Raw genomic sequence first — 115,343 nt, 5'->3', positions numbered from 1 at the left:
TAACAAGGCAATGCACTTAATTAAAGTATAGTTAAGCTAAAAAAACATAAACAAAGCACTTGATTGTCTAAATTAGGCAACAAGTGTTTTTTACTATTAAACAAAAACACTATTCACGACAAAGGCATGGGGCCATTATTTGAAGCATCAATTAGAAGAAGCTAATTTAGCAGGATTCTTAACACTGGATGAAAGAAGATATTATAACTGCTGAAATGGATGAAAATTAAAGAGCAATGATGAAACCTGCACTACTTCTAATTAAATCTTAATTCGAATCTAAGAATTAATAGATCAAATCTATTAGTCCTTTTTTATAATCTTATACATATTCATTTGAATAATTATTTTATCATATATAAATCAGGTATTTACTGGTAAAATATTATTAGATTCCAAGATTGAAGATTTAAAAATGAGTCTTCTGAATTATAATTAAATATATACATAGATGGAGGTTTCTGTATTGCTTTTAAAAGATATAAGTATACAAAATTATAGGAAGTTTAAAAATGAATCATTTTCAATGGCTGACGAAGTTACTTTGCTTGCGGGTGCTAATAATAGTGGTAAAACCTCTATGATTAATTTAATTGGTTCGGTATTGCAGAATGGTAAAACGGCATTTCTTATTTCGGACATACCAGTTAAGCTTTCTAAGGAATGGGTTGATAAAGTATATGAAACATTTTACAGCTGCTTTGAAGAGAACCAAGATATAGTGCCAACAGTGGAAAAAATCACGAACAAACTATTTGATATGGATTCTCCTACTCCTAGCAAGGAGTTACTAATACCTGTGACATCAATACGGATTAAAATCGATTATAACGAAAAAGACGATATTAGAAATTTTGCCGATTTTATTATGGATTTAAATCCTGATAATAGAAGTGTTTATTTTGAGTATTCATTTGAGCCAACTATAATTTCCTTTGGACAAGCTTTAGAAGATAATTTCAAAAAATTGAAAAATAGATACACTAAGACTAAGTCTTCAGATGATACAACAATGAAGATTGAGCAATTTAAAGAGATGATATTGTCTACATATGAAGCAAGTATCCTTGAGAAATGTTATTTTTGCGACAGCGACTTTACAGATACAAATAAAGTAGAAATTGAAGTTACTACATTTAGGAAGCTCTTTAATTATAAATATATTAATGCGGGTAGATCTCTCGATGACCAAAACAATGGTAACTACAGAAGTTTAAGTAAAAATATGGTGGAGCTTGCTAAGCATAATGAAAAATTAGGTCCTTTATTAGAAGATTTGCCTGATCAAATACTTAGTCCCATACGAGATGCGCAAATTATAGATACTGTCAGGGATGCTTCTATTAAAGGTCTTAGCGAGGCAGTGAAAACTATTGCTAAAGCAAATGGTGGGAATACAGCTAGTATGATCCTTGATATAGATATCAATGAGGATACGATAACATCCCTTCTTAATCAAATAACCAACACGAAATATAATTATGAAGGATATTATCTTAACGAAGCTTCCCAAGGGCTTGGGTATAGCAATATGATATATATACTTTTACAACTAGAATCATATAAACGTAAAATTAATCCCTTATTAGTAAACCTATTCGTGATAGAGGAACCTGAATCGCATATGCATCCCCAAATGCAAAGGATTTTCGGGAAATATTTAAAAGAATATTATCTTGAGAAAAAGATTCAGGGGTTAATAAGCACTCATTCTGGAGAAATGGTACGCCTCACCGAAATGAAAAATCTAAGAGTTTCACGACCAAAAAATCAGTTGGAAAGTAAAATTTATGATTTCTCTTCTTTTAAAGATAGTTTAAGTGGCGATACCACTCTTGATAATTTTTATGATTGGTTTTATGAAATTGGATTTTCTGATATTGTTTTTGCGGATAGAGTCATTCTTTACGAGGGCGATACGGAACGATTGCTCATAAGGAAGTTATTAACCTTAAATAAGTATAATGAACTTAATCAAAAATATATAGCGTATGTTCAGGTTGGCGGTGCTTACGCACACAAATACAGTAAGGTAATTGAATTTTTGAAAATAAAAACACTTATTTTAACTGATTTAGATTACAAAAAAAGTGCAGCTACTGAACAAGCTGTAAAAGATTCTAAAACTACAAATGCAACGATTAACAGCTACTACTGTAAGTCAAAAAAAGAAAAGGAAAATCCAACAGTCCGAAAGCTATATGACTGGAAAGAAAATAAAGAAAATGAATTGTTCGAAGGATTAGCTCTAGTTAGCTTTCAAGGCAAACCAGAAAAGTATGCGCGTACTTTAGAGGAGGCTATGCTTTCTATATATTATGGTTTTGATGCTCTAGAGAAAAAAGATAGAAATGTTTGGATTGAACTCAGAAAGAAAGATAAATTAAAATTTACTATTCCAAATCCTGTTAAATCAAAAGAAGGTAATTCAGAGACTGATATCCTAGATGATTCAGAGTATGATAATGTAATTGATGATCTGGAGTTTGATAATGTAATTGATGATTCAGAGATCGATACACCAATTGAAAATAATGCTAAAACTGATGAAAAATATAACATTAGAGATATTGTAAGACATACCGGAAATTCAAAGACTGATTTTATGTATTCAGTTATTCTAAATGGTTTGATTGAAAAAATGCTTCCTAACTATATAGAGGAGGGATTAAATTGGCTTCAGAAATAATGGATAATATCTTTCTCGTTAATGCGCCTGCAGGCAGTGGGAAAACTACGAAAATTAAATCTATGATCGTAAATCATAAATTAGAATCTCCGGATAATAACATACTTTGTATTACTTATACAAAAAGAGCTGCTGAAGAGTTAAAAAAAGGTCTAAATTTAGAGGGTATTCATATAAGTACAATTCATTCATTTCTCCACCAATTCTTAAAAATATATTTTCGTAAGAGTGAATTAAAAGAATTGTACTTAGAATTGTTCGGTGATCTTATTAGGGATAATATTGTAAATATAGAACAGAAAGAAAATATAGATGCTAGAAACCAGAGGTATATTGATAAATATGGGAGTTTATCTTTTGATGTAGTAAAAGCAAATATAGGTGCCATTTATTATAATGAGTCTTCTAACGATTATTTATACAAAGGAGGTTTATCTCATGATAGTTTAATATTGTTTTCAGAAAAGCTTTTTGAAAAGTTTCCAAAGATTAAGAAAAGGTTAACACAAAAGTATCAAAGGATTTTTATAGATGAGTACCAAGACTCATCTTCAAGTGTACTAAGAATGTTTTATAATGCAGTTATTGATACTACTTCAAGCCTTTATTTTCTTGGTGATAAGATGCAACAAATATATACGAATTATGATGGCTCGTTTGAAGATGAATTAAAAACCCTGAATACAAGTATAAAACTCGATATTAATTATCGATCAATACCGGATATCGTTTCTCTTCTGAATAATATCTATAATGACAAAGAAAATGAACAAAATCCATCTCCCAAAAATAATGTGCTAAAACCTGACCATCCCCCGAGAGTAATATTATCTAATAATATTCAAGCTAGATTAGAGTCAGAACATTCAATTTATCCGGATGCTTTGTTACTATTTTTATTAAACCAACAAAGATTCGATTCAATAGGGGCGGGAGAATTATATAGACAAACTAAAAGAATGGATAAATATTCACACGGAAAACAAATCACTGCTGTTGACGTCTTATCCGATAATACTAACGAAAATTCAGATCCTCTTTTCAAGTTGCTTTTTGTAGTGGATAAAGTTCTGTGTAATTATAAGAATTCTAATTTGGGGATTATAATTAAATATATCAAAATGAATCGTAAAATATTTGATATAAATAAGTGCACAATAACTAGTCATGAGGATATAGTTAGCTTAAACATGATATTGAATCAAATATCTGATGCCTTTCAAAAAGAAAGCTCAATAAACGATTTTTTGTTAACTCTAAGCAACATAAGCATTTTCAAAACTAATTATTTAGATAGTATAGATGAAGAATATACAAGAGTATTATCAGTTGAATTAAAGGAATTTAAGGCATTATCGAATTATTTGAGTGACCCAAAAGTATCAACACAGCATGGTGTAAAAGGAGAAAGCCATAATTCTGTATATTTTATAGCTGAAGATTCTCTTTCAAAACCTATAGTTCATATGCATAATTTTTTCAAACTATGGACTAATACGGAATTAACTTTAGATTCGTTAGAGTCCTATTATTACGATTATAATAAATGGATTGAAGATACAGTTAGTCATTTAGGTTGTAAACCTTCAGATTTAAAGAAAGATTCCCATAGTACTAATGCAATGTATCTAAAAAGTAGGGTTGAGGAATTATGCAAACATTTTAAAGAGAATCCTATTTTTAAAAGTTTATGTGAAGAGCCTTATAATGAATACCTTATTAAACCTAATGTTACAAACATTAGAAAATGTTTCAAGGGTAGTACAGTATATGGTGTTCTGTCTGCGTTTAGACTTTTTTATGTGGGGTGTTCAAGAGCAAGAAGCAATTTGACTATTTTGATTGATAAGTCTAAGGTTGAAGAATTTTATGAAAATATAATTGCTAAGTTAAAGAGAACTGGTTTTAGTGTTGAAGTTGAAAGTAATGCTAAGATGTATGTAATAGATTCGCTTAAGCCGACCAAGGCTATTCAAAAAATCCCAATCGTATGATTGGGATTTTTTTGCCTATGCAGCTTAGAAAGAGAATTGTTCGTTTGCTCTAAATCTTTCTAAGGGAAAACCTAATCACTTTCGGTGTACAATTGAACAGGGGAAAAATTACAGTATGTAATGGGGAGCATCTGCCGATAAAAGAATTAAACTTTGCTGATTATAGGCATATAACTTCATATAGTATTACCATTGATAATTTAACAAGTTTGCAGCTAGGATTGATAAACTAACAGCTATTGGGATTGATCTAGGGGATACACCATCATGGAATATCTCAATTGATAGCTGAGGGTTTATGCTGATTATTTGTATGTTTCTTCACTTTTTGGAGCAACGAATAAAGGCATTAAGATCAAATGATTTAGAACTTATTGATGAACTAGACCATTTGAGTTTGTATATTGAGCATAACCTCTACACTAAAACTGCTGAATTGGGAAATGGTAAGATAGAACTTTGGCATGGGTATAGAGAGGAGTTAGATAATTACTTTTCAATGTTAGTATTTCCTCGTTGAAACGCCTAAGAAACCTTAACAAGGAATTCCTAGAAGATACAAGGAATTATAGAAATACTCGATAAACAGAGAAAAAGTGGATTTATCAGAGTTGCCATTGATCTACTTGATTTAAACGGTAATACACGAGTAGAGGTTAATAGTAAGATGAATACCTTGATGAAAAGACAAAAAGAAGTAAAAAGGGACATGCCTTTAAGTTTGTTTGGAGAAATCATAATTCCTTTCATTTATAATCAGGATGGCAATAGTAGATTTGTGAAGAAAAAGCAAAAGATTATGTACTTGCAACAATGTTATAACCAAATGATAACCCTAGGTTAGCTATAGCTATGTATTTAGATTACAACTCTAAGAGTAAATTATATAACGTGTATTTCAAATTTACTAAAGCTGAAATACCACCTGAAAAAGCTACAGAGTTTAGTGAATTAACTGAGAGGTATGCACCACATCGCATACCATCATATTAAAAGCAAAATGGTGTAAAGAAGATTGGAAGAAATGATTCGTGCCCGTGTGGAAGTGGTAAGGAGTATAAAAAATGCTGTGGGGATTAAAATATATTTACTTAAAAGGAAGATATAGTAGATAAAATGAAATATCTTCCTTTTAAGCATAAAAAAGGAACATTAAGAATTGGCTAGTATGATATATTTTCTAGGCTCATAAGAGGCAATATTATCATTAATAAAATGATGGGGGTATTTTTAAATGGGGACTCAACCTACTAATGCAGGAATAGATTTTCAACAAAGAGTTTCAGGTTGGATATTATTTAACATGGTAGTGGATATGGATTTAGCAAATTCTATTGATATAAAAGAAAATACATATATTGAAAAAGTTGCTTTTGAAACAAGGGATATAATTGATGATCTTGTAGTAACAACCAAGGATAACGAAAAGTTATTTTTTCAAATGAAAAGAACAGCATCGCTTACAAAAAGTGAAGATAGTGATTTTTATAAAGCAATTAACCAGTTTGTAAGACAATATATTCAAGAAGGCAAATCGTTGAATAATTATATATTAGTAACTACCTCTAATACCTCTAATCCAATCAAGAATGATCTTAGAAAAATATTGAAAAGCATTAGGCTCAATCCATTAACATTTATTGAAAATCCCCTTAACAAAAGCGAAAAATCTGTGTTTGATAGATTTAAGAGTTTAATTAGAGAAATTTATATGAAAGCTACAAGTGAAGAAATGAGTGAACAACAATTTTTGGATTTTTCCTCCAAAATGATAATTTCTGTTCTCGATATTGAAGATGGAATGGCTTTCGAAAAAAGTGTACTAACAGCACTTAGTAGTAAAATAAATACAGTGTCTCCTCAATTCTTTTGGTCTTTTCTAATCTCTACTTCTCTAAGTTTGGCTTCAAGTAGAATGTCAGCCTTATGTAAAGAGCTAAAAGATAAGTGGAAAGAATATTTAGATAATCCAAAAGAGAATGTAAGTAATGAAGATGTTGTCGAGGGTTTTTTTAGTTTCATACTAAATGAGGATGATTTTTCAATAGGGAAAGATGTAGTTCTCGTTGAAGGAAACGAAGAATTAGGAGAAGACTTTTCAAATAAAATGTTACTTATGGAATTATATCGTTTTGATGAAGATGGCTCAAAAAGGGTACAGTATATTGACAATAATTATGTAGTCTTAAAGAATGGCATTAGAATGAAGGTTTTACATAGAACTGCAACAAACACAGGGATGGAAAGGTATTTAACGGAAAATGATGAAATTCTTCCATATAATGAACTTATTATTGCTCCTGCTAAGGGTATCGAGAATGTTGAGCAAGAGTTACCTGTAAAACTTCATAAAGAATTATGCCAGAAATACATAAAAGAAAATAAAAAAGGGTTTATGAATTGTTTGCATTGTGGAAAAGGTATTTCAGAAAAATCTTATGCTATTGAGATTGATGACTTATATGAAAAATCAATTCTTGGTGTTGTTCATTTTGATTGTTTAAGACCAATTGATAGAGTTTTAGGTTTCATTACAAGTGATTTATTTGAGGAATATAATTATTTAAGAAAGTTTGACTATAACTTATGGATAAATAGTATCAAGGACTCTCAAGCTATGTTAAATAATTTAAAAGGCTCTAAAATTCCCCCGTTAGTTCATATGGCATGGAACCCATATGGAGGAAGTAATAATCAATTTAACAACTGTATAAAGATAAATCTATCAAATGGAGATTTTAGATATATATTAGATAGAGGTAAGGTTGATAGATTTAATAAAAGCGAAGCAAAGAAAACTGCAAAACTTTTTAATGAAAAATTTGAGAAAAACAAGGATAGTGACCCTTTTGGTTATACATCTGTAAATAATATTTATGGAACTTACTCATATTTAATAGAAATCAAAAATGATAATGAAGATTTTTTAGAATGTGTTTCAGCTGAGGTTGAAAGATATAATAATCATATTGGGATTCAATATAGTAATAATAAAAATTATTATGCTCCTCTATTAACTATTACCCTTTTAGAAAATGAGGAGTTACTTACTTTAAACGGATGTTTAGTTTTTTTAAGTGATCCTATGACATTAAAAAATTACCTAAATAATTGGGAGAAGACAGGCATAGATCTAAAGGAGTATGAGTTAAATATTCTTTCAGCTGATGAAGAGTTTGACAATCTTATGAGAGAGTATGATAGGACAGACATCAAAGGAGTAATTGATCCAATATTAGATATTAGAGGAGAATTTAGTCAAGGAGTTATTCTTGAGAACATAAATAAGCTCCCTAGGGTTAGAAGATGATATATATTGAGTGAATACTTTCTGACTGAGACCATAACTTTTGCTTAATACAACTAAATGATTAAAAAGCATTGAGATAGTGGGAGTTCTCAATGCTCTTATTTGCCTCTTAAACAACTATGGTGAACCATATCAAAAAGATGGTTAACAAAAAAAGTATTCCAAAAAAATTGACACATTAATTTTTACATTATTTGGAGTGAGTTACAGCTGACCTTGTTAGCTATTTTTATATGGAAAATTCTATGTTACCATTATCTAAATATTAGTTTTCAAAGTTAAACAATGTATCTTTTTATATCTTAAACATTCTCTTTTATTTCACCACAGTCAGGAGCCATCCCATGAACATCGAGAAAAAGCTAATTGTCAATTCAGACAAGGGTAATTTGTTAAATGAATTAATTTCTTCTATAAATGAGTGTGAAAGGTTTTATTTCAGTGTGGCTTTTATTAATTATAGTGGTCTTCAGCTATTGTTGGATACTTTCAAGGGTGCAGAGAAAAGGGGAGTAAAGGGGAAGATTATTACTTCGACTTATCTGAATTTTACTGAAGCGAAGGCACTAAAGAAGGTAAATGAGTTTAGTAATATTCATTTGAAGATTTTTGAAACAGATAAGGCAATCGGTTTTCATACGAAAGCGTATATTTTTGAATTTAAGGATCGTTATAAGGTGATTATTGGTTCTTCGAATATTACGCAAAGTGCTCTTAAGAGTAATATTGAGTGGAATGTGGAGATTATTGCTAAAGAGGATGCTCAATTTTTAAAAGATGTTCTTAAGGAATATGATGGCTTGTGGAATAGTAGTGTCGTAGCGGATGACAATTTCATAAGTAAGTATGAAGAGTTTCTGAGTAAATTAAAGGGCTATACGAATACACAGCAATTTATTTATGAAAGCTCTGAATATATTATTCCTAATAACATGCAAAAACGTGCGGTTGAAAACCTTGAAAGAATTAGATCATTTGGGGAAAAAAAAGCCCTAGTTATCGCGGCAACAGGGACGGGGAAAACGTATATGTCTGCTTTTGACGTAAAGGGATTCAAGCCTAAAAGATTATTGTTCATTGTACATAGAGAAGAAATATTAAAAAAGGCAAAAGAGACCTTTGAAAAGCTCTTACCAAATGAAAAACTGACATTTGGATTACTGACTGGAAATCAAAAGCAAAAACATGCTGATTATATTTTTTCTACCATACAAACTTTGTCTAAATGCTACGAGGAATTTAAACGAGACGAATTTAATTATATTATTTTTGACGAGGCTCACCATGCAACAAGCCCTAGCTATCAAGCCGTGCTAGAATATTTCAACCCTCAGTTTACATTAGGGATGACAGCTACTCCAGAGAGAAGCGATCAACAAAATGTTTTTGACCTATTTGATAATAATGTTGCCTTGGAGGTTCGTTTACATGAGGCTTTAGAGGATGAACTGGTCATTCCCTTTCATTATTTTGGTATTACTGACATTGAGGGAATTGATTTAAGTGATGTAGATATTGATGATGTAGCGGAGATCACGAAGCGATTAAAGGTTAACGAGAGAGTCGATTTTATTATTAAGAATATGAACTTCTATGGTCATGACGGAGACAAAAGAAAAGGTCTAGGGTTTTGCGTAACCGTTGAACATGCACAATATATGGCCCAGGAATTTAATAATAGAGGGATACAAAGTATCTGTTTATCTGGAAATGACTCAGTTGAGCTGAGATCGTATTATATAAGTAGATTAGTAGATGACCATGATGATTTGGAATTTATTTTCACCGTTGATATTTTTAATGAGGGTGTGGATATTCCTTCTGTAAATACTGTTTTAATGCTTAGACCTACTAATTCTCCGATTGTTTTTATTCAACAGCTGGGAAGAGGACTTCGTAAGCATAAAGACAAGAGTTTCCTAACGGTACTTGATTTTATCGGCAATCATAGTAAAACGTTCTTAATTGCCATCGCATTAAATGGAAGCCGTTATTATGATAAAGAGAGCTTGAAGGTTGCGATTGCGACTGGCTTTGCCAACATTCCAGGTTGTACACATATTCAAATGGATAAAATCTCGGAAGAACGGATATTAGCGCAGATTGATAAGGAAAACTTCAATTCACTCAAGTATTTGAAGGAAGAGTATTTTGAATTTAAGAAAATGAATCAAGGTAAAATGCCTTTATTATTAATGGATTATATGAAGTTTGACGGAGCTCCAGATCCGATTAAGTTTATTAATCGTGAAAAAACGTATTTGCAATTTGTAGCTAAGGTAGAAAAAAACGATTCCTTGAAAAGGCTATTACTAGACGAAGCATTTGAAGGTGTATTAAGGGAGTTATCAAGTAAGCTGCCTTTAAAGCGAGTGTATGAGTTTGCGATTGCTAAATATCTATTGGATCATGATGAGATTTCTTTAGAAACCGCAAAACATGAGATATTGAAGTTAGTTAAAGAGGTAGATGAAGATAGCGTATTGCATGCCTTGCAGTGTCTAAATCAGGATTTTTATGATCCTGGTCAGAAAAAGAGGAACTTAAAGTTATTTGCTTTTGAAAATGCTCATTTATCTAAGACAGCAACTTATGAGAAGGTTCTAGAGAATGATGAATATAGAGCATATATCGAGGATCTTATTATTTATGGAGTCTTTAGATATGAAAAGGAATTCAAAGAAGACTACTATGGTGTGCCACATTTGAAGCTGTATGAGCAATATCAAATGGGTGATGCTGCATTATTATCAAATTATCGCAAAAGTCATAGTGCTTTTAGGGGTTCTGGTTTACTTTCAAATGGAAATGACTATTTCTTGTTTATTGATTTACACAAGGAAGAGGATATAAAAGAAAGCATTAATTACCACGATGAATTTATAAACGAGAGGATGTTTCAATGGCAGACACCAAATAGTACAGCCCCAACCTCTGAGAGAGGGAAGAATATTGTATTCAACCAGGATAGAGGGATCCATTTACATTTATTTATTAGAAAGTATAAAGAAATAGATGGAAAGACAGAACCTTATATTTATATCGGGAAGGGTAACACCGTAGAATATGAAGGAGAAAAGCCAATTACCGTTAAGATGGAATTAGAGAATGAAGTCCCAGCTAGTTTATATACGGAGTTCACTAAAAGAGTATAGTCTTCTCATTTGAGAAGACTATTTTTTTCATTGATCAATTGTTCCACAGCGGGAATGTCAGCAGGAGCCCATATTAGGGAACTTAAATTTTCTCGCTTTAACCATATCAGTTTAGAATGCTCATTGGCTGTTGGGGTACCTCCAATAATTCTACATTTTATTGACAGTAGGTTAATGATAAAGCTTTCATATTCATGTGTAGTATCATTAAAGATTGAAGCCTCTGTTTCAACCTGGCATTGTAATTCCTCATCAATTTCTCTTTTTAAAGCAGTAAAAATATCTTCTCCCTTTTCTACTTTTCCACCTGGAAACTCCCACATGTTCGGGATGCTCATATCTGGAGAGCGTAACGCACATAGTATTTCATCATTTTCATTTTCAATAATGGCTGCAACTACTTTAACTTGCTTTTTCATGTTATCCTCCTAGGTTTTGCTATGATTAAATAATATCATGATTAAGAGTGGTTTGTTATAAATACAAAATTTGGGTAAGTGATATAATTGTAATATAAACTTTGAAGGAGGCCAATTTATGCCAGTCCACAATAAATTAGTTCGTGATCGGATTCCTGAAGTGATTGAAGCTACAGGTAAGAAGTTTACAACGAGAGTGCTAGATGAGAAGGAATACATAGAAGAATTGAAAAAGAAGAGCTTTGAAGAGCTACAGGAATATGTAGAGACTGAAGGTAAAGAGGCTGCGATTGAAGAGTTGGCCGATGTGCTAGAAATCCTTCATGCTCTCGCTGAGTATCATGGGGCTTCTATCGAGGAAGTGGAGGAAGTACGAAAGAGGAAAGCAGCTAAACGCGGGGGATTTAAGGAGAAGATTTATCTGGTTGAGGTTGAAGATGAGTAAGGTCCAATTAATTACTAATCAATTAGGGACACATCTATTGAAGCAGATTGATTCTGCTTCTTCTATTTGTATTTTAACCTCTTTTGTAATGAAATCTGGTGTTCAATATTTGAAGGAAGCATTAAAAGCAGCTGCGGAGCGTGGAGCGGAAATTAAAGTGTGTACGGGCGATTATTTGTTTGTGACCCAGCCAGAAGCATTAAGGATGCTGTTAGAGATTGATGCAAGGATTGAGGTCAGATTATGGAAGAGTAATGGGGTCTCCTTTCATCCTAAAGCTTATTTATTTCAGAAAGAAAATCAAGATAGCCTGTTCGTTGGATCATCTAATCTTTCACGTTCGGCCTTAAGCAATGGAGTGGAATGGAGTCTTTCTGTTAGTGATGATGATGCAGTCTTTTCGCAAGGGCTGCATCTATTTTTAGAAACGTTTTATAGTGATCAAACGATTCCTTTAAATCAAGAAACGTTGAAAAATTATAAAGAAAGCTATGACAAGTTTCATATCACTAATCCAAATCTGCCAAAAAAATGGACAGAAACAGAGGAAATGGATTTGATGCTTCCAAGTGATGGTGATGAGTCTTTTCCAACAACAGAGATCATTCATGAACCATCTGTGCCATACGGGAAGATATCTCCTCGATTTGCGCAAATAGTAGCATTAGAGGAATTAAATAAAACGATGGAAGAAGATTATGATAAGGCATTAGTCGTAATGGCGACAGGGTTAGGAAAAACATATTTAGCTGGATTCTTTGCGCGCAATTTTAAACGAGTGCTGTTTATTGCCCATCTTGAAGAGATTTTATATCAGGCAAAGAAGTCATTCCAAACGGTTATGCCCGAGGAGCGCTTTTCAATTTATAATGGCAAGGTGAAGGAAAGTCATGGACATACCATTTTTGCGTCGATTTACACGTTAAGTATGCAGCGGCATTTGCAAGTGTTTGATCCTGAAGAATTTGACTTGATTATCGTGGATGAGTTTCATCATGCAGCGGCTGACTCTTATCAACGGGTATTGAATTACTTCAAACCGAAATTCTTGCTTGGGATTACGGCCACTCCAGATCGAAATGATAACAAAGATGTATACGCTATCTGTGGTGGAAATGTTGCGTTCCGAATTGATTTTCTTGAGGCTATTCAACGGAACTGGTTAGCGCCGTTTAAGTATTTTGGTGTGTATGATCATACAGATTATAGTCAGATTACTTGGCTCGGAAATCGATATGATGAACAGGAGTTGTTACAGCTTCAACTAAGGGATGAGATGGCTGAAAAGGTATTGAATGCGTGGAAGGACAAAAGAAAGACTCGTACCATAGGTTTCTGTTCATCCATTAGGCAAGCAGACTTTCTTTCTGCCTTTTTTAATCAAAACGGATTTAGCGCAATTAGTCTGCATTCAAAGCAAAAAGACATCAATCGAGATGAGGCAATTAATCAGCTGGCAGATGGAGTCCTTGATGTTATTTTTACGGTCAATTTATTCAATGAGGGAGTCGATATTCCGGCGGTTGATACGCTGTTATTTGTTAGGCCAACAGAATCTTTAACGGTCTTTACCCAGCAGATTGGCAGAGGGCTACGGCTACATGACTCCAAGAATCATTGCGTTATTATTGATTTAATCGGTAATTATCGAAATGCAGATGTTAAATTAAGCTTGTTTGATACAGATCCGAATAGGAAGGCTAAAGCCATTGAACCGGTTGTTCCGGAGTTATGCGAGATACAATTAGATATTCAAGTTATTAATCTCTTAAAGGAAATGGCAAAAAAGAAGCAGCCTAGACGAGATACATTAGTAAATGATTATTTCCTATTAAAGCAGGAGTTAGGAAGCAGACCATCTTATTTAGAATTACATTTAAAAGGTGCCTCTGAATCTCCGCAGTATCGGCAGGAATTTTCTTCATACTATGGTTTCTTGGAGTATGCTAAAGAGCTTTCAGAGCAAGAATCAGACATCTTTCACCGCTATAAGCAATGGCTAGTGGAGGTAGAGAAAACAGGTATGGCGAAGAGCTATAAGATGGTCGTTCTACTAGCAATGCTAGAGCGTGGAGAGGATAGCTGGTTCAAGCCCATCACTTCTAAAGAAGCAGCACCATTTTTTCATAGCTACTTAACAGAAGTAGAGTACCGAAAACAAATCGACTTTGCTGACAAATCCTCTAAAAAGCTTTGGGATTACGATGAAGCTGGAGTTAGTAAGCTGATTTCTACTATGCCTATGGCTAAGTGGAGTGGCAGCTCTAAAGGGTTAATTTCTTACGAAGATGATATTTTTAAGCTGAACTTTGATGTCAGACCAGAGGATCAGAGGGTTTTGTATAATATGACCAAGGATATTTGTGAATATCGACTTCATTTTCACTTTGAGCGGAAGGGTAGCTAAAATGAATGATATATCCTCCTTATATTTTCACCTTACAATTTATAAGGGGGGATTTACAAATTAATTCACAAAACCTTGCACAATTTGAGAAATCATAAAAACCAACAAACTTGAAATCATAGCTCCGACCAAAATATTATAGCCTGAAATAAAGTCATGATAGAATCCAATTGTTCCAATCAATAAAAATATCAGAATAAAAACATAGGATAGAGAGAGAGAAATTAATATTTTTCGAAAAATACGTTGATCTGCTACAACGTAACTATCGTTCCACTTATCATTCTTTTTCTTGACTAAGAAATGAATGACTTGATAACCCATAATAAGACAAGCTATCCCCCACATAACCCAGAAATTACTTCCTGTTTCATCTACAAAGATTGAAAAAGATGAATATCCAAAGCATAAGAATAAGCACAGGTAACTCACTAAAATCATCCACTTTTTCAAACGCATAAGAATCCCTCCTGAAATTAATCTGTTTTTTCTTCTAAATTACAGAGGCTATAAATATAAGACAAATTCTTATCTTGTTCTTTAAGAATATCATGTTTTACTATTGGCCAATCAATATGAATTGAGAAAAGAATAGAGGCTACCATGTTTAACAAATGGTAGCCTCTATTTTTTCATCAAACCCATCACCCCTCCCGAGCTACCTCCACTTTCTTCCTTACACTAGCACCCTTCCCAAAAACAACCGAAAGTACCACAATCACGGCTATTACAATCGTAAAATAGGTGATGGATTCGTTTAGGAATAGGGTGGCGAATAGGATCATCAGAAAGGGCTGCAGGTATTGGATTTGGCTGACTCTGGCTATTCCGCCCATGGCCATGCCGCTGTACCAGGCGACGTAGGCGAGGAATTGGCTGACGATTGCGAGATAGATGAAGCTGATCCAGGCTTGGATGGGCGCATGGAGCATTTCCGATGTTACGCTTAGGGCGACCGGAATGATGAAGAAGGGGGCGCCGATGATGATTGCCCAGGCGATCACCTGCCAGCTGCCTAGTTCCTTCGCTAATTTTCCACCTTCCGCGTAGCTGAGGCCGAGGATGATCACGGCTGTGAGTAAGGCCAGGTCGGCATATTGCAGGGAACCGAATCCAAGGTGGAGGGCATAGATGATGACCGCCAAGGAGCCGATTGCGCTTGAGATCCAGAATTTGAGCGAGGGGATTTCGCCGGCCCGAAGCATGGCAAATCCGGCTGTCGCTAATGGCAATAGCGCCACTTCCACTGCGCCATGGGAAACGGGCAGGTCTTCCATGGCCCACGAGGTGAGGAGCGGAAAGCCTAAAACGGCGCCGAGCGCAACGATCAGGAGACTTTTGAATTGTCGGGGTGAGGGGAATTTTTCCTTGCGAACGATCAATACGACCGCGACTAACATGGCCGCAACGACCGTTCTGCCTAAGCCGACGAGGGTCGTGCCGAAATGCTCGACGGCAATCCTCGTGGCAGGGAGCGTCAGGCTAAAGCAAATCACCCCGACCAATCCCACTAATAACCCCATTTTTTCTCTTTTTTCTCCCTGCATTCTATCCAGCTCCCATTCTGTTAGTTGTTTCAGATTTGTACCATTTATCAAAATAGTTTTGCTATAATTAACATAATATGAGTACAGAGATGAAAAATAAACCAGTTTTTTGTTAATCTGTCCTGGTACAGATGGAGGGAGGGCGACAGAATGAGCTCGAAATACGAAAAGATCATGGCGGACATGAAGCGCCGGCTGGAGGAAGGGGTGCTTACTGCAGGGAGTAAGCTTCCTTCTGTTCGGCAGGTGTCCGTGGATTATGACTGCAGCAAGAACACGGTCATGAAAGCTTATGATGAGCTTGAAAAAGAGCATGTCATTTATTCGGTTCCGAAAAGCGGATATTATGTGGTCAATGACTTTCAACAAGCGAGGGAGGAGCAGGAGGTGATTGATTTTTTGTCTGCCGGTCCGGATAAAAATATCATGCCTTATGTGGAATTTCAGCATTGTTTGAATCAGGCGATTGACCAATATAAAGAAGAGCTTTTTGCCTATTCCGATCCACAAGGGCTGTACTCGCTGCGCGTGCAATTGGTGAAATATCTGCAAAGTTTACAGGTGTTCACCGAGGCGGAAAGATTGGTCGTTGTATCTGGCTCGCAGCAGGCCCTTCATTTATTGGTATCCTTGCCGTTTCCAAATGGGAAAAATAATATTTTAATTGAACAGCCTACGTATTTCGGCTTCATCGAGTCCCTCCATCTGCAGCAGGCTACCGTTTTTGGTATAGAATTAACGATGGAAGGAATCGATCTTGAGCGGCTGGAATACATGTTTCGAAATAATGATATAAAATTTTTCTATATCGTCCCGAGGTTTCACAATCCGCTTGGACATGGTTATACGAATCGTGAAAAGAAAAAAATCGTTGAGCTGGCGGAAAAATACGATGTCTATATCGTCGAGGATGATATTTTAGGAGACCTTGATCTTGATTCGAAAGCTGATCCGTTATTTTCCTTTGATCCTTCGGGGCGGGTGATTTATATTAAAAGCCTTTCGAAAATTTTTCTCCCGGGGTTAAGGATTGGTACGGTCGTTCTGCCAGCAATCATGATGAGGGATTTTTTGCAGGCTAAATTCTGTATGGATTTTACGAGCTCGGCCCTTTCCCAAGGTGCGCTGGAGATCTATTTGAAAAGCGGGATGTTCAATAGCCATCTCAAAAAGGTAAAAGAGGTGTACCGGAAGAAGATGCGCATCGTGCAAGAAGCCTGTGAAGCATGGCTGCCGGCTAACACCAGTTTTTCGAAACCAGCTTCAGGTTTTTATCTTTCGATCAGCTTGCCTGAGAATGTAAAGGCGAAGCAGGTCGTCCAGCTGCTGCACGAGCAGCATGTCTATGTGGATGATGCCTCCAGGATGTTTTTACCTCCATATAAAAAAGAAAACCTGATCCGATTGAGTATCTCCCAGGTGAATGACAGCCAAATTATCCCGGGGATCAAGCTGTTGGCTGACTGTATTGCCGTCCTTGACAGCAGGAAAAATCGTAGGCAGCCCACTAACTTCTTGCCCATTTAGGATTACCGCCACAAAAATAGAGCCCTCCAAAATTTTATGGAGGGCTCTTCATTATAAACCGTTACGGCAGCACATTGCCTGCCGCGCGATAGATGCTATACCATTCTTCGCGTGTTAGCTTGATTTCGGTTGCCTGGCAGCAATCCCTTAAGCGGCCTTCATTCATCGTTCCGATGACCGGCTGCATATGCGCGGGGTGGCGCAGGATCCAGGCGATCGCAATCGTCGTGTTGCTGACGTCATATTTGCGAGCGACTTCATCAATCTGTTTGTTCAATTCAGGGAACTTCTCGTTTCCGAGGAATACGCCTTCAAAAAATCCGTATTGGAACGGTGACCAAGGCTGAATCGTGATATCGTTCAGTCTGCAAAAATCGAGCACACTGCCGTCGCGGTTCACGGCTTGTTCATTTTCCATGTTCACATTAAAGCCATTGGAAATCATGTTGGCGTTCGTGATGCTTAATTGCAGCTGGTTGGCCACGATCGGCTGCTTGACCGATTTTTTCAGTAGCTGGATTTGCATCGGATTTTGGTTGGAAACGCCGAAATGACGCACTTTTCCTGAGTTTTCCAGAATATCGAAGGCTTCCGCCACTTCTTCCGGCTCCATCAACGTATCCGGGCGGTGAAGGAGGAACGTATCCAGATAATCCGTTTTCAGACGCTTCAGGCTTGCGTCCACCGATTCGAGGATATGTTCTTTGGAAAAGTCGAACATCCCTTTGCGTATACCGCATTTGGATTGCACGATGATCTTTTCTCGGATGCTTGCGTTCATCCCGATGGCGTCGGCGAATATTTCCTCGCATTCGCCGCTGCCATAAATATCGGCATGGTCGAAGAAGTTCGCGCCCAATTCCAGCGCCGTTTGCACAAAGTGCTCCGCCTCGGTCTTGTCCAGCGAATTGATTCGCATGCAGCCGACTGAAACGACCGGCACCTCTAATGTACTGCTTCCAAGTTTCATTGTCTTCATTGAATGATATCCCCCTTATTTGTAATCGCGTACATGGTGTGTGAGTCCGTCACCTGCAAAGCAGGCCTGTCTTCACGTCACGAGTAAATCTGCCTCTCTTTTTGATTGTGACACACACTGCCAGTAGTTATCAAGATTTAGCAACCGGTTACAGAATTCGGTTGATGTTCGGCGGATGCAGGGGGTGCCTATGACGCAGGTTATTGTGACGGAATTCCTTTACATACTGGGGCAGCGCCAATGGCATTCTAAACTAAATCTAAATTAATGAGAACAAAAGGCGCGCGACGCCTGCGGGAAAAACGTGACCAATTAATTTATAGGGGGAGGTGTAGAAAGCGCCGAGGAGGCTCCCGGACCTCCTCTTGATAAGCGAGTGCCTGGAGTTGGAGTGAAAATGCAACATTACAAATTTATACAATCTAAAAAAAGCAGGCCAAACTCTACCATCATCGAGTTGGCCTTTCGTGTTTTAACCTCTACGGATGAATCGTCACCAATGTCCCGATCGGAACGATTTTAGATAATTCCTCGACATCCTTGTTGTGCATGCGAATGCAGCCCTTGGATACGGCTCTCCCGATCGAGCTTGGATCATTCGTTCCATGAATCCCGTAATGTTCCTTGGATAAACTCATCCACATCGTACCGAATGGGCCGCCGGGGTTGGGGTCTTTATTGACGATGATGAACTGGCCTACAGGGGTTCCGAACAATATCCTGCCAACGGCGATCGGGTATTGTTTTTGCAGGACGCCATCCTTCAGCAGCCGCAGTGTACGGTTGTTTATCGAGACATCAATTTGATAGGGAAGGGAGTCAGGTGGTGGAAAGCCGGGTATGACGATTGCTTGACCAGGGTAGATGACGTTAGGGTTTATGGTCGGGTTAGCCAGGATGATCGCTGCCAGCGGCGTCCGGTAGTCTTTGGAAATTTGCCCGAGCGTTTCCCCTTGCTTGACTGTATGGATCATCTAATCACCTCCATGGGATATCTTCGTTACCTTACATTGTATGTAGAGGAGAAAAAGTGTTTCGTGAAGCTGCTGTTATCTGTTTTTAATAATACGTATTGGTTCAGTAAATAAGCAGAAAAGGAACCGACATCAATGTTTGATACAATGAATTTTTTATCGAGTTGGATTTGACAGTGAAAGAGGGGGAATATAGGTGGAGGAACATGTGAAAAAGGCGCTAGTGGAATGGAATGAAGAAATTAGCGATGTGCTGAATGGAATTGAAAAGGAATATGAGGACGTGAAACGGGAGCTTCAGGTTTATTCCTATAAATTCAATATCACCAAGCAGGTTGTCCCATCGACGATCAATGATGAAATTATCCGCAACATCCGTGAGATGTATCATAAACCGTTTGAACAGAAGCTGAACGAGTTGAAGGGATCGATCAAGGAGCTGGAGGAAAAGAGAAAGGTTTTCCACATGTTCGTTGATAAGATTGCGAAGGTTAGTGAAAGAGAGGAAGATAAACCGCAGGCATCCACCATCTAAGAGGGCGCCTATATCCCCGCTGCTTTGCTTTGTCCTTGTTTACATACGGCACCAACATGGGTATCATGCTATAAAAAAGGAAAGTAGGGTATATGATGTGGAATGCGGTCTTTTGGGGAGGGGTTTCAGGTTCTGCTGTCCTGCTTGGCGCACTTGCGGCCATTTTCATTCCGATCAAGAAAAACGTCATTGGCTACATCATGGCATTCGGAACGGGGGTACTGATCGGGGCGGCTGCTTATGAGCTGCTTGCCGATTCGGTGGATGATGGGGGCATCTGGGCAACGGCAATCGGCTTTATAGCCGGGGCCGTCGTGTTTACGGTCCTGGATTTCCTTGTTTCCAAAAAAGGTGCCGATCAACGGAAACGATCGAATAATAGCTCGTCGAAGGAAGCGGGCCTGGCGATTTTCATCGGGACGGTGATGGATGCCATCCCGGAGTCGATCATGATTGGCGCCAGCCTGTTAAGCGGCGGCTCGGTAAGCTGGCTGTTGGTGATTGCCATCTTCATCAGTAATATTCCCGAGGGGCTCTCTAGTACGACAGGCTTGCTCAATAGCAACTATTCCAAAAAGAAAATCATGCTGCTGTGGTTTTCCGTGCTGGTCATCTCGTCCCTATCCTCGATGGGCGGCTATCTGTTCCTTGACCATGCCCCGGATTATGCGATGGCAGCGATGGCAGCCTTTGCAGGCGGCGGCATCATCGCCATGATTGCGTCCACGATGATGCCGGAAGCCTATGAAGACGGAGGGCCGATCACCGGGATATTCACCGCTGCCGGCCTGCTCATCTCCTTGATTCTTGATTCGATGTGAAGCATGGAAGGGTCCCCTTGATATGTTGGGGGCTTTTTTTTGTGCCGGATCACCATGATAAATCTATCATCGTCGAGAAAAATTGCTGGTGTTAAAATATCATTTCAAAACATATATTCAACTAATGCGATGGATTAGATTTTAGACATTGGGGAGATGGAGAGATGAACTTCGAGATGCAAATAGCGAATATGCTGGCTGATCAAATCAAGGGTTTTATTGAATTCGTCCAAAAACACCATCAAGATAAGAACAATATCTTTTGTTTACATATAGATAAATTGTATCAATTGAAGCTGCTTGTCGAGGAGTTTAAGTTTCAAGTATGGGCCGATGAATTGAAAAGGATCAACCGGTTCACCTGGGATGAAAACTACACGCATTTATTGGTTGATAGATTCAGAAAAGGCTATATCATCATCGAAGAATACGTAGGAAATAACTATGATGATTTATTCATTTTCACCGCCAGACTGCACACATTGAACAGCCTCAGCTTGATATTGTGCGGCGAGGAATGAGGCTTACCACAAGGAAAGAGACGCTAGAATAGTGGTCTGCGCCTCTTTTGCATATAGAGCTTATTTGCTTGAAACCGTGGAGATATATTGTTTGACCACTTCATACACATAGCCTTGATTGGCGGTTGCTGTATTCGGGTTATATGTACCGCCATTCACTTTATTATTGGATAGCACCCGTATCCCTAGGAAGGGCACATCGTACGCTTTGGCGATTTGGGCAGCGGCGGCACCTTCCATCTCTTCTACGGATGTACCATATTTCGTATGGAACCATTTGATCCGATCGACTTCATTATTCCAAACGTCCGCTGAACCGATCGTGCCATCGACAACCTTCCCTTTTGTGTATGTTTCCTTAACGGCATGTGCGGCCGCAAGCAAATCCTTATCTCCCTCGTAGAAGCGTGGTTTTTCAGCATTAGGGTCTTCCCCTGCACTTCCTTCAGACGCCATTAGATCCATCGGCTTCCATATAGTTGGATCGATGCCCTGGTTTTCAGCTTTATCTGCGGTCTTTAATGAACCTAGGTTTACCGTTTTTTGGCCCAAAACAATATCAAAAACGTTTAAGCTTGGGTCATGTCCTCCGGATGTTCCTTGATTGATGATGGCGATGGGGTTATATTTTTCAATCGCCACGGCAGTAGCGGCAGCGGTATTTTCCATCCCTTTACCCGTTTTGGCGACGATGACAGGGTAATCATCTAAAGTTCCCTTATAAAAAACGAAATCCCCTGATTTTTCTTCTTTCACATCTTCCAATTTCTTCGCGAAATGTTCAGCCTCGATCGGCATCGGACCTTGCACCATGATCGGCCTTTGCGCCTTTTTTTCTTCCGTTTCATTTTTTGGTGTCGAACTGCAAGCTGCAACCATGGACACAAGCAGTAATGTAATGATTCCTACTATCGAATACTTTTTCAACAGGATGTTTCTCATCGTAATCTCTCCTTTATATTGGATGCACCCGCAGGTTTGGCCTGAAAGAAAAAAGCTCCAGAACGGCAGAATGATCCTGTCTCCTGGAGCTGCGAACGTCAAAGCATCGGATAATAAAGCAAAAACGAAGAACATGCTAAATCATGACCTGCTCGAATAAGAAGAGCGGGAGGATGCTTCAACTCGTAGTCCAGTTCTTTCAGATGGGAACCAGGTAGAAACGCTCAGACCATATTTCCAAGCCTATACGAGTAATGATAGGTACGATTATCACTTTGCTAATATAACAAAGGAATGATCGAATAGCAATGAAAAAAGTGAACGTTCATAAAATAGTGTTGCATAATGTTCGTGTTTTGTGTATGATTTTTTCGAAAACTCACAAATTCATTGAGTGGAAAAAGGATTTTTGTAATGGTGAGAAGAGTTAGAAAAATATAATGGGTGTACTCTTTTATGTTAATGGGAGGGATAGTGTGAGGAATAGAGGGTCAATGATCTTAATGGAAAAAGATAGCGTAGCCTTGATTAGAAGATATAGGGAAGGGACTGCTTATTATGTCTTCCCTGGGGGAGGCATCGAGAAAGATGAAACGCCTCAAACAGCGGCAAGAAGGGAAGCCTTTGAGGAATTGGGGCTGGTGGTGAAGGTTAAAGAATGCGTGTCAGTCATTCATTATAATGGGGTACAATTCTTTTTCTTAGGCGATATCGAGGAAGGTGTTCTCGGAAAGGGAAAGGGAGAAGAGTACACGGAGGAAAACGGAGTAAGAGGAACCTATCAGCCGTTGTGGGTGAAACTAGAAGACCTTTCAACGTTGGATGTGCGTCCAAAAGAAGTAGCCGAAAAAGTGCAAAGGTTATATAAAGATTGCTAACTCTACAATTAGAAAGGACCATTCTAGTCCTTCCTAATCTAGGTTTGCAAAAAGAGCTATATCAATTTCCTTCATGTTCGACTGTAATCACGACATTTCCCTTTTTATGTCCTTTTTCGACATAGCGATGGGCTTCGGGAATTTGCTCGAACGGGTAGCATTTGTCGATGACCGGTTTTAGTTTTCCTGTTTCGATGAGCCCTTTGAGGTAGAGTAAATCGTCGGTAAGGATTTTGGCTATTCCTTGGCCCTCGACTGACACGTAGCGGCCATTCGGAGTTAGGAGCTTCTTGCAGCTTGCCTTGGAGCTTTTTCCGACTGCATCAAAGATGACATCGTATCGCTCCGGGCTTTTCGTGAAATCCTCTTTGGTATAATCGATGAGTTTATCGGCTCCAAGCGATTTCACCCATTCAAAATTGGCGGCACTGCATACGCCGGTAACCTCTGTGCCTAAGATTTTGGCAAGCTGTACCGCCGAAGTCCCTACAGCTCCGGAAGCACCGTAGATGAGCACCTTTTGTCCAGCCTCGATTTGTCCTTTTCGAAAAAAATGCAGCGCTGTCGTTCCTCCGAATGAGAGGGCGGCCGCCTCCTGATAGGAAAGGTTGGCCGGTTTCATGGCCACGGCCCCATCCTCAGGCAAGCATGTGTATTCGGCATAAGCGCCAAAATTCATGCCTGTCATCGCAAAAATCGCGTCGCCGTTTTTGAATTTTTTCACCTTCGCTCCCGTTTCAACCACTTCCCCGGCCAGCTCCACGCCGAGGATGGCTTTGCGCGGCCTTGTAAGTCCCAGGAAGATCCGCATCGGGAGCCAAAGCAAGAAAGGGCTATGGAAACGGCGGACTCTTATGTCTCCTGAGGCAACTGTAGTCGCATGTATCTTTACGAGGATTTCATTGTCCTTCGGTGTGGGTTTTGCCACCTCCTGGAGCTCCAGTACATCGGGTGAACCATATTTGGTGCATACCATTGCCTTCATAAGCCAGTCTCCTTAGGAATCGAATCAATCTGTTCATCTTATGATGAAAGCCTCCATACATGCAAAAAAGCAGTGAATTTCGTAAATTTCACTGCTTTTCCTTTTCATTTGGATGATTGTCGCACTGCACGAAATGAATCCCTTCCTCCAGCAGCTTCAATAACTCTTTCAACGCGTAGGATTGGTAGGCGTCTTTTTTGGTGATGATCCCAAGTTTCCAATAAAGATTCGAGTGTTTTAGCGGCTTGATTGTCACATTTTCATTGTTTTGCTTACGATAGATCGATCTGGGCAGGAGGGTGATGCCCAGCTTGGATGAGACGAGCTCGATGATCAAATCCCATTGTGAGCTTTGGTATGAAATGTCCGGGGTGAAGCCATCCTTTTCACACGCCTGAATGATGTAGTCATGCAGGGTGAAGTCTTCTGAAAAGAGGATGAATTTCTCATCTTTCAGTTCAGCTAAAGAGACAGCGGGTTGCTGCGCAAGTCTGTGTTCTTCATGAAGGAATAAGACGAATTCGTCTTCAATGAAGGGGGAGATATGGAAGGTTGCATCACTGGCTGGCAATACGACGATGCCGAGATCAATTTCGCCATCTTCGACAAGCTTGCCGATCAGCTTGGCTCCAAGCTCCACCAACTGAAGGGAAACCTTCGGATAGCGTTCCTGAAAGCTGCGGGCAATTTCCGGGAAAAACAAGGTGCCGATCAGCGGAGGGATGTCAATTTTCACCTCGCCGGTCGTAATGTCCCTCAGGTCATCGAGGAGCACGTTCAATTCCGATAATGCCGCGAAGGCTTTTTGGCTTTGCTGATAGACGATTTGACCGGCATCGGTAAGGCGGAGGTGTCTCGTAGAACGGTCGAATAGCTCGACACGCAGTTCTTCCTCTAGTTTTTTGACAGCTTTACTCAAGGAAGGCTGGGTTAAATAAGATTGGGCCGCGGCATTTGTAAAGCTCTTGTGAAGGGCTACCTCCATGAAGGATTTTAAGTCTCGGAATTCCATATCTCTCTCGCTCCTATTTATTCGCATTTGGCATGGATTGTATTCTTTTTATTCATTTTACTTATAAATTAAGTGGATGTAAACTATATGAAGATAAAAAAAGCAAGTATATATTACCCTATATCAAAAAAACATTCTCTTTTCTAAAAGGATCCAAAACAAGCTTGCATTCTTTGTTAGTAGATATATTCCTTACTTATTGCTTGGCTTATTCATCTTTTTCGGAATACGGTCAAGGAATGGCTTTAAATTATCTTGGCATAATAAAAGAGAGTGTCCTGATAGATCATGTTTACAATTCTTTATGGGGTAGAGGCTGAAGTTTTCAGCCGAGAGAGATTTACACATCAAGGGGGAACTGGGATGGAAAGCAAAATGATTGATATCACCATGAAAAGAGGTGGTTCCGTGTGTTAAGTATCATTGTTGGCTTAGTATTGCTGATGGCTTTAGCCTATTTGGGATGGTCCATTATTTGGGTAGCACCATTGGTTGCTGGAGTAGTCGCATTAATGAGCGGATTGAATGTATTCGATACGTATACGGGCACATATATGACCGGATTGGTCGGTTTCGTTCAGAAATGGTTCCCGATCTTCTTACTCGGAGCGATATTCGGGAAGTTAATGGAAGAAACGGGCGCAGCGAAATCCGTCGCCAAGAAGGTAACACAAATCATCGGTAAAAAGAGGGCGATTCTGGGTGTATTGATCGCTTCCGCTTTATTGACATATGGCGGCGTTAGCTTATTTGTCGTCGTGTTTGCCGTTTATCCGATTGCGCTGGCTCTCTTTAAAGAAGCCAATGTTACGAGAAGGCTGCTTGTTCCGACTTTCGCGCTTGGGGCATTCACGTTCACGATGACAGCCATACCGGGTACACCGCAAATTCAAAACCTGATACCGATGGAATATTTCCACACGACCCCAACTTCGGGGATGATCATCGGGATCGTCACTTCATTGATCATGGCCGTTGGCGGGTATTTCTGGTTATCTTATAGGGAAAAATCACTTTCCGCCAAGGGAGAAGGCTTCATCGCAACAGACGACTCGGTCACGGCTTCAGCCGAGGACGAAAAAATCCCTAATTGGATCTTGTCTTTGGTTCCACTTCTGATCGTTGTCCTATTACTTAATGTTGTGAAATTAGAGCCGATTTATGCCTTATTATTAGGGGTCCTGAGCATAATGCTCATTAATATCAAGGATTATAAAAAGTTCATATTCTCTGTGAACGAGGGAGCAAAAGGGTCGGTTATGGCGATCCTGAATACGAGTGCTGCCGTTGGATTTGGCGCTGTCATTGCGGTCATACCTGCATTCGATAATATCACTTCCTGGCTGCTGAATATTTCCAGCAATCCGCTCGTTGCCGAATCACTTGCCGTCCAGATCATGGCCATCATTACAGGTTCTGCTTCAGGCGGTATGGGTATTGCGCTTAATGCACTTGGCGATACGTTCTACAGCTTGTCGCAATCGACGGGAATCAGCCCGGATGTATTCCACAGAATGGCCGCAGTTGCTTCAGGTGCATCCATTTTCCCGAACAACGGCGCGCTATTAACACTTCTAGCGGTAACAGGTTTAACACATAAAGAAACATATAAGGATGTTTTCATGGTAGCCTTCATCATCCCGACCATTGCGATGATCGTCGGGATTATCATGGGTGCCATCGGAATCGTCTAATCAATAAAAACGTAAACAAATAGGAGGAAATTTATCATGGTTGAAAACAAAGTCGTCATCATTACAGGTTCTGCTCGCGGTATTGGATTTGAAATCGGCAAACATTTCGCTCAAAGCGGAGCGAAAGTGGTTCTATCCGACATTAATGAAGAAATGGTAAAGGAAGCGGCAGCATCCCTTAAAGCGGAAGGCTTCGAATCGATCGGTATCAAAGCCGATGTAACGAAAGAAGAAGATATCGTAAACATGGTGAAGGAAGCTAAAGAAACATTCGGTTCCGTAGACATCGTCATCAACAATGCCGGGTTGCAGCACGTATCGCCAATCGAGGACTTCCCGACTGAAAAATACGAATTGATGATCAAAATCATGCTGACGGCACCGTTCATGCTAACGAAAGCCGTATTCCCGATCATGAAGGAACAAGGCTTCGGACGCATCATTAACGTTTCTTCCATTAACGGAGTCATCGGCTTCGCAGGTAAAGCGGCTTACAACAGTGCGAAACACGGGGTGATCGGTTTAACGAAAGTTGCTGCCCTTGAAGGTGCAGAGCACGGAATCACGGTCAATGCATTATGTCCTGGATATGTGGATACACCGCTTGTTCGCGGACAAATGGCAGACTTGGCGAAAACACGCAATGTCCCGCTTGAGGATGTATTGGCAGAAGTCCTTCTTCCATTAGTGCCTCAAAAACGTTTATTGGATGTTAGTGAAATTGCTGATTATGCATTGTTCTTGGCAAGCGATAAAGCGAAAAGTGTAACAGGACAAGCTGTCGTCATCGATGGCGGCTACACAGCTCAGTAATAGGAATAACGTATAACAACTGAAGGTGAACCCTTCCGTCCAATTTAAATGGACGGAGAGGTTCACTTTTGGCGTATATATGACTGATTTGGGGGAATTTTTCAAAGTTGGATTAAAGGGGGATTTACATGGACTTACTGATTATTTTACTATCGTTAGGATTGCTGATGTTTGCAGCCTATCGCGGTTATTCCGTTATTTTATTTGCACCCATCTTTGCACTTTTACCGGTTTTTTTCATCGATCCGAGTAACATCCTTCCGTTCTATTCGGGTGTATTCATGGAAAAGATGGTCATTTTCATCAAAAATTATTTTCCCGTCTTCCTATTAGGGGCCATATTCGGGAAAATCATTGAAATGTCGGGAATCGCCGAATCGATTGCGAAGACGATCGTGCGCCTGATCGGGACCAAACAAGCGATGCTGACGATTGTCCTCTTGGGTGCGATCTTAACCTATAGCGGCGTGAGCTTGTTTGTAGCGGTGTTCGCGATTTATCCTTTTGCCGTTCAATTGTTCAAGCAAGCCGACATTCCGAAAAGGCTGATGCCTGCAACCATCGCACTTGGTGCATTCACGTTCACGATGGATGCGTTACCCGGCACACCGCAAATCCAAAATGTCATTCCAACAGCCTTCTTTGGTACGGACATTTATGCCGCTCCATTACTTGGCAGCATAGGCGCCATTTTTGTCCTATCGGTCGGCTTGACGTATTTGGAAAGCAGAAAAAGGCGTGCCAAGAAAGCCGGAGAAGGCTATTATGGCACGGCGGAGGAAAAGGAGGCGGCCGCTGAATCGGAAAAAGGCGAGCCAGCTCCGGATTTACGAACCAATCAAACGGCATTACGGCAAATTTTAGCCTTCGTTCCCCTTGGATTAGTGGCCCTCATGAATAATTATCTATCGAAAGCGATACCGAAATGGTACCCGAATGGATTTGATTTTTCAGCAATCGGGCTTGAAACCTATTCCGTGGATGTAGCGGCCACCGCTGCCATCTGGGCGGTTGAAATCGCCTTGGTCGTCGGCATCATCACGGCCCTTGCTTATGATTGGAAACGAGTGACGAAAAACATGAAGGAAGGCCTCAATACCAGTATTGGTGGCTCCTTGCTTGCCGTCATGAACACAGGATCCGAGTACGGCTTCGGGGGAGTCATTGCCGCCCTCCCAGGATTCGCCAAAATCAGCGACAGCATATCCGGTGTATTCTCGAATCCGCTCGTCAATGGTGCAGTCTCCACCAGCGCACTCGCAGGCATAACGGGATCCGCCTCAGGAGGAATGGGAATTGCACTAAGCGCCATGGCCGACAAATACAATCAGGCCATCGCCGCGGCAAACATCTCACCCGAAGTGATGCACCGCGTCGTCGCCATGGCATCAGGCGGCATGGATACCCTCCCGCATAACGGAGCCGTCATCACCCTGCTTGCCGTCACCGGACTAACGCATCGACAATCATACGGCAGCATCTTCATGATCACTGTCATCAAATCACTCGCTGTCTTCGTCATCATCGCCCTCTACACCTGGTTTGGCATCGTGTAATGATGACACAGCATGAACTCGCGAGAAAAGTCCGAATTGGCGAGTAAAGCGCCGAAACTCGCGCGAACCCGAAAAAGGACCCAAGCGTAATGGGTCCTTTTTTTATAAAACTCGAAAAATAAAGCAAGGAATGCATCCGCCCATAATAGGGGAAGGTATATATAAGCTTTAAACCTAACAGGGGAGAGGGATGGAATAATGGATCGTACGCTTGGTTACTTACGTGAGATCTTGTCAAACTATACGGATCAAAATCCTGCAGCGCAGGGCATATATAATAAAATCAAGGGTGGACATCTTCAATCAGAAGAAGATCTCATCAATGTGCTTACCGGTAAAGAAGCCAGTTTCCTGAATCATATCCTGCCGCAGGAAATCAAGCATGCCAAAGAGTCCAGTGATACGGAGCGGGTCACTCAATTATCGGAAGTTTATGAACTGATTTTGATGTAATAAAACCTTGTCCATGATGTGCATGGACAAGGTTTATTTCGTTAATCCATTTCGCTCAGTTTATCCATGTGGCTTGCGATCATGGCGATGATGGTGCTTGCCTCTTCCTTGCTGAAAATAAAGTTGGTTTCATCCTTTAACAAGTCATCATCCGCTGTTCGAATCCGATTGATGCGCTTTAGCACGCCATCACCGGTTTCCTGGACGATTCCGAATTGATAGGTGACCTCCACTTCATTTTCCTTCATGTAAGCGGTCACTTCAGGCGTTTCCCAATCGACATCAATTTCGTAAATCTCCACATCATCATGTTCTTCTAATGCATCGGCATCAAGATCATTTTTATCTTCAGTCTCGTTTTCTTCCAAATAGATATGGAAGCTTTCGTGCACAGCATCCACGATATCTTCAATATCAGCCAAAACCACCTTGCTGACCTGGCCCAATTCCTGCTCGAAGAATTCGAGGTAAAATTCTTCATTATGCGGATCGAAAAACACCGAGGCGAAATAATCCCTCTCATGGTCATCGAGCTCTGTATAAAATTCGATGCGTGGATGCTTAGATCCCCGCTCCACGATCATGCTGCCATTTCGGTCGTACTCATCGCAAATCGAGGTAAGATGATCCTGCAATTCTCCGCTTATTCTGTCGAACCATTCTAATGACATGACTGATCCACTTCCTTTCTCGAATATTATTTCCCATTAAAAGGTGAACATATCGTTCCAGTTAAAACCAAATGCCAACTTTTTACTAAGACCATGCTACTTTCGGCTCGGAATAATGTATATAGAGTGCGAAAGGGGGTGAGAGACATGGCCAACCAAATTCCAGTATCCAGTACGCTCCGGGTCGATTTTGAAACAGGGCTGAATGAAAAAGGGAACATTACCTTCAAACGTAAATCCTTCACCAACATCAAGACCGAGGCGACGGCTGATCAGTTATTTTCAACAGCTGCGGCGATCGCAAGCGTGCAGACTTATCCATTGGGCGAAGTGACGAGGGTCGATACGTATTCATTGATGGGCTAATTGGTGCATGAAACCGACCGGAGGGAGGTGATGTCAAGTGGCTAAAGTGTTGGAAATGATATTCGAGACGGAGGAAGGAAAATCAGCGACGATTGCCGTAGAAAATCCGAAAAATCCGATTCATGTAAATACGGTTAAACTGGCAATGGAACAAGTCATTGCTGGGAATGCTTTCATTTCTGCCTCAGGTGGATTCGTTGGCGTGAAGGGAGCACGGCTTGTTGAGCGGAATGTCGAGGATTTGGAGCTTAACTAACTTAGGAAGTGTTTCCTTGACCGTACACCCTGGAAGGTGAGGTGAAGAAAAAAGTGGATCAAATCCTGCCGTTTGTCAGTGATATTGGGTTTCCGATCATTGTTACCCTTTATTTGCTTCATCGGATTGAAACGAAACTGGATACCTTGAACGAAACGCTTGTAGAGCTGCCAGATCGTCTGCGAGAGGGGATTCCAAAATCGGGATAAAGAAGGGGGAAAGCATCATGAGTGGTAGCATTCATGATGCTTTTTTCGACGAAAAAATGAATAGACATATAAAATCGCCGTTAAATGTAAACAAGACCGTGGGCATGCACTTCCTCATTTTTTTTAGGTTAATGAACGTGGCAGCACATCGCAAAGTGTGCCCCGAGTTTAAAATGGGTAAAGGAAAAAAAAGATACACCTATCAAAGGAAGAGGTGTTGATGATGTGGATGACTCATTTTTCATTTCCAGGCTTAAAACAACGTGGAGTTAAAATCACCACTCGGCAATCATTGCTGGCTCTCGGGATTGCAGGGATCGCTTATCTCGTTTCGCATAAGAGGCTGCATCGGGCCGTGATCAAGACGACGTCCTTGATGTGCAAAATTGAACGGAAGGAGACTGCCATAAAGCTTGTCTGGCCGGATGAAGGGCGATTTTACCGGGTATTTAGAGGTTTACAGCCGATTTATAGCGGGACGGAGCCTTATGTAGCGGAACAAGGTCTGGCAGCAGGAACGATCTATACGTATATGATCGAGAGCCTGGATGGGGAGAAGCAAGTCAAAAAAAGGATGAAAATACAAACATCGACGACCGCCGAGAATAAAAAGGAGGATAATATCCTTTTGGATCTGGTCTTCACGACGATTGTCGCCAAAGGTCAAATCAGCCTCGAATGGGAACCGATTAAAGGGATAGAGGAATACATGATTTTCCGGAACGGCGTAAAGGTCGGGAAGGTGCATGGATGTTCCTTCAGTGATCGGAGGATTAGCGAGAACCAAGGATACACGTACACGATCAAAGCGAGGCGTCCCCTCCCGCGTTCGGAGCAAGAAACATATGCCGTTAAATCGTTTTTGGCGAGTATGGTCGGCGTCTTTAAAAAAGGTTCTTCCCAAGCACAGGCAGCGATTGAGGAAATAACGAACACCAAAAAGGTAGGACCCGTGAAGCAGCTGTTGCAATCGGTTAAAGAAAGCAAGGCGGATGACCAAAAGCTGAGACATTGGCGGCTTCGTTATTCCACCTTTTTACCGGAGGAGTGGCTGAAGAACCCCAACCTTGCTTCCAAGGTTCCATATTTTAAAGGGGACAATCGGGGCTTCGATCCCGATTCATCCCGCTATAGGACCAGGGTCGATCTGACGATTCAAGAGAAGGAGAAGGATGCGGAAATCGAGTTTTCCAAAGCGGTCGGAAAAAGTGAGGCATACGACAAGGATTTTGTTTTTCTCGAGGAAGGTGTGGCATCTGACGAAGACATTGTAGTGAAACACGTGTTAGCCAATAAAGAGAAAACGACGATTCAACTGACACACTCTGTCGGGAACCCGATCATTCTTTCTCCTGCGGTGGATTATAAAGTGATCGGGACCTTTTACCGAAATGGCGAAATCAATATTGCCGGCTATCATGACCAGGCACCCCATCACGAAGTTTATCTAAAGGAAACAGATGAACAGGAGTGGGAGCCCCTGCATCAAGCGAAGAGTAAAGGCCTTGAAATGATGGCCCGCCCGACGGCCAATCATCTATGGAGATATTCCACCTTTATACAATGAAAAGGACGGAGAGCCGCTGATGGCTCTTCGTCCTTTTTCTTTTCTTATAAAAAGCGCTTCCGAACACTAGGCGATGGCAGCATACAGCTTTCTTCCTTCTTCCCGAACCATTTGTACCGGTTTTTGGCAATGAAGTCATAAACCATATTCCGGATGAAGCTTGGAACGACGATGAAACCGTAACACAGCTTCCATGCCCCTTGTAACCTGCGGGAAATCCTCAAGGCTGCAGACGATTTATAATGGGCTTGGTCCTTCTCGATCAGCACCATGCTATCAATGTCCGCAGGAACATCGTACTTTTTCAGCAGCTCCTGCCCTGCCTCGCTTTGAAGAGAAGCAAAATGAAAAAGCCCCTTCGGATCCCGCTTTATAATGAACTGCACGCTCGCATCACAAAAGTTGCAATCCCCATCAAACAATATCACCGGATTCATGAACATTCCTCCTAAAGAGAGACGTTTATTCCATTCCTGCCTATATCATACACTACCCGTTTTGGGAAAGCGAAAACGTATGGAACTGCATGGAGTTTTAAGATGGTGGAAATGAGGGTTTGTTCCGGAAAAGTCACTAAATGGGTTGGAGTGAGGAGCGCGTTTATATTTATTGGTCCCGATCATTTAACTCAGCTTGAAGTTGATGCATCTGCAAGGGCATGTTCGAAGCAGTCGGTCCCTTTCCTGATCACTGCAAATTATATGGGGACGCATTTATTCTGAGTGGTTTCCGTTATCAAATTATGAACAAATAGAACTGCCGGAAATCCTTTGGAACGAAAATAAAGATAGTACTTCACCAACATTTAGAAGTGAAATATGTATGCCTGTGGAAAAGGTGGATCCAGGCAAAGGAACTATGAAGGATCCAGGAATAAAGGGTAGGTAATATGTACAAAATCTAGCTATAATGATGGTTAGAAGGGGTTTATATTAGGAGGTTGAAAGCGTGGATATCCATACCAAAAAGACGGCGAGTACAAAGGAAATTGCTGTTGATGTGTGACAGAAGGGTTATTGGAGGAGGGAGATACTGTAACTTGGGAAGCCGTTCACGTTGGAATCAAACAAAGGCTGAAGGCCCAAGTGACATTAATGGAAAAACCAAATAAGTTTGTGGACATTATGGTGAAGGGAGCCTTCCATTCCTTCTAACACACACATCTGTTCATAGATGAGCAGGGCGGGACTATAATGATAGATAAATTTCAATTTAAATCACCGTTCGGTCCAATTGGAGTTTTAGCGGATAAGTTGTTTTTGGAGAAAAAGATTGCTGAGAATATGCACTAACCTTTTTAAACCAGAAGGCTGGAATTGCAATTGACTGGTGGAATAAAACTCTGCGAGTAATAGAATACCAGTTATTAAAGAACAATCAGGTGCGTTAGCTGAAGATCGAAGCTGTTATTTATCACCAGCACCTTTGTTGTCAGCAATTGGCTCGGCTCAGCGGTACAACCTTGTTTTAGGCCCGCGGATACAACCGGCCTTTGATTATCGTTACGATCAAATCGTTTGGCAGCGATTGGATCTTTTATTGTTTAATATAAGAATAACACAATCAGAACAAATGTTCCAGTGTTTAGTTGCGGATTTATTACATTTTTTTGAAAAATTACTCAATATGTTTTCGGGCTCTATGGCGGGACGTGCCATCAGGTTAAAACAATACGACTATTTTGTGTCAACTCTACCTTATCTATGAGTTGCTTTGGCGGCGTTTAATAGAGTAAATGAACTGCAGGATAAAAGAAGCTAATTTCTTTTATCCTTTTCATTTTGCCACACTGCAAACTGGTCAGGATAACAGAGGTCAGGTATTTGACGGATATACGTTAATGATTTCATCCAGTGCAAAAAAGAGTATGGCGCAAATAATCGCCGGTATAAACAAGCCTGGCATGATGAAGTATGTAATCAGTCCAAAGGCTATATGAATGAATCCAGATAACCAGATACGGATCGTGAAAAACCTGATTGAAATAACTTCAGCCATAAGCGAGGCGGGTAAGCCGTAAATGAAATTTCCCAATAAGCTATAAAAAAGCACAGCCATAAGAAGGGAAAGGTGATCACCAGATAAAATGGATGATGGTTCTTCGAAAATCGAGATTAGAAATAGGCCCAATGTAAAGGTCAATGAGGAGTACAGTGCCGCTTTCATTTTTCTGCATTTGTCTTTGAACATAAGCTTCCTGATTGAAGGGATTGAAAATGCCATCGTTAGGGCAGCAAGTGAAGCCTTGATGATTATCGGCGTTTCTGAAACAAGTACGATTAGCAACACAATCAGCATGGAGAAAACAAAAATATAAGAATTTCCTTTTATCATACATACCTCGAGCCTTTTTAGCTTCATTGTACAATAAGCCGAAGCTAGCAGGAATGGGTTACATGCTCATTTTTTCGGGCCATGGAGTGAGTCACGTCTTCTTTCACGATAAGATCTCCGTCATGAAGGAGGCCCGAAACTAAAAACGTCCAGTTTGCTCTTGAGAGGTAGTTGTGGGTGGTTCATACAAAGTTTCTGGTGATTATTGTGTCATTATCCTAATTAGAACATAAAGTGAATTAACCCATTTAATTTTTCAAGTTCTAAAACAAATAAGGAGATGTTTCTATTGTCTAATTGTGGTCATGAATCAAATTGCGGTTGCGATAACGGTGTTGGCGGTTTTGGTGGAGGTTTCGCTTTTATAGTCGTTTTGTTTATCCTCTTAATCATTGTCGGAGCGGCTTGCTTCGGCGGCGGTGGCGATAACGGTGGCGGTTATGGCGGCGTTCAAGGATATGGCGGTTACTGCTAAAACGTATTAAGAAAAGCCGACCTTTAAATGGTCGGCTTCTTTTATGGCTGATTCTTATCATGAAGTAAGCTTTTTAACGGAATCGATGATGTCATCCCAGTCTTCACGATGAATTTCATGCCCCGATCCCTCAAGTGTCACGAATGAAGCTTGAGGGATTGCTTTTGCAAGCGCAAGTCCATGTTCGTATGGCAAGGCTGGATCTTCTGTCCCGTGGATGATGAGGACAGGCGCCGTGATCTCCCCCATTCGATCGTAATATTCGTCCCCGCCGGCAAGCATGGCATGATTGAATCTGCTTGGCAGCTGTTTGGCGCGCTCTGCTTCTCTTTTAGCCAGTTTATACATTCTTTCCTGCTCATAAGGTTTCGAACCGGCCAGCGTTTTCCAGCCATCCGCAAGAAAGGCGATGACCGACTCCTTGTTTGCCCAATCCACGGAAGCGCTTTTCGCGTGATGATCCAATATGCTTTGGTCCATTGGCGGCAGTTCTTCCATGACAGTCCCGAACACACTTGATGCGATGAGCGTAAGCGTAGTGACGCGTTCCGGATATCTTAAGGCAAGGATTTGGCCGATCATACCGCCCATGGACATGCCGACGATATGAGCTTGCTCTATGGAATGAGCGTCCAGGACACCCGCGGCGTCGTCAGCCAAGTCCGTTATGGTATAGTTGGAAGTGCCGGGTTCATAAACGGTCGATCGTCCCAAATCCCGATGATCGTATCGAATGACAAACCTCCCCTGCTCGGCGAGGCGGATACAAAAGTTCTCATCCCACCAATCTAAAGAAGACATCGCTCCCATGATCAAAAGCACAGCAGGGTCTTTGGAGTTTCCGAAACTTTCTGTACATATATCGACTTTATTTATTTTCACGATTTGTTCACTCATGTTTTACCCTCCGTATTAAATATGATTTAATTGCGCAAATCCATACATTCTTTCCGGAGCATGATTGGCCAGCCCTTTTAATTAGCGCAGTCTAACCCACTTAATAATCATGACGAAGCCTCCTTTTAAGGGTCGTATCCCTATATTACTGTAACATGAGGGAATTCTTTGTTCCACCATTTTCTTCCACTTCTTTTCCAATCCAAACGACTGTCTAGTTATCCCATGAATACAAAAAAGCCCGAATGATGAGCACCTTTGTTGGTGTTGTTTAATCGGGCTTATTGCTGATATATTTTCTTTTTATTGAGCTGTATATCCGCCATCCAATACAACTGCCTGGCCTGTGATGCCCCGTGCTTTGTCGCTTGCGAGGAAGATGGCGTAGTCGGCAATTTCACTAACATCCAGAAGGCGTTTTTGAGGCACTAGCGGAAGAAGGACTTCTGCCAATACATCTTCTAGAGGAACATTGCGTGTTTTCGCCAAGTCTGCCATTTGTCCGCGGACGAGCGGAGTGTCTACATATCCAGGGCAAAGGGCATTGACGGTTATGCCCGATGCGGCGCTTTCCAAGGCGGCGACTTTCGTTAAGCCGATGACACCATGTTTGGCGCTATTGTATGCCGCTTTGTTGGCGAAGCCAATTAGACCGTTGATGGAAGAGATGTTGATGATCCTGCCGAAGCCTTGTTCTTTCATGATGGGCAAAACGTTCTTGATCGCGATGAAAGGAGCGGTCAGCATGATTTTGATCATCAGTTCGAACTTTTCGGTTGGAAATTCTTCAATCGGCGCCACATGCTGAAGGCCGGCGTTATTAATGAAAATATCGATTCGTCCATATTTGTCTTTAGCTTGATTGATCAGTTGGATGATATCGTCTTCAACGGTTACATCTGCTTTTAAGCCGATAACGTCCAAGCCTTTGTTTCTTAGATCTGAAGCAGCTTTTTCAACTGTGTTTTGATCAAGATCGGATAAAACGACCTTCGCGCCATTTTCGGCAAAGATCTTTCCAATTTCAAACCCGATTCCTCTAGCCGATCCGGTAATGATCGCCACTTTGTTGTTAACCATCTTACATTCCTCCAAAAAAAATGTAATGGTCCAATCTGTCCATTTTAAAAAAAGGGAGATTCCTCAAGATAATGTTGGAAATGAATAGGGAAGTTATAAAAATATGGGTTAGGTTAATGAGTAAGAGTCTATCATGATTTTTGGCATAACAAAAGAATTTTGTTTTTTCGTTATCGGTGGCACGAATATTGCATGAATGAAAGGTGAGGACATAAAACGGAAAGGGGAATTAGGATGATTAACAAAATAGCGATTATCGGTTCAGGTGTCATGGGGAGTGGGATCGCGCAGTCATTTGCCGTTAGCGGGTATTCCGTCACGATTAACGATATCCAGGGAGAATTCTTAGCGCATGCCAAAAACCGGATTTCTGAGAATCTATCCCTGCTGATTGCGGAAGGGGTGTTGACCGATCAGGAAAAGCAAGACGCTTTGGCGAATATTACCTATAGCATTGATTTGGGAGCGGCCTTAAGGGAAGCCGATTTTATCATTGAAGCGATCCCGGAAGTCATCGAGCTGAAGTTGAGTCTCTATCAGCAAATGGAGAACATCATCAAACCGGATGCGATTGTTGCTTCCAATACATCGACTTTTCCGATTTCCCAATTGATGGAGAAGGCTTCGTTTGCAAACAGGATGGTGATCACGCATTTCTTCAATCCCGGCCATCTGGTTCCATTGGTTGAAATTGTTCAGCATGACGAAACAAAACCGGATATCGTCGAGACAACCCTTGCTTTGATGCGTAAAATCGGCAAGTCTCCGATTCTCTTGAAAAAAGAAATACCGGGCTTCATTGCCAATCGCCTCCAGACTGCCTTGATGCGGGAAGCCTTTCATCTATTAAAAGAGGGTGTTGCCGATGCTGAGGATATCGATACGGCGATAACGGCCGGACCAGGCTTTCGCTGGGCATTTACCGGGCCGATCGAGATTGCCGATTTTGGCGGACTGGATACATGGCAGCGTGTTTTTGATAATGTTTCACCCAAGCTTGATCAGAGTAAGGAAGCTCCTGTGTTGATTCGTGATTTGGTGGAGGAAGGGAAGCTTGGGGTAAAGTCGGGAGAAGGGATCTTTACGTATGAAGGATCTGCCGCTTCCGAGAAAATCGATGAGCGGGACCGACATTTCATTAAACTGGCAAAATTAAAAAGGGAGAAGGAGGAAGTATGATGAGAGAAGTAGTGATTGTAGGGGCAGCTAGGACACCTGTTGGTACATTTGGAGGAAGTCTTGCCCATGTTTCAGCGGTTGAATTGGGAGTTGTGGCAGCAAAGGAAGCGATCAAACGGGCAAAAATCCCGGCTGATTTGATTGATGAGGTGTTGGTCGGGAATATCCTGTCTGCTGGATTAGGGCAAAATGTGGCACGTCAGGTTGCGATTCATGCAGGCATTCCGGAAACGACGCCGGCTATGGCCGTTAATAAACTTTGCGGGTCCGGACTCCGTACCGTCATAATGGGAGCACAATTCATTGCCCTTGGTGATGCGGATGTGATTCTTGCTGGAGGGATCGAAAGCATGAGCAATGCCCCGTATTTACTTCCCACCTATCGTTTTGGCCAGAAAATGGGGAATGCCGAAGCCGTGGATTCCATGACGTATGATGCCTTAACGGATGTCTTCAACCAATATCATATGGGCGTGACTGCGGAGAATATTGCCGAGCAATGGGAAATCAGCCGGGAAAAGCAAGATGAATTCGCTTTGAATAGCCAAATGAAGGCTGAAAAGGCCCAGCTTGAAGGACGGTTTGCAGATGAAATCGCCCCTGTTGAATATAAACGCCGCGGAAAGACGATCTTGGTGGACCAGGATGAACATCCGCGTCATGGGCTGACGATCGATCAGCTAACGAAGCTGCGTCCTGCTTTTAAGGAAAACGGAACGGTGACGGCCGGCAATGCATCGGGAATCAATGATGGGGGAGCGATGCTGGTCCTGATGTCCAAGGAAAAAGCAGACGAACGGGGACTGGAAGCGCTGGCAACGATCAAATCCTATGCCAATGCCGCCCTCGATCCGAAAATCATGGGCTACGGGCCAGTTCCTGCGACAAAAAAAGCTCTAGCGAAAGCGGGAATGACAATCGATGAAATCGATTTGCTGGAAGTGAATGAAGCCTTTGCGGCGCAGTCACTCGCCGTGCTTCATGACCTTGAATTGAATCCGGGGAAAGTGAATGTGAATGGCGGGGCGATTGCATTGGGTCATCCGGTAGGTGCATCTGGTGTCCGCATCTTAGTGACTTTACTGTATGAAATGAAGCGCAGGGACGCAAAAACCGGCCTTGCCACCCTATGTATTGGCGGCGGACAAGGAACGGCGCTGATTGTGGAGCGGTAATCCCTTGACTTCAATTTCCTATGATATAATGAGGGAAAATTCAGACGGGTTAAGGAGAATAAGGATGGCAAGCGATAGTGAAACTGTTCATTTGGAATTAGTGAAGGCGATAGTGGAAGAATTGCCTGTAGGTGTTTTGGTAACGAAAAACGAAAATGAAATCTTTTTATGCAATCGCATATTATCAGAGATATTCCCTGAGGATCAATTTGATCGGCAAATAAATGTGCTGATGGAAAAAAAGCTTAGACCAGCTGTCAATACGCCCATCCGTTTGAACGATCACAATGGGATTGTCAGAAAAACCATCATTCAAATCGGTGCTGAGCAGTATCAGATTTATCTACTATTGTTTACGAATAATAAAAGTGATTTTCTTAATGTCGATAATCATGAAGAAATTCTGTTCAAGGATATCATTGAATTTGCCTATGACGGGTTGGTGATGGTCGATACGGAGGGGTATGTCCAAATGCTGAGCCACGCTTATGCGGATTTTCTGGGGGTCGATCAGGAAAGCTCCATAGGGAAACATGTAACGGAGGTCATTGAAAATACGCGGATGCATGTGGTCTCCAAAACAGGCAAGCAAGAGGTCGCCGAATTACAGAAAATAAAAGATAACTATATCATCGCGACACGCTCCCCCATACGGAAACAAGGTAAATTAATAGGAGCGGTCGGGAAGATTCTTTTTAAGAATGTCGGGCAATTCACCGCTCTTTCCAAGCGGATAAACTCACTTGAAGTAGAGCTGAAAAAGTACAAAGGTGATTTTCGCGAGAGGAATAAAGCCTCCTATACGTTTGATCATTTGATGGGCAGAAGTCCCGCATTCATGGAAGTGAAAGGTCAAGCCAAAATTGCCGCGAAAAGCGATTCGAATGTGTTGATCTTGGGCGAAAGCGGAACGGGTAAGGAGCTGTTTGCCCATTCCATCCATAATGATAGCAGACGGGCGATGGGCGTGTTCGTCAAGGTGAACTGTGCCGCCATCCCGGCAGAGCTGCTGGAGTCGGAGCTTTTTGGCTATGAAGAGGGTTCCTTCACTGGTGCAAAAAAAGGCGGAAAAGCAGGGAAGTTCGAAGCAGCTGAAGGGGGAACGATTTTTCTCGATGAAATCGGTGAGCTGCCGCTGCATATGCAGGTGAAGCTGCTTCGTGTGCTCCAAGAAAAAGAAATCGAGAGGGTCGGATCGACGGGAAGCATTCCGATTGATGTCCGGGTAATCGCTGCAACGAACCGCAATTTGGATGAAATGGTCTCAAAAGGGGAATTCCGGCTTGATATGTATTATCGGCTAAAGGTCATGCAATTTCAGGTCCCTTCCCTGAAGGAGCGGCCGGAGGACATTGAAATACTGGTCAATCATTTTGTCGAAAAGTACCAGAGCCTCATGAAAAAGCGTGTAATCGGGATGAGCGACCAAGCATTACGGCTGCTGCGACATTATGGGTGGCCGGGCAATATTCGTGAGCTGGAGAATATCATTGAACGGGCAATGAATATCGTGGAAGAAGGGGAAAGGATATGTTCCAAGCACCTCCCGAAAGAAATCACGGGTCAGAAGGAAGCGGTCACGATCCGCACCTTAGCCGAGGTGATGGATGAGACCGAGCGGGCTGCCATCCTTTCCTGCCTGGAAATGACTTCTGGCAATAAGTCGGAAACGGCAAAGAGACTAGGGGTCAGCCGAACGACGCTTTATGAAAAAATGAATAAATATGGTTTATGATGATAGGAAAATAGCTGTTTGCCCATCTATTTAAATGTTAAAATATTGGTAATTGGGTGGGCATCCGCTCAGAAGCAATCCCGGAAGCGTAACGTTTGCGCCTATTTTATCCTTTCAAAAATCGTGGTGTGTCAGGGAATCCGTACATAAAACAAGATAGTTTTGAGATGTTGTATGAAAAGGCTTACACTTTTTAACCTTTTCTGCTTATCTGTAAGGAAAACCTGACAGTTACCAGGGATTTTAGCTTGTCCCATTTATAAAAACGTAACGAATAGACCTTGAAATCAAGTTGGCACGACAATTGCATTATTAAATTAGTGAATGGCCAATCTGTCATGATAAATGCTGTTTGCACGTAAAATGAAAAGAAAATTCATCATTCACCAAGAAAGTTGAAAGCGTTATCAACGCTTGGAAAGTTTGGGGAGATCATTCAGCTTGACTTGGGGAAGGCAGGCTTGGATGGAACAAAGGAAAAAATATGGGATTTAGGGAGATTGATATTTTTTACTAAGAGATTTCCGTCTCATTTTGGGGCAAAGGGAGAAAAAAGAAAAGGGGGAAATGAGTTGGTGATTCAAATTTTAGCCATTGTCGTGGCGCTGGGACTTTTAATCTTTTTAGCCTACCGGGGCTATCCGGTCATTATCATAGCGCCGCTTGTTACATTGTTGGCGGTCATATTATCCGGCGGTCACTTGCTGCCGAGTTATACAGAGACATACATGACGTTCGCCGCTAACTATATAAAAGCGTTTTTTCCGATATTTTTATTAGGGGCCGTATTCGGAAAGGTCATGGAGATGAGCGGTGCAGCAGCATCCATTGCCAAGACCATCGTAAAATCACTAGGCTCGAAGCAGGCCATCCTGGCCGTCGTGCTTGCCTGTTCGGCGCTGACATATGGCGGGGTTTCACTGTTTGTCGTGGCATTCGCCGTTTATCCATTTGCAGCAGCCATTTTTAAAGAAGCCGACATTCCAAAGAGATTGTTGCCGGGAACGATAGCCTTAGGCGCTTTCACTTATACGATGGATGCTCTTCCTGGAACACCTCAGATCCAAAATATCATTCCAACGAATTATTTCGGAACGGATACCTATGCAGCTCCCATCATGGGGATCATTGGCGCAATCCTTGTATTCACAGGAGGAATGCTTTGGCTGGAACGCCGTCGTAAACAAGCGGTGGCAAATGGGGAAGGGTACGGGGAAGGGCATATCAATGAACCCGAAAGTGCAGAACAGCAAAACCTGCCTAACTTCTGGCTCTCCCTCGTACCGCTCATCCTTGTCGTCGCTTTCAACTTCGCTTTCAGCCGCAGCGCCATTTCGGTTAAGCATTGGTATGACGGATCGATGCTGAAGGAAACATTCAACATTGCCGATGTAAGCACAGTCACTTCATCGTGGTCGCTGATCGTTGCCCTCACAATCGGTATCATAGCCGCCATGCTTTTGAATGTCGGACGCATAAAGGTCAAATTGGCAAGTGGTTTGACGGCTGCTGCGATGGGATCTTTGCTTGCCATATTCAATACCGCATCTGAAGTCGGTTTTGGGAATGTCGTAAAAACGCTTCCTGGATTCTCGGTCATTCAAAACTGGGTGTTCAATGCAAGCGGCAATCCACTCGTTTCCGAAGCTGTTGCCGTCAATGTACTGGCAGGGATCACCGGATCGGCATCCGGCGGACTTTCGATTGCGCTGGAAGTGATGGGAAGTCACTATATGCAGGTGGCCCAAAATGTCGGGATCACCCCGGAAATGCTTCATCGAATTGCATCCATGGCATCCGGCGGGATGGATACGCTGCCGCATAATGGCGCCGTCATCACCTTACTTGCCATTACGGGGCTGACACATCGCCAATCGTACAAGGATATCTTTGCGATTACGGTCTTGAAAACAGTGACCGTGTTCATCATTGCTTTTGGAACATCATTGTTTATTTAAAAGAATAGATTAGGAATGGAGATGGGAAAATGAGTAAATTGTTATCATCTTTTGACAGCGCTATTGAACATATCGAGAATGGAGCTACCATTATCGTTGGCGGGTTCGGATTAAGCGGAATTCCAGAAAAACTAATCATTGCTTTGCGTAACAAAGGTGTAAAGGATTTGACGGTCGTCAGCAACAATTGCGGGGTCGATGATTGGGGTCTGGGACTTTTGCTTGAAAATAAACAAATCAAAAAAATGATAGCCTCCTATGTCGGGGAAAATAAATTGTTCGAGCAGCAATTTTTAAGCGGCGAGCTGGAGGTCGAGCTAGTTCCCCAAGGAACGCTTGCTGAGCGATTAAGAGCGGGCGGAGCGGGCATTCCTGCCTTTTATACAGCCACGGGAGTGGGAACGGAAGTCGCCAAAGGGAAGGAACATAAAGAGTTCGATGGCCGCACATACATCATGGAAAAAGGGATCGTCGGGGATTTTGCCTTTGTCAAAGCTTGGAAAGCGGATCATTTCGGTAACCTCGTATATCGAAAAACAGCCAGGAATTTCAATCCTGTCGTTGCCACAGCGGGGAAAGTCACGTTGGTCGAAGTGGAGGAGCTTGTGAACACAGGGGAGCTTGATCCGGATGAAATTCATACTTCAGGAGTTTATGTACAAAAAGTGCTTGTAGGAAATGACTATGTAAAACGTATTGAAAAACTTACAACTGCTAACGCATAAAAAGGAGGAGTATTCAAATGACAAGACAACTGATTTTAGAACGGGCCGTTAAGGAAATCCAAGATGGGATGTGTGTGAATTTAGGGATCGGGATGCCGACCTTGATTGCCAATATGATCCCAAATGACTTCAATGTCATGCTTCAATCGGAAAATGGCTTACTCGGAATCGGACCTTACCCACAAAAGAACGAAGTCGATCCGGATTTGATCAATGCAGGGAAAGAAACGGTAACGGCCAAAGCGGGGGCATCCTTTTTTGATAGCGCTGAATCGTTCGCGATGATCCGCGGCGGCCATATCGATCTAGCCATTTTAGGCGGGATGGAAGTTTCGGAGACTGGGGACTTGGCCAACTGGATGATTCCTGGCAAGATGGTCAAAGGAATGGGGGGCGCAATGGACCTCGTCCAAGGCGCAAAACGCATCGTTGTCATCATGGACCATGTGAACAAGCATGGTGAATCCAAAGTGAAAAAGAGCTGTACATTGCCATTGACAGGAGAAAAGGTCGTCCACTGCCTGATTACCGAATTGGCTGTTTTCCATTTTTCCGAAGCGGGAATGGAATTGATTGAATTGCAAAATGGCATAACACTTGATGAAGTGAAAAGCAAAACAGAGGCTGACTTCACCATAAGTCCCTCTATTGAAATCAGGGCATAAGATTAATAAGAACTATTAGACTATTTCCATTCGCAACCAGGCGAATGGAAGTGGTCTATTTTTTGTTGCACCTCTTTTGTTTCATGATTCCTCATGCTACTTTTCCGTTAAAAAGGCTTATATAAAGGGTGATGGAAACGTAAAAGGGAGGGATGGCATTGAACGTGGAATTACGAACATTATTGGATCGATCAGTGAAGAAGATGGGTATAGGGATGGATGCAGTAGTGAAGGCATCAGCATTGGAGATGATCGAACGGGCTTATACAGAAGGGATCGCTGTACAAATAAGCGCAGGTTACCGCTCTTTGGAAGAGCAAGCCGCGCTTTATGGTCAAGGACGAATCTACAGGTACAATGGAAAAAATTATAGTGATCCGGCTAAGCCTGTTGTGACGAACGCTAAGCCAGGCCAATCTTATCATAATTTTGGACTGGCCATCGATTTCTTCCTTGTGAGTGATGATGGCAGGAAAGCGATCTGGACGGTGGATTCAAGGTGGCAGCGTGTGGCTGCGATAGGTAAAAAGTTAGGATTCGAATGGGGCGGAGATTGGCGTACATTCAAGGACTATCCCCACTTGCAAATGACGGGTGGCTTAACCCACATACAATTACAAGCAGGGAAGAAACCGCATCTTACCAACCTATTCAAAACAACAAAGGGCAGTAAAGGAGATAGCCAAATCATTTCCATTCAGGAAACAGTAAATAGCCGCTATAAAACGAATCTGGCGGTCGATGGTTTTTTCGGCCCCAAAACTCGATCAGCTCTTTTAAAAGGAGTACAAACGGAGCTTAATAAGCAATATAATCATAGACTTGCGGTCGATGGAAAATGGGGGCCAAAAACCAAGGCTGCGATGGTCACATTGAGTATAGGAGCTACGGGCCCTATCACATGGATACTGCAAGCAGCACTCTATATGAAAGGATTCGATCCCGGGCCACTTGACGCACGATTCGGCAGCAAAACCGAGGCGGCATTATCCAAATTTCAAAAAGCAAGCAGCATTTCTGGGGATAGCCAAGCCAACAAAGAAACATGGAATAAATTGCTTGCTTGATAGAGTATGATCTTGGCGGATAGGATGGTAAACCCATCCTGCCCGCCTGAAGGCTAATTCGTCCCAGCCCAAGAATAATTCGTCCTATTCGGGAATCATTCGACTTTCCCGGGAAATAAATTCACCTAAACCTAACAGAATTCGACTTTTCCCACTTGAAAAACAGCCGCTATTGTTTCATTCAAGCTCCAAGCACCAATCATGGCATTGCATGAAGCTCCCTGGCGGATATTCGAATTCACATTCGGAGATGAGGTTGAAGTCAAGCTTGCGGCAAAGGGCATTGGATGCGGCGTTATGGACGGATGGAAATGCATGAATGGAGCTGTATTTGCGTTCGTCCTTGATTTTGGCGATGACAGCTCTGACGGCTTGTGATGCAATGCCTTTCCCCTGAAAAGAGTGGAGGACACTCCAGCCGATTTCATACACATTTTCATCGTTCCAGACCGTTTGCCAGTAGCCTACGGAGCCAACAGCTTCTTCCTTTGGCAGGATGATGCTGAACATGCATCCCCTGTTTCCGATTTCAAGGTATCGTTTGTGGCGTTTTTGGATTTGTTCTGCACTCTCCGGACCACCAAGATGCTCCATCATTTTCGGTTCATTGAGTTGAAAAAGTAAATCAAGATCCTTCTCTTCCCAAGGTTTAATTTCTAATTTGGTTTCATTCCTTTTTAAAATACCATTCACCCCCTTTTATTTATAGGTTTCCCTGTAAAAAGGGAAACTCCTTTCTTCTCTTCAGAAGCTTTATCATTTCTATGATTCTATTTACCATTAAATGATATAATTTACAGGTAATTCTATCAAGTGACAGAGAACGGAGATGAAGAAATGAAATCTTCAGTCAATCAGTTTTCCACGCAATTTGAATGGATATTGAATGTGATAAATGTGGGTGTCCATATCGTGAATAAAGATGGGGATACGGTTTTTTATAATGAAATGATGGCACATATCGATGGGCTGGCTCGTGAACAGGTGCTCGGGGAGAATATCTTTCAGCTTTACCCGTCCTTGACCGATGAGTCGAGTACGCTGCAGGCGGCGTTGGACAAGGGCATCGAAACGAATGAGTCGATTCAAACGTATGTGAATGTAAAGGAGAAAAAGATAACGTCGATCAATAGCACGTATCCGCTATATGAGGATGGCGAGATCATCGGGGCAGTGGAGATCGCCAAAGACATTACCAAGGTCATGAACATGTATGATCAAATCGTCGATTTACGCTCCCAGCTTGCCGAGACCTATAAGAAAAATAAGTACTTCGAAGGGACGGCGACTTATCATTTCAGTGATTTGATCGGGAGCAGTCCCGTTTTTCAAGAAGCGATATCATTGGCCAAAAAATCGGCCCGCAGCCATTCCCCGGTCATGATTTATGGACCGACGGGAACGGGGAAGGAATTGGTAGCGCAAAGTATCCATAATGTAAGTGCCCATCGCCATCAGCCATTCATTGCACAAAACTGTGCGGCCGTCCCAAAGGAATTAATGGAAGGTCTGTTGTTTGGCACGACGAAAGGGGCTTTCACGGGAGCAGTGGATCGACTCGGGATTTTTGAACAGGCCAATGGCGGTACGCTGTTTCTTGATGAATTGAATAGCCTCGATCCTGGATTGCAGGCGAAATTGCTGCGGGTGCTGCAGGAGGGTGAGGTGCGCCGCGTCGGAGGAGCGCAGGAGCAAAAAATTAATGTGAAGATCATTGCGGCGATGAACATTTCTCCAGAAGAGGCGCTAGAGCGGGGAATCATTCGCTCCGATTTGTTTTTTCGCCTGAATGTCGTGACGATCGCCATGCCTTCTCTTAAGGAGCGTAAAACAGATATAGCGGAAATCGCCCATCACTTTATTCAGAAGTTCAACAAATCATTTTTTTCGGACGTGCGCGGGATCAGTCAGAAGGCGATGAATCGGCTTCTTCAGTATCCGTGGCCCGGAAACATTCGTGAACTGGGCCATGCCATCGAATTGGCCTTTAACGTCATGGATACTGGAGAGGATAGGATTGATGAGCATCACCTTCCGGCCTATCTTTTTCCTTCAGGCAAATACACTCCCCCCAATGCACAGAGCCTGCCGCCCACATTAAAGGACAAGGTGGATTTACCTGCCGTCCTTGAAGAACTGGAAAAGGAAATGATCATCAATATGTTCCGGAAATACAACGGGAATATCAGCAAAACGGCTGAGTCCCTCAATATTACCAGACAAGGATTACAATATAAGTTAAACAAGTACAAGATTGAAAAGGTGTATACGGCGGAATGGAAGGAATCAAGAGGATAGAAATGAAGGTAAAGTATTTTGTATGAGATGCAAAGAATTTGGCTGCAAAATATTGGGCGTTTAGAAAAGAATTTTGCGGCCCGCCCGCCCGCATTCCCCTCTTATTCTGATGTTTTCCTTCTCAAAAGAGTTGGCATCATTCTTGCGAGAGTATATCGATAAGTTCTTAGAATAAGGGGAGGGGATTTTTAACATGAACATGATGGGAATGGAAATAAAACATAAAGAGTACCTTGGCGGGCGCAGGCATTATCATGATATCGAGCTTTGGAAGGACGTCAAGGAGGAGCAGTGGAACGATTGGATCTGGCAATTGACCAATACGATCAAAACCTTGGATGATTTGAAAAAGGTCGTCAATCTGACTCCGGAGGAAGAGGAAGGAGTCCGGATCTCGACGCAAACGATTCCTTTGAATATAACGCCTTATTATGCTTCTTTGATGAATCCTGATGATCCTCGCTGTCCAATTCGTTTACAGTCGGTACCGCTCTCGGCAGAAATGAACAAGACGAGATATGATTTAGAGGATCCGCTCCATGAGGATGAGGATTCACCAGTTCCAGGCTTGACGCATCGGTATCCGGACAGGGTGCTGTTCCTCGTTACGAACCAGTGCTCGATGTACTGCCGATATTGCACGCGCCGCCGTTTTTCAGGCCAGGTGGGAATGGGCGTTCCAAAGAAGCAATTGGATGGAGCGATCGACTATATAAGAAATACACCGGAAGTGAGGGACGTGCTGATTTCCGGAGGGGACGGATTGCTGATCAATGATAAGATCCTCGAATATGTATTGAGCAACTTACGCGCCATCCCGCATGTGGAGATCATTCGGATCGGTACACGGGCCCCGGTCGTTTTTCCGCAGCGGATTACGGAAAATTTATGCAATATTCTGAAGAAGTACCATCCGATTTGGTTAAACACCCATTTCAATCATTCGCTTGAACTGACCGATGAAGCGAAAAAGGCTTGCGATATGCTCTCCATGGCAGGCGTCCCGCTCGGTAATCAGGCGGTCATCCTCGCTGGCATCAACGATAGTGTCCATATCATGAAAAAGCTGATGCATGACTGTGTCATGGCCAGGGTAAGGCCTTACTACATTTATCAATGCGATCTATCCGAAGGGATTGGCCATTTCCGGGCCCCGGTTTCAAAAGGATTGGAAATCATTGAGGCGCTGCGTGGCCATACATCGGGATATGCGGTGCCGACCTTTGTGGTGGATGCGCCTGGCGGCGGAGGAAAGATAGCCCTGACTCCGAATTACCTGCTATCCCAAAGCCCGGATAAGGTCGTATTGCGGAACTTCGAAGGTGTCATCACGAGCTATCCGGAGCCGAAGAATTATGTTTCCGGCAGTGCCGACGCGTACTTTGATGAAGTGTATGGCACCGAAGACCGAAAAGCAGCCGTGGGGATATCCGCGCTCATGACGGACGAAAAATTCAATTTGGTGCCAGAGGGCTTGCGCCGTCTTGATAAGAGAAAGGCCTATGAAAATGCGGCAGAACATGCCTCATTGAAGGACCGTCGCGATAAACGGGATGAAATGAAGGAGAAATTGAGGAAAGCGCAAGAAAAAAAGAATGCCCTGGCCCAAAGTGAACCAGTGGAGCCGGAAGGCAAGGAGGGATGAAGATGGACTGCTTGTGGTGCAATGCCCCTAACGTTGAAGAAAGTGAAAAGAAGGACTGTTTCTGGATCATGCCCGATGGGAAGCGATCGATAAAGCTCCTGCAGGTTCCTGCCATAAACTGCCCGGAATGTGGGATATATGTGTCCGATCATAGGAATCAGAAGGTGGATGAGGCCTTATCCATACATGATCTGAGTCAATATCCTGACGAGTTCGCCTATGATCAGCTTCTTGCGGCGCCAGTCAAGCAACTATTCAATTGGAAATGAAATCGCGGGAGAAGCGGATGATAGCCATCCCTTCTCCCGCAATCATATCAACCTTTCGCTTTTTAGGTAAATGGATCATGAATAATCGGCTAATTTCTGCAGTATGATGGTTTATGTATGATATTACTGAAGATGAAAGGAAACGGGATGATGCAAACGAAAGAAGCATATCGCGGTACAGGAATTGGAGTCATTTTCATGGCGTTCTTCGGTACGCTGTGGGCAGGTATCGGTGTAATGGGATTGCAAGAATGGGGCTTTCCGTACGTGGAACTCGCCGCCATACTGGTTGGATTCCTCCTGCTTATCGGAGGCATTTCACTGTTACATGCGGCACAAGAAATGCCGCATCAAATTACAGGGAAGCTGAAGCGAATCCGATTCTGGTTCAATATCGTCTTCATCGCCGAAGGTTTGCTGATCGGGGCAGCCATAGCCATCTGTAACGCGACCCATCAAACCGATCTTATACCTGGCGTCATCGCTATTATCGTGGGCCTGCATTTCTTACCCCTGGCATCGCTTTTTCAAATCAAGCTCTACTATTTGACCGGAACGCTGCTTTGCTCGTTGGCACTTATCACGTTACTGGCCGCTCCAAGCGCCTTCATGCTTGGAGGTCATGAAATTACTGCAAAATTATCACTGCTCGGCTTTGGCTGCGCCCTGATCTTGTGGTCCACTGGACTTACCTTAATGCTCCGTGTGAAGAATGCAACGGGATCGGTTGGTCACACCGAAGACCATCCAAGCTGAATAACTTTCTCAAGAATGTTTCCAAGCAACTCCTTCACTCAGGGAAAGCGTGTACCATTTTGAAAGAAGTATATATCATTCACCACTTTATAGAGTTCGCCGTTCTTTGTGAAAAGGGCACTTCCATCTGGAATGGCATATATTTTTCGTTCAGTTGAAAGGGGAAGCAATTCTCCATCTATCTTAGCTTCGTAATGGACTTCAACGCTGAACTCAACTAATGCCAAGCCTTTGATCATTATCGTTTCTGGATAGTCTGTATCTTTCGTCATTATGCAATCCGTGCAGAAGGCTAACGAACCCGCACTATATCCAATCAATAAGCCATTAAAGTTTTTCAAGATCGGTGTAAGGCCTTTATTTTCCATGACAGTGATCAATCGTTCTGGCCTGCCGCCAATAAAATAAAGAGCATCATATTCGTTTAGGGCTTGTTGCATCTCTTGCTCCGAAAGGTTTTCTCTCAATAAGTCAACACTAGCATGTTCCATGATGGAAAAGGCTTTCTTGACGGTTGCCAGCCAGCCTTCGTACCGGGAAACATCGGTTGCAAACGGGATTATTAAAATTTTGGCATGGGGCTTCATCATGTTTGAAAGTTCCAGGTACACTTCAGCTAATTCGGAATTCGCGTGATTGCCGCCGCCAATGAAACAAATGTCCATCTATGGATCGCCTCCCAGTCGTTAGAGCAAATTAATTCCTCATCCATGTTAACAGCCTGATGATTTGAAAGGGTTCATTCCAAACCAGGATGAAGCTTAAAAGAAAGAACGCGGCGACAGCCAAAAATTTCGTCTTTCCTTTTTCCTTTTTGAATATGGCCGCGAAACTTAATAGCATGCCGAGTAATAATGCCCCGAATCCGAAGACCATTAAAAAATCGAAGGCTTTATTGCTGACAAAAGAAAAGCCAAATGCTGCGGCACCCATCACGGCGAATCCGATCGACCAGCTGCTTAAATTTTTCATGGGACCCTCCTTTTTTTACTAATTATACCAATTGGTAGAGTGCTAGGATAGGGATTATTCATTTGGTAAAAGTATTATTTTTTGGAATAAAATGTTGTAACTTTCAGAGATTGGTTGTAATATGTATAACAATATAAAAATCGATTTGCAATAGCATAAGCCATGATGAGGACAACAATCATTTTTACGGTCTTAAGAGAGGGAAGGATAGCTGCGAACTTCCTGGCTTAGGAAAATGATTTACCGCCTTTGAGCTTTTATTGGTGAACGAGAGTAACCGATATCGTCTAAGCTACGTTACAAGCTCCAGAGCCATAAGTGATGATACTTATGGGAAATTGGGTGGAATCACGGGTAACGCACTCGTCCCTTGCTTAGGGATGAGTGCGTTTTTTTGTTTATAAAACCATTGCGATGAAAAGGACAATAATCATTTTTACGGTTTTCAGAGAGGGAAGGGCAGCTGCGAACTTCCTGGCTTAGGAAAATGATTTACCGCCTTTGAGCTATATCAGTGAACTTTTAGTAGCTGATATCGTCTAAGCTGCGTTACAAGCTCCAGAGCCATAAGTGTTTTCTTGCTTATGGGAAATTGGGTGGAACCACGAGTAAACGCACTCGTCCCTTGCTTAGGGATGAGTGCGTTTTTTTTATTATTCTAAAGGGGTGTTCATGTAATGGATGAAAAAATGATCAAAATCCGATTCCCGGATGGGAAGCAGAAGGAATATCCGATGGGTGCGACAGTGGGAAGCGTGGCAGGCTCCATCAGCTCAAGCTTAAGGAAAAAGGCAGTTGCAGGAAAGCTCGATAAGCAACTGGTCGATCTACATTTCCAATTGAATGAAGATGCTGAACTCTCGATTTTAACACTTGATTCGGAGGAAGGACTGCACGTGTTGCGGCACACTTCGGCACATATTTTGGCCCAAGCGGTGAAGAGACTTCATGGCACGGCGAAACTGGGCTTGGGTAAGGTCATCGAGGATGGGTTTTACTATGATTTTAAGCTCGATCATCCTTTGAGCGCAGAGAGTCTGCAAGCCATTGAAAAAGAGATGGAAAAAATCATAAACGAAAATCTGGAAATAAAAAGGGGGGAGGTTTCTTATGAAGAAGCGGTGAAGCTATTCGAAAGTCAAGGAGAGTCATTCAAGCTGGATATTGCGAGGAACATCCCGAACGGTGAAAAACTAACGATTTATCAACAAGGGGAGTTTATAGACCTTTGCCGCGGACCGCATCTTCCCTCGACATCTTTGGTAAAAGCATTCAAGTTGACACGTGTTTCAGGTGCCTATTGGCGGGGAGACAAACGAAATGAAGTTCTTCAACGGGTATATGGGGTCGCCTTCGGAAGGAAAAAAGATTTACAAGATCACTTGGATTTTATGGAAGAAGCAGCCAAGCACGATCACCGGAAATTAGGGAAGCAGCTCGAACTATTCATGTTTTCCGAGGAAGCCCCTGGAATGCCGTTTTATTTACCGAAAGGACAAATCATCAGGAATGAGTTGGAGAAGTTCTCGCGTGAGCTCCAGGGCGATGCTGATTATGACGAGGTTCGCACGCCGTTCATGATGAATCAGCGGTTATGGGAAAGATCGGGCCACTGGGATCACTATCATGAAAATATGTACTTTACTGAGGTCGATGAGACAAAATTCGCGATGAAGCCGATGAATTGCCCGGGTCATATGCTTATCTTCAAAAATAACCGCTATTCCTACAGGGACTTACCCATCAGGATGGCCGAGTTCGGTCAAGTCCATCGCCATGAATATAGTGGAGCATTGAACGGAATGCTTCGGGTCCGGACATTTTGCCAGGATGATGCTCACCTATTCGTCCGGCAGGATCAAATCGAGGGGGAGATCAAGCAGGTGTTTCAACTGATTGACGAAGTGTATCGTACATTTGGATTCGAATATTCCGTGGAGCTCTCGACTCGACCAGAGGATTCATTGGGAGATGACTCCCTTTGGGATGCCTCTGAAGCAGCCTTGAAAAATGTGCTTGCCGATATCGGCATACCTTATCAATTAAATGAAGGCGACGGAGCATTTTACGGGCCGAAAATTGATTTTCATATTAAGGATGCATTAAAACGGAGCCATCAATGTGCAACCATTCAACTTGATTTTCAAATGCCGGAAAAATTCGATTTGACTTACATCGATGAAGAAAATGAAAAAGTCCGCCCGGTCGTCATCCATCGTGCGATTTATGGCTCGATTGATCGTTTTTTTGGTATCCTGATTGAGCATTTTGCCGGGGCTTTCCCGGTATGGCTTGCCCCAGTACAGGTTCAACTCATCCCTGTCTCGCATGTTCATATTCCATTTTGCCATAAACTCCAAAAACAGCTGAAAAGACTCGGCATAAGAGTGACAACAGACGAACGCAACGAAAAGCTGGGATATAAAATCAGGGAAGCCCAGATGGGGAAAATTCCATATATGCTTGTCCTTGGCGATAAAGAAGAGCAGGAAAATCAAGTCAACGTCCGGAAATACGGCGAGAAAAATTATGAATCAAGTTCAATAGATGCATTCATCAACAAACTGCTCCAACAAATAAAAGTACGCAGCAACTAGGAGTGAACTCTCACGTAAATCACGAATAGACGGCGAAATTCCAGGAGAAACACGAATTCGCGAGTAAAAGCATCATACCTTCGAGAAAAGTTCCCATTTCCGTCAAAGCGCCCCCCTGTTGATAGCAAAAGCCTCTGCTCGGGGGCTTTTGCTATCAACAGGGGGTGTTTCGTTTATGTAAATAGTACTTTTGCGGCCTGAATGGCAAAGTATATGCCGATTCCGATTAGGGATAGCCCGGAGATGACGGATATGCCAACAAGGATGGGTTTGGATAAAAAACGTCTGAAGCTGCTGGAGATGATGGCCATTGTAGTATCCCAGGCTAAGAGGCCGAGAAGGATGCCTGAGCTATATAGAAGTATGTGATGAAAGTCGTATTTAGTCGTGGTGTTTGCCAGGATCGAGCCGTAAATACCGAGCCAGAACAAAATGGATAAAGGGTTCGAGAGGGCCATGATGAATCCTGATGCAAAAGAAGAAAAGTGGGATTCTTTCACATTCCGTGCATTCACTTCTATTTTACCTGCACTAAAAAGGCTTTCAATACCGGTATAAGTCAGGACAAAAAAGCCAAAAAGCCATAAAAATGTTTGCATGAAGGAGTTTTCCAGAAAGCGGCTGACCCCGTAATAGACAAGGACCAAATAGACAGCATCCGCTAAAATGGCACCCCAGCCGAAAATCCAGGCGTGCCAAAACCCTTTCTTGATTCCTTTGTCCAATTGCCCGGCGTTAATGGGGCCGATTGGTGCCGCTAAGGATAGACCCAGCAATACATAGCTAAAAAAAATGGCCAATACAACATCACCTCATCATGAAATACATCTGCTTAATTGAATGTATTCACGAAAATGGACTTGTACCACTTTTTTTGACTTGGAAAACGAACCATTCATTATCCAAGGGAGCCGCTGAATAAATCTTTGCGCCCTACAACATATTAATTAAAGACATCAAAATTCAATGAAGGACGATTGAGTCATCAATTTTTTTTGCCTTTGTATGCTGAAAGTCGTGTTTATAATGGATGAGGAGTGTAGGTATGGAAGGTCATGAGAAAAATAATGTCAGCATATGGTGCTTGATCAGTATGGCGTCAATCCCATTAGTTATGACACTTGGAAATTCAATGCTTATCCCGGTATTGCCCATTTTTGAGAAAAAGGTGGGGATATCTTCATTTCAATCAAGCATGGTCATTACAAGTTATTCGGTAGCTTCCATTTTTTTAATCCCTATCGCAGGTTATTTATCCGATCGTTTCGGACGGAAAATGGTCATCCTGCCGAGCCTGGTTCTTGCTTTGATTGGCGGTTTGGTTGCAGGATATGCATCGTGGAAGATCGATGATCCATATACTTGGATCATCATTGGGAGAGTGCTGCAAGGGATCGGTGCTTCTGGAGCCTCGCCAATCATCCTGCCTTTAGTCGGGGACTTATACAAGGATGATGATGAAAAAACGAGTTCGTGCTTGGGCATCATCGAAACATCGAATACATTTGGAAAAGTGCTGAGCCCGATATTAGGTTCCCTTTTTGCCGCATTTATATGGTTTTTACCCTTTTTCTCGATTTCCTTCTTCAGCTTGATCTCAATCGTCTTAGTCTTTTTCTTCATTAAGGTACCAAAAGAAAAGGACGAACCGAAGAAATTAAAGGAATTTTGGCATGATACGAAACAAATCTTCAAGAAGGAAGGCAAATGGCTGTATACCGTATTCCTGATTGGTGTATTTGTTATGTTGGTTTTGTTCGGGGTCCTTTTCTTTTTGTCGGAAAACCTGGAGAAAATACATCATCTGCATGGAGTCAAGAAAGGCTTCGTCATCGCGATTCCGCTGTTTTTTCTTTGTGTTTCTTCCTATATTGCAGGAAAAAAAATCAAAGGTGAATTGCCGATCATGAAAAAGATCATCATGATCAGTTTGGCAACGCTGTCGATCAGCCTGGTCTTTGTCGGATTCACTAAGGATAAGGTATTCCTGCTCCTGCTCGTTACGAGTCTGGTGGGCATCGCAATTGGTGCTTTACTGCCGACGCTCGATGCCATCATCACCCAAAATATCGAAAAGGAACAGAGGGGGACGATAACCTCTTTTTATATGTCCTCAAGGTTCATCGGGGTCGCAGCGGGCCCACCGGTCATGTCACTTGTGATGAAGAACTATCTAAACATGAGTTATATCATCTCTGGAATCATGGGCATTTGCATCGTATTGATCGTGCTGAAATGCATTAGTTCGGATAAAAAAGAAGCGGCCCAGTAAAAAGGCGGATTCCGCTTTATCAATAGTATGAAGGATGGAAGGGGGGAGCGTCATGGTAAAAGCCAATTGTACTCCAGCTAAAGGGAAGAAAAACATGGAGGCATCTAATTCAGGCGGGCAAACTGGCGATATGAAATGGTGGCAGCTGTCATTGGTCGGTGTAGGATGCACGATCGGTACTGGCTATTTTCTTGGATCGACGATCGGGATTATCACAACGGGTCCATCGATAGTGTTTTCCTTTATATTGGCTGCCCTTGGTACGTATATCGTGTATAACCTGCTTGCCAAAATGACGGCAGAAGACCCTCAAGAGGGCTCCTTTTGTTATTATGCCAATAAAGCATTCGGCCGTTGGGCTGGCTTTAGCTGCGGCTGGAATTATTGGTCCTCGAATATTTTGATCATGGGCAGCCAGTTGACCGCGTTGTCGCTTTTATCGCAATTTTGGTTCCCGAGTGTACCGCTATGGTTATTTTCCGCCGGGTTTGCTTTTGTTTCAATCGTTGTGGTATTGATGGGAACAAAAGGATTCGATAGGATTGAAAACCTCCTTGCGATCATAAAAACGGCTGCAATCGTCATGTTCATCATCCTTGCAGCATGTGCCGTGCTCGGTTGGTTCGGTCTCGATGGAGAGAAGCCGCCGTCATTTCCCAATACGTATAATGAATTATTCCCAAAAGGGCTGAAAGGATTTTGGACATCGCTCATTTATGCCTTTTATGCATTTGGCGGCATTGAAGTGATCGGATTGATGGCGATGCAGCTTAAAAAGAAAGAAGAGGCACCCAAGGCAGGGACGATCATGCTGTTGGGACTGACGATCATCTATGTAGTCTCATTGGGACTGGCTGTCACGATGGTTTCGCTAGGGGCGTTCAGTGAGAAGGAGAGTCCTTTTGTAACCGCGTTGGATAGTTATCATCTGGCTTTTTTTCCTCATGTTTTTAACGGGGCCATCATCGTGGCTGGATTTTCGACGATGACGGCTTCATTATTCGGTGTGACCAATCTATTGGTAACGATTGCCGATGATGGGAATGCCCCTTCGTTATTCATGCAAAAGATTAAAAAACTCAAGGATCTGCCATTGCCGTCACTATGTCTTGGGGTGCTGGGGCTTTTAGGCTCGATCATCACTGCCCTGCTCCTGCCAGGCAAGATTTATGAATACATCACGACAGCTGCCGGTATTTTACTATTATATAACTGGTCCTTCATCATCCTTTCTTCTTTCAAGATCTTGGAAAGCAAAGCGTGGAGCAAGGCCACAGGCGTTTTTGGCATGCTGTTGATTTTTGCTGCGGTCAGTGGGACCTTGCTCGAAAAGGAGATCCGTCCCGGATTTTTCATAAGCCTGTTGTTCGTGGTGATAATCGGACTTGCGGCCATTTTCATGAAGTTCAAGGTTTGGAACAAGAACAAGGCGATGGCGGCGAAAATGAGGAAATCGGAACTCGATTGACTTACGGAACCCCGGCTGCAAAAGTAGTCGGGGTTTATTCTTTCAACCGAAACCTTTTGGCGGAAGGATCGTAAGTATAGGGGTGCTAAAAAAAGTATCAAGAGAGATGAGGATAGCGGTTGAAAAAAATAGGCATTATTTTACTTACCATGCTGGTGGTGGGACTGATGGGGTGTGCACCAGCGAGTCGGGATGAGACGGACGAGCATCCTGAAAAAGAAACATTGGAAGGCGACAAGGTTGAACCGGTGAAAGAAACGGCTAAATCTACTTATTCGGTCGAAGGCTATATAGCTGAGGTGAATTCGAATCTGGAATTGCAATCCGAAGCCTTGATCAACAATCTTCAGAAATTGCATACGTACACCTTTTATTCACAGGTGGAATTATTGGATTTCGTATCCTTTCCAGAATCCTCGGAGCTGTCGATTACCATGTTCTCGATGGATCGACAGGCGAATGAAGTGTTTTACGACGGGAAAGATCCTGCCATATTTGGGGGGAGTGTGAGCATCATCGAAGGTGTGAACTATGGGGAACGCTTTGGCGGCCAATCAGAAGAGTTCTGGGAATTTTACGAAGCCAAAAGTGAAGAAATCGAGGAAGAAGAGAAGCGGGCATTTGCAAATTGGTTCGCAGAATGCTGGGAAAAAGCAAACGGGAAATCGGTGCCGCTGCCCGCTTACTTCTCCATCCAAGATGATACGGAATCCTTCGATTTAAAGAAAAATGATTGGATCATGGATGAAGAGAAATGGTCTTATTAAAACCTGGAAAAGGCAGCCAAATGGCTGCCTTCTTTTTTTTCATTGAACCAGACAAGCGTTAATGCTTTCCTCAAAGTCCTTCATGTATGTTTGAACTTGCTCCGAATATTGATTCTTTAGGGTGAGCAGCAGGCTTTCTATCAAAAATCTTCGTGGAGTGTCGGACTGCATCAGCTCATCCTGGATAAAGTCGACCAGCTCAATGGCCCTTGTCCGATTTTCACCGCAGGGAAAAGCTGTATTGATCGCCTTTTTTAATTCCAAGGTTGCCTTCAATAAATCATTATGGCAAGGGTAAAGATTGTTTTCAAACTTCGGGAACCACGTATCCATTAAGTCGGGATCAAGAATTTGTTCCTTGCTTTTTGCCGCCTCATCGACTGTTTGGATGATTCGGTTCATGCAGTAGCGGATAATTTGTATCTCCGGCTTCGGGACTTCATTCGCCTTATGATTGAAGTAATTCATATGGGTCATCATCGAGTGGAAAATGATGACGCAATCCAGAAGATAGTTTTTTTTGCTTTCCCCGAATATATCGAGGAAACGGCCATGCATCCAGCGTATGCTCAGCAAAAGGATTTGATTGATGAATTGCTTTAATTCTTCATCGTTGGAAACGCGGACTTCTTCGATCAGGATCAGCAATTTGCTTTGCTTGTTGCCCATCATTTGCAGTTCGAGCTGCTGAATGAAAATTTCAATATCGGCTGAATCTTGGCCATCCAGCAGTTTTTCCCGATCATGGCGGATCCTTTTGTAGAAGGATCGGAAAATGGCGATAAATAATTCACCCTTCGAAGGGAAATAATTATAAAATGTACCTTTTGAAATGCCGCTGCCGTCTAAAATATCTTGGATGGACGTGGCTTGGTAGCCCTTTTCAATAAATAGCTTATGAGCCGTATCGATGACATTCTGCCTTCGATTCTTCATCGTATCACCTTAATTTCTTTATACTGCTTGTATAAATGTAATCGTACTCTATTTTTAATCACAGCACAAACCCTTATTTAAACCATGAAATTTTTATTGCAAAAAATAGACCAGAGGTATATTATTGATTTTATGAGATTGGGGTGTACCCGTCGTATAATTAAATGAACCAATTGTTTGAATGGAGGAATAGATAAAAAGTGAGTACTGCACAAACAAAAGAACAAAAGGGCTCTTATGGCATTTTGATCATCCTGATGATCGGTGCGTTCATATCGATATTAAATTCGACCCTTTTAAATATTGCACTGCCATCAATTAAAACGGACTTGGGAATTGAGACATCAACAGTCCAATGGCTGACAACGGGCTATATGCTCGTCAATGGAATCATGATTCCCACAACAGCCTTCTTAATAAGGAAATATTCGGTACGTAATCTCTTCCTGACAGCCATGCTGCTATTCTCCATCGGTACGATCGTTGCCGGTGTAGCGGAAGTATTCCCATTATTATTGGGGGCTCGTATGGTTCAGGCTGCGGGTTCGGCAATCATGATGCCGCTATTGATGAACGTGCTGTTAACTTCTTTCCCTGTCGAAAAACGGGGATCGGCCATGGGATTATTCGGTTTAGTCATGATGTTTGCCCCTGCAATCGGGCCGACGCTTTCAGGCTGGATCATTGAACATTATGATTGGAGAATGCTGTTCCATTTCATTACTCCGCTTGCGTTACTCGTGCTCATTTTTGGTTTCTTTAAACTAAAAGACCATAAGGATAAAGTCGATATTCACATTGATAAAATATCGGTCATCCTTTCAAGCTTGGGCTTCGGCGGCTTGCTGTACGGATTCAGTTCCGCAGGCAGCAAGGGCTGGGATAGCCCATGGGTATATGGGACACTTTTAGTCGGTGCCGTTTCCCTGGTTCTTTTCATTACACGCCAGCTGAAAATGGAAACGCCGATGCTTGAATTCAGGATCTTCAAGCACCCAATGTTCGCGCTATCCGCAACGATTTCAATCGTGCTGAACATGGCAATGTTTTCTGGGATGATCTTAATCCCGATGTATACACAAACAGTGCGTGGCATTTCACCATTTGATTCAGGATTATTGATGCTGCCAGGTGCCTTATTAATGGCCTTGATGTCACCGGTTACCGGTAAGCTTTTCGATAAGTTCGGTGCCCGCATCCTTGCTTCAATCGGCTTGCTCATCACTGTAGCAACTACGTATTACTTAAGTAAATTATCAATGGAAACATCTTATACAGAAATTGTCATTCTGTTTTCCGTTCGTTCATTCGGGATGTCAATGTCCATGATGCCGATCATGACAAATGGATTGAACTCGCTGCCAGCCCGTATGAACCCGCACGGTACAGCCATGAACAATACACTGAACCAAATCTCCGGTGCCATCGGTACAGCATTGCTTGTTACGGTCATGTCTAACCGTGCAGCTTCAACCGGTGAGGAACTAATGACGAAAGCAATGAGCCAATTAACAAGCCAGCCCTCCGCTGAGGTTATGGCACAAATGAAAGCCCAAATCGGGATGCAGGCCATGCTGGATGGAATTAACTTCTCCTTCCTTGTTTCTACCTTCATTGCGGGCGTGGCGCTGATTTTAACCATATTCATCAAGCGTGCCTGGCCGGCTGAAGAAAAGCCAGCCGAGAAAAAAGAACAAACCGCTTAATGTGAAAAAGCCCCCATATGATCTGCTTCGGCAGCCATATGGGGGCTTTTTCCATGCCATTTCAAAAAAGTTCCGGGCCATCATCCCCAGCCATTTTTCTGTCCGGAATCGAACTGTTGTTTAATGGCAAGGTGAAGGCTTTCAGATAACTCTTTGACTTGTAACACCCGGTTCACTTTATCACGATTGAAACGGTCATGGAATTTGACGTCATTGACCAAAGCAACCGAAACCCGCTGCGGATGGGGCTCGATCAATTCCATCGCGTCATGCGGCGAGATCATCCCTTCCTTCAGCACCCTTAACAGGAATCCTGTGTAGCCCGTATTTCTAACTTGGACGATCAAGCTGGGCACCTCATATTTGGCCGCAAGTTTATAGCAGGGATTACGCGGCTCGGATATTTGGACAAGGGCTTCGCCAATTGAAAAAATATCACCGATATGGGCTATATCTTCCGTCAGGCCGCTGACCGTGAGATTTTCGCCAAAAAGGGCGGTATCGACCATATTATGAAAAACAGGCCTCCAATGTTCATAATGGTCTAACGGGTATACACATAAGGCCTTATTTTCCCCGCCGTGATGTTCATAGGCTTGTTCATCTCCAGCCAAACCCACCTTGCTTAAGAATACTGGACCATTCACTGGCTCCTTTTTAATTGCGGATCGATACACCTTTTTTCCGAATTGGTAGGTTTCCGTTTTCCCCATATTCAAGGATTTCACTTCATATCGCTGTACAAGCATCTCCACTCGCCCTCCATCTGCGCTTGTTTTATGACCATTATACAAAAAGGCGAAGAGCCGTGCCATTTTGTTGGGAATGACACGGCTCCTTCTTAGATCATGAGGTCACATCGTCGTGAGCCACTTTAGCATGCTGGATATGACTGGTTATCCAGCCGATGACCGCTGCAATAACGAGGTAAGCAAGCAAGATCACTATTTGTGTTTGCAGGTTTTCCCAGCCGCCTAATGAAATGACTTCTTGAAGCTCCTGCAGGGAGTGGGCCATAGGTAAAAATTGACCGATTTGCGTCAATAATGACATGCCCAACTCGCCTGGGAATGTTCCGCCGCAGGTAGCCAATTGGAAAACAAGAAGGGTGACGGCTGCGAATTTCCCGACCACGCCGAATACGGTGACCAGCATGAGAATGAACGTCATGAAGGTAAAGGAAACGATGATGCTTGATAGGATGAATACAGGGACACTTGCGACATGCAAGTGGAAGCCAAGTAGGACGACTGCATCCACCAGCAGTGCCTGGATCAAGCCGATTACATAGACAAGCCCCAGCTTATTTGTAAAATGGACCGTTCCGGTCACCTTGAGATTCTGTCTGCGGCCGAGCGGCAAGATATTTGAAGCCATGATGCCTCCTACATAAAAGGCTAAAGACAGGAAATACGGTGCAATTCCCGTTCCATAATTAGGAACCTCGGAAAGATTGGATTGGACCAATTCAACAGGTTCAGAGAACATCGTCGTGGTCGAATCATCATACTGCAAACTGGCCGTTTTGTCGGCGGCATCATTTAGCTTCGTCGATAACTGCTTCGATCCGGTTTCCAATGAAGCCAGTCCGTCTTGAAGATCCATCGTGCCGCGTGCGAGCCTGTTGCTTCCGCTTGCAAGTGAATCGATTCCGCCCTGTAAACTGGTGAAGCCGTTTGACCATTGCGAGAACCCACTGGCAAAATCAACAGACCCGTCATGTAATTGCTTAGCCCCAGATTGGACTAGTGTCATTTTATCGCCGAAGGTTTTCATCCCGGCCTGAATCGCATCTTGCCCATCAGCCACTTTGGCAGCGCCCTCGCCCAGCTGCTTTTGTCCGGACTGTAACGTGGCGGCTGCTTTGGATAATCCATCCGATAGGGCAAGAATCTGCTTGAAGTCTTGCTCCTTTATTGCATCAGGGTGACTCTTGCCATACTCAGCCAATTGTTTTTTTAGCGTATTCGCCGTTTCGGCTGCCTGGTCCTGGCCTTGGCTTAATTTTTCATTACCGGCTGACCAGTTCTTCACCCCTCGGTTAAGATCCTTCATCCCATTTTCCAATGATTGATGTCCAGTCGAAAGCTGCTTCATCCCGGAATACAAGCTCTGGGAACCGTCCGAGATCCCGTCGGCCCCGTTAGCCAAGGCATCTTGCCCATCCACAAGCTTGTTGCTTCCCGATTGCAGCTTCTCGGCACCACTATTCAAAGCTTGAATGCCGTCCGATAAATTCTCACTGCCGCTTTTCGCAGCCACCGTTCCTTGATGAAGCTTTTCCGCCCCAACCCCGGCGTCGGCCAAGCCTTTTGAAACATCCTGGAACTTCGAGAGGATGCCTTCCGAATAGACTTTTGTTATGCTTGCATTGATTTTTGTCGTCATCTTTTCAACCGCTGTTGTGCTGATCTGTGAGGCAACGAAGTTCTTGCCAGGATTGACCGTATATAAAAGCTTGGCCGTTTCCGGTTTTTCATCCATTAATGTCGTGACGTTCTTGGAAAAATCCTTCGGAATCGTCACGACCATATAATAGGTACCTTTTTTAAGGCCGGTATCAGCCGCCTTTTGCGAGATGAAGTGGAAGTCCAATTCTTTTTGCTTTTTCAATTCCTTGACGAAGTCTTCACCCGCTTCGACCGGCTTATCATCCATCATCGCGCCTTTGTCATGATTGACGACAGCTACTGGGAGCTGATCTAACTGTCCATAAGGATTCCAATAGCCTGCCAGGAAGAAACCTGAGTATATCAAAGGAACGACCAAAAGGAAGATCAACGCGATTCTCCCGTGTTTGTGCATCCACATTGCTTTAATATCATGTAATACAAGTTGTATACCTTTCATTATCGAACCTGCCCTTTCCAACTAAATGAGATTATTTCATCATAAGGGCTTTTTTTAATGCTGTATAATACATAATTCATTATGTAATAATAGATTTAAATCTATATGAAAAGAGTGGGGAAAGTGGAATTATTGCAGCTTCAGTATTTTCAAACCGTAGCGCGCCTGGAACATATGACGAAGGCCGCCGAAAAGCTTCAAATAGCCCAGCCCTCCCTTAGTAAAACGATATCTCGCCTCGAGGAGGATTTGGGAGTATCACTATTCGATAGGGAACACCGGAAAATCAGGCTCAATGCAGCCGGGAGAAAATTCTTGAACAGGGTTGACCGGGCTTTTGCCGAACTGAATGAAGGCAGGCGTGAAATCGAGGAATTAACCGATCAAGGCCAAAAGAACATCACGCTGGCCGTCACCATTCCCAGGGTCCTGCCTGATTTATTGGGCACTTTTCTAACCAAATATCCGGATGTCCGCTTTCAGCAATTCCTGAAATCGATAACATCCATGAAGCAGCTGCTCATGGAAGGAGAAATCGATTATTGCATTTCGTCCGTCCCGATTGAAGGAGCAGATATTAGGTGGGAGCCCTTGATCACTGAAGAAATATACTTGATCGTGCCACCGGATCACCGATTGGCAGGCAGGGAAAGTATTGAACTGCATGAAGTGAAGCATGAACCGTTCATCAGCATGAACACAGGCTTCGGATTTCGCAGCCTAACCGACCAATTTTGCCTGGAGGCCGGTTTTGTCCAGCACATCGCGTTTGAAGGCGATGAACCGGCTGTCATCTCCGATCTGGTCAAAAAAGGACTGGGCGTCGCCTTTGTATCCGAACTCACCTGGCTGCACCAAACGGGATCCTCTTCACATAAAATCCGGATAACCGAGCCGATGTGCCAAAGGACGATCGGTCTATGCTGGTCGGAAAAACGCTATTTCACCCCAACAGCCCAGCAATTCCGCCTATTTGTCATCGACTACTTCTTAGCGGTCAACAGCCTTAGGCTGAAGAAGAAGGACGAATAAAAGGGTGAGGCGGCCGAAAAAAAGGGCGTGAGGGCCGAAAAAAAGGGTGTGCAGGACGAATTAAAGGGAGACGGCCGAATTGGATGGCATGAAGGCCGAAGGAGGGGGAAGACGATTGCAGAAGATAGAAAATAGTGAATTTGGAAAGCTGCTGCCTTACCTATATAAAAGGAAGGAGCCATGCCCGACATTTGCTTTCTCGGTCCTGGAACGGTTCATTCCTGGATTTGTTTATGCCGATGATTCCGATTCGCCCAGAACGATTTTTGTGGGAACGGATTCGGGTTTGTATTTTGTTGGCGGTGCGGATTCAAACGATGAGTTTCATAAGCACTTTTTGAAGTTTTGCAGCAGCGAGATGAAAGAAGGAAGGCAGTTCACGCTTTTTTCAGGGAATGGTGGTTGGGACAGGCGTATCTTGGATTGCTTCAAGAAAGAACTGAAACAAAGCAGCCGATATTCCTTTACCTTTCATCCCGAAGAGTACGATGTCGAAGAGATTCATCTGCAGGAATCATTCACTGTACACAGGCTTGATGCAGCAACGATAAGGAGCAGCCATGAGTTCAACCTTGAATACTATGAGCGTTTTTGGGGTTCGGCTGAACATTTTCTGGAAAAGGGATTTGGCTATTCCGTGATGAAGGGGGATGCGGCACTGGCAGGTGAGTGCACGTCGATTTTCAGGGGAAAGGTTTATGCTGAAATCGATATTTATACCAATGACGAATATAGGGGAATGGGTGTAGCCAAGAAGGCGGGCCAAGCCTTTATTGATCATTGCTTAAAAAATGGGATGATACCACGCTGGGATTGCAAAGTTGAAAATCTTGCATCCATGAAGTTGGCAGAGCGTTTGGGGTTCCATGAGCCTAGCAGCTATTCCATTTTTGTGAAAAATCAGCAACAATTATAAAAGGGAATGGATGGCGCCCATAGGCCTATGACAGCTAACTGGTAAAATATGTTAAACTGGAGGGGGGAGTGGATTTCATGCTGATTTTAGTGCCGTTGCTGATCGCTTTCATACCGGGAATGGTTGTTTTGACGCTCACTTGGTGGCTTCGTAAAAGAGGTTTTTCGCCCTTCATAATAAAGCTGCCAGGGACCGTATCAATGATGGCTGCCTTCATTTTATTTTATATCGGATATGTCCAAATTAGGGGATTTGAGGGGGCAGCATACGGGATTCTATCCTTTTTCCTCATTTTATTTGCTTTTCTATCGTTCATGATCGGAAAAAAGGTTCGTGTCTAGTATTGGAAGGAACAAGAGGGGTGCCCGGTGCATGCCTCTTATTCCTGTCCGCCCTCTTTAAATGTATTGCTTATTTTATAGACAGCATCAACTGGTTTGTTCGTGATGATCTCAAGCAATTGTTCAGCCATATAATCCGCACTATATTCAAAGCCAGTGTGGACCCATTCGATGATCATGCCCAAAATGGCATAGGCTTGGTAGCTGGAGGCAAGTTCTTTATTAATTTTAGGGTTCGGCCGATAATCCTCCAGGTCCTCCAATGGAAGCTTCTTTAATTCCTCACAAATTCGATCATGTAAAGTCGGCAATGCGTTCGACTTTAGGACGAGTGTATAAATGTCGGCAAAGGTAGCGACATGTTCGAATATTTTGATCACTGAAGCCGTGAGCTCATTGATCGTGAACACATCGACATGTTTATAAGGCTCGCGGTAAGAGATGATCAAATCGGCGATGACGTCCTCCATCACTTCTTCAAGCAGCTCCTCTTTGTATTGATAATGTTTATAGAAGGTGCCGCGGTTCAGGTCGGCGAGCTCCACGATGTCTGTAATCGATATTTCCCTGAAATCCTTCCTCTGCATCAACGATATGAGGGAAGCCTTTAAAGTCTTTTTGGTTTTCCGGATTCTTCTATCAATCCCCATGTTTTGATTAGTCATTTTCTACACCCCTTGTTCCGTTAATGATCAAAATCATCCTGACTGTTCATTGTTCAACATCTTGAGCTGCATTTGCTGATTGAATAACGTTATGGAAACTAATTATACTATAAAGGAAGGTAGTTAATGAACATCTGTATACTAAGTTACATTTTTATAACATCATTCATTGGGGGAGATTAGATGAAATTACAGGACAAGGTTGCCGTTGTCACAGGTGCGGCTTCAGGTATGGGTAAACAAATCGCAAAGCTTTATGCAAGAGAAGGTGCCAAAGTCGTCGTTTCGGATGTGAACCTAGATGGCGCGAATGAAACGGTCGAAGAAATTAAAGCGGCTGGCGGGGCGGCACTTGCGATTAAAACGAACGTGGCATTGGAAGAGGATATTCAGCATTTGATCGATACGACGGTGGGTACGTTCGGTACGGTCGATATCCTCGTCAATAACGCCGGCATCATGGATGGCATGGAACCGGCAGGTGATATTGAAGATGCTAAATGGGAGCGGATTTTTGCCATCAATACGACGAGCGTCATGCGCTCGACTAGAAAGGTGCTGCCGATCTTTTTGGAAAAACAAACAGGCGTCATCATCAATATCGCTTCCGCCGGCGGTCTACATGGCGCTCGTGCAGGGGGAGCATACACGGCATCGAAGCACGCAGTGGTGGGCTTCACGAAAAACACGGGCTTCATGTACGCGGACAAGAACATACGCTGCAATGCGATAGCACCGGGTGGAGTTGAAACCAATATCGGCTCAAGCATGACGAATATCAATGGATTCGGTGCATCGCGTCAGCAATTGGGAATGGCCATCAATCCCCGCAATGGAAAACCTGAGGAAATCGCGAAAATCGCTTTGTTCCTGGCTTCTGAGGATTCAAGTTTCGTCAATGGCACCGTCATTACAGCGGATGCAGGGTGGAGCGCCTATTAAACGAGTGATCAATTATAAAGACTTCTGCAAATTACGGATTGCAGAAGTCTTTTTTTATGGAAGCGTAGAGGAAAAAGAGGGAACGGCGGACCATTAGCAGAAGTTATAACGGAACGGAGGGATCATATGGTCACATTCAGGAATGCAGAAACGACGGACTTAAGCGAAATCGTGAAAATGCTCGCCGACGATGTATTAGGTCAGGAGCGGGAGCGATATGAAAACCCGCTTCCAGAAAGCTATATCGATGCCTTTCAATCCATTGATTCCGATCAGAACAATGAATTGATCGTTGCCTGCCTCGATGGGCGAATCGTCGGGGTGCAACAGATTACCTTCACTCCATATCTTACGCATCAAGGCGGTTGGCGAGCTACGATCGAAGGGGTGAGGACAGTAGCTTCAGAGCGGGGGAAGGGCATTGGAAGCCAGTTGATTCAATATGCAATCGAGCGTGCGAAAGCGCGTGAATGTTTTATCATTCAGCTGACGACAGATAAAAAGCGGGAAGATTCGCTGCGTTTTTATGAACGCTTAGGATTCACGGCCACTCATGAAGGGCTGAAGCTGAAGCTTTAAGGGGGTGATTGCATGATAAAAGGATTATATGAAGCGCATTTACCCGTGCGTGATTTGGCTCGTTCGATAGCATTTTATGAAGCACTTGGCTTGCAGCTGGATCACAAGGTGGCGGACGATTTGGCTTTTTTATGGATTGAAAAAGATAAAAGCTGGCTCGGTCTATGGGAAACGGAGAAAGCGGAGGTTGAGTATCATCCTTCATTGCGCCACATTGCTTTTCAAGTATCCTTGGAAGATTTGAAACGCTCTGTCGCATGGCTGGAAGGCAAGGGGTATAAGCCGAGGGAGGCTTTTGGCTTTGAACCGGTCGAGCCTTTCGTGATGCCTCATGGGGAATATGCGCATGCGAAAATCCATTTCAATGATCCGGACGGCAATAGCTTGGAGCTCATTTGCAAGCTGGAAAACCGCAAAAAGATCATGACACGGATGTATCTAAGTGAATGGGAACGAATGCAGGAAGGATAACTTCCATGCGAATCAAGGAGGAAGCTCATAAAATGAATCAGAAAGCGGAATTATATTGGAATGAATTTTGGGAAAAGAAAGGCGCAGAAATGCCAAAGTCAGTCAGTGCGTGGCAATTCGGCGCTGATCCCGATCAGTTGGCTCAATTGGTGATCGACGGGATAAAAACGGCAACGTGCTCCGGTCATGTTTTTTATGAAGAGGAAAATGAACCATTGCCTTCCGTAGGCGATTATAGCATTATTTTAAGCAGCGAGGATATTCCTTTAGCGATCATACGAACAGTGAATGTCGAAAAGTTGCCGATGAATGAAGTGAGTGAGGAGTTCGCGATTGCAGAAGGTGAAGGCGATGGAACGTATACATACTGGTGGAATGCACATGAACATTTTTTTAAAGAAGAACTGCACAAAATCGGCCACACCTTTAAAGAAGATATGCTCCTCGTTTGTGAGCGGTTTGAACTGATACATGTGAAGTGAACGCTGAAAGCCTGATGATGGACGATACAAAAAAAGAAGGAGCAGGACCTGACCTGCTCCTTCTTTCTAAATTAATCGAGAGTAAATGTATCCGTGTGTTGTTTGTTATTCTTTTCCCATGTTACGGAAATTCTATAGGTTAATCCCTTTTTAGGAGCATCTGCTTGGTAAAAGTCAGGGTAGACTAAAGGGTTAATTTTGTTGACTTTACCATCCTCGCTTTCACCAGGAGTAAAGTCGGTTACCTCAACTAAGACTTTATCACCTTCCTGGAAAATCACCTTTTTAACTACGGCATCTTTATTCTTGCTGCTCTGCTTAATAGAAGCCACCCATCCATACCCTTCACTAGGATCTCTAAGTTTTTTGTAGGTTGCTTTCCACATGCCATTCTCAGACTTCCCCGATATTTTTCCTGAAGAACTATACATATAAAGCCCTACAAAGATCACAAAAAATAATATTCCGACAATGAATATATTTTTTTTCTTCAAACATTTCACCTCATCGCTGGAAAAGTTCTCATCGCTTTAAGAAAGCATCTTTATTAAATTTTCCCAAAATAGTTATATATTGATTATAATTAAGGGTGCCGTCCGAACAATAGGTCTAAAGATCCATTTCTTTAGTCGGTCGTGCTTATGTTGTTTTTTTCTAGTCAAATGGGGTGTCAATCTGACAATCTATCATTTTCCTGTAGGTTTAGTCGTCCCTACATTTGAGGCACAGAAAACGCCAACCTATCGGAAACACACCTTCACTTTATGGTAAGATTAAGGTTGCTAGTATGTTTTTTGCAGAAAGCGATGAATTTGGAAGTTGATGGACTGTTCTTTTGAAAGGAGTGTTTTACATGCAGTTGACGATTATGGCGACGGGGGACAATGTGAAGGCGATCTCTTACTTATTGTCGAAGAACCCGAATAACCTCTATGAAAGAAATCATAAAGGGCATTTAGTGCGCCTTTTTTATAGTAAGTGCTCGGAAACGGAATTGGAGGCGACCATCTTTGTTACCCCCGACCCTCTGGAATTAGTGAAAAGCGATGCTCATTCGTATGATATCACCCACTACATAAATGATCGCGAATTTGCGGTTAGCAGCATTTTTTGCTCATTGATCAGGTCTGCATTGGGGACAGCATTGAATGGACAGCCGAAGGAGGAATACGCAGAGTGGGTGACACATCCGTTTGCGTTCCAGTTCGACTTCGGTCCGGTCGTTTCTGCTCTTTCGGACCGGCAATTATGTGATCTATTCGAGCCGATTGGCTATGAAGTGAAAATTACGCGTCCCGAAATCCAATATTCCTTCGATATGAAGGATAAGAGTTCGGCAAGGTTTATTTCCTTGAAGGGCCTGAAGACGTTACAGGAAGGGTTGAGGCATTTGTTTGTCTTGATTCCGGTCATCGACGATTATAAGCATTATTACATTGACGAAAAGGAAATTGAAAAACTTGAAAGATATGGCGAAGGCTGGCTAGAGAATCATCCCATGCGCGATTTTATCTATCGCCAATCCCTTAGATTCAAGGAAGTATACAGCATTGTCGAGAACAAGAAACCTGAAAAGAAGCAAGCTGAAAAAGAAAGTAAGGTTCGGTTGAATGACCTTCGCTATGAAAGAATCGTGGATACGGTAAGTGAAATGAATGCAAGAAGCGTGGTCGATTTCGGGTCAGGCGAAGGAAAGCTTTCCGTACGGCTCGGGTTTGTCAAGGGGATCAAAGAAATCCTGGCCGTCGAGCCATCCCAATCCGCATCTCTCAAAGCATTAGAGCGATTCGATAAAGTGAAGGATAAAGAAAAATTCGTCGTGCCCGAGACACTATGGGGCTCACTTTTTTATTATGATGAAAGATTGAAGGACAAGGATGTCATCATTTTATGCGAGGTCATCGAGCATATCGACGAGCACCGCCTTCCTAAGGTGATGGATACGATCTTGCACGATTATCAGCCGAAAGCCCTGATCCTTACAACGCCAAACCGGGAATATAATGAGGTATACGATATGGAGGACGTTCTTCGACATACGGATCATCGTTTCGAGTGGACAAGGGCGGAATTTCAGCAATGGTGTGCAGCGCGGAATCATCGCGGCTACTACGACCTTCGCTTCGAAGGAATTGGTGATGATCATGTCACACAAGGCTGTCCGACTCAAATGTGCGTTTTTGAAAGGAAGGTGGACGAATAATGCCTATCGTATTGCCCTATGCAGGAATTGTCTTGTTGGTTGGTCCATCCAATAGCGGTAAAACAACTTTATTAAAAAGCATGATCGAAAAAGAAGAGATTGTACCCTCGGAGGTCATAAGTTCGGATGATTTCAGGATTATGGTCAGTGACATCGAATTCATTGATTGGCGTGATCGGGCAAAGGACGAAGCGGAGAGTCTGATGGACGAATATCAAACGATTTCAGCGGAAGCTTTTTCCATGATGGATGCCGTCATTGAGGCTAGATGCCGCTTGAATAAATTGACCATGCTCGATGCAACCAATCTTCATCCAGACGATCGGAAGCGATATATCGCGATTGCCCAAAAGCATCATGTACCCGTTCAGGCGATTGTACTCGATACCCCTGAAGAAGTATTGCTTGCAAGGGATGAGGGAAGAGAGCATCCAAGGGGAAAAAGGCGTATCAAACAGCAATGCCAAACGTTCAAAAGAGAAAAGCGAAATTTGAAAAAAGAAGACTTTTCATCGATCTACACGATTAAGGAAGCAGAAAACCTTGACGTCAGCAGGAATACGAATCCTCTTGAAAAAGACATCGGGCACGGTATCGATATCATCGGAGATATTCATGGCTGCCATGAAGAGTTGATCCTCCTGCTTGAAAAGCTCGGCTATCAAAAAAATCAGGAAGGTCTTTATCTGCATCCGGATGGACGGAAGTTCGTTTCAGTTGGAGATGTCATGAGCAGGGGGCCGGAGTCGCTTAAAACGATGCTCTTTTTCCATGAACATGTTCAAAAGGGCGTTGCCTACATGATTGACAGTAATCACGGCTGGAAGATTGCCAGATGGCTGGATGGAAGAAACGTCACCTTACATCATGGCGATGAAAAGGTGGCAGAAGACTTCAAAAGGTACGAAGAAGAGCATGGCAGCGAAAAAACGGCGGAAACGAAGCAGGCGCTTAAAAAATTCCTATTGCAGGCGCCTTCGCATTACGTATTCACCAAGAATGGCGTGCAGACCGTGATTTGTGTGCATGCCGGAATCAAGGACGCATTCATCGGAAAACAATCCGAGGCGATAAGCGACTTTTGCCGGTATGGCGATACGGATGGCTTCGATGAAAGAGGAAAGCCCGTGCGCAAGGATTGGTATAATTCCCATAAGAAAAGCACGCTTATCGTCTGGGGACACGATCCCAAGCCGCAGCCGCTTTTGATCAACAATACCATCAATATTGATCAAGGTGCCGTCTTTGGCGGGGCACTTACCGCCTTCCGCTATCCGGAAGGGGAAGTCATATCCGTACAAGCGAGTCAAAACCATTCCGGCGATGACGAAAACCCTTTGAAAGAATGGGAAAGAAACAGGCTGAATCCGCCTAATCTCGGGAGATTCATCAACGGCTATTCGGTCTTGACAGAAAAAATGGGTGAGATCAAGGTCCAGCAGGACATCGTAAAATCGGCCATCGATAAGCTGTCCCACCATACGATACCAATTGAACAATTGATCTATATCCCGCCGACGATGAGCCCGACACCGAGTCCATCTTCAGACGCTCACTATTTGGAACATCCAAGAGAGGCGATCGACTATTATAGAAGCAATGGGATCCAAACCATGATTGCGGAAAAGAAGCATATGGGCAGCCGTGCCATCCTTTTCCTATTCCGGGATATGGAAGCATCGAAAACATATACCGGCTTTGAATCATTGGGAGTTATCCATACGAGAACGGGAAGGCGTTTCTTCGACGTTCAGACGGAGGAACAGCTTCTCTTCAAAATCAACCAGGATTTGCATGAAAGCGGCTATTTTGAAACGTATGATACGGATTATGTCCTACTCGATGCTGAAATCATGCCATGGAACTTAAAGGCAAAAGAGCTCATCAGCCGTCAATATGCCCATGTATCCGAAAATGCGATTCTTGACCGCACGATGCTAAAGGACAAACTGGAGGCAGCGTCTCTGGAAAATGCCGATATACATGGCTGGCTGGAGGAGTATGAGCTGAAACTGGAAAACGCCCATACGTTCAAAGAAGTTTTTCAAAAGTATTGCTGGGACATTGAGGATATGGATTCGATCCAAATCGCACCATTCCATGTGCTCGCCCATAGTGATCAAGCCTTCTTCGATAAGCCTCATACTTGGCATATGGAGAGAAACCAGGAGTTCGCAAAGTGTTCAAGTTTATTCGTCGAAACCGAATATAAATTGATCACGGATGAAGCGAGTGAAGAAGAGGTCATTAAATGGTGGGAGGATATCACCAGCGAGGGCCATGAGGGGATTGTCATCAAGCCTGAATTCTTCATGGCAAGAAATAAAGGCAAGCTACTGCAGCCTGCGATTAAAGTAAGGGGAAGAAAATATCTGAACATCATTTATGGCATGGACTACTTGCTTCCGGCAAACCTGGAGAGGCTGAAAAACAGGAATACGGGCAAAAAGCAAAAATTGGCCCTGAGGGAATTCTCCCTGGGAATCGAGGGCATTCAACGATATGTTAAAGGTGAATCGATCGAGCGTGTGCATGAATGTGTCTTGGGGACGCTGGCCATGGAGTCGGACCCTGTAGATCCTAGATTGTAATGAAAGAACATGGGTTGCTGCGGCAGCCCTTTTTTTATTGAAGGGAAGCAAAGCTGAAACATTCATTTTTACAGAATAGTACAAAATGGTGGAGGCATATCATTTCTTAACGGAATGCTGCTGTTTCCCTTCTTGTAAATAATGCTTGTAAATTGGGGCTGGTTACGTTGTATCGGAATAAAAATGCCGCTCTGGTCATCATTTTGTGCATCCTGCTATTCCTCTACCTTGTTGTGATGGCCTTTCGCCATATTACGGTATACTTCGTGTATAGTTCAGGCATCGGGCCTTTATTATTTATCGGTTTGATCATCTCGGCGATCATTTTGCTTTTCTTCAGAGGTTTCAGGTGATGGCCAAAAAGTTGGGGGCTGCAGTGGCAGCCTTTTTTTCTGTGGGGTGTAATCCTAAACTGCCATACCGAATATATTCCATTAGTAATCGATCGGTTTATCATTGATGTTAATCGTTATTCCTTCCGTTTTTCCATGGGGTCTTTCCGTGTATGTTAATTCGTTCCGGTCCGGATAGTGTGGGACCTGATTTTTCGTATGGCTCGCAGGGGGGCCGATGACGACCGACTCGTTAATGGGCGCCAATGAATCGGCGATTTTCTCGGCATTGACGCCATAGGAAAGCTGGAACACCTCTGGCGGCGTCAGACGCAACATGTCGGATCCTTCCGCCGTTTCGAATTGATCATTGTTAAAAAAGAGGTGGAGATGCAGTTCTTGTGAAACGGGTCTGATCCAATGCCACCAAGCCATCGGAATGAAGACGACCTGACCGGGTTTGGCTACATAGTTATGCAATTTCTTCGTGTCGGGATCAACGATGGAGATCAGGGCCTCGCCGGAAACCACGACATCCAGCTCCCAGGCATTCGGATGCCAATGAGGTTCCCGTATATGTCCCTTGGTTAGATACAGGTCCACAAAAGCCCCGCCGACCATTGCCGGTAACTGGGTCGAGGTGACTTCATAAGCGACATTATTTGGATTGCGCTCGAAAAAAACATTATCTCTTGAGTCAAAAAAGAGATTCGGGGTACCACTTGATTTTTTTAGGTTCTTGTTATCTGGAACATAACCAGGATTCACGGTCAATCTCCTCCTTACTAATGTTGGTGATGCTTATTTTATATGTGAAAATCTTGGGCGATGTGATTTGTGAAATGAATATCATGGATTGTTTGAAATTGTGAGAGAGAGGTGTCGACGAATCGATCCAAAGTAGGTATTTTTTCATTAATGAATATTAAATTTTAGGTAAATCGTTATAAAACCCCTTAGTCAACATTAGTAATATATGGTAATATAAAAACTGGAATAATTTAGTTGACTATGATATCAGGGGTGGTGTGTACGTGGAATTTCTTACAAAGTGGTCGTTCAAGAACAAGGCTGCCGTTTCATTGGTAACCATTTTTATTTTAATGATCGGAATCATCAGTTATTTTAAGCTGCCGATGGAATTTTTACCTTCTGCCGATAATCCACAAGTTACGATTATCACGATGGGTCAGGGCACGGATTCGAAAACGATGGAAGCGCAGGTTACCGAACCGATTGAAAGCGCGGTTACGGGAGTAAAAGGAAAGAGTGCCATGTACTCGACCACTGGCGATGGATTTTCAAAAATCGATCTTTCCTTTGAATCAGGGTCGGATATGAAACAGGCAAAACTGGATGTTCAAGAGGCTTTAAGCAGTGTGGCGTTGCCGCAAAGTATGACAAAGCCTACCGTTACCCAGTTAAATACATCCATGATTCCGATATCGTTCATAGCTGTGACGTTCAAGGATGGCTTGACAGCTGAAAGCTTGGATCTTACGAAGAAGGAACTGGAGCCTCTATATAAAGATATTAAAGGAGTTTCGGATGTACAGACATTTGGAATCTCCCAATCGGTCCTTTCTGTCAAGGTCGATAATGAACAATTGTCTAAAAAGAACGTCTCGATCCAAAATGTCATGAGCGTACTGAACGGACAAGATGCCGCTCTAGCCGTTGGTGAGAAGGTGATCGATGGGAAGACAAGTAATATTAAGGTCATCGGTGATGTAACGAGCATAGAAAAAGTAAAAGCGCTGAAGGTCACATCAGATGTCACACTTGGAGACATAGCAAAAGTGGCAGAAGCGAAGGATGGTAACCTCATCAGCCGTTTTAACGGAAAAGAAAGCATCGATATCAGCATCATCAAGGACAGTCAATCCAATGCTGTCACAATCAGTAAAGAAGTTGAAAAGGTAACAAAGGAAATCAATGAAAAGTACAAGGAACAGAAATCGACCGTCTATTTATCTACAGCGGATATGGTGGAGACCTCCGTCCATTCGATGGTTAAAGAAGTGCTGCTCGGTGCACTATTCGCCACGATCGTCATCATGGTTTTTTTACGAAATGTACGTTCTACCTTCATTACGATCGTATCGATTCCGTTATCACTTGGCTTTACTTTATTTTTGCTTTCATTGTCGGGGGTGACGCTGAATATCTTGACGCTGGGCGGTGTTGCGGTAGCGATTGGACGCTTGGTGGACGACAGCATTGTTGTGATTGAAAATATTTTCCGGAAAATGCAGCAGGAGAAGATATCGGTCCAATTGGTAATGGATGCGGTAAAAGAGGTCGGAGTGGCAATCACGGCTTCAACGCTTACGACGGTAGCCGTTTTCTTGCCGGTCGCTTTATTGAATGGCGGGCTTCAGGAATTCCTGCTTCCCTTCGCTTTAACCGTCACGTATTCTTTGCTGGCATCTTTGATCGTCGCATTGACGGTCGTTCCATTGATGAGTGCGGGATTGCTGAAACGGGCGAAGCTACCAAAACATCGACCGGCCAAGCATTTTACGAAGCTTGTCACTTGGTCATTAAACCATAAATGGTTTGTCTTGATTATTGCGCTGCTCTTGTTCGTCGGTTCGATTGGTACATATTTTGCGATGCCAAAAGGGGCGATCGATCATTCTTCAGCTGATTATGTATCCGTGACATTAACTTATCCAAATGATGAGCCCTTTGATCAAGTAAAAGAGAAGGCAATTGAACTCGAGGGAAAAATGCGTGATTTGAGCGAAGTGGATAATGTGTTCATGCAATTAGGAAACTCTGCCGAAGCGGCTCAATATGGCGCCGTCACCTCGCCTACGGAAGCGACTTTCGGTATTTTAGTCAAAGATGAAGCAAATATGGATGCAATATTGGAGGAAATCGACAAGCAAAAAGAAAACTATCCCGAGGCAAAGCTTACAGCCAGCGCTTCCTCATTCATGATGGGGGCTTCAAAGACGAACATAACGATCGATGTCATTGGCAAGAATGTGGGGGATTTGGAGCGGACCGCCAATAAGATCAAAGGAAACATTCAAGATATTAAGGGAATTGAGGATGTTGCAACGAACCAGGATGAAAAGAAAACCATTTATTCTTTCAAGGTGGATCCGGCCAAAGGAAACGCAGAACAAATAGGCCAACAACTGGGTGTCATGCTGAATGGAACCCCGATTGGCCATATGAAGCTTGCGGATAAGCAGACACCGGTAATACTAGAACCTATTTTGGATCCGAAAAAACCCAATGACTTAAAGAATATTCCCATTATGACAGATGGCGGTTTAGTCCCAGTCTCAAAAGTCGCTTCATTGACGAGCGAAGAGAGTGCCACGACACAGTTCCATAAAGATGGAGAAACGTATCTCCGATTGACGGCAACAGTAGATCCGGCTAAACTGTCTGACATTTCAAATAAAGTCAATGCTGTGATATTTGGAGACAAAGAGACCAAGGGCCTTAAGATTCCCAAGGATGTAGATATTTATGTCGGGGGAGCAAGTGCTCAGCAGACGGATGATTTTTCCGATTTGTTCCTGACGATGTTCCTATCGATAGGCATTGTCTTTCTGATCATGGTTCTTACATTCAAGTCAATGAAGGCACCAATCGCGATTCTATTTTCATTGCCGTTCGCTGCAATCGGCGCAGTGCTGGGATTGGTCATCAGCCGGATTTCCGTGGATATTACAGCGCTTTTGGGCGCACTCATGCTGATAGGAATCGTCGTGACTAACGCGATCGTGCTTCTCGATCGTGTCAGGCAAAACGAAGATAGTATGATCATCCGGGATGCAATCATTGAAGCGACAGCTACAAGATTCCGTCCGATCATCATGACGGCTGTAGCCACCATTTGTGCCATGCTGCCTCTTTTATATAAAAAGGCCGAAACGGGAAGCCTCGTTTCACAAAGCCTGGCCATCGTTGTCATTGGCGGGCTGGCAGTTTCTACGCTGCTCACACTCATCGTCATTCCATGTATCTATGAATTGCTGTACTTCAAAAAATCAAAGAAACAGAGAATGAAAAAGAATGAGCCCGTCAGCGAGAGCGCCGAAATGTAAGGAAGCTTTATCAAAAGGTTTGCAGGGAACGAGACGCCTTCCCTGCAACCCTTTTTTCTTTGGAACTGTCAATCATTGCAAGGCCAACGGAGACTATTCGTACCAATGACTTGGGTGAAAAAATCATAACCGGCCTTTCCGTTCATCCTGAATCAAATTTATGGGGATATATAATTGACAATGAGAATCATTTTCATTTATAGTAGAGGTATAATGAAAGCTATTCTCCATTAGGGGGCGATATAGATGAAGGTATTCATTGGTTACGTCAGTTTATCCGGTAATACCGAGAAAATGGCTGTAAACATAAAGAATCGAATGCTGGCTGTCGGCTGTGACGTATATATGGAAAGATTGGATACGGTAGAAGTGGAAACGTTGAAGGAGTTCGATTTGTCCTTCATCGGTTTATATACATGGAATCAAGGAGGTTTGCCATATGAGGCAAACGAATTTTATGAAGAGCTCGATCAAGCCAACTTTCATGGAGTGAAGGTCGCATTATTCGGTGCAGGTGACTTGAGCCAGCCAAAGCCTTGCGGTGCCATCAATATCCTCTCCAATAAGATGAAGCAATGTGGATTTGCTGTTTATGATCGTGTTTTGAAAATCGATCAGGGAGCACCTGCACACGATCGGGTAAGGCAATGTGAAGACTTTGCAGATCGGGCTCTTAGTTGGGGAAGCAAAAGGAAGAAATGGCGGTATCTCGTTTGGAATCGGATGCAAAATAACCATAAGTACCGAAAGACTGCCTACTTATTAAGGAGGGTGATGGATGATTACCCAATTAAATAATAAGAGAGAATGGAAGAAAGAAGAACTTATCCAAGAACTTCTGAAATTTGGCCTATTCAAGAAATATAATAAACAGCTCTACGAACTGCCGATGGTTGTCCTGCAGAGAGAATTCAATCGTTTGAGAGGTGAATGAAAGCATGTCTAGGAGAAGAAAATCGTATAAAGAACTGCTAAATGAAAACCGCGAGCATTTGTTGCATGATAAAACGGAGGTCGAGCGCATTTTTACAAAAATCGATCAAAAGGCCGTCGTTGAAGTCAAAAAAACGAAGCAAGTGCACTCATGAGTTCATGTAAAACCGAAATCCAGCGTTGATTTCGGTTTTTTCTATGGAATGAAACGTCTATTCTTTCAGTATGTTATAATTTACCAATAGGGCTAGGTTGCTAAGAAGGTCAACAGCCGGCGTCCAAAATGAAACGATAAAGAAAGGGTGGAATTTAGTTATGAGCGGGAAAAAAGGGCTGGTTTTCTTATTGCTATGTTTAATGGGTGTAAGTGGCTGTACCGCAACCAATGTTCCGGAGTCCCAACAATCCCCTAAACAGAATCTTTCCAATGATGCGCCCGGCTTTGTTGCGGAAGAGGATTTTGAAGAGGTCGATTGGGAAATGACGGCCGCTGAGTTTGACACAAATACAGGCAGCGCCATGTCAGGAAATGAGAACAAAGTCGGCATAATCGGACCTGAATTAAAGGCAAACGAAATCCAAAAATGGCTGTGGCACTTTTGGGGGATGGATGAGGGGCCATTGTCTCTTGTCGGCTATCATAAAGAATCGAAGGATATCAGTCCCGTTTTCAGTGAAGGAGTTTGGTCAAGGAACGGGATTGGCGGCGGTAAAATTAATGGAGCGGATGCCAGCCTGCCCACTAACGTTGTGTTGCCGAAAGCAGGTAAATGGGCGATATTGGTTTATATCGATGGCCAATTATTCGATACTTTGGTAATCGAGGTCAACGCTTGACTATCAGTCAGAAGACCTTCGGCTCTCGTGAACACTTATTACCATTTTATTAAAAATAAGTAATTTAAACCCGATAAATCAAGCGCATACGTTATAATGAATGTGCTCCATAGAAAGATAGTCGGAAAATCAGCTGATGATTATATGAATGGAGGTAATAGGACAGTGAAGAAAAAATTATTGGTGATGATTCCTGCCGTTGCCTTGATGGCTGCGCCACTAGGTACAGGGGCTGCATCAATTACCCACGCAGCTTCAAAGGATAGCCAAGTCCAGAAAATCGAAACGAAGGCGGAAACGCGTCCGACCCTCCGCAAAGGCTCGCGCTCAAGCTATGTAACCGACCTGCAGCAAAGCCTTAAGGATGTTAAATATACCGTGGGTGTTGATGGCATCTTTGGTACGCAAACGCAAAATGTCGTTAGGGAATTTCAAGTGGAGCACAATCTGAGCTCGGATGGTATCGTCGGGCCGAAGACATGGGCAGCCTTGGATGAAAATAAGGTCGAAAGAAAACAGTTCACGGATAAGGATGCAATTGCGCTAGGCAAGAAAAAGCTAGGGAGCAAAATCGTATTTAGCGGTGACGGCAGATTGCTGAAAGATGGAAAAGGAAAAGCTTATTACCTATTTAAAGCTGCCAACCAGGATTGGATCGATCAAGGCGGTACAGGTACGATCGGCTGGTTCAACATATATAAAGATGGCCGAGTAGTGGAGCAATAAGCAGTTTTGGTATAAAAAAAAGCAACCCCCTGCACACCACCAGGAAAGATGCGTGGAGGGTTGGGTTACTTTCATGATCTTAGTGGCTACTGACTTACGACGGAAAGCCGCCACTCGTTATGCAGTTTGCTGTTCAGTCAAGACGCTGGTTAAACCAGTGTCTTTTTTTATGTCTGTTTTCTTTGTTCCTATTCACCCAGTAATGCAGTGAGGTTGATTGTCACTCCCGTGCTTGTTATTTTTTGGTAAAATCTAGATTTTCGTCGTTGCATTCCGATCGATTTCCAGTTTATTTTGTTTCATCCCTTTATAAGAGGCGACCACAGGAATCAAGCAGCATAACGCCATGGGTAAACAATAAAGAAGGTAGAAGTGCCCTCCGTTTTCCATTAGGGGAATATAAGCTAAGGAAGCAAAAAGTAACGCAGCGAAAATGATCGCAAAAATCCCGAAGGACTGATGGTAAAAGGCATGAATTTCCCTTCTTCGTTCTTCTTGGTTAAGTAGGGCTTTGGCCGCTTTATTCGTTCGAAGGAATAGGTACACGGATATCAGGAGAAACAAGGCGGAAAAGGGTAAAGCTAAAGCAAATAGAGAGACGTCTAGGATGGAAAGATAAAAGCTGGATAAGAAGAACACCTCTGACACACCTAATGGGAAGCAATAATTGAAGATGCTTATTTTGTTATTCATAAAATCCCTCCTTCTATATAATAGTATGCAACTGCTTACAAGTTCACGACTTTGTCACATTTTTAAAAAAAATAAATGTCCAAGTTTCCAGCATTTCAGCCGCCAGGTAGGGTTATTTATTTAAACTGAATAGCAGCCTTGCTTATTACGAATAGTAGTAACATATCGGGTAAGGGGGGATGGTCAGTGGCTGCCAAAATGGCATGGAAGGGTTTTTTACTTGTTCTTTTAGTATATTTTCTTTATGTAGTGGTGGCGGCAGTGGTCATTTTCTGCTTTCCCAAGGAAAAAGAAGCAGGCAGGATGACGGATCACATAAGTACCTATATGGGAACAAAAGGATCAACCGTCGATCGTGTGCAGCTTCTTGAAGACGGATATGAATCAGGACTGGCCCGCATGCAAATGATTCAGGAAGCGAAGGAATCGATCGATGTTGCCTACTACTCCATCGCAAAAGGGGAAACGAGCGAACTGCTTCTGGGAGCTTTGATCGAAGCAGCCGATCGCGGCGTCAAGGTCCGGATCCTCCTGGACGGAATTTGCCATGGCCTGAGGGGTGAATTGCGGAATGCCCGCTATGCATTGTCATCACATGAAAATATCGAATTAAGGTACTACGAAACCTTCAAGCCATTCAGGCCATGGACCTGGCACAATCGGCTTCATGACAAAATCATGACAGTGGACGGCAAGTTAGCCATCATCGGGGGCAGGAATATTGCCGATAAGTATTTGGCAAGCAAGCCGCCTAAGGATTTTGTCTACGACCGCGATGTCCTGATTTTTAATGCGAAACAAGAAGAAGACAGTGTCATCGTTGATATGAAGGGCTATTTGAATGAATTATGGAATCATCCATATACGAGCGAGGTTTTTGCGGATCTTTCCAAGAAACAAACGGAAAAAGGAAAAAAGATGAGGGCGAGATTATCCAGTCAATATCGTGAGGCCCGGCATGCGAATGCCGATTTCGTTCATCCGATCAACGATTGGAACACGTCAACAGCCACTACGCAAAAAGTTTCTTTCCTTCATAATCCAATCGAGCGTTTCTATAAATATCCTTTTGTGTGGAAATCATTAGTGGATATTGCAGCGGAGGCGAAGCGATCGGTATTCATCCAGAGCCCTTATATCGTCCCGGCCGACATGTTGGAGGAGTACGTGCCAAACCGGCTGGATGCTGAAGCCGAGTGGACGATATTGACCAATTCGGTGACTTCGACTCCGAATGTGATCGCTTTTTCCGGTTATTTAGGGCTTAGGGATCGTATTGTCGAGACAGGGGCAAGGCTTTATGAATATTCGAAGCTGTATTCATTGCATGGGAAGTCAGTAGTATATGATGGACGGTTAAGTGCAGTCGGTTCCTTCAATTTGGATTCACGATCTGCCTTTTTAAATACGGAATCGATGGTGATCATTGATAGTGAACCATTCGCCTCGCAGTTAATTGAGGCGATGGATTCGAAAATTGCGGATAGTACACTAGTTGCTGCCGATAAAAAATATATCGAGCCACCGGAAGACATAAAAAAGGATGAATCCTACTTTAAAGCCACCTTTTTGAAAGCTCTCTCTAAAATAACGGTATATTGCAACAGGTTCATTTAATGCCATGGAATCGCACCGGTTTGGTATACTTAGGCTTCCATCCACAATATCTATCCGAAGGAGAAACAATCATGCAAACTTTACAGCACCTTTCGAAACATATCGTCTACCTGACACCGGTCCAAAAAACGGATCGGCCGGTTCTTGCCGCCGTCACGGGAAACAAGAAAACGCTCCTCATCGATGCCGGTAACTCCGTGGGGCATGCACAGCTCTTTCAGGACGAATTGCTTAAACATGATATAAGCGGGGATTTGCTTGTATTGACCCATTCCCACTGGGACCACGTATTCGGACTGGAGCATATCCGAATTCCAGTCATTTGTCACGAAAAAACCTATCAGCATATTAAGGAAATGCAGCCGCTCTCTTGGGAAGATCAAGCTCTTGACGAGCGGGTTGAAGAAGGCACGGAGATCCCATTTTGTGCGGATGCCATCAAGCTGGAGCTTGGAAGAAATCGAGAAATTTCCATGCCGCTGCCCGATATCAGGTTTGAAAAAAAGCTGACGATCGATCTCGGCGATGTAACCTGTATCATTGATCACGTCGGCGGTGATCATGCCAAGGATTCCTGTATCATTTATGTTCCAGAGGAAAAAACATTATTTCTTGGAGACTGCTTATACGCCAATCTCTATGCGGAAAAATGGAATTATACCGCTGAACAGGCCTCGAGGCTCGTCGAGAAAATGGAAGCCTATGATGCCGATACATATATCCTTTCCCATCATGATCAGCCTTGCACGAAGCAGGAAATGGAGGCTGAACTATATTTGATGAAACAATGCACCAGAGCTGTCGTCGAGCATCGAGGAGATCGAGCCAAAATCGAGCGGGATTTGGCAACAGAGGCAAACCGGGAATTAACGGAACATGAACTCGAAACGATTGGTTTTTTTGTGAATGGATACGTTGAATGAAAGGCAATATGAAGAGGGGAAAGGGGAGAACGGAAAGCGTCATGACCGATGATGCCGGAATCTCCATTCGGCCAAGCGTTTAATCCGATAGCAATTAAAAGAATATCTCCCATTCAGATGGGGAAAAACTGCACACCAATTATGACAGATGTCTCAATTGATGTGCAGTTCCAATTAATTATGGGCTTTTTCCAGTGCCAGCTTTATCCCAAAACCAATCAGAACGGTTCCAGTCAGTCCTTCAAAAATAGCCTGCGTCCTCGGCTTTTTCATAAAAGTGCTGATCTGGTTCAACAGATAGATATAAAAAATGAACCACAACGCCGTCAAAACGGTATACGTTATCCCCATGATCAAAAACGGCAAAAAGGTCTTATTGCCCGGATCCACGAACTGAGGCAGGAAAGTCAAGAAAAACACGGCCACTTTAGGGTTGAGTAAATTGGTAAGAAACCCCTGCTTGAAGCATGAATGGCTCTCATACCTGCTTTTCGCGGGTACCACTGTGCCATTGTCGGCTTGATTATTCTTTAATCCCCATAACGTTTTGATCCCTAGATAGACCAGATAAACGGCCCCCACATATTTGAAGACGGAAAACAACAAAGCCGACTTCACGATGATCGCAGAAAGACCAAACACGGCTGCTGAAGTATGAATAAGCAAGGCGCAGCAAGTGCCCAGCATCGTCTTAAACCCACCCTTCGTCCCATCGGTAACCGTATTCCTAGTGGCTATTGCCGTATCCGGACCAGGCAAAAGAATGAGAAGAATGCACATAAGCACGAACAAATAAAAGTTATCCATATACGGACCTCCATTCTTGTTGTTGAATTCAGAAGATTATAACATAAACAAACACAGTTGAGGGAGCGACGAAAGGTAAAAATTCATCAATGGGGCGTTTTATTTATGAATTTCAGCCGTTTACTCGCGAGTTTCAATAAATCAAGGCTCGTGAAATCGCTTATCTTTTAATCGGGCGTTCGAGCGTTAATATTTCATCTTCAAGGGAAGAGTATTGCTGTTCGACGACATGTTTGACATCATGGACGGCGGCGTTATAGAAATGGGGGGCGAGCGATTCTTTAACGAAGTCCAATACTCGTTCTGCAGCGAATTCAGTTATTTCCTCATCTCTTTCTTGCGAAAAAAAATATTGGATATCGGCTATCATTAATTCCTGTTGCTCTTTTGTTAGCTTTATAAACATTCAGAACACTCCTTGAAATTAGTTTAGTAATTCTAACTATACATCTGGAGCCGAGAAAATCACAGGCTGGATTTCCAAAAAAATTTATGTACATAGCCCGTCGGCGACACAGTAATAAAAAGAATGGCTCCCGCATGATCCGGGAGCCACTTCCGTTTTTTCGGATGATCCCATTCAAGGGATTTTTTTCAATGCAGCACGAACCGGGCTTCCATCTGCATGAACCAATGGCAGGGGAAGGGCAGCCAATTCATAATTCCCGGGATCTATCCCGTCCAAAACAAGGCCCTCAAGAATGTGAATTCCATGGACGGCAAGTTCATGATGGGCAGACAGCTCTTTGCTGTCCAATGGATCGACCGAAGGTAAATCTAGGCCAAGAAGCCGAATGCCAAGACCTGAAAGATAAGTGGCTATTTCCGGTTGGATAGGGGGAATGGTTTCCGGAAATACGCTCCTATCCTTCCAAGCATCCGTCCGAATTAACAGCCGGGTCACGCCTTGCAGGTCGTGATTGGCCAAATCAGTGACGCCTATGTTCGTCCTGTTTGGTAAGTGGATGACACGGGAACACCCGATATATAAATCGAGATCCAATTCAATCACCCGTTTGCCCTCATTATCAAAATGAAACGGTGCATCGATATGTGTACCAGTATGGACGCTCATGCTGATGTGGCCTACATTGACCGATCCGCTTTCTTCCTTGCTCCAGCTTACTTTGTATGAGAATGGTTTATCGCCCGGCCAAGTTGCGACTTGTTCATCCAGTCGCTGTGAAATATCAATCCATGTACTCATGCGTTACCTCCAGCAGTATTCTTCTTAAAGCTTCGTTCTTAAGCTCCAAAGTTCTGGGAAAAAGTGTTGGTCGAGAGCCCTTTTTAAATACGTAACACCGGATGATCCACCGGTTCCGGTTTTGTTGCCAATGATCCTTTCGACCGTACTCATATGATTGAAGCGCCATAATTGCTGCTGGTGGCCGATGTCCACTAACTTCTCTGCGAGCTCGTATAAGTCCCAATATTGCTCGACATCGCGATAAACGGTCAGCCATGCATCCTCGACACTGGCATTCGGTTCATATTTTTGCGACCAATCGCGACTGATGGCGTCTTGATCAACAGGCAGACCACGCGCGACAAGAGCGGTGATCGCCTCGTCATAGATGCTTGGCTCATGAAGGGCCTGCTGCATTTGCTCATAGAGGTCGGCCTCGTGCTGATAGACTGCTAGCGTATGGGCATTTTTGTTTCCCAGCGCAAATTCAATCAGGCGATTTTGATAGGATTGGAATCCTGAGGATTGTCCCAGTTTATCCCTGAACTCCATGTATTCAGCCGGGGTCAAGGTTGCAAGGACATTCCATGACTGAATCAGCTGCTGTTGGATTCTCGAAACACGTGACAGCATTTTAAACGAGGGCTCCAGATTGTTATGGCGGATGCACTCCGTCGCAGCTTTCAATTCATGTAAAATGAGTTTCATCCATAACTCACTCGTTTGATGGATAATGATAAAAAGCATTTCATCATGATGATCGGAGCACCTATGCTGACTCGATAAAATCTGATCGAGGTGGAGATAATCCCCGTAAGACATCGATTTTTGAAAATCGGTTTGGATATTTCTTTCTAGTCCAGATCCGTTTTGTTCCTTGTCATTCCTATTCTTCATTCCGCTAATCCCCTCACTTTTCATATACAAAGACGGTGATATGTCATTCTAATTTATCTTTTTATTGGGAGATTCCTGTCCTGGATGCTGGATCGAATTTCTTTTTTTCGAAACGAAATAAGCAACAGATAAAAATAACAGCCAAGGAACCCCGAATTGAAGCATGATTTTGAAATCCGTAAACCAAGTCGTAATCATCAGGCAGAATAAAAGGCCTGCACCTAAAATGGTTAGATAGGGAAAGCCAATCATTCTTACCGGTAGCCTACGGCCGCCTGATTTCTCCCATTGCACCCTGAAATACAAATGGGAGATGAAGATCATGAACCAAGTGAAGATGGCACCGAACATGGAAATGCCCATCATGAAGGCATAGGAGGAACCTGGAAGTAAAGCATGAACACCTGCAGCAATGAAAATCCCCATTGTCGAGACAGCCAGTGCATTTGCCGGAACGTTCCTTTTGTTTAATTTCCCTAAAATGCTAGGTGCATTTTCCCGCCGCGCCAACGAAAACATCATGCGTGTCGAAGCATAGAGCTGAGCATTCATGGCAGATAGCGCGGCCGTTAAAATGATGAAATTCATGATTCCGGAAGCACCGGGGATGTTCAAGATCTCCATCACCTTTACGAAGGGGCTTTCCTCGATTCCAGCTGTTTTCCATGGAACGATCATCAACATGATCCCAATTGTCAGGACATAGAAAGTGGATAAACGAAAAACCGTAGCTTTTAATGCTTTCGGAACGGCTACATCGGGATCTTTTGCTTCGCCTGATGTAATCGCTATCATTTCTGTTCCAAGAAAGCTGAATAATGAAATGAATACGGCTACCCACATTCCCCACCAGCCAAATGGGAAAAAACCGCCTTCATTCACGAAGTTCTCCGGTCCTATATGTGGCTGTTCGGATGTACCGAGTAGTACATAGGCTCCAAGGAGGATAAAACCAACGATGGCACTTATTTTAAGAAAGGAGAACCAATATTCAAATGTAGCGAAGGTATTTACGCTAGTGGCATTTACATAAATAAGGACACCTGCAAACAGTAAAATCCATACGATTCCCGGTACGGCAGGGAACCAATATTTCATATACACGCTGACTGCGCTAACTTCCACGCCAACAGCCAAGACATTGCTTATCCAGTAAGAATAGCGAACAAGATAACCCGCCATGGGATTCACGTACGTTTCAGCAATGGCCCCAAACGATCCGGAAGTGGGATGAGCCACTGTCATTTCTGCCAAACAGCCCATCAACAGCAGGACAATGAACGCCCCCAGTGCATAGCTGAGCAATACGCTTGGACCTGCCGCTTGAATGGCAAGCCCGCTGCCAAGGAATAAACCCGTCCCGATGGCACAGCCCATGGCAATCATCGAAAGCTTATTGGTTTCCAATGATCGCTTCAATCCTTTTTCTGGATCATCTTTCCTATTCAATTGTATATGGTTGTTCTCCATATTTCATCCCCTTTCTTTATGTAAAGCCAATCAAACCTTTGGGGGAGGGTGTCCCCCAGGCTTTATTGTCATGCCACGACTTCACGTTCATTTTTATACTTTTCATATTGTTTTTCTGTCATGATTCTTTTGAGGATTCGGACGACTTCCCAAACTTCCGCGTAGGAGGTATAGAGCGCAACCGGAGCTAGGCGAATGATGTTGGGCGCCCGGAAATCCGGTATCACGCCGTTAGCTTTCAATGCTTTGCAAATGCGTGCAGCTTCTTTATGCTCTAAACTGACATGGCCGCCGCGCCGCGCTTCTTCTCTAGGCGTCCCGATGAAAAACCCCATGTCCTTCAACTCATATTCGACCAAGTCGATTAAATATTGATTGATTTTGAGAGATTTTCCCCGGATGTTTTCAATTCCTGCCTCCATAAAAATTTCCAAGGATCCGATTAAAGGGGCACAGCTTAACACATTCGGTGTCCCAATTTGGTAGGCACCAGCGGAATCGGCTTGAGTTAACGTATGCTCCATATCGAATTGTTTTTCTTTACTTGAGCTGAACCAGCCGGCCAATCCAGGCATCGTCCCAAAGTGTTTACGGTTTACATACAAGCCGCCAACGGCGCCAGGACCGCCATTCAAATGCTTATAATTGCACCAATAAGCAAAATCAACATCCCATTCCCTGAATGAATGCGGGATCGCACCAATCGAATGGCATCCATCGAATCCGATCATGATTCCTCTTTCATGGGCTTCCTCGGTTAGACGTTTCATATCCAATATTTGGCCGCTGCGATACAGGACCGTCGGCAAGATGATGAGAGCGATATCATCGGTCATGGCTTCGATGATATCATCCTCTTCAAGGAATCGGCCGTCCCGGCTCTTCACTCGGATGAGATGGGTTTCCGGATCGAGCCCATGAGTGCGCAGCTGGCTTTGGAGTGCGTAAATATCTGTCGGAAAGGTCAGCTCATCCGCCAGGATTTTTGTGCGGGATCCTTCAGGCTTATAAAAGGTGGACACGAGCTGATGCAGATTCACCGTAGTCGAGCCGGTTACGATGACCTCATCGGCGGAAGCACCGACCAAATGGGCCATTTTTGCCCCCAGTTCCTCAGCCATGAAAAACCATGGGTGTTTTCCCTGTGTCCACCCGTCGATCCCATGTTCCTTCCAATCCGATAAAGATTCCAAAAGAGTGCGCTCAGCCCTTTTTGAAAGCAGACCTAAGGAGTTCCCGTCCATATAGATGGAATCAGGCTTTAAATAAAACTCATTCCTAAATGCATGAAGGGCATCTTGTTCATCCAGCTGTTTCGCGTAATCCAACGTGTATGTTGTAACCATAGTGACCTCCTATATAAAAATACTTATCTTTCTAGGAAAATCGTAGCAAAGAATATGACATCATGTCAATAAAAAAATCAGAAAATTAAAACAATAAAAAAAGACTGCAATTTACTGCAAACGTTTTTATTTCAATGGAAATCCTTTATGCTAGATATAAGGGGGGGGGGGCATGCATGATTGATGGCCAAGTAGGGGATAAACGTCATTTACGCTCGATGATGACACGGCAAAAGCTATTGGAAGCTGCAAAAGAAATTTTTCTTGAAGAAGGGTATCAAGCCGCAGTCATATCCCAGATGATCAAAAGGGCGAATATCGGATATGGAACGGCCTATGTGCACTTTAAAGGAAAAGAGGATCTATTAATAGTATTAATGGAGAATGTGATGGGGCAATTCTATGAAATTGCCGAGACCTCTTTCTTTCCGAAATCAAAAGACGAAGCGAGACAAATCATAAACAACCAAGCCAAGGCTTTTTTATTAATGGCAGAGGCTGAACGCAATATGCTCCAGGTTTTCGAACAGGCCATAGGAATGTCGGCCGTCATTTCAGATAAATGGAAAGCCATCCGCCTGAAATTCACCCAGCGGATATCAAAGGACGTCGCCTATGCACAGCAAAAAGGACTGGCAAGAGCCGAATTGAACCATGAGATTGTTGCAAAAGGCTGGTTTTTCACAAATGAAATGTACCTCTGGGAAATTGTCCGGAACGAGCATCAAAGCTCTGTCGAAGAAATCGCTCAAACCATCACCTCCGTTTACGTCGAAGGCCTATATGTATAATGGATAACGCTAAAAATCTTTCGGTTTAATACAACCGGAAGATTTTTTGTCTTTTATCGCCAGGCAATAATGAAGCAACGGAAAAAACGAGCCGGGCGCCCAATTCGCGAGTAAAACTGCCAAATTTCCGAGTAAACCGCCCGAATTCGCGAGTAAAGCACCCAAATTGGCGATAAAGCCAGCCAAATCGCGAGTCAAACCGCCAAATTGGAGAGTGGACCAGCTTAATTTTCCTTCTCAGTGTTGGGGGACTTATATACGCTACGCCTTAGGTCTTATATGAAAATATAGCTAAGGCTCATTATACGAATTTGGAAAAATAGATAAGATATATACATGGAAAGGAGGACGAAAACGATGAAGAAATTTGGTTTGTTTATTGTAGGTTTGATTGCATTGTTCGTGCTGCTGGCGAATGTGGGTCCATTGATCGGTTTGGCGATTTGCTTGGCGATTTTATACTTTGGGTTCAAGCAGTTCATGAAGTCCGATTCGACAGGGGCCAAGGTCGCGTGGGGGTCAGTTTGCGTAATCGTGCTGATTGTTTCTATTTCCCATATTCCGGCGATTTTGGGATTGGTGGCAGCTTATGTACTTTACCTCGTCTATAAAAAATGGAATGACAATGATGAAAATGCATCAACTGAAAATGATCCATTCTCCAATTTTGAAAGAGAGTGGAAAGATTTGAATAAGAACTAATAGAAGGGATGGATAGGTAATGGGTAATTTATTTTCTAGAATGAAACAAACGATTTCGGCGGACTTTCATGATTTGCTAGATAAGAAGGAGCAAAAGAATCCGATCGGCATGCTGAATCAATATTTGCGGCAGTGTGAGCAGGAGACGGAGAAGGTCGGCAAGCTGCTTGAGCGTCAATATCTTCTGAAAGAAGAGTTTACGCGTGAATATAATCAAGCGCAAAGTTTAGCTGAAAAACGCAAAAACCAAGCCGAGGTTGCGAAGCAGTCCGGTGAAACGGAGTTAATGGAGTTTGCCCTTAAGGAAAGCCTGCACTATGAAGATCGTGCGCAAAGCTTGATGGAGGCGCATAAGAGTGCGGAGGTTCAGTTGGCTGAGCTGGAGCGTAAATATGAAGAAATGAAGCATAAGCTCAAGGATATGCATTTAAAGCGGATGGAATTGATGGGCAGGGAAAATATTGCCCGGGCAAACCACCGGATCAATCGAGTGTTGGATGCCGGCCGCACGGAGGCCAAACCGGTAGCGATGTTTGAAGAGATGGAGCACTATATTGACCGCATCGAGCATAAAGTCGATGCCGATTATAACCGGCATACCATCGATGCGAGAATCGCCCAGCTTGAAAAGGAATTGGAACAGAAAGAAGCGTAAATATTATTCATGCATGGCTGTGATCCCTTATCCTCCAAATGCGCAGGATGAGGGAAAACGCTCTGTTAGAACCTAATCGATTCGTGGTATTCTTAAAAGGCGCGGGTGACTGCGCCTTTTAAGAGTATCATGATCAATTACAAGGGAGGCGGGCCGATGTTGAACAAAATGAAAACGGATTATATGGGTTGGATCTTCCTCATCGGAATCGTCTTGCTTTTTTTGGAGATTTCCTTCAAGGGTGGAGGCTTACTGTTTCCGCTTGCTTTTTCGGTTGTCTTAATCTATTTGGGCAGGAAATTCACTAAGCGGACAATCGGGAAGATTTTATTTTTTACAGGACTGATCTCACTGATCATCACAGTTTTGAATATGTTCGTTTTTAAGTTTTTCCTTTTCGCCATTCTCATTTATTTCTTACTTTTATATTATCAGTCGAAAAAGAATCCCGATTGGATCAACCCGATCATCACCAATGAAGGGTTTGACGAAGAACAAGTCCATAAGGAGCCGTTATTGAAAAGTGGGCATCTCTTTCAAAATAAGTTGTTCGGCCATCAACAAACGGGTGAGCAGGTATACGAATGGAATTCCGTGAATGTTCAAAGCGGGGTTGGTGATACGGTCATTGATTTGAGCCGGACGATCCTGCCGAAAGGGGATGCCGTCATTTCCCTTAGGAATATCATTGGCAATATCACGGTCCTCATCCCGTATGGCATCGAAATAAGGGTCCATCATTCCATCATGGCGGGGAGAGCGCGGATTTTTGAAAATAAGCCTGAATCGAGGGTCTTTAATCAAATCCATTCTTTTCAAACAGCGGGCTTCGATGAAGCGGACCATAAAGTGCATATCATCACGTCCATCCTTGTTGGGGATTTAGAGGTGAAGCGGGTATGAGCATCGTGACACGCCAGATCTTGAGTGCCCTAGGTGTTTCCTTCGTTCTTTCGCTTCTTTTGCCGGCGGTGATTTTCTTTATTTTCCCGCTGTCCGACTGGGGCTTGTTATGGGAGAAAGTGGTCATGGGGCTTCCCTTCGTCATTTTCCTGCCAAGTCTGGTCATGACGGCAGGGCTGATTTATGGAGCCGTTTCAGGAATGTTTTTTAAAAGGCAGCTGCAAAGGGTGGATGAAGGCCTTTACTTGCTGGAACAGGGCCGCTTGCCTTCACAGCCGGAAACCTATCCGATCTCGGAGCTCGCGACCATGGTGGAACGGATGAATCAAATTCATAAGCAAATCAATGAACAGACAAAATTATCGCAAAAAATGGCCAATGAAAAGGCGATCGACCAGGAGAAACAGATCCAGGAAATCGTTTCCCAGGAGCGAAACCGCCTGGCGCGGGAGCTGCATGATTCTGTGAGCCAGCAATTGTTTGCCGCTTCGATGTTCATGTCGGCCATTACAGAGTCACAAACGGATATGGATAAAACGGAAATGAAGCAATTCAAGGTCGTGGAAGAGATGATCCATCAATCTCAGCTCGAGATGAGGGCGCTCCTGCTTCACTTAAGACCCGTTGCGTTGAAGGGAAAATCATTACAAGCGGGAATGAAGGAGCTCCTCGAGGAATTGGCCCAAAAGGTGACCATGGATATAGATTGGAAGGCGGAGCCGGTTATCCTTGATAAGGGGATTGAAGACCACCTGTTCCGGATTTTACAAGAATCGATTTCCAATACACTGAGACATGCAAAGGCGACCTCGCTTGAAGTGCTATTGATCGTTCGTGATGGCTTGATCATTTTCCGGATCACGGATGATGGCATCGGCTTTAACACGGAGGAGGCAAAAGCCGGATCTTACGGACTGCAAAACATGCATGAGCGGGCCGTAGAGTTGGGGGGGACCATGCAGCTCGTAAGCGTTCCGAATAAAGGGACAAAGCTCGAGGTGAAAATCCCCTTGATACATACAGGAGGTGATCAGGATGATTAAAGTATTATTTGTCGATGACCATGAAATGGTTCGGATTGGGGTGTCGGCCTATTTAACGGCCCAAGCGGACATCGAAGTGATCGGGGAAGCGGACAATGGTTTGAAGGCAGTCGAACTGGCTTTGGAATTGCGTCCGGATATCATTTTGATGGATTTGGTCATGCCGGAAATGGATGGCATAGAAGCGACGAAGCGAATTATCGAAAAATGGCCCGAAGCCAAGATCATCATCGTGACAAGCTTCCTGGATGATGAAAAAGTGTATCCGGCCTTGGAAGCCGGGGCAACGAGCTATATGCTGAAAACCTCGAAGGCAAGCGAAATTGCCAGAGCCGTCCGGTCCACCTTCCAAGGACAAAGCGTACTGGAGCCTGAGGTGACCGGGAAGATGATGGAGAAGTTACGCCGCCCGAAGAAAAACGAGCGGCATGAACAATTGACAAACCGTGAAATGGAAATCCTGCTTTTAATGACACAAGGGAAAACGAATCAGGAAATAGCCGATGAACTATACATTGCCCTGAAAACGGCCAAGGTGCATGTTAGCAATATATTAAGTAAGCTTGAAGTGCAGGACCGCACCCAAGCGGTGATTTACGCATTTAAGCATTCACTCGTCGATGATGAACAATGATGCAAGAAAAAAGAGCATGTTTTAAAAACATGCTCTTTTTCTTACAGTTCAATCAAGCTTCCTCTGCCGTGTCAAGCCTTGTGCCGTATATGCGATAAAGCACCAAGGCGAAAACCATGCCGATAAAGGATATCGAGGAGATGAACAAGTATAAAGTCTTGCCTCCGAATGCCTCATAGATGGATCCGCCTACATAAGAAGCGATGATTCCCGATACCCCGAAGAATAATAGCGCCAGTACAGTCTGGCCTGTGGCGCGCCACTCCACCGGTACGATGCGGTACAGGTACTGAATCGCCGCAGAATAGAAAATCGGGAAAGTCAGTATTTGCAAAACCTGTAAATAAGCCAGCAGATGCGGATCGGTAATCCAGGCAGAGACGAAATAGCGGATAAAGAAAAACGCCGCTGCAAACGAAATGATGATGATTTCCTTGCCTTTGCGCAGCCACCAGAAGCTTAGGGCGAATACGACGATTTCACTTCCGGCCGCCAGGAACCAGGTCAAGCCGACAAGCTTGGCGCTTCCGCCAAGCTCCCGGATATACACTCCTAGGAACGTATCATTCATTCTTGCAGGAACAGCACAGATAAACACCAACAATAAAAAAAGCAGCGTCTCCTTATTGCTGAAAAAGTGCTTCAGGCTCTTCAAGGTGACAGGTTTCCCCGACACCGGTGCATCCGGCATCATCCAGCTAATGATGAAGCTGATTAGCCCGATCCCGGCAAAAAGAAAGGCCAGGCTGTTTGCTCCGAAATAGGACATCACATAGCCAGTGATCAGCGATATGACCGCATAACCCAATGCGCCATAAGTCCGGATTGAGCCATAGCTGATTCCGGATTTCTCCGCAATCGTAAAGTTGAGGCTTTCCGTCAGGGGATCGATCGGCATCAAAAAGAAATAGAGCAGCATGGCAAACAGAATCAGCTGAAGATAGCTGCTTGAGTCATATAGAAAATAACCGATTACACTGGAGAAAAAAATGAGCAGCAGCAGGACTTTGCGGATCGTCCGCGTTTTGTCGCTGATCATTCCCCATAATGGCTGGGTAATCAGGGTGACAAATCCTCCTGTACCGATGATGAATCCGATTTGGGCTGGCCGCAAGCCTTGATCTGCCAAGTACACGGGAAGAAATGGAATGAAAATGGCAAGCAGTCCAAAATATAAAAAGTTAAAACTTTTTAATAATCGTAAAGCTTTCATAAAAAAAATGATACCTCGCCTGTTCTATAGATTGGATGGGTTCAACCTTGCTATTGTAACATTGATGACAGATTTTGAAAAAAAAGTTTTTATGGTCCATTCAGCCGAAATCTGATTCTTGCTGGAAAATAGTTACTTTACCTTTTTATAAATGGATGAAGATGATAAAATTAACACTAAATGTTAACGTGGAGGGATGTATGGGAGTGATCGATCAGGATACAAAAGTGGTTCAAGAATTACAGGAGCTAAAGCAAAAGGTCAGCCATCTGGAAGACTTATTGACTGAGCAAGCGAATAAAAAGGAAAAGCCAGGTGTCGTTCGAACCTTTTTGGACGCAGTGGTGTCTTTGCTATTTGGATTATTTATTGTGGGACCCGTTGCAGTGGTCGTGATCGGGGTGCTGATGGTTGCGGCATCATGGTTGGGGCTGGATAGTTGGTAGTTTACGAGAGTCGCGGAAAATAGAGGAGCCGAGGGGGGATTTGGCAGATGGATTTAACTATTTTTTTGGCATTCAGTGCGGGTATACTATCGTTTATATCTCCATGTTGTTTACCGTTATATCCTGCCTTTTTATCTTATATTACAGGTTTATCGGTTAGTGAGTTAAAAGAAGGAAGCAGCACCTTCAATCGAAAGGCATTGCTTCATACTTTTTTCTTTTTGGTCGGGTTTTCCATCATATTTGTGGTACTTGGGCTTTCGACCACGATTTTTTATGACCTTTTTTATGAATATATTGATTTGATCAGGCAGGCAGGGGCTATATTGATCGTCATGTTCGGACTGATCCTCATCGGATTTTTCCAGCCGAAATTCTTGATGAAGGATAGGAAAATCCATTTTAAAAACCGGCCATCGGGATATATCGGTTCGATACTGATTGGTATTGGCTACGCTGCTGGCTGGACTCCATGTGTCGGTCCGATTTTGGGGGCAGTCATGGCTCTCGGTTTATATACGGGACAAGGCCTGCTCTATATGATTGCTTATATTCTTGGATTTTCCATCCCATTCTTCATCATGTCATTTTTTATCGGCAAATCAGGCTGGATCAGGAAGTATAGTCATAGATTAACTAAAATGGGCGGATATCTCACGATCGTTATGGGGATTTTCTTGTTTTTTGATTGGATGACGAACATCACGACTTTCCTGACAAACCGTGTATTCGGCGGTTTTACGGGTTTTTGAGTTCTTGGGTGATACATAAAAAACGAAAAGAGGATGGCCGCTTAAAGCTTTGCGGTATATCCTCTTTTTTGATGAATCGTTTTAAATATATCATGCCAAACGGATCTCCCCCATTCGGAATCATTCCACTTTGCGAAAAAACTAGATAGATTTTGATTGCTCACAAATTCAATGGTTTGATACATTAGCCGGTTCCTTTCCACTTCAGGCACTCGCTTTCCGCGGGCGGTCGGGGAGCCACCTCGGCTCTTGCGCCTGCGGTTGTCTCCCCTAGACCGCATTTCCCGCAGGAGTCTCGCCCCTTCCGTTCCAATCCACTTTGCGTGAAAACGTAGATAGATTTTGATTGTTCACAAATTCAATGGATTTGTACCTTAGGCGGTTCCTTTCCACTTCAGGCACTCGCTTTCCGGGGGCGGTCGGGGAGCCACCTCGGTGCTTCCCGCAAGAGTCTCATGCCTCTCGTTCTGCTGTCCTTTGCATGGAAAGTAAAGTGATTTTCTCGGATATAACAACAAGCTTTATTTCGAATAGTATTTGACTGGTTCCATACAGTGGGCAACACAATTTGCTAATATTTTCGCCTCTTAAAATACTATCCTAAAAAAGTTATTGACAAAGCTACTCGGAGTCCGTATAGTATTGAATATTATAAAAATATTCAGATATAATTTTTTATGAAACGCAATGATCAGGAGTAGTAAAAGCTCATCATTCGGTAAAGAGAGCTGCGGGGTGGTGCAACGCAGTCCAATGAGACTTTGAACTTGCCTGGGAGTGGTAAAGCAAGGGGGTAAAGATTATTTTTTTCTCTTTGTTTTGACGGGTAACCTTCGTTACAGGGTTTTTAGAGCAGGGTTCTAAAAGAGCCAAAAAGAGTGGTACCGCGGTAAGCATAAGGCATATCGTCTCTTTCTTCATTTGATTATGAAGGAAGAGACGATATGCTTTTTTTGATATTTTGGGAGGTAAGGATATGGAAACGGACAAAAGGAATTTACAGAGGACCATGACTTCACGGCATATTACGATGATGGCATTAGGCGGGGCAATCGGTGCCGGTTTATTTAAAGGGAGCAGTTCAGCGATTGATATGGCAGGACCGGCCGTCATCCTTGCATACTTGATAGGAGGGATCATCCTTTTATTCATCATGCAGGGTTTAGCTGAAATGGCAGTCGCTAATAGCGGTGCAAGAACATTCCGGGATTTGGTTCAGTCGATTTTAGGAAAGTATCCAGCGTACTTCCTGGATTGGATTTACTGGAAAATGTGGGTATTGAACATCACGGCGGAATCAATCGTTGCGGCAATCTTCATACAATATTGGCTGCCTGGATATCCGATCTGGATGTTGGCGTTAGCTGTTTCCGTGTTAGTCACGGCGGTTAACTTGCTGTCGGTAAAGGTTTTTGCGGAAACGGAGTATTGGCTTGCCTTAATTAAAATCACCGTCATCATTGTCTTCATCCTGGCTGGTTTATTGTTATTGCTTGTAACGTTTGGCGACCATGCTGCAGTCGGTTTTTCCAACTTGACTGACAACGGCGGTTTCTTCCCGAATGGATCGAAGGGATTGATCACGGCGATGTTGGTGGTCATCTATTCATATGGTGGCACGGAAATTATCGGGGTCACATTGGCGGAAACGAAAAATCCTGAAAAAGTGGTTCCAAAAGCGGTTCGCAGTACATTGATACGGATCATTTCCTTCTATATCATCCCATTTTTCATCATCGTCAGCTTGATTCCTTGGAACGAGGTGAACGGTGTACCGGAAAGTCCGTTCGTGATGGTCTTTCAAATGATAGGGATTCCAGGCGCCGATCACATTATGAACGCCGTTGTTTTACTGGCGATCATCTCATCGATGAACTCAGGGTTATATGGTTCATCCCGAGTCCTGTATACACAAGCCGTGGACGGTCGCATCCCGAAAATCTTCTCCCGCTTATCCAAGAAGAAGGTCCCGGTATACGCAATTCTAATGTGTACGTCCGCTTTATATATCGGTGTATTGATTTCCTTATTTGCCGGCAGCAAGACCTTCGATTTCTTGATGGGATCGCTAGGATACACGGTCTTGTTCATTTGGTTGATCATCGCCTTCGCCCATTTGAAGTCACGTAAGCAGCAACAAGGAAAACCAAGTGCCTATGCGGTCAAATGGTTCCCCTATACGACCTGGGCTGCAATTATCGCATTACTGATGATTTTGATCGGCATCATTTTCACGACGTCGATGATCGTCACGATGATTACCCTTTGCATTTACATCTTTATTACCTTGACGTATGTATCGAAAAAACGTCATCACAAAATCTAGCATGCAAAGCCATGGCAGCTGACCATGGCTTTTGCTTCGGACATTCGGAAGGATGGGAAATCTGGCGCAGCAGTAGTTCAAGGGAATCATTAACATTTGCATATAAAGCGTCCATTAAACGAGAAATGTAGTATAATAATCCTTGGAAAATAACCATAATATTGAAAGTCGGCGCAAACTATGAAAAACAAATCTATTTTACCTTTACACCCGCTATGGTATTTATTGCTGTTGGTGGTTACTAGTTCCATTTATTCAATCATCAATCAATCGTCAGGTCATGCTGTCGATGTTACGACAATGATAGATGGAGAGATTCCTTTTATTAAAGAATTTGTCGTGCCATATTTATTGTGGTATCCGTATATTTATGGATTGCTGATTTACTATTGTTTCGTTGACCGGAAACACTATTTTGTGGCATTAGGCAGTTTAGTATCGGGGAAGCTAATTTGTTTTCTTATCTATTGCCTTTGGCAGTCGACAGTCCCCCGTCCGGAAGTGATGGGGAATGATATCTTCGCCCATTTGATGCGCGTCGTTTATAGTCATGATCAGCCCGTCAACTGCTTGCCCAGCATTCATGTACTGACAACATTCATCATGATGATCGTCGTTCATAAACGGAGGGAGCAGCATAAGTGGGAGCATGCCGGCGTAACGGCATTCGGAACACTGATTATCTTATCGACCCTATTCACGAAGCAGCATGCCGTTCTGGATGTCCTGGCGGGAATACTCCTTGCTTGCGGAATGTACGCTGCCATACAGTACATGTTCCAAGCCATATCTACTTATCAGGCAAACCATTTTCCAGCAAGGCAAATGAAAAAATGAGCACAGGCTAAGCAGCTGATTCATTTACAGAGTAGTCACTCTCGCAAGAGAAGAAAAACCATTAGTTTTTCTTCTCTTGTTCTTTTTTAGTAACTCATGTGGCATCATTATATTTCGGAACGGAAGGTTTTACCTAACTGGTTACCAAGACCAAAATAATGGCGGAAATTATAGATAAGTGGACTCCACTTAGTTGGATCAATATGATTTTCTTCAATAATGATGGCTTCATGAGCGTGTACATGTACAGCTTGCGTCTCGACAATGGCAAAATCAGGAGAGTGTTCAGGAATTCGAATATGCTTCACTGTTGCTTCGATTTGAAGTGGACACTCCATGATTCGAGAAGGTTTTACTGAAATGGACTCAATAGGTGTTAAGTTACTAAGAGCAAATTTGTCCTTTCCATACCTGAAGCCGATCTCTTTCTTATAATCTGGAACCGGATTTTTTCCTGTGTAAGGTGCCAAACTTTCTACATGTTCCCATAATGAAGGATTCGGAACATTGATGACACATTCGGGGTGTCGTTTTATGTTTTCTATTGCTTTTCCTCCAAGCCCAATTCCTAATATAATGCAATCACCTAAAGCCCATGACGATGACATTGGGCTGATATTCACCGTCCCATCCTCATTTAGCGAATTCAGTAAAATGACTGGAGTACCATAATAGAGAATTTTAGGTTTAATTATGCTTGAGTTTAGAATATCATTCATATTTATTACTCCTCCTATCCATATGATTTCCTTTATTGTAAAATATAAATATTTCGATGGTTATCGAAATATGGATTACATGATGGGGAGGATTGGCCAATTAATGAACGCAAATCCAAATGTAGCAATGATTGCAACTCTTGTAAGTGAAGCTTCTCGTGCAGCCATATTAACAACCTTATTGGATGGCAGATACCATACTACAAGTGAATTAGCCTATATGGCAGGAATCGAACCACAAACGGCTAGTTTCCATTTAGCAAAAATGGTGGATGTTAATATAGTGACGGTTGAAAAACAGGGAAGACATCGATATTATGGAATTCAAAATCAAGAAGTTGCCCAAGTTATGGAGTCGTTTCTATCCATAGCTCCACCAATTGAAATAAAATCATTAAAACAAGCTTCGGAAGCTAAAGCGATGCGTCTTGCCAGAACATGTTATGATCATCTTGCAGGGAATTTGGGAGTGCAGTTAACAGAATCTTTAGTTAAAATGGGTGTTCTTTATGAAGATAAGAACGGGTTTTCCGTTACTGAAAAAGGAGAGGCTTTCTTTTCAAATTTTCAAATTGATTGTAAAAAAATTAAGAAAAAGCGTCGTTCATTCACTCACAAATGTTTAGATTGGAGTGAAAGACGTCATCACCTGTCGGGAGCATTAGGAAATGCCCTTCTAGAAAGACTGCTAGAATTAAATTGGATTCAACGTTTACCCAATACACGAGCAATAAAAATCACGCCTGACGGAAAAAAGGGACTCAAAGAAACATTTTTTTTGCAGATTTAGCCTGTAAGAGGTTACTACCTGGTTATACAAGATAATGAAAGAAGTGAATTCGATTTCTATGTCCTCGACTCAAATGCTTAAAGGAATTCTGGAAGGCTGTTTACTGGCAATCATGAATGAAGGGGAAGTTTACGGCTATGAATTAGCCGAGAAGCTTAATAGGTATGGTTTTGAATCGTTAAGTGAAGGCACGATTTATCCGTTATTGATTCGTATGCAGAAAGAAAAACTGGTCCATACAACTTTAAGAAAATCAACAGCAGGACCTAGCCGAAAGTATTATTCCTTATCGGAAAAGGGGGAAAAGGAATTGGACATCTTTATTGAACGGTGGAATAGGCTGAGTTTCAATGTAAACCAGATAGTAAGGAACAAAGGAGGAATTTAGCGTTGCTTGATCTGAACACGTCGTTGTCCAAGGATAGTCAGCATTTCTTGGGAAATCTCAGGTTATACCTTATTGCAAATGGAAAGAATACGGATGAAATTGAGGAGATCATGGAGGAACTGGAGGTTCACCTTACAGAGGCTGAAAGTAACGATAAGAGTGTCGAACATATTGTAGGCAGTAGCCCAAAAGAATATATGGAGAAAATTTCTGCTGAAATGCCGGTTGATTTTATGGGCTCGCTAAAATATATCGTAATGATTTTATTCGGTGCAGCTTCCTATTTGATAATGGATAAAGCTCTAAATGGCGGAATCGAATTTTCATTTTTGGAGCTTATTGGTTATCCTTTAGCCGGACTTCTTTCAATCGCAGTTTATATGATATCTTTTAGGTATATGGCAAGTCACACAATATCCATGGTAAGGCAAAGTGTACTCCTATCCACCCTAGGCATAATTTCGATAGCGTTGTTTGCAAGTGTCATGATTCTCAGTGGAACACATGGCACACCTTTTGTAAAACTTGAAAATACAGGTAACGTTGTTGCCGTGATAGCAGCTATTTCGATATTAATCATTTTATCCATATGGAGTCGAACGTGGATTTCGATCATTATCCCCATCCTTCTTTTTGGTCCCACCCTTATAATGGACAACACCCATTATCAGGAAAGTGTAAAGGTGGTGTTGAGCAGCCTGATAACGATGCTCGGCATCCTGCTTTATTGTGGAATTACGCTCAAGAAATTGAAAAACGTGCAATCATAAATGAAAAGGCACCAAACTTCCTTTAGGGGAGGTTTGGTGCCTTTTCGCTTTACATTTCAGCTTCCACTTCCAAGGATGATTCTTGGCTGAATTGCTGCTTATCAAGGTCTCCCGTGATTTTACTTGTCAGGATACCTGAAGTCATGCTGCCGCTGACATTCACGGCCGTTCTTCCCATATCGATCAATGGCTCGACGGAAATCAACAGACCCGCCAAGGCGATTGGCAAGTTCATGGCCGATAAGACGAGGATGGCAGCGAAGGTTGCTCCTCCGCCTACTCCGGCAACTCCGAACGAGCTAATCGCTACAATCGCGATCAACATGGCAATGAAGGATGGCGTAAGCGGGTTGATGCCCACTGTTGGTGCGATCATGACCGCTAACATGGCCGGATAGATGCCGGCACAGCCGTTTTGCCCGATCGACAAGCCGAATGAGCCGGCAAAGTTGGCGATACCTTCGGAAACCCCTAGCTGTTTCTGTGTTTGGATGTTCAATGGCAGAGCACCTGCACTCGTTCTTGACGTGAAGGCAAATGACAATACAGGGAAGGCTTTCCTCATATATACCATTGGATTCAGCCCTGCAAGCGTGAGCAATAATAAATGGATGAGGAACATGACAATCAGGGCCGCATAAGAAGCTCCGACGAATTTCCCTAATTTCAGGATCGCGTCCAAATCACTTGTCGCTACCGTCTTCGTCATGATCGCCAAGATGCCGTATGGTGTCAAACGCAGGATCAGCGTTACGACGCGCATGGTGATGCTATGCAATGTATCTACTATTTTCGCGAAAAATTCAGCATGTTCCGGCTGCTTTCTTTTGACCCCTAAATAGGCCATACCAAGGAATGCAGCAAAAATCACGACGGAAATTGTTGATGTCGGACGAGCTCCTGTTAAATCGAGGAACGGATTTGCCGGGATCAACTCAAGGATTTGCTGTGGCATCGTTTTATCCTGAATGGTTCCGTATGTCTCGGATATTTGATCTCCGCGGCTTAACTCTGCTTCGCCTTGCTCGATTTGCACGGCCTCCAAGTTGAAGACAGTTGCCGAAGTGATTCCGACCGCTGCGGCAATCGCAGTGGTTCCAAGCAGGATTCCGATGATTAGCACACTGATCTTACCGATATTGCTCGTAAGCTTCAATCGTGTAAATGCGGACAAGATCGAGATGAAAACAAGCGGCATGACGATCATTTGCAGGAACTTTACATAGCCGGAGCCTACAATGTTAAACCAATCGACCGATTTAACGATTGCGTCTGACTGCGGTTCATAGAAATACTGTAAAAGAAGGCCGAACACAATACCTAATCCAAGGCCGGTAAAGACCCTTTTCGTGAAAGAGATGTGTTTCTTATTCATGTAGAATAAAACGCCTAAAAGAATGAGCATTATGGCAAGATTTAAAAACACGTAACCTATCATATATATTCCCCCTAATTCCGATTAACCTAATACGAATAATGAATATGATACAGCATCCCTTGCTTTTTTACCAGAAGAAAATTATATATTTTTGACTTTTCAAGTAATTCATGAATGCATCCCAATCCAGAGGAAGCTGGACAAGCTAGGGTGCAAATCTTCCATTATATAGTTCTCAGGAAGGATAAGCCGTTGGTTTTCTTGAATGATATAGAAGGCCCCATATGCTGCTTAGTGTTTTTTAGAAAGGGTGAAGGAATGATGGAGATATACATTGACAGGCTGAATGAAGAGGATGCAAATGAATTATATGCATTTGAGTGCAAGAATCGAGCGTTTTTCGAGCAAACGATTTCAAGCCGGGGGGATGATTATTATCACTTTGGTACGTTTATGATCCGGCATATGGAATTATTAAAAGAACAAGAGGATGCGATCTCCTCATGTTATTTAATTAAGGAAGACTCAGGAACGATCGTCGGCAGGATTAATCTTGTGGATATCGACACAATTAAAGGTACGGCTCAAGTCGGTTATCGAATCGGTGAAGCGTTTACGAAAAAGGGGGTGGCAAACGAGGCTTTACAGCTTTTGGTTAAGCTGGCACCGGAAATGAAGGTGACTCAGCTACATGCCAAAACGACAAACGTCAATATTGGCTCCCAAAAGGTATTGGCGAAGAATGGCTTTGAACGAATCTCCGTTAGTGAGGAAATCAGTGCGGATACCAGTGAAAAGCTAACACTCTACCATTTTAAAAGGAACCTATAATTCATTTTTAGCCGTTTAATGGACAGCCCACATGGACAAAAAAAGTTTTAGGAGATGCAATAATGAAAGAAATGATAGAATATTCAGAGTACCCAAGAACGAAGCAGTCGATTGCGGCGGATTTACGAAAGCTGGGAGTGAAGCGGGGGATGACGATACTCGTCCATTCCTCCTTATCCTCGATAGGGTGGGTGAATGGGGGGGCGGTTGCGGTTATCCAAGCCTTGATGGAAGTTGTTACGGAAGAAGGAACCATCGTTATGCCTTCTCAATCCGTCGAACTATCCGACCCTGCAAGATGGGGAAATCCCCCTGTTCCACAATCCTGGTGGAAGGTTATTAAAGAAAGCATGCCTGCCTATGACCCTCGATATACCCCTGTTACTAGAGGATTGGGGCAAATCGCAGAATTGTTCAGGTCTTTCCCAGGAGTGGAAAGAAGTGAGCATCCGAACTATTCCTTTACAGCCTGGGGAAGGGATAAAGATAAAATCCTTTATCCGCACCCTTTGGAATTTGGGCTAGGTGAACGATCTCCATTAGGGAAGCTGTATGATCGTGAATCCTATGTTTTGCAATTAGGGGCCCAATTCGACAGTACGACGTGCTTCCACCTTGCTGAATATCGGATAGAATATAAAAAAGTGATAAGCTTGGGCGCTCCCGTGTTAGTGGAAGGGGAACGGGTTTGGAAGGAATATCAAGAACTTGAATTCAGGGAAGAGCTTTTTACGGAGGTTGGCGAATTTTACAAAAGAGAGTATGAAGTGAAAGAGGGATATGTGGGTTCAGCATGTTGCCGCCTTTTTTCCATCAAAGAGTCGGTGGATTATGCGGAGAAATGGTTCAATGAGTTTGATTCCAATCGGAATGCTGTGCGGGAAATCCAAGCGAGAAAGGATGGTATATTATGATAGAAGGTTTATATGAAGCGCATTTACCAGTCGAAGATTTGGAAGTTTCCATTCATTTTTATAAGAAAATAGGTTTGAAGCTTGCTTGGAGGGATGAAGAGACGGCCTTCTTTTGGATAGAGGAGAACAAAAGCTGGGTCGGTCTTTGGGAGGGAAAAGAATACAAAACCCCTTATCATCCCTCATTAAAGCATATCGCCTTTCGGGTAACTTATGAAAATATGAAACAGGCAATGGCTTGGCTCCAATCCTTGCAAATAGAAGTGGTACCTTTTGGAGGAAGGACATCCATCGAACCTTTTGTCCGTCCGCAACAAGGGAATGCTTCTGTCTACTTTCAAGATCCGGATGGCAATAGCTTGGAATTGATGTGTCCGGTTGAAGTCCCTGATGCGTATAAGCAGATGACCGACAAGCTTTCATTGGAAGAATGGGAGGAACTATTGCTCAGGTGATGGGATTCTTACATACAGGAAAAAAAGGATAAATTTAGTATACGAGTATGAGCAATCAATACGGAAAGGCTGAAAGGCATAAAAGTGGACGTTAAACATTTTAAAGTGAACTTATTAACTCAAATGACCTTACTCATCATCTTCGTTGTTTTTATCAGTACCTTGCTTGTGAGCATTCTATTCTCTTCATTGCTGGAAGATATCGTTGAAAACTATGTGGGCAAGCAAGCAATGACCGTGGCCCAATTAGCGGCTCAAAACCCAAAGATCATCCAGGGATTCACGGAGGATCATCCATCGGATGTGATCCAGCCCGAATCGGAAAGGATCCGTCATACTACAGGTGCCGATTATGTAACCATTGCGAACCATAAGGGACTTCGCTACTCCCATCCAAATCCAGAATATATCGGGCAGCCTACGGCAACCAGTAATGATGCAGTATTCAATGAACACAAATCAATCATCTATCAAGGAAATGGAATTTCGGGACCGGCAATTAAGGCGAAGACACCTATCCTGAATGATAAAGGGGAGATCATCGGTGTTTCATCTGTAGGTTTTTTAGTGGAGAATGTGCAAAATCAACTATCCAATTATAAAATGAAAATCTTTCAATTGTCGCTGATCCCAATCCTGGCAGGAATCGTATGGGCCATAGTCATAGCTCGACGCTTAAAAAAACTTATATTAGGTTTAGAACCGGAGGAAATTTCTTTTTTGTATCAAGAAAGGGAAGCGGCACTTGATGCCATCCGGAATGCCACCATTACGATCAATATTGGAAAACAGGTTACTTCCATGAATAAAAGGGCACGTGAATTGTTCCCTGATCATCAGCTTATGGTGGGAAAGCGGATTGTGGATGGTCATTTAGCAAAACTCATCAAAAGTGTATTCAGCACAAAAGAGGGGAAGTTCAATCGCAAGGTACTTTTAGGGCAACAGCTGTATATTGTGGATTTGTCACCGATCTTAAATCATAATAACGTCAGGGGCGTCGTGTTAACAATAAGAACGGTATCCGAAATTGAACAATTAACGGAAGAATTTTCGGAAATCAAGGCCTTTTCAGAAAATATGCGGGCACAAAACCATGAGTTCTTAAACAAATTGAATACCATTTATGGATTGCTTAGCTTAAAACAGTATGATCGGGCATTGAACATCATCTCTTCTGAAGTGAGGGAGAGGCAGGATATCATATCGTTTCTTATGTCATCGGTTAAAGATCCTTTAATTGCAGCCTGTTTACTTGGGAAGAAAAACCGTTCAAAGGAATTGCAGGTTATGCTGGAAATAGATGAGGAAAGCAATTTAAACAGCACATTAAAGCCCGAGGATGCCCATCATTTGGTTTCCATTATTGGTAATGTAATTGATAATGCGATGGAGGCAGCCTGGCAACGGAATAAAAACAAGGGGAAGGTCAAAGTTTCATTTACGGATTTAGGGAATGAAATTATATTTGATATTGAGGATAACGGCCTTGGCATCCCGCAAGGAATGGAAGATATTATTTTTACAAATGGATATACGACGAAGACGGGGGAAAATCATGGAATCGGTTTGGCCATTGTAAAAAATTCCATTGACCTTTTAAGCAGTCAAATTTATATTGACCGCAGTAACTTGGGCGGAGCGAGATTTACGATTGCCTTACCGAAGGATACAAAAGCATGAATGGAGGCGCCTGCATGTCCAAAGGACCGATTACAGTTGTCATTGTGGAAGATGACGAAAATGCAGTGAACATATATAAACATTTCACCAATCAACTAGATCAATTCACTGTCATTGCCACCGCCAGTACAGGCAAGCAGGCATTAAACATATTGGATGTTGCCCAACCGGACTTGATTTTATTGGACATCTTTTTACCGGATATGAATGGAATTGAGCTTCTCCGGGAAATCAGGAGCGAGTACCGGGGGATTGACGTAATCCTGATCACCGCCGCGAATGATACCGAAACAGTCAGCGAGGCGATCAGGGGCGGGGCTTTTGGTTATCTTATAAAACCGATCATTATCGATAAGCTGCTTGCAACGCTCAATCAATACGAGCAGACGAGAAAGCAGCTGGAGAATAATAACTTGGTAAATCAAGAGAAAGTGGATACTCTTTTTCGGACCCCAAGTCATTCACCTACAGCCAATGATGTTCAAATGAATACTCTTCCCAAGGGAATTGACAAGCATACTTTGAAAATGGTCAGAAATAAGATTCAAAACGTCAATGGCCCTTTAAATGCTGATGAACTAGGTCAACTCGTTGGCATCAGTTATTCCACTATGCGTAGGTACTTGGAGTATCTGGTTTCCTGCAATGAAATGGAAGTCGAAGTATTGTATGGAGGTGTGGGACGGCCTGAGAGAAAATATAAGCTAAAAAACCGCTAATGAAGGAACTCGCTTTCCTCCTTAGCGGTTTTTCATTTTCAGGCGTGAAAAAAATGATTAAAACTCCATTTATGAAAAAAACTCTAATTATTTCCTTTATATGTGAAGAATGCGTAATGGATGATAGTCTCTAAAGAAAGCGCTATCACGTTTGACTATCGAAGGGAGTTTGAAGATGTTATCCATTTTAGGATTTTCCATGATTGCCGTATTCATGTATTTAATTATGTCGAAGCGACTATCTGCACTAGTGGCGATAATGCTCGTGCCAATCATATTTGGAGTGATTGGAGGATTTTTGACTGAACTGGGACCGATGATGCAGGATGGTGTTGAAGGGATCGCTTCAACAGCCATCATGATTTTATTCGCCATATTATATTTTGGAATAATGATAGACTCTGGTTTGTTTGATCCCCTTATTTCTAAAATATTGAAAATAGTAAAAGGGGATCCCTTGAAAATAGTATTGGGAACATCCATTCTCTCCATGACCGTCGCCTTGGATGGGGATGGGACCACTACCTACATCATTACTGTTTCGGCACTATTGCCCCTTTATAAACGCCTGGGAATGAACAAATTGATTTTAGCCACCGTAGCCATGTTATCCATGGGTGTAATGAACATGACACCGTGGGGGGGAGCCTCTGCCATGGCCATGGCTTCTTTGAATCTTGACGCATCTGAATTATTCTTGCCAATGATTCCTGTCATGGGCTTTGGCCTCATTTGGGTTCTTATTGCAGCCTTTATATTGGGTAAAATGGAACGAAAGAGATTGGGCGTAATAGAGATCGAGCATAATCACACGAAAGCTAATTCCGAGATAGCTGCAACAACCGTTTCCCGTGATTATCGCCGCCCGAAATTGGTCTGGTTCAATTTCATTTTAACGGTCGTGCTGATGGCATCATTAATCATTGATTTCATGTCTTTGACCATTTTATTCATGGTTGCGTTCGCCATTGCGTTAGTGGTCAATTATCCTGATTTGAAAGATCAGCAGGATCGAATCGCCGTCCACTCGAAAAATGCATTGGCCGTCGTGTCAATTGTCATCGCAGCCGGGATTTTTACCGGTATCATGTCCGGAACGAAAATGATCGATGCAATGGCCATTACGTTGGTCTCGCTGATCCCAGAACCGTTGGGGCCGTTTTTACCGGTCATAGTAGCATATGCCAGTGCCCCATTCACGTTCTTTATGTCGAATAATGCATTCTATTTTGGTGTGCTGCCCATTATCGCACAAGCCGCTGATGCTTATGGGATCAGCGCGGCGGAAATAGGGCGTGCTTCCTTGATCGGTCAGCCGATACACGTACTGAGTCCTTTGGTGGCGGCAGCACATTTGCTGATCGGTTTGGTTGGAACGGACTTCAGGGATATCCAGCGGTTCGCGATAAAGTGGGCATTGGGGACTGTCACTGTCATGACCATAGCTGCGATAATCATCGGAGTCATTTAGTGAAAAGGGAATGTAGTCGTATCTTACGGCCAAAGGTACTGATAATGGGAGGGTTTCTTAATGTGGATCATCACACTCTATAAAAGCAGAGGTATCGTCATGTATGAATTTGAAACGGAACAAGCCGCACGGGAGGTTTATTGTAACATTGAAGGGGATAGGATTCTATCAGAGGTTATTTACTTTAATGATCCAGGTGTAGCATAAAAGATTGGGTAAGAAGCATAATGATCGATGAATGGTCGTTGCAAAAGTGCGGGTCAAACACAAACCAAACAGCAAATTCACACCCCGAAATAAGCTAAGGCTTTATTGGGGTTTTCCCATTTTTTACGACGGTGTTACTAATGATTTTCGCGGTTGCCCCGGCCAAGGTTCATGACTGTATCCAATCTCGCATCATGTAAAGATTGCTGGGGCAGGAGGGGATCTAAACAATTCACGGCGGCTGTTAACTGATGATCACCAAGTTCAGGCAAGGAGATATTTATGGCTTCACCGGGGCGAAAAGGACCTTTTGAATAGTGCCGATTTGATGGTGGCCGCCCAAACATGCATCGATTCCAAAATATAGGAATCAGTAAATGGTATTTTTTTTTTCGTTCAAAGTATTTTTCAAATTAAGGGCGTGGACAGGTTCTGATAGTGTTCCAAAGACATGATAAGGGACTTGTTTTTCCTTTAACATCGTTCCTACTAAAGGTCCGAATGAATCTCCTGTGGAACGATCTGAACCAATACATAAAAAGACCATCTCTTGAGGGTGCGACTGATTGATTCCTGCGATTCGAGAAGACATCTCAGGCACTTCTGCTTCTCCATCCCTTTCCAATATGTATGGGGTGCAATCGTGTATTTCTTCTTTTGGCTTCCTTTTTTTCCTTCCGTTAAAAGGATACATGCCCGCACCCCTTTCCCCATTTACTAAAGAACCGTGACATCTTGATCAAGATTATATATTCCCCCAAAAAGATCCAGGGTAAAGGATAAAGCGATCAGTTATGGACTTTGCTCGCTTTTGTGAGTAGGAAGAAAAAGCTTCCTTTTCCCATTTGACCCTCACGTTGCGTAATACTTTAAAGTAAAAGATACGAAAGGAGGTAAGACACAGTGGCAATGAAAGTGAAAGAACTTGCTGATTTAGTGGGCATCAGTGTGCGGACCTTGCATTATTATGATGAAATCGGGTTATTATCGCCAGAGGAAACAACCGATTCCGGTTATCGGCTATATTCCGATGAAAATTTGGAGATGCTGCAGCAAATCCTGTTTTTCAGGGAACTTGACATGCCTTTGAAGGAAATCAAACAAATGATAAGCAGCGCCTCGTTTAATAAGCAGGAAGCGTTGAGACAGCATCAAAAAATGCTTATAGAGAAGCGCAGTCAGCTGGATAAATTGATCTATACGGTAGATAAGACGATCAAGCATATGAAAGGGGAAATCCAAATGACGGACAAAGAAAAATTTGAAGGGTTCGACTTCAGTCATAATCCATATGAACAGGAAGCCCGCAAGCGATGGGGGGATGAAGCTGTCGATGTATCGAATGCAAGAGTGGCGGGGCTGTCCAAAGATGCCCAAAAAGCCGTTTCGGACATATATACAAAACTTGCGTCCATCCGGGCGGCCTCTCCTCAGTCAGAAGAGGCACAGGCAGCTATTAAGGAATGGTATGACTGCTTGAACCATAACTTCGGCAAATATTCACTTGACGCTTTCAAAGGATTAGGGCAAATGTACGTCGATGACCAACGCTTCACGAAAAATATCGACCAATATGGTGATGGCTTAGCCCAGTTCATGTGTGAGGCGATGGCACATTTTGCCGACGTTAATCAAAAGTAGGGGTTCCTTGACCAGAAGACGAAAAAGCGGCGGAAGTCCACAAGCTTCCGCCGCTTTTTTGTACAGTCCATTATATTCTTGTATCTGGGATGATTTGTGTCGATGCTTCGAATAGGTCTTCCCGTTTTCCTGTTAAAGGCGGATAAATGACCGCTTGATTGATATTCATTTTTATTTTTTTCGCTTCTTCCCCTTGATATTGCGGAATGCGGTCCCAGCCATTCGTAAATAGGGCACCCCATGGACCTAAATCAAGGCAAGTGACATATTGTTCCTGCTTGTAGGGGATCCCCTCGATGCCGAGTAAGTCGCAGACAACGTTATGGCCAGCGACTTTTCCTTGAGGCATGGCATGCTGGCAGGTCATCAAGGCTGCATGATTTTCATCCGTCATTGCAAGAGCTGTATCTCCGGCGGTGAAGACGGAAGACATTCCTTTCACTTTCAAATTTGCATCGACTGGCATGCGTCCCAATTCATCCTTCTCTACAGGGAAATCTGCCGCCAACGGACTTGCCTTAACACCTGCTGACCAAATGGCCGTTAATGCCGGAATCCGTCCGCCTGATTGTAAAGTCACTCCTTCTGAATCTATCGAACTCACTGTTTCATTTACATAGATTTCAATATTCATATCGCGTAAAGCTTCTTCAACGATTGGGCGTGAATGTTCCCCCATGTCAGGTGCTACGGAAGATGTTCTTTGCACGAGGATAACTCTTACATCCGCTTCTTTATTTTCCTGCTTAGCCACTTTTTTCAGGCGGGCCGTCATTTCCGAGGCAATCTCAATTCCTGTAAAACCAGCACCCACAACCACCGCGGTATATTTGCCTTCAACTTTATCCGAGTCAACCAACCCATTGATATGATCATCAAGTTTGAGCGCCTCCTGATATGTATCCGTGGAAAAAGCATAATCACGTAATCCAGCGAGATCAGGAAGCACCAATTGACTGCCGGCCGCAAAGACCAAACGGTCATATGCAAGATCCATCTGCTCGTCTTTTTGATGGACAGACACTTTTTGTCCTTTGGTATCGATTTTACCGACTTCTCCTTCAATGAAGCGAACTCCAACCGGATCCAGGACCTGGCTTAAAGGGATTCTCAAATTTTGTGGATTCTGTTCGTAAAAGCGCGGACGGACGCCAAAATAAGGATCCCGGTTTATTAAAACCACTTCCACTTCCGTACGTTCCATTTGTCGTTCGTGCAATTGTCGTGCTGCACTAATTGCACTCCATACACCTGCAAAGCCTCCACCAATAATCACGATTCGTTTCATCAAAAATTCCTCCTTTTAATTATATATATAATAGATAATTGTTATCTGTAATTAGGGGTAAAAAAATGTGAGGAGCGTAGCATTGGAACGAAGGTTCCGCTGCTACCATTATCGCCGGTTCAATGCTTCCCGAAACCAGTTGACTCCCTCTTCGTGTTGGCCCTTCTGTTTGGATAGTATCGTTTCATTCAACCAGGCAATCGTTTTACTCTTGAGATGATCGCGCATCAATTCCTCAGCTTCGAGCATGACTACATTGATTGTACAAGGTGCACAGTTCTTGGGATCAGTTTCCTTTCCTTCAAGCAAGATACACTTTTGCCTTATTTCTGCACATTGGAAAAAAGGCTGGGTTCCCTCGATGGCTGCGATAACCTCCCAAAAATTAATCTTGCTCGGTTGTTTCGCTAATTCATAGCCGCCTTTAACACCGGGCATGGAACGAACGATACCTGCCTTTTTCAATTTTGTGAAAATCTTCGAAAGGTATGTTTCGGAAACGCCTTGAAATGTTGCCAATTCCTTAACTCCAATCGTTGTCCCCGAAGGAGTGTCAACAAAGTAAGTCAGGCAATGAAGCGCATATTCCACTCCTATACTGAATTGCAAAAAAAACAACCTCCTAATTACAGATACGGTTTATCTATAAATGAATGTACTTGATTTTGTGATTCCTGTCAAATGAAAAAGGGGATCAAAGAAATGATCCCTTTTCCACTTTGTCATCCTTTTTTTAGCAAATGAACGATTTCCTGCGCTTTTTCCAACTCCACGCCCTCAATGAGACCGTTGTTTTTCCGCACAGCCGTACCGAAATGATAGTAATCGGTATTCAATTCGGAAGATATCGAAAGGATGTTATCCTTATTCAGCCCGCTTCCGACCAATATCGCCATGTTGCCAGAGACGCTTTTCATCCGCTGAATCGTCTGCATGCGACTTGGGAGATCGCCGTGTCCTCCGGAGGTCAAAATCGTTGTAATTTCAGGATACCGAGCTAACATTTCCGCTGATCGGACGGGGTCTGGCGTATCATCGATGGCTCGGTGAAACGTGATCTCCAAGCCGGCACATTCCGCTATCAGCTCCTCAAGGTATGTTTGATTGATTTCATTTCCTTCATTTAAAACACCCAGTACGACTCCATTCGCTCCGAGGGAACGAATGATCCGGA

112 protein-coding genes, 2 pseudogenes, 1 riboswitch and 3 other annotated features (1 of these 118 cut by a window edge) are annotated in these 115,343 nt (G+C 43.2%); of the genes and pseudogenes, 77 read left to right on the top strand and 37 right to left on the bottom strand.

What is annotated here, in order from left to right:
- Positions 1–466 precede the first annotated feature (466 nt).
- The 4 genes from MHI53_RS19275 (at position 467) to MHI53_RS19260 (ending at position 11,148) form a co-directional block, all read left to right on the top strand.
- On the top strand, positions 467–2,689 hold the full coding sequence (locus MHI53_RS19275; RefSeq protein WP_340371991.1) for an AAA family ATPase: 2,223 nt from the start codon (positions 467–469) through the stop codon (positions 2,687–2,689).
- The gene (locus MHI53_RS19270) at positions 2,674–4,683 is read left to right on the top strand and encodes an ATP-dependent helicase (RefSeq protein WP_340371990.1); all 2,010 of its coding nucleotides are present in this window, start codon (positions 2,674–2,676) and stop codon (positions 4,681–4,683) included. Before MHI53_RS19275 ends, MHI53_RS19270 begins: the two co-directional genes overlap by 16 nt.
- A 1,234-nt stretch (positions 4,684–5,917) precedes the next feature.
- Positions 5,918–7,993, top strand: coding sequence for a hypothetical protein (locus tag MHI53_RS19265; protein ID WP_340371989.1), 2,076 nt, complete (start codon positions 5,918–5,920; stop codon positions 7,991–7,993).
- 344 nt (positions 7,994–8,337) lie between these two features.
- The gene (locus tag MHI53_RS19260; RefSeq protein ID WP_340371988.1) at positions 8,338–11,148 is read left to right on the top strand and encodes a DEAD/DEAH box helicase; all 2,811 of its coding nucleotides are present in this window, start codon (positions 8,338–8,340) and stop codon (positions 11,146–11,148) included.
- Positions 11,149–11,153: 5 nt separating this feature from the next.
- Here the strand turns inward: MHI53_RS19260 and MHI53_RS19255 are convergent, their stop codons facing one another.
- A complete protein-coding gene (locus MHI53_RS19255; RefSeq protein WP_340371987.1) occupies positions 11,154–11,567 on the bottom strand; it encodes a (deoxy)nucleoside triphosphate pyrophosphohydrolase in 414 nt (137 codons plus the stop codon).
- A 118-nt stretch (positions 11,568–11,685) separates the two neighbouring features.
- On the opposite strand from MHI53_RS19255, the gene MHI53_RS19250 reads away from it, so the two are divergent.
- Positions 11,686–12,012: a nucleoside triphosphate pyrophosphohydrolase gene (locus MHI53_RS19250; RefSeq protein ID WP_340371986.1), complete on the top strand. Its 327-nt coding sequence runs from the start codon at positions 11,686–11,688 to the stop codon at positions 12,010–12,012.
- A complete protein-coding gene (locus MHI53_RS19245) occupies positions 12,005–14,419 on the top strand; it encodes a DEAD/DEAH box helicase family protein (protein ID WP_340371985.1) in 2,415 nt (804 codons plus the stop codon). The genes MHI53_RS19250 and MHI53_RS19245 overlap by 8 nt, the downstream gene beginning before the upstream one ends.
- Before the next feature lie 60 nt (positions 14,420–14,479).
- On the opposite strand, the gene MHI53_RS19240 is transcribed toward MHI53_RS19245, so the two are convergent.
- Both MHI53_RS19240 and MHI53_RS19235 read right to left on the bottom strand, forming a co-directional pair.
- Positions 14,480–14,878, bottom strand: a complete 399-nt coding sequence (locus tag MHI53_RS19240; RefSeq protein WP_340371984.1) for a hypothetical protein — start codon at positions 14,876–14,878, stop codon at positions 14,480–14,482.
- A 185-nt stretch (positions 14,879–15,063) separates the two neighbouring features.
- Positions 15,064–15,966 (bottom strand): DMT family transporter, encoded by a 903-nt coding sequence (locus tag MHI53_RS19235; RefSeq protein WP_340373707.1) that lies wholly within the window; start codon positions 15,964–15,966, stop codon positions 15,064–15,066.
- Positions 15,967–16,116: 150 nt separating this feature from the next.
- Between MHI53_RS19235 and MHI53_RS19230 the strand changes: the two genes are divergently transcribed.
- A complete protein-coding gene (locus MHI53_RS19230; protein WP_340371983.1) occupies positions 16,117–17,493 on the top strand; it encodes a PLP-dependent aminotransferase family protein in 1,377 nt (458 codons plus the stop codon).
- A 61-nt stretch (positions 17,494–17,554) separates the two neighbouring features.
- Here MHI53_RS19230 and MHI53_RS19225 read toward each other — a convergent pair whose 3' ends face one another.
- Positions 17,555–18,472 carry an aldo/keto reductase gene (locus MHI53_RS19225; protein WP_061140723.1) on the bottom strand — a complete coding sequence of 306 codons (918 nt, stop codon included), beginning with the start codon at positions 18,470–18,472 and terminating at the stop codon, positions 17,555–17,557.
- A 479-nt stretch (positions 18,473–18,951) separates the two neighbouring features.
- Complete coding sequence (locus tag MHI53_RS19220; protein WP_340371982.1) at positions 18,952–19,446, bottom strand: L,D-transpeptidase family protein; 495 nt, start codon at positions 19,444–19,446, stop codon at positions 18,952–18,954.
- A gap of 196 nt (positions 19,447–19,642) precedes the next feature.
- Here MHI53_RS19220 and MHI53_RS19215 point away from each other — a divergent pair, with 196 nt between their 5' ends.
- From MHI53_RS19215 to MHI53_RS19205, 3 genes are all read left to right on the top strand, one after another.
- Complete coding sequence (locus MHI53_RS19215; protein WP_340371981.1) at positions 19,643–19,981, top strand: hypothetical protein; 339 nt, start codon at positions 19,643–19,645, stop codon at positions 19,979–19,981.
- 95 nt (positions 19,982–20,076) lie between these two features.
- On the top strand, positions 20,077–20,802 hold the full coding sequence (locus MHI53_RS19210; RefSeq protein ID WP_061141039.1) for a ZIP family metal transporter: 726 nt from the start codon (positions 20,077–20,079) through the stop codon (positions 20,800–20,802).
- A gap of 164 nt (positions 20,803–20,966) precedes the next feature.
- Positions 20,967–21,323: a hypothetical protein gene (locus MHI53_RS19205; RefSeq protein ID WP_061140720.1), complete on the top strand. Its 357-nt coding sequence runs from the start codon at positions 20,967–20,969 to the stop codon at positions 21,321–21,323.
- 60 nt (positions 21,324–21,383) lie between these two features.
- On the opposite strand, the gene MHI53_RS19200 is transcribed toward MHI53_RS19205, so the two are convergent.
- Entirely contained in the window at positions 21,384–22,265 is an 882-nt protein-coding gene (locus MHI53_RS19200) for a 5'-methylthioadenosine/S-adenosylhomocysteine nucleosidase (protein WP_340371980.1), read from the bottom strand.
- Positions 22,266–22,431: 166 nt separating this feature from the next.
- A riboswitch (purine riboswitch) is annotated at positions 22,432–22,536 on the bottom strand.
- 205 nt (positions 22,537–22,741) lie between these two features.
- Between MHI53_RS19200 and MHI53_RS19195 the strand changes: the two genes are divergently transcribed.
- Positions 22,742–23,143: an NUDIX domain-containing protein gene (locus tag MHI53_RS19195; RefSeq protein ID WP_340371979.1), complete on the top strand. Its 402-nt coding sequence runs from the start codon at positions 22,742–22,744 to the stop codon at positions 23,141–23,143.
- A gap of 61 nt (positions 23,144–23,204) precedes the next feature.
- On the opposite strand, the gene MHI53_RS19190 is transcribed toward MHI53_RS19195, so the two are convergent.
- Together MHI53_RS19190 and MHI53_RS19185 are read right to left on the bottom strand one after the other, a co-directional pair.
- Entirely contained in the window at positions 23,205–24,128 is a 924-nt protein-coding gene (locus MHI53_RS19190) for an NAD(P)-dependent alcohol dehydrogenase (protein ID WP_340371978.1), read from the bottom strand.
- 88 nt (positions 24,129–24,216) lie between these two features.
- Positions 24,217–25,140, bottom strand: coding sequence for a LysR family transcriptional regulator (locus MHI53_RS19185; protein WP_340371977.1), 924 nt, complete (start codon positions 25,138–25,140; stop codon positions 24,217–24,219).
- 410 nt (positions 25,141–25,550) lie between these two features.
- On the opposite strand from MHI53_RS19185, the gene MHI53_RS19180 reads away from it, so the two are divergent.
- The 4 genes from MHI53_RS19180 (at position 25,551) to MHI53_RS19165 (ending at position 29,656) form a co-directional block, all read left to right on the top strand.
- On the top strand, positions 25,551–26,834 hold the full coding sequence (locus MHI53_RS19180) for a GntP family permease (protein WP_061140714.1): 1,284 nt from the start codon (positions 25,551–25,553) through the stop codon (positions 26,832–26,834).
- Between the two features lie 36 nt (positions 26,835–26,870).
- Entirely contained in the window at positions 26,871–27,647 is a 777-nt protein-coding gene (locus tag MHI53_RS19175; protein ID WP_061140713.1) for a 3-hydroxybutyrate dehydrogenase, read from the top strand.
- Positions 27,648–27,775: 128 nt separating this feature from the next.
- A complete protein-coding gene (locus tag MHI53_RS19170) occupies positions 27,776–29,203 on the top strand; it encodes a GntP family permease (RefSeq protein WP_340371976.1) in 1,428 nt (475 codons plus the stop codon).
- A 198-nt stretch (positions 29,204–29,401) separates the two neighbouring features.
- Positions 29,402–29,656 (top strand): sigma-G-dependent sporulation-specific acid-soluble spore protein CsgA, encoded by a 255-nt coding sequence (locus MHI53_RS19165; protein ID WP_061140711.1) that lies wholly within the window; start codon positions 29,402–29,404, stop codon positions 29,654–29,656.
- Between the two features lie 41 nt (positions 29,657–29,697).
- On the opposite strand, the gene MHI53_RS19160 is transcribed toward MHI53_RS19165, so the two are convergent.
- Entirely contained in the window at positions 29,698–30,327 is a 630-nt protein-coding gene (locus MHI53_RS19160; protein ID WP_340371975.1) for a hypothetical protein, read from the bottom strand.
- 147 nt (positions 30,328–30,474) lie between these two features.
- On the opposite strand from MHI53_RS19160, the gene MHI53_RS19155 reads away from it, so the two are divergent.
- The 4 genes from MHI53_RS19155 (at position 30,475) to MHI53_RS19140 (ending at position 32,725) form a co-directional block, all read left to right on the top strand.
- Positions 30,475–30,693 carry a DUF1659 domain-containing protein gene (locus MHI53_RS19155; protein ID WP_061140709.1) on the top strand — a complete coding sequence of 73 codons (219 nt, stop codon included), beginning with the start codon at positions 30,475–30,477 and terminating at the stop codon, positions 30,691–30,693.
- A gap of 37 nt (positions 30,694–30,730) precedes the next feature.
- Complete coding sequence (locus tag MHI53_RS19150) at positions 30,731–30,949, top strand: DUF2922 domain-containing protein (protein ID WP_061140708.1); 219 nt, start codon at positions 30,731–30,733, stop codon at positions 30,947–30,949.
- A 41-nt stretch (positions 30,950–30,990) separates the two neighbouring features.
- Positions 30,991–31,158: a YvrJ family protein gene (locus MHI53_RS19145; RefSeq protein WP_260320094.1), complete on the top strand. Its 168-nt coding sequence runs from the start codon at positions 30,991–30,993 to the stop codon at positions 31,156–31,158.
- A gap of 223 nt (positions 31,159–31,381) precedes the next feature.
- A complete protein-coding gene (locus MHI53_RS19140; RefSeq protein WP_340371974.1) occupies positions 31,382–32,725 on the top strand; it encodes a DUF3238 domain-containing protein in 1,344 nt (447 codons plus the stop codon).
- A 44-nt stretch (positions 32,726–32,769) separates the two neighbouring features.
- On the opposite strand, the gene MHI53_RS19135 is transcribed toward MHI53_RS19140, so the two are convergent.
- Positions 32,770–33,162: a thiol-disulfide oxidoreductase DCC family protein gene (locus MHI53_RS19135; protein ID WP_061140705.1), complete on the bottom strand. Its 393-nt coding sequence runs from the start codon at positions 33,160–33,162 to the stop codon at positions 32,770–32,772.
- A 177-nt stretch (positions 33,163–33,339) separates the two neighbouring features.
- On the opposite strand from MHI53_RS19135, the pseudogene MHI53_RS19130 reads away from it, so the two are divergent.
- Together MHI53_RS19130 and MHI53_RS19125 are read left to right on the top strand one after the other, a co-directional pair.
- Positions 33,340–33,613 (top strand): annotated as a pseudogene (locus MHI53_RS19130) (GyrI-like domain-containing protein); the annotation flags it as partial.
- Positions 33,614–33,670: 57 nt separating this feature from the next.
- Positions 33,671–34,017, top strand: a pseudogene (locus MHI53_RS19125) (SRPBCC family protein); the annotation flags it as partial.
- Between the two features lie 523 nt (positions 34,018–34,540).
- Here MHI53_RS19125 and MHI53_RS19120 read toward each other — a convergent pair.
- Positions 34,541–35,059: a hypothetical protein gene (locus MHI53_RS19120; protein WP_340371973.1), complete on the bottom strand. Its 519-nt coding sequence runs from the start codon at positions 35,057–35,059 to the stop codon at positions 34,541–34,543.
- A 289-nt stretch (positions 35,060–35,348) separates the two neighbouring features.
- Here MHI53_RS19120 and MHI53_RS19115 point away from each other — a divergent pair, with 289 nt between their 5' ends.
- On the top strand, positions 35,349–35,534 hold the full coding sequence (locus tag MHI53_RS19115; protein ID WP_311316461.1) for a YjcZ family sporulation protein: 186 nt from the start codon (positions 35,349–35,351) through the stop codon (positions 35,532–35,534).
- Positions 35,535–35,591: 57 nt separating this feature from the next.
- On the opposite strand, the gene MHI53_RS19110 is transcribed toward MHI53_RS19115, so the two are convergent.
- Both MHI53_RS19110 and MHI53_RS19105 read right to left on the bottom strand, forming a co-directional pair.
- Entirely contained in the window at positions 35,592–36,431 is an 840-nt protein-coding gene (locus MHI53_RS19110) for an alpha/beta hydrolase (protein ID WP_340371972.1), read from the bottom strand.
- A 303-nt stretch (positions 36,432–36,734) separates the two neighbouring features.
- Positions 36,735–37,511 carry a 3-hydroxybutyrate dehydrogenase gene (locus MHI53_RS19105; protein ID WP_100531825.1) on the bottom strand — a complete coding sequence of 259 codons (777 nt, stop codon included), beginning with the start codon at positions 37,509–37,511 and terminating at the stop codon, positions 36,735–36,737.
- Positions 37,512–37,745: 234 nt separating this feature from the next.
- Here MHI53_RS19105 and MHI53_RS19100 point away from each other — a divergent pair, with 234 nt between their 5' ends.
- The 7 genes from MHI53_RS19100 (at position 37,746) to MHI53_RS19070 (ending at position 46,015) form a co-directional block, all read left to right on the top strand.
- Complete coding sequence (locus MHI53_RS19100) at positions 37,746–38,690, top strand: 3-hydroxyacyl-CoA dehydrogenase family protein (protein WP_061140699.1); 945 nt, start codon at positions 37,746–37,748, stop codon at positions 38,688–38,690.
- On the top strand, positions 38,690–39,865 hold the full coding sequence (locus tag MHI53_RS19095; RefSeq protein WP_340371971.1) for an acetyl-CoA C-acetyltransferase: 1,176 nt from the start codon (positions 38,690–38,692) through the stop codon (positions 39,863–39,865). Before MHI53_RS19100 ends, MHI53_RS19095 begins: the two co-directional genes overlap by 1 nt.
- A 64-nt stretch (positions 39,866–39,929) precedes the next feature.
- A complete protein-coding gene (locus tag MHI53_RS19090) occupies positions 39,930–41,600 on the top strand; it encodes a sigma 54-interacting transcriptional regulator (RefSeq protein ID WP_340371970.1) in 1,671 nt (556 codons plus the stop codon).
- 572 nt (positions 41,601–42,172) lie between these two features.
- The gene (locus MHI53_RS19085) at positions 42,173–43,558 is read left to right on the top strand and encodes a GntP family permease (protein ID WP_061141037.1); all 1,386 of its coding nucleotides are present in this window, start codon (positions 42,173–42,175) and stop codon (positions 43,556–43,558) included.
- A gap of 29 nt (positions 43,559–43,587) precedes the next feature.
- Positions 43,588–44,283, top strand: a complete 696-nt coding sequence (locus tag MHI53_RS19080; RefSeq protein ID WP_061140697.1) for a CoA transferase subunit A — start codon at positions 43,588–43,590, stop codon at positions 44,281–44,283.
- A 17-nt stretch (positions 44,284–44,300) separates the two neighbouring features.
- Complete coding sequence (locus tag MHI53_RS19075; RefSeq protein WP_340371969.1) at positions 44,301–44,948, top strand: 3-oxoacid CoA-transferase subunit B; 648 nt, start codon at positions 44,301–44,303, stop codon at positions 44,946–44,948.
- A gap of 164 nt (positions 44,949–45,112) precedes the next feature.
- Positions 45,113–46,015: a peptidoglycan-binding protein gene (locus tag MHI53_RS19070; protein WP_260320116.1), complete on the top strand. Its 903-nt coding sequence runs from the start codon at positions 45,113–45,115 to the stop codon at positions 46,013–46,015.
- A 177-nt stretch (positions 46,016–46,192) separates the two neighbouring features.
- Here the strand turns inward: MHI53_RS19070 and MHI53_RS19065 are convergent, their stop codons facing one another.
- Entirely contained in the window at positions 46,193–46,699 is a 507-nt protein-coding gene (locus MHI53_RS19065) for a GNAT family N-acetyltransferase (RefSeq protein WP_340373706.1), read from the bottom strand.
- A 129-nt stretch (positions 46,700–46,828) separates the two neighbouring features.
- Between MHI53_RS19065 and MHI53_RS19060 the strand changes: the two genes are divergently transcribed.
- The 4 genes from MHI53_RS19060 (at position 46,829) to MHI53_RS19045 (ending at position 50,983) form a co-directional block, all read left to right on the top strand.
- Positions 46,829–48,313 (top strand): sigma 54-interacting transcriptional regulator, encoded by a 1,485-nt coding sequence (locus tag MHI53_RS19060; RefSeq protein WP_340371968.1) that lies wholly within the window; start codon positions 46,829–46,831, stop codon positions 48,311–48,313.
- A 208-nt stretch (positions 48,314–48,521) separates the two neighbouring features.
- The gene (gene ablA / locus MHI53_RS19055; RefSeq protein WP_340373705.1) at positions 48,522–49,958 is read left to right on the top strand and encodes a lysine 2,3-aminomutase; all 1,437 of its coding nucleotides are present in this window, start codon (positions 48,522–48,524) and stop codon (positions 49,956–49,958) included.
- A 2-nt stretch (positions 49,959–49,960) separates the two neighbouring features.
- Positions 49,961–50,227 (top strand): YokU family protein, encoded by a 267-nt coding sequence (locus MHI53_RS19050; protein ID WP_061140694.1) that lies wholly within the window; start codon positions 49,961–49,963, stop codon positions 50,225–50,227.
- A 117-nt stretch (positions 50,228–50,344) separates the two neighbouring features.
- Complete coding sequence (locus tag MHI53_RS19045) at positions 50,345–50,983, top strand: hypothetical protein (protein WP_340371967.1); 639 nt, start codon at positions 50,345–50,347, stop codon at positions 50,981–50,983.
- 38 nt (positions 50,984–51,021) lie between these two features.
- Here MHI53_RS19045 and MHI53_RS19040 read toward each other — a convergent pair whose 3' ends face one another.
- Positions 51,022–51,648 (bottom strand): Type 1 glutamine amidotransferase-like domain-containing protein, encoded by a 627-nt coding sequence (locus MHI53_RS19040; protein ID WP_061140693.1) that lies wholly within the window; start codon positions 51,646–51,648, stop codon positions 51,022–51,024.
- Positions 51,649–51,679: 31 nt separating this feature from the next.
- Positions 51,680–51,955: a hypothetical protein gene (locus tag MHI53_RS19035; protein ID WP_340371966.1), complete on the bottom strand. Its 276-nt coding sequence runs from the start codon at positions 51,953–51,955 to the stop codon at positions 51,680–51,682.
- Between the two features lie 153 nt (positions 51,956–52,108).
- Positions 52,109–52,329, top strand: a binding site (T-box leader).
- A 31-nt stretch (positions 52,330–52,360) separates the two neighbouring features.
- Positions 52,361–52,584 (top strand) — a binding site (T-box leader).
- Positions 52,585–52,632: 48 nt separating this feature from the next.
- On the opposite strand from MHI53_RS19035, the gene thrS reads away from it, so the two are divergent.
- A complete protein-coding gene (thrS, locus tag MHI53_RS19030) occupies positions 52,633–54,552 on the top strand; it encodes a threonine--tRNA ligase (RefSeq protein ID WP_340371965.1) in 1,920 nt (639 codons plus the stop codon).
- A gap of 173 nt (positions 54,553–54,725) precedes the next feature.
- Here the strand turns inward: thrS and MHI53_RS19025 are convergent, their stop codons facing one another.
- Positions 54,726–55,352, bottom strand: a complete 627-nt coding sequence (locus MHI53_RS19025) for a LysE family transporter (RefSeq protein ID WP_340371964.1) — start codon at positions 55,350–55,352, stop codon at positions 54,726–54,728.
- A 245-nt stretch (positions 55,353–55,597) separates the two neighbouring features.
- Here MHI53_RS19025 and MHI53_RS19020 point away from each other — a divergent pair, with 245 nt between their 5' ends.
- The 3 genes from MHI53_RS19020 (at position 55,598) to MHI53_RS19010 (ending at position 59,059) form a co-directional block, all read left to right on the top strand.
- A complete protein-coding gene (locus tag MHI53_RS19020; RefSeq protein ID WP_061140689.1) occupies positions 55,598–56,824 on the top strand; it encodes an MFS transporter in 1,227 nt (408 codons plus the stop codon).
- A 94-nt stretch (positions 56,825–56,918) separates the two neighbouring features.
- Positions 56,919–58,292: an amino acid permease gene (locus MHI53_RS19015; protein WP_340373704.1), complete on the top strand. Its 1,374-nt coding sequence runs from the start codon at positions 56,919–56,921 to the stop codon at positions 58,290–58,292.
- Between the two features lie 119 nt (positions 58,293–58,411).
- Positions 58,412–59,059, top strand: a complete 648-nt coding sequence (locus MHI53_RS19010; RefSeq protein ID WP_340371963.1) for a hypothetical protein — start codon at positions 58,412–58,414, stop codon at positions 59,057–59,059.
- Between the two features lie 39 nt (positions 59,060–59,098).
- Here MHI53_RS19010 and MHI53_RS19005 read toward each other — a convergent pair whose 3' ends face one another.
- Entirely contained in the window at positions 59,099–59,995 is an 897-nt protein-coding gene (locus MHI53_RS19005; protein WP_061141869.1) for a TetR/AcrR family transcriptional regulator, read from the bottom strand.
- 200 nt (positions 59,996–60,195) lie between these two features.
- On the opposite strand from MHI53_RS19005, the gene MHI53_RS19000 reads away from it, so the two are divergent.
- Positions 60,196–61,701: a DHA2 family efflux MFS transporter permease subunit gene (locus MHI53_RS19000; RefSeq protein WP_340371962.1), complete on the top strand. Its 1,506-nt coding sequence runs from the start codon at positions 60,196–60,198 to the stop codon at positions 61,699–61,701.
- A gap of 80 nt (positions 61,702–61,781) precedes the next feature.
- Here MHI53_RS19000 and MHI53_RS18995 read toward each other — a convergent pair whose 3' ends face one another.
- The gene (locus MHI53_RS18995; protein ID WP_340371961.1) at positions 61,782–62,450 is read right to left on the bottom strand and encodes an MOSC domain-containing protein; all 669 of its coding nucleotides are present in this window, start codon (positions 62,448–62,450) and stop codon (positions 61,782–61,784) included.
- Positions 62,451–62,547: 97 nt separating this feature from the next.
- Positions 62,548–64,551: a YhgE/Pip domain-containing protein gene (locus MHI53_RS18990; RefSeq protein WP_340371960.1), complete on the bottom strand. Its 2,004-nt coding sequence runs from the start codon at positions 64,549–64,551 to the stop codon at positions 62,548–62,550.
- A gap of 123 nt (positions 64,552–64,674) precedes the next feature.
- Between MHI53_RS18990 and MHI53_RS18985 the strand changes: the two genes are divergently transcribed.
- The 3 genes from MHI53_RS18985 to MHI53_RS18975 all read left to right on the top strand — a co-directional run bounded on the left by MHI53_RS18985 (position 64,675) and on the right by MHI53_RS18975 (position 66,840).
- Positions 64,675–65,583, top strand: coding sequence for a LysR family transcriptional regulator (locus MHI53_RS18985; RefSeq protein ID WP_340371959.1), 909 nt, complete (start codon positions 64,675–64,677; stop codon positions 65,581–65,583).
- 115 nt (positions 65,584–65,698) lie between these two features.
- The gene (locus MHI53_RS18980; RefSeq protein WP_340371958.1) at positions 65,699–66,499 is read left to right on the top strand and encodes a GNAT family N-acetyltransferase; all 801 of its coding nucleotides are present in this window, start codon (positions 65,699–65,701) and stop codon (positions 66,497–66,499) included.
- 77 nt (positions 66,500–66,576) lie between these two features.
- On the top strand, positions 66,577–66,840 hold the full coding sequence (locus MHI53_RS18975) for a YesK family protein (protein ID WP_061141875.1): 264 nt from the start codon (positions 66,577–66,579) through the stop codon (positions 66,838–66,840).
- 38 nt (positions 66,841–66,878) lie between these two features.
- On the opposite strand, the gene MHI53_RS18970 is transcribed toward MHI53_RS18975, so the two are convergent.
- Positions 66,879–67,505: a TetR/AcrR family transcriptional regulator gene (locus MHI53_RS18970; RefSeq protein ID WP_340371957.1), complete on the bottom strand. Its 627-nt coding sequence runs from the start codon at positions 67,503–67,505 to the stop codon at positions 66,879–66,881.
- Positions 67,506–67,688: 183 nt separating this feature from the next.
- Between MHI53_RS18970 and MHI53_RS18965 the strand changes: the two genes are divergently transcribed.
- The 4 genes from MHI53_RS18965 (at position 67,689) to MHI53_RS18950 (ending at position 69,979) form a co-directional block, all read left to right on the top strand.
- Complete coding sequence (locus tag MHI53_RS18965) at positions 67,689–68,447, top strand: SDR family oxidoreductase (protein ID WP_340371956.1); 759 nt, start codon at positions 67,689–67,691, stop codon at positions 68,445–68,447.
- A gap of 126 nt (positions 68,448–68,573) precedes the next feature.
- Positions 68,574–69,026, top strand: coding sequence for a GNAT family N-acetyltransferase (locus MHI53_RS18960; RefSeq protein WP_061141878.1), 453 nt, complete (start codon positions 68,574–68,576; stop codon positions 69,024–69,026).
- A 12-nt stretch (positions 69,027–69,038) separates the two neighbouring features.
- The gene (locus MHI53_RS18955; RefSeq protein ID WP_340371955.1) at positions 69,039–69,497 is read left to right on the top strand and encodes a VOC family protein; all 459 of its coding nucleotides are present in this window, start codon (positions 69,039–69,041) and stop codon (positions 69,495–69,497) included.
- 32 nt (positions 69,498–69,529) lie between these two features.
- Entirely contained in the window at positions 69,530–69,979 is a 450-nt protein-coding gene (locus MHI53_RS18950) for an ASCH domain-containing protein (protein WP_340371954.1), read from the top strand.
- Between the two features lie 71 nt (positions 69,980–70,050).
- Here the strand turns inward: MHI53_RS18950 and MHI53_RS18945 are convergent, their stop codons facing one another.
- Positions 70,051–70,473 (bottom strand): DUF4944 domain-containing protein, encoded by a 423-nt coding sequence (locus MHI53_RS18945; protein WP_061141880.1) that lies wholly within the window; start codon positions 70,471–70,473, stop codon positions 70,051–70,053.
- Between the two features lie 359 nt (positions 70,474–70,832).
- Between MHI53_RS18945 and MHI53_RS18940 the strand changes: the two genes are divergently transcribed.
- The 3 genes from MHI53_RS18940 to MHI53_RS18930 all read left to right on the top strand — a co-directional run bounded on the left by MHI53_RS18940 (position 70,833) and on the right by MHI53_RS18930 (position 75,126).
- A complete protein-coding gene (locus MHI53_RS18940) occupies positions 70,833–72,182 on the top strand; it encodes a 3' terminal RNA ribose 2'-O-methyltransferase Hen1 (protein ID WP_061141881.1) in 1,350 nt (449 codons plus the stop codon).
- Entirely contained in the window at positions 72,182–74,773 is a 2,592-nt protein-coding gene (locus MHI53_RS18935; protein WP_340371953.1) for a polynucleotide kinase-phosphatase, read from the top strand. The genes MHI53_RS18940 and MHI53_RS18935 overlap by 1 nt, the downstream gene beginning before the upstream one ends.
- A gap of 167 nt (positions 74,774–74,940) precedes the next feature.
- Positions 74,941–75,126 carry a hypothetical protein gene (locus MHI53_RS18930; protein ID WP_061141883.1) on the top strand — a complete coding sequence of 62 codons (186 nt, stop codon included), beginning with the start codon at positions 74,941–74,943 and terminating at the stop codon, positions 75,124–75,126.
- Positions 75,127–75,207: 81 nt separating this feature from the next.
- Here MHI53_RS18930 and MHI53_RS18925 read toward each other — a convergent pair whose 3' ends face one another.
- On the bottom strand, positions 75,208–75,873 hold the full coding sequence (locus tag MHI53_RS18925) for a cupin domain-containing protein (protein ID WP_061141884.1): 666 nt from the start codon (positions 75,871–75,873) through the stop codon (positions 75,208–75,210).
- Between the two features lie 266 nt (positions 75,874–76,139).
- On the opposite strand from MHI53_RS18925, the gene MHI53_RS18920 reads away from it, so the two are divergent.
- The 6 genes from MHI53_RS18920 to MHI53_RS18895 all read left to right on the top strand — a co-directional run bounded on the left by MHI53_RS18920 (position 76,140) and on the right by MHI53_RS18895 (position 81,671).
- A complete protein-coding gene (locus tag MHI53_RS18920) occupies positions 76,140–79,175 on the top strand; it encodes an efflux RND transporter permease subunit (protein WP_340371952.1) in 3,036 nt (1,011 codons plus the stop codon).
- A gap of 246 nt (positions 79,176–79,421) precedes the next feature.
- On the top strand, positions 79,422–79,973 hold the full coding sequence (locus MHI53_RS18915) for a flavodoxin domain-containing protein (protein ID WP_340371951.1): 552 nt from the start codon (positions 79,422–79,424) through the stop codon (positions 79,971–79,973).
- Positions 79,954–80,109 carry a Fur-regulated basic protein FbpA gene (locus tag MHI53_RS18910; RefSeq protein ID WP_081092368.1) on the top strand — a complete coding sequence of 52 codons (156 nt, stop codon included), beginning with the start codon at positions 79,954–79,956 and terminating at the stop codon, positions 80,107–80,109. Before MHI53_RS18915 ends, MHI53_RS18910 begins: the two co-directional genes overlap by 20 nt.
- Positions 80,110–80,113: 4 nt before the next feature.
- Positions 80,114–80,263: an FbpB family small basic protein gene (locus tag MHI53_RS18905; RefSeq protein ID WP_100530648.1), complete on the top strand. Its 150-nt coding sequence runs from the start codon at positions 80,114–80,116 to the stop codon at positions 80,261–80,263.
- A gap of 160 nt (positions 80,264–80,423) precedes the next feature.
- Positions 80,424–80,945 carry a DUF4871 domain-containing protein gene (locus MHI53_RS18900; protein ID WP_061141887.1) on the top strand — a complete coding sequence of 174 codons (522 nt, stop codon included), beginning with the start codon at positions 80,424–80,426 and terminating at the stop codon, positions 80,943–80,945.
- A 165-nt stretch (positions 80,946–81,110) separates the two neighbouring features.
- Positions 81,111–81,671 carry a peptidoglycan-binding protein gene (locus tag MHI53_RS18895; RefSeq protein ID WP_232732128.1) on the top strand — a complete coding sequence of 187 codons (561 nt, stop codon included), beginning with the start codon at positions 81,111–81,113 and terminating at the stop codon, positions 81,669–81,671.
- A gap of 252 nt (positions 81,672–81,923) precedes the next feature.
- Here MHI53_RS18895 and MHI53_RS18890 read toward each other — a convergent pair whose 3' ends face one another.
- Positions 81,924–82,364: a hypothetical protein gene (locus MHI53_RS18890; protein WP_340371950.1), complete on the bottom strand. Its 441-nt coding sequence runs from the start codon at positions 82,362–82,364 to the stop codon at positions 81,924–81,926.
- A 186-nt stretch (positions 82,365–82,550) separates the two neighbouring features.
- Between MHI53_RS18890 and MHI53_RS18885 the strand changes: the two genes are divergently transcribed.
- Both MHI53_RS18885 and MHI53_RS18880 read left to right on the top strand, forming a co-directional pair.
- On the top strand, positions 82,551–83,981 hold the full coding sequence (locus MHI53_RS18885) for a phospholipase D family protein (protein WP_340371949.1): 1,431 nt from the start codon (positions 82,551–82,553) through the stop codon (positions 83,979–83,981).
- Between the two features lie 71 nt (positions 83,982–84,052).
- Positions 84,053–84,904 carry an MBL fold metallo-hydrolase gene (locus MHI53_RS18880; RefSeq protein WP_340371948.1) on the top strand — a complete coding sequence of 284 codons (852 nt, stop codon included), beginning with the start codon at positions 84,053–84,055 and terminating at the stop codon, positions 84,902–84,904.
- A gap of 174 nt (positions 84,905–85,078) precedes the next feature.
- On the opposite strand, the gene MHI53_RS18875 is transcribed toward MHI53_RS18880, so the two are convergent.
- The 6 genes from MHI53_RS18875 to kynU all read right to left on the bottom strand — a co-directional run bounded on the left by MHI53_RS18875 (position 85,079) and on the right by kynU (position 90,613).
- A complete protein-coding gene (locus MHI53_RS18875) occupies positions 85,079–85,711 on the bottom strand; it encodes a LysE family translocator (protein WP_061141890.1) in 633 nt (210 codons plus the stop codon).
- Positions 85,712–85,871: 160 nt separating this feature from the next.
- Positions 85,872–86,117 carry a DUF2164 domain-containing protein gene (locus MHI53_RS18870; RefSeq protein ID WP_061141891.1) on the bottom strand — a complete coding sequence of 82 codons (246 nt, stop codon included), beginning with the start codon at positions 86,115–86,117 and terminating at the stop codon, positions 85,872–85,874.
- A 174-nt stretch (positions 86,118–86,291) separates the two neighbouring features.
- On the bottom strand, positions 86,292–86,918 hold the full coding sequence (gene kynB / locus MHI53_RS18865; RefSeq protein WP_061141892.1) for an arylformamidase: 627 nt from the start codon (positions 86,916–86,918) through the stop codon (positions 86,292–86,294).
- 24 nt (positions 86,919–86,942) lie between these two features.
- Positions 86,943–87,797, bottom strand: coding sequence for a tryptophan 2,3-dioxygenase (gene kynA / locus MHI53_RS18860; RefSeq protein ID WP_340371947.1), 855 nt, complete (start codon positions 87,795–87,797; stop codon positions 86,943–86,945).
- Between the two features lie 48 nt (positions 87,798–87,845).
- On the bottom strand, positions 87,846–89,267 hold the full coding sequence (locus tag MHI53_RS18855) for an amino acid permease (RefSeq protein ID WP_340371946.1): 1,422 nt from the start codon (positions 89,265–89,267) through the stop codon (positions 87,846–87,848).
- 68 nt (positions 89,268–89,335) lie between these two features.
- Complete coding sequence (kynU, locus tag MHI53_RS18850; protein ID WP_061141895.1) at positions 89,336–90,613, bottom strand: kynureninase; 1,278 nt, start codon at positions 90,611–90,613, stop codon at positions 89,336–89,338.
- 176 nt (positions 90,614–90,789) lie between these two features.
- On the opposite strand from kynU, the gene MHI53_RS18845 reads away from it, so the two are divergent.
- From MHI53_RS18845 to MHI53_RS18820, 6 genes are all read left to right on the top strand, one after another.
- On the top strand, positions 90,790–91,404 hold the full coding sequence (locus MHI53_RS18845) for a TetR/AcrR family transcriptional regulator (RefSeq protein WP_061141896.1): 615 nt from the start codon (positions 90,790–90,792) through the stop codon (positions 91,402–91,404).
- A gap of 357 nt (positions 91,405–91,761) precedes the next feature.
- On the top strand, positions 91,762–92,106 hold the full coding sequence (locus MHI53_RS18840) for a hypothetical protein (RefSeq protein ID WP_061141897.1): 345 nt from the start codon (positions 91,762–91,764) through the stop codon (positions 92,104–92,106).
- Between the two features lie 19 nt (positions 92,107–92,125).
- Positions 92,126–92,761, top strand: coding sequence for a PspA/IM30 family protein (locus MHI53_RS18835; RefSeq protein WP_340371945.1), 636 nt, complete (start codon positions 92,126–92,128; stop codon positions 92,759–92,761).
- 156 nt (positions 92,762–92,917) lie between these two features.
- A complete protein-coding gene (liaF, locus tag MHI53_RS18830; RefSeq protein WP_340371944.1) occupies positions 92,918–93,664 on the top strand; it encodes a cell wall-active antibiotics response protein LiaF in 747 nt (248 codons plus the stop codon).
- Positions 93,661–94,707, top strand: coding sequence for a sensor histidine kinase (locus MHI53_RS18825; protein ID WP_061141900.1), 1,047 nt, complete (start codon positions 93,661–93,663; stop codon positions 94,705–94,707). Before liaF ends, MHI53_RS18825 begins: the two co-directional genes overlap by 4 nt.
- On the top strand, positions 94,700–95,341 hold the full coding sequence (locus MHI53_RS18820) for a response regulator transcription factor (protein ID WP_061141901.1): 642 nt from the start codon (positions 94,700–94,702) through the stop codon (positions 95,339–95,341). Before MHI53_RS18825 ends, MHI53_RS18820 begins: the two co-directional genes overlap by 8 nt.
- A 52-nt stretch (positions 95,342–95,393) precedes the next feature.
- On the opposite strand, the gene MHI53_RS18815 is transcribed toward MHI53_RS18820, so the two are convergent.
- Positions 95,394–96,554, bottom strand: coding sequence for an MFS transporter (locus MHI53_RS18815; RefSeq protein WP_061141902.1), 1,161 nt, complete (start codon positions 96,552–96,554; stop codon positions 95,394–95,396).
- 200 nt (positions 96,555–96,754) lie between these two features.
- Between MHI53_RS18815 and MHI53_RS18810 the strand changes: the two genes are divergently transcribed.
- The 4 genes from MHI53_RS18810 (at position 96,755) to MHI53_RS18795 (ending at position 100,915) form a co-directional block, all read left to right on the top strand.
- Positions 96,755–97,000, top strand: a complete 246-nt coding sequence (locus MHI53_RS18810; RefSeq protein ID WP_061141903.1) for a hypothetical protein — start codon at positions 96,755–96,757, stop codon at positions 96,998–97,000.
- A gap of 47 nt (positions 97,001–97,047) precedes the next feature.
- Complete coding sequence (locus MHI53_RS18805; RefSeq protein ID WP_061141904.1) at positions 97,048–97,752, top strand: cytochrome c biogenesis protein CcdA; 705 nt, start codon at positions 97,048–97,050, stop codon at positions 97,750–97,752.
- A gap of 678 nt (positions 97,753–98,430) precedes the next feature.
- Positions 98,431–98,668 (top strand) — a binding site (T-box leader).
- Positions 98,669–98,728: 60 nt separating this feature from the next.
- Positions 98,729–100,078 carry an amino acid permease gene (locus tag MHI53_RS18800; RefSeq protein WP_061141905.1) on the top strand — a complete coding sequence of 450 codons (1,350 nt, stop codon included), beginning with the start codon at positions 98,729–98,731 and terminating at the stop codon, positions 100,076–100,078.
- Between the two features lie 180 nt (positions 100,079–100,258).
- The gene (locus MHI53_RS18795) at positions 100,259–100,915 is read left to right on the top strand and encodes a phosphatase PAP2 family protein (RefSeq protein WP_340371943.1); all 657 of its coding nucleotides are present in this window, start codon (positions 100,259–100,261) and stop codon (positions 100,913–100,915) included.
- Between the two features lie 107 nt (positions 100,916–101,022).
- Here MHI53_RS18795 and MHI53_RS18790 read toward each other — a convergent pair whose 3' ends face one another.
- Positions 101,023–101,634, bottom strand: coding sequence for a flavin reductase family protein (locus MHI53_RS18790; RefSeq protein WP_061141907.1), 612 nt, complete (start codon positions 101,632–101,634; stop codon positions 101,023–101,025).
- 103 nt (positions 101,635–101,737) lie between these two features.
- Here MHI53_RS18790 and MHI53_RS18785 point away from each other — a divergent pair, with 103 nt between their 5' ends.
- From MHI53_RS18785 to MHI53_RS18775, 3 genes are read left to right on the top strand one after another with little or no spacing between them, the layout of a single operon-like run.
- Positions 101,738–102,424, top strand: a complete 687-nt coding sequence (locus MHI53_RS18785; RefSeq protein WP_061141912.1) for a helix-turn-helix domain-containing protein — start codon at positions 101,738–101,740, stop codon at positions 102,422–102,424.
- A gap of 58 nt (positions 102,425–102,482) precedes the next feature.
- Positions 102,483–102,812 carry a PadR family transcriptional regulator gene (locus MHI53_RS18780; RefSeq protein WP_061141913.1) on the top strand — a complete coding sequence of 110 codons (330 nt, stop codon included), beginning with the start codon at positions 102,483–102,485 and terminating at the stop codon, positions 102,810–102,812.
- 2 nt (positions 102,813–102,814) lie between these two features.
- Positions 102,815–103,582: a hypothetical protein gene (locus MHI53_RS18775; RefSeq protein WP_340371942.1), complete on the top strand. Its 768-nt coding sequence runs from the start codon at positions 102,815–102,817 to the stop codon at positions 103,580–103,582.
- Positions 103,583–103,631: 49 nt separating this feature from the next.
- On the opposite strand, the gene MHI53_RS18770 is transcribed toward MHI53_RS18775, so the two are convergent.
- Complete coding sequence (locus MHI53_RS18770) at positions 103,632–105,020, bottom strand: L-cystine transporter (protein ID WP_061142348.1); 1,389 nt, start codon at positions 105,018–105,020, stop codon at positions 103,632–103,634.
- Between the two features lie 261 nt (positions 105,021–105,281).
- Between MHI53_RS18770 and MHI53_RS18765 the strand changes: the two genes are divergently transcribed.
- The 7 genes from MHI53_RS18765 to MHI53_RS18735 all read left to right on the top strand — a co-directional run bounded on the left by MHI53_RS18765 (position 105,282) and on the right by MHI53_RS18735 (position 111,240).
- Entirely contained in the window at positions 105,282–105,791 is a 510-nt protein-coding gene (locus MHI53_RS18765; RefSeq protein WP_061142351.1) for a GNAT family N-acetyltransferase, read from the top strand.
- Between the two features lie 62 nt (positions 105,792–105,853).
- Complete coding sequence (locus MHI53_RS18760; RefSeq protein ID WP_340371941.1) at positions 105,854–106,705, top strand: AAC(3) family N-acetyltransferase; 852 nt, start codon at positions 105,854–105,856, stop codon at positions 106,703–106,705.
- Complete coding sequence (locus MHI53_RS18755) at positions 106,702–107,160, top strand: VOC family protein (RefSeq protein ID WP_061142346.1); 459 nt, start codon at positions 106,702–106,704, stop codon at positions 107,158–107,160. The genes MHI53_RS18760 and MHI53_RS18755 overlap by 4 nt, the downstream gene beginning before the upstream one ends.
- A gap of 84 nt (positions 107,161–107,244) precedes the next feature.
- Positions 107,245–108,843 carry a sensor histidine kinase gene (locus MHI53_RS18750; RefSeq protein ID WP_340371940.1) on the top strand — a complete coding sequence of 533 codons (1,599 nt, stop codon included), beginning with the start codon at positions 107,245–107,247 and terminating at the stop codon, positions 108,841–108,843.
- A 14-nt stretch (positions 108,844–108,857) separates the two neighbouring features.
- Positions 108,858–109,562: a response regulator gene (locus MHI53_RS18745; protein WP_061142344.1), complete on the top strand. Its 705-nt coding sequence runs from the start codon at positions 108,858–108,860 to the stop codon at positions 109,560–109,562.
- Between the two features lie 175 nt (positions 109,563–109,737).
- On the top strand, positions 109,738–111,033 hold the full coding sequence (locus MHI53_RS18740; RefSeq protein WP_340371939.1) for a citrate:proton symporter: 1,296 nt from the start codon (positions 109,738–109,740) through the stop codon (positions 111,031–111,033).
- A 60-nt stretch (positions 111,034–111,093) separates the two neighbouring features.
- Complete coding sequence (locus tag MHI53_RS18735) at positions 111,094–111,240, top strand: hypothetical protein (RefSeq protein ID WP_185113077.1); 147 nt, start codon at positions 111,094–111,096, stop codon at positions 111,238–111,240.
- A 370-nt stretch (positions 111,241–111,610) separates the two neighbouring features.
- Here MHI53_RS18735 and MHI53_RS18730 read toward each other — a convergent pair whose 3' ends face one another.
- Entirely contained in the window at positions 111,611–111,934 is a 324-nt protein-coding gene (locus MHI53_RS18730) for a DUF1256 domain-containing protein (RefSeq protein ID WP_340371938.1), read from the bottom strand.
- 209 nt (positions 111,935–112,143) lie between these two features.
- Between MHI53_RS18730 and MHI53_RS18725 the strand changes: the two genes are divergently transcribed.
- Positions 112,144–112,881: a MerR family transcriptional regulator gene (locus MHI53_RS18725; RefSeq protein WP_340371937.1), complete on the top strand. Its 738-nt coding sequence runs from the start codon at positions 112,144–112,146 to the stop codon at positions 112,879–112,881.
- A 70-nt stretch (positions 112,882–112,951) separates the two neighbouring features.
- Here MHI53_RS18725 and MHI53_RS18720 read toward each other — a convergent pair whose 3' ends face one another.
- From MHI53_RS18720 to MHI53_RS18710, 3 genes are all read right to left on the bottom strand, one after another.
- Positions 112,952–114,169, bottom strand: coding sequence for an NAD(P)/FAD-dependent oxidoreductase (locus MHI53_RS18720; RefSeq protein ID WP_061142341.1), 1,218 nt, complete (start codon positions 114,167–114,169; stop codon positions 112,952–112,954).
- 108 nt (positions 114,170–114,277) lie between these two features.
- Positions 114,278–114,778 (bottom strand): Rrf2 family transcriptional regulator, encoded by a 501-nt coding sequence (locus tag MHI53_RS18715; protein ID WP_340371936.1) that lies wholly within the window; start codon positions 114,776–114,778, stop codon positions 114,278–114,280.
- 113 nt (positions 114,779–114,891) lie between these two features.
- Positions 114,892–115,343: the 3' portion of a copper homeostasis protein CutC gene (locus tag MHI53_RS18710; protein ID WP_061142339.1), read on the bottom strand. 232 nt of this gene lie beyond the right edge of the window; 452 of the gene's 684 nt are visible here — the last part of the coding sequence; its start codon lies off the right edge, out of view; its stop codon occupies positions 114,892–114,894.

The organism is Peribacillus sp. FSL E2-0218 (genome assembly GCF_037992945.1).
GTDB lineage: Bacteria > Bacillota > Bacilli > Bacillales > DSM-1321 > Peribacillus > Peribacillus simplex_B.
Note: the sequence above shows the minus strand (reverse complement) of the source record. Positions and strands in the feature narration are given on the sequence as shown.

What these genes read in the sequence shown, in the direction of transcription:
- MHI53_RS19265 (WP_340371989.1), top strand. Translation starts at nt 5,918, where the DNA reads ATGGGGACTCAACCTACTAATGCAGGAATAGATTTTCAACAAAGAGTT.
- MHI53_RS19260 (WP_340371988.1), top strand. Translation starts at nt 8,338, where the DNA reads ATGAACATCGAGAAAAAGCTAATTGTCAATTCAGACAAGGGTAATTTG.
- MHI53_RS19255 (WP_340371987.1), bottom strand. Translation starts at nt 11,567, where the DNA reads ATGAAAAAGCAAGTTAAAGTAGTTGCAGCCATTATTGAAAATGAAAAT.
- MHI53_RS19250 (WP_340371986.1), top strand. Translation starts at nt 11,686, where the DNA reads ATGCCAGTCCACAATAAATTAGTTCGTGATCGGATTCCTGAAGTGATT.
- MHI53_RS19245 (WP_340371985.1), top strand. Translation starts at nt 12,005, where the DNA reads ATGAGTAAGGTCCAATTAATTACTAATCAATTAGGGACACATCTATTG.
- MHI53_RS19240 (WP_340371984.1), bottom strand. Translation starts at nt 14,878, where the DNA reads ATGCGTTTGAAAAAGTGGATGATTTTAGTGAGTTACCTGTGCTTATTC.
- MHI53_RS19235 (WP_340373707.1), bottom strand. Translation starts at nt 15,966, where the DNA reads ATGCAGGGAGAAAAAAGAGAAAAAATGGGGTTATTAGTGGGATTGGTC.
- MHI53_RS19230 (WP_340371983.1), top strand. Translation starts at nt 16,117, where the DNA reads ATGAGCTCGAAATACGAAAAGATCATGGCGGACATGAAGCGCCGGCTG.
- MHI53_RS19225 (WP_061140723.1), bottom strand. Translation starts at nt 18,472, where the DNA reads ATGAAGACAATGAAACTTGGAAGCAGTACATTAGAGGTGCCGGTCGTT.
- MHI53_RS19220 (WP_340371982.1), bottom strand. Translation starts at nt 19,446, where the DNA reads ATGATCCATACAGTCAAGCAAGGGGAAACGCTCGGGCAAATTTCCAAA.
- MHI53_RS19210 (WP_061141039.1), top strand. Translation starts at nt 20,077, where the DNA reads ATGTGGAATGCGGTCTTTTGGGGAGGGGTTTCAGGTTCTGCTGTCCTG.
- MHI53_RS19205 (WP_061140720.1), top strand. Translation starts at nt 20,967, where the DNA reads ATGAACTTCGAGATGCAAATAGCGAATATGCTGGCTGATCAAATCAAG.
- MHI53_RS19200 (WP_340371980.1), bottom strand. Translation starts at nt 22,265, where the DNA reads ATGAGAAACATCCTGTTGAAAAAGTATTCGATAGTAGGAATCATTACA.
- MHI53_RS19190 (WP_340371978.1), bottom strand. Translation starts at nt 24,128, where the DNA reads ATGAAGGCAATGGTATGCACCAAATATGGTTCACCCGATGTACTGGAG.
- MHI53_RS19185 (WP_340371977.1), bottom strand. Translation starts at nt 25,140, where the DNA reads ATGGAATTCCGAGACTTAAAATCCTTCATGGAGGTAGCCCTTCACAAG.
- MHI53_RS19175 (WP_061140713.1), top strand. Translation starts at nt 26,871, where the DNA reads ATGGTTGAAAACAAAGTCGTCATCATTACAGGTTCTGCTCGCGGTATT.
- MHI53_RS19170 (WP_340371976.1), top strand. Translation starts at nt 27,776, where the DNA reads ATGGACTTACTGATTATTTTACTATCGTTAGGATTGCTGATGTTTGCA.
- MHI53_RS19165 (WP_061140711.1), top strand. Translation starts at nt 29,402, where the DNA reads ATGGATCGTACGCTTGGTTACTTACGTGAGATCTTGTCAAACTATACG.
- MHI53_RS19160 (WP_340371975.1), bottom strand. Translation starts at nt 30,327, where the DNA reads ATGTCATTAGAATGGTTCGACAGAATAAGCGGAGAATTGCAGGATCAT.
- MHI53_RS19155 (WP_061140709.1), top strand. Translation starts at nt 30,475, where the DNA reads ATGGCCAACCAAATTCCAGTATCCAGTACGCTCCGGGTCGATTTTGAA.
- MHI53_RS19140 (WP_340371974.1), top strand. Translation starts at nt 31,382, where the DNA reads ATGTGGATGACTCATTTTTCATTTCCAGGCTTAAAACAACGTGGAGTT.
- MHI53_RS19135 (WP_061140705.1), bottom strand. Translation starts at nt 33,162, where the DNA reads ATGAATCCGGTGATATTGTTTGATGGGGATTGCAACTTTTGTGATGCG.
- MHI53_RS19120 (WP_340371973.1), bottom strand. Translation starts at nt 35,059, where the DNA reads ATGATAAAAGGAAATTCTTATATTTTTGTTTTCTCCATGCTGATTGTG.
- MHI53_RS19110 (WP_340371972.1), bottom strand. Translation starts at nt 36,431, where the DNA reads ATGAGTGAACAAATCGTGAAAATAAATAAAGTCGATATATGTACAGAA.
- MHI53_RS19105 (WP_100531825.1), bottom strand. Translation starts at nt 37,511, where the DNA reads ATGGTTAACAACAAAGTGGCGATCATTACCGGATCGGCTAGAGGAATC.
- MHI53_RS19100 (WP_061140699.1), top strand. Translation starts at nt 37,746, where the DNA reads ATGATTAACAAAATAGCGATTATCGGTTCAGGTGTCATGGGGAGTGGG.
- MHI53_RS19095 (WP_340371971.1), top strand. Translation starts at nt 38,690, where the DNA reads ATGAGAGAAGTAGTGATTGTAGGGGCAGCTAGGACACCTGTTGGTACA.
- MHI53_RS19090 (WP_340371970.1), top strand. Translation starts at nt 39,930, where the DNA reads ATGGCAAGCGATAGTGAAACTGTTCATTTGGAATTAGTGAAGGCGATA.
- MHI53_RS19080 (WP_061140697.1), top strand. Translation starts at nt 43,588, where the DNA reads ATGAGTAAATTGTTATCATCTTTTGACAGCGCTATTGAACATATCGAG.
- MHI53_RS19075 (WP_340371969.1), top strand. Translation starts at nt 44,301, where the DNA reads ATGACAAGACAACTGATTTTAGAACGGGCCGTTAAGGAAATCCAAGAT.
- ablA (WP_340373705.1), top strand. Translation starts at nt 48,522, where the DNA reads ATGGAAATAAAACATAAAGAGTACCTTGGCGGGCGCAGGCATTATCAT.
- MHI53_RS19050 (WP_061140694.1), top strand. Translation starts at nt 49,961, where the DNA reads ATGGACTGCTTGTGGTGCAATGCCCCTAACGTTGAAGAAAGTGAAAAG.
- MHI53_RS19045 (WP_340371967.1), top strand. Translation starts at nt 50,345, where the DNA reads ATGATATTACTGAAGATGAAAGGAAACGGGATGATGCAAACGAAAGAA.
- MHI53_RS19040 (WP_061140693.1), bottom strand. Translation starts at nt 51,648, where the DNA reads ATGGACATTTGTTTCATTGGCGGCGGCAATCACGCGAATTCCGAATTA.
- MHI53_RS19035 (WP_340371966.1), bottom strand. Translation starts at nt 51,955, where the DNA reads ATGAAAAATTTAAGCAGCTGGTCGATCGGATTCGCCGTGATGGGTGCC.
- thrS (WP_340371965.1), top strand. Translation starts at nt 52,633, where the DNA reads ATGGATGAAAAAATGATCAAAATCCGATTCCCGGATGGGAAGCAGAAG.
- MHI53_RS19020 (WP_061140689.1), top strand. Translation starts at nt 55,598, where the DNA reads ATGGAAGGTCATGAGAAAAATAATGTCAGCATATGGTGCTTGATCAGT.
- MHI53_RS19015 (WP_340373704.1), top strand. Translation starts at nt 56,919, where the DNA reads ATGGAGGCATCTAATTCAGGCGGGCAAACTGGCGATATGAAATGGTGG.
- MHI53_RS19005 (WP_061141869.1), bottom strand. Translation starts at nt 59,995, where the DNA reads ATGAAGAATCGAAGGCAGAATGTCATCGATACGGCTCATAAGCTATTT.
- MHI53_RS18995 (WP_340371961.1), bottom strand. Translation starts at nt 62,450, where the DNA reads ATGCTTGTACAGCGATATGAAGTGAAATCCTTGAATATGGGGAAAACG.
- MHI53_RS18990 (WP_340371960.1), bottom strand. Translation starts at nt 64,551, where the DNA reads ATGAAAGGTATACAACTTGTATTACATGATATTAAAGCAATGTGGATG.
- MHI53_RS18975 (WP_061141875.1), top strand. Translation starts at nt 66,577, where the DNA reads ATGCTGATTTTAGTGCCGTTGCTGATCGCTTTCATACCGGGAATGGTT.
- MHI53_RS18970 (WP_340371957.1), bottom strand. Translation starts at nt 67,505, where the DNA reads ATGACTAATCAAAACATGGGGATTGATAGAAGAATCCGGAAAACCAAA.
- MHI53_RS18965 (WP_340371956.1), top strand. Translation starts at nt 67,689, where the DNA reads ATGAAATTACAGGACAAGGTTGCCGTTGTCACAGGTGCGGCTTCAGGT.
- MHI53_RS18960 (WP_061141878.1), top strand. Translation starts at nt 68,574, where the DNA reads ATGGTCACATTCAGGAATGCAGAAACGACGGACTTAAGCGAAATCGTG.
- MHI53_RS18955 (WP_340371955.1), top strand. Translation starts at nt 69,039, where the DNA reads ATGATAAAAGGATTATATGAAGCGCATTTACCCGTGCGTGATTTGGCT.
- MHI53_RS18950 (WP_340371954.1), top strand. Translation starts at nt 69,530, where the DNA reads ATGAATCAGAAAGCGGAATTATATTGGAATGAATTTTGGGAAAAGAAA.
- MHI53_RS18940 (WP_061141881.1), top strand. Translation starts at nt 70,833, where the DNA reads ATGCAGTTGACGATTATGGCGACGGGGGACAATGTGAAGGCGATCTCT.
- MHI53_RS18935 (WP_340371953.1), top strand. Translation starts at nt 72,182, where the DNA reads ATGCCTATCGTATTGCCCTATGCAGGAATTGTCTTGTTGGTTGGTCCA.
- MHI53_RS18915 (WP_340371951.1), top strand. Translation starts at nt 79,422, where the DNA reads ATGAAGGTATTCATTGGTTACGTCAGTTTATCCGGTAATACCGAGAAA.
- MHI53_RS18910 (WP_081092368.1), top strand. Translation starts at nt 79,954, where the DNA reads ATGATTACCCAATTAAATAATAAGAGAGAATGGAAGAAAGAAGAACTT.
- MHI53_RS18905 (WP_100530648.1), top strand. Translation starts at nt 80,114, where the DNA reads ATGTCTAGGAGAAGAAAATCGTATAAAGAACTGCTAAATGAAAACCGC.
- MHI53_RS18900 (WP_061141887.1), top strand. Translation starts at nt 80,424, where the DNA reads ATGAGCGGGAAAAAAGGGCTGGTTTTCTTATTGCTATGTTTAATGGGT.
- MHI53_RS18890 (WP_340371950.1), bottom strand. Translation starts at nt 82,364, where the DNA reads ATGAATAACAAAATAAGCATCTTCAATTATTGCTTCCCATTAGGTGTG.
- MHI53_RS18880 (WP_340371948.1), top strand. Translation starts at nt 84,053, where the DNA reads ATGCAAACTTTACAGCACCTTTCGAAACATATCGTCTACCTGACACCG.
- MHI53_RS18875 (WP_061141890.1), bottom strand. Translation starts at nt 85,711, where the DNA reads ATGGATAACTTTTATTTGTTCGTGCTTATGTGCATTCTTCTCATTCTT.
- MHI53_RS18870 (WP_061141891.1), bottom strand. Translation starts at nt 86,117, where the DNA reads ATGTTTATAAAGCTAACAAAAGAGCAACAGGAATTAATGATAGCCGAT.
- kynB (WP_061141892.1), bottom strand. Translation starts at nt 86,918, where the DNA reads ATGAGTACATGGATTGATATTTCACAGCGACTGGATGAACAAGTCGCA.
- kynA (WP_340371947.1), bottom strand. Translation starts at nt 87,797, where the DNA reads ATGAAGAATAGGAATGACAAGGAACAAAACGGATCTGGACTAGAAAGA.
- MHI53_RS18855 (WP_340371946.1), bottom strand. Translation starts at nt 89,267, where the DNA reads ATGGAGAACAACCATATACAATTGAATAGGAAAGATGATCCAGAAAAA.
- kynU (WP_061141895.1), bottom strand. Translation starts at nt 90,613, where the DNA reads ATGGTTACAACATACACGTTGGATTACGCGAAACAGCTGGATGAACAA.
- MHI53_RS18845 (WP_061141896.1), top strand. Translation starts at nt 90,790, where the DNA reads ATGATTGATGGCCAAGTAGGGGATAAACGTCATTTACGCTCGATGATG.
- MHI53_RS18840 (WP_061141897.1), top strand. Translation starts at nt 91,762, where the DNA reads ATGAAGAAATTTGGTTTGTTTATTGTAGGTTTGATTGCATTGTTCGTG.
- MHI53_RS18835 (WP_340371945.1), top strand. Translation starts at nt 92,126, where the DNA reads ATGGGTAATTTATTTTCTAGAATGAAACAAACGATTTCGGCGGACTTT.
- liaF (WP_340371944.1), top strand. Translation starts at nt 92,918, where the DNA reads ATGTTGAACAAAATGAAAACGGATTATATGGGTTGGATCTTCCTCATC.
- MHI53_RS18825 (WP_061141900.1), top strand. Translation starts at nt 93,661, where the DNA reads ATGAGCATCGTGACACGCCAGATCTTGAGTGCCCTAGGTGTTTCCTTC.
- MHI53_RS18820 (WP_061141901.1), top strand. Translation starts at nt 94,700, where the DNA reads ATGATTAAAGTATTATTTGTCGATGACCATGAAATGGTTCGGATTGGG.
- MHI53_RS18815 (WP_061141902.1), bottom strand. Translation starts at nt 96,554, where the DNA reads ATGAAAGCTTTACGATTATTAAAAAGTTTTAACTTTTTATATTTTGGA.
- MHI53_RS18810 (WP_061141903.1), top strand. Translation starts at nt 96,755, where the DNA reads ATGGGAGTGATCGATCAGGATACAAAAGTGGTTCAAGAATTACAGGAG.
- MHI53_RS18805 (WP_061141904.1), top strand. Translation starts at nt 97,048, where the DNA reads ATGGATTTAACTATTTTTTTGGCATTCAGTGCGGGTATACTATCGTTT.
- MHI53_RS18800 (WP_061141905.1), top strand. Translation starts at nt 98,729, where the DNA reads ATGGAAACGGACAAAAGGAATTTACAGAGGACCATGACTTCACGGCAT.
- MHI53_RS18795 (WP_340371943.1), top strand. Translation starts at nt 100,259, where the DNA reads ATGAAAAACAAATCTATTTTACCTTTACACCCGCTATGGTATTTATTG.
- MHI53_RS18790 (WP_061141907.1), bottom strand. Translation starts at nt 101,634, where the DNA reads ATGAATGATATTCTAAACTCAAGCATAATTAAACCTAAAATTCTCTAT.
- MHI53_RS18785 (WP_061141912.1), top strand. Translation starts at nt 101,738, where the DNA reads ATGAACGCAAATCCAAATGTAGCAATGATTGCAACTCTTGTAAGTGAA.
- MHI53_RS18780 (WP_061141913.1), top strand. Translation starts at nt 102,483, where the DNA reads ATGTCCTCGACTCAAATGCTTAAAGGAATTCTGGAAGGCTGTTTACTG.
- MHI53_RS18770 (WP_061142348.1), bottom strand. Translation starts at nt 105,020, where the DNA reads ATGATAGGTTACGTGTTTTTAAATCTTGCCATAATGCTCATTCTTTTA.
- MHI53_RS18765 (WP_061142351.1), top strand. Translation starts at nt 105,282, where the DNA reads ATGGAGATATACATTGACAGGCTGAATGAAGAGGATGCAAATGAATTA.
- MHI53_RS18760 (WP_340371941.1), top strand. Translation starts at nt 105,854, where the DNA reads ATGAAAGAAATGATAGAATATTCAGAGTACCCAAGAACGAAGCAGTCG.
- MHI53_RS18755 (WP_061142346.1), top strand. Translation starts at nt 106,702, where the DNA reads ATGATAGAAGGTTTATATGAAGCGCATTTACCAGTCGAAGATTTGGAA.
- MHI53_RS18745 (WP_061142344.1), top strand. Translation starts at nt 108,858, where the DNA reads ATGTCCAAAGGACCGATTACAGTTGTCATTGTGGAAGATGACGAAAAT.
- MHI53_RS18740 (WP_340371939.1), top strand. Translation starts at nt 109,738, where the DNA reads ATGTTATCCATTTTAGGATTTTCCATGATTGCCGTATTCATGTATTTA.
- MHI53_RS18735 (WP_185113077.1), top strand. Translation starts at nt 111,094, where the DNA reads ATGTGGATCATCACACTCTATAAAAGCAGAGGTATCGTCATGTATGAA.
- MHI53_RS18730 (WP_340371938.1), bottom strand. Translation starts at nt 111,934, where the DNA reads ATGTATCCTTTTAACGGAAGGAAAAAAAGGAAGCCAAAAGAAGAAATA.
- MHI53_RS18720 (WP_061142341.1), bottom strand. Translation starts at nt 114,169, where the DNA reads ATGAAACGAATCGTGATTATTGGTGGAGGCTTTGCAGGTGTATGGAGT.